Here is a 92072-nt window from a genome sequence, read left to right on the forward strand (position 1 = left end):
TCCTCGATGAACGCGCTGGCCACCTCGAAGAAGCCCAACGGTGTCAGGATGAATGCGGCCGGGCCGATTGGCGCGCCCGGTTCGGCGGGCGCGATCGGCGGCAACCCGGGCACTCCCGGCACGCCACCGCCCGGCGGGGCCGCGGGGCCGCCGCCTTCGGGACCTTCGACGGGCGGCTGCTGTTCGGCGCCCTGGGCCGGGATCTGGTAGAGCACCGGCCGGATGTAGAGGCGCGCGGTCTGGCCCAGGTTGCGGGCCTCGCTGCTCTCCTCACCGGGCACGGTGATGACCAGGTTGTTGCCGTCGATGATGACTTCGGAGCCGGACACGCCGAGCCCGTTGACGCGGTCGTTGATGATCTGCTGAGCCTGGATGAGCGCATCGCGCGTGGGAGGTGACCCGTCGGGCGTCCGCGCGGTCAACGTGACACGGGTGCCGCCCTGCAGGTCGATGCCGAGCTTCGGTTCGAGCGTCTTGGTCCCGGTGAAGAACACCAGCAGATAGGCGCCGATGAGCAACGCCAGGAACAGCGATAGGTAGCGGGCAGGGTGAACCGGCGCCGAAGACGATGCCACGTTGCTTCAGGTCTCCTTGAGATCAGTACGTCAGCACCGCAAAGAGTACGGGTTCTTGCTGTGCTGTTGGCCCGCGGACTCAGCCGTCGCTTCGGGTGTTCGGGGTGTCGGTGAGTTCGGTGGCGATCGACTCCTCGTCGGTCACCTCGTCCTCGAACTCGTCGTCCTCGGTGATGCGGTCGCGGACCGCGAGCTTCATCCAGGTGGTCACGACGCCCGGGGCGATCTCCAGGTCCACGTTGTCGTCGGTGATGCCGACGATGGTGCCCTGCAGGCCGGAGGTGGTGTGGATACGGTCACCGACCTCGAGCGAGTTGTGCAGGTCGATGGTGGCCTGCATCGCCTTCTTCTGGCGCCGCGAGGCGAAGAACATGAACGCGCCGAGCACGATGAGCAGAGGAAGGAAGACGAAGGATTCCATGGCAGAACTGTCTTTCGTTAGGTCTAGTGGTGATGGCGCAGCGACGGTCGGGCCACGCGCCCATAAGTGACCAGTGTGCCACTGCGGCCGTCGCGGACCGTGGCCCAGTCGCAATCCGGCCCCGCGCGCTCCGGCCCGGCCGCGAAGCAGAGGCCCCGGTGCGACGGATTCCGTCGCAGTACAGCCATTGAGGAGACGTTTTCACCACGTGCCCCCCGCTTTGCCAACCGGATCGGTGACATCGCGGTTAGGCTCTGGAGACGATGCGCACCCTCGAGCAGAGCCGTCACCTGGCCACCACGATTCCGGGTCCCCGATCGCAGGAGTTGATCGCCCGCAAGGCCGCCGCGGTCTCGCGCGGCATCGGCAACACCATGCCGGTCTACGCCGCGCGCGCGTTCGGCGGGATCGTCGAGGACGTCGACGGCAACCGGCTGATCGACCTGGGCTCGGGCATCGCGGTGACGACGATCGGCAATGCGTCGCCGCGGGTGGTCGACGCGGTCCGCCGGCAGGTGGCCGACTTCACCCACACCTGCTTCATGATCACCCCGTACGAGGGTTACGTCGCGGTCGCCGAACAGTTGAACCGGTTGACACCGGGATCCGGCGAGAAGCGGTCGGCGTTGTTCAACTCCGGTTCGGAGGCCGTCGAGAACGCGGTCAAGATCGCGCGGTCGTACACCGGTAAGTCGGCCGTCGTCTCGTTCGACCACGCCTACCACGGCCGCACCAACCTGACGATGGCGCTGACCGCCAAGTCGATGCCGTACAAGCACGGGTTCGGCCCGTTCGCCCCCGAGATCTACCGCGCGCCGCTGTCGTACCCGTTCCGCGACGCGGAGTTCGGTAAAGAGATCGCCACCGACGGCGCGGTGGCCGCCAAGCGGGCGATCACCGTCATCGAGAAGCAGGTCGGCGCCGACAACCTGGCCGCGGTGCTGATCGAGCCCATCCAGGGCGAGGGCGGCTTCATCGTCCCGGCCGACGGGTTCCTGCCCGCGCTGCGGGACTGGTGCCGCGACAACGACGTGGTGTTCATCGCCGACGAGGTGCAGACCGGCTTCGCGCGCACCGGCGCGATGTTCGCCTGCGAACACGATGGCGTCGAACCCGACCTCATCGTCACCGCCAAGGGCATCGCCGACGGGCTGCCGCTGTCGGCGGTCACCGGGCGCGCCGAAATCATGGACGCCCCGCACGTCAGCGGCCTGGGCGGCACCTACGGCGGCAACCCGCTCGCGTGTGCGGCGGCGCTGGCGACGATCGAGACAATCGAGGCCGACGGCCTGATCGGGCGGGCCCGCGAGATCGAGACGCTGATGAAGGAGCGGCTTCACCGATTGCAGGCCTCCGACGACCGCATCGGCGACGTACGCGGCCGCGGCGCGATGATCGCGATGGAGTTGGTCAAACCCGGCACGCTCGACCCCGATCCGGTGCTGACCGGTCAGCTGTGCGTGGGATGCCACACCGCCGGAGTGATCGTGTTGTCCTGCGGCACCTTCGGCAACGTGCTGCGGTTCCTGCCGCCGCTGACGATCAGCGACGAACTGCTAGTCGAGGGACTCGACGTCCTCGAGCTCGTCCTCAAAGACCTGTGATCGACAAGAGAGGATCAGATGACCAACGAGTTGCGGGTGCAGAACTTCATCGGCGGCGAGCGCGTCGACTCGGCCGGCGGAGCCACCATGCCGCTGGTCGACCCGAGCACCGGTGAGCGGTACGGCACCGCGCCGGTGTCCAACGAGGCCGACATCGACAACGCGTACGCGGCGGCGGCCAAGGCGTTCACCGACTGGAAGCGCAGCACCCCGTCGGTGCGGCAGAAGGCGCTGCTGGACTTCGCCGACGACGTCGAGAAGAACGCGCAGGCGCTGGTGGAGGCCGAGGGCCGCAACACCGGTAAGCCCAATCACGTGACCATGGCCGAGGAAATCCCGCCGATGGTCGACCAGATCCGGTTCTTCGCCGGCGCGGCCCGGATGCTCGAGGGCAAATCCGCGGGCGAGTACATGGAGAATCACACGTCGTGGATCCGGCGCGAACCGGTCGGCGTGGTCGGGCAGGTGGCGCCGTGGAACTACCCGATGATGATGGCGATCTGGAAGTTCTGCCCCGCCATCGCGGCGGGCAACACCGTCGTCATCAAGCCCAGCGACACCACCCCGGCGACGACGGTGATGCTGGCCGAGATCGCCGCCAGGCATTTCCCGCCCGGAGTGCTGAATGTCGTTTGCGGAGACCGCGATACGGGTGCCGCGGTGGTGGCGCACCCGACGCCGCAGATGGTGTCGATCACCGGTTCGGTCGCGGCGGGCCGCGCGGTGGCGGTCAGCGCGGGCGGGCATCTGAAGCGCACGCACCTCGAGTTGGGCGGCAAGGCGCCGGTGATCGTGTTCGACGACAGCGACATCGCATCGGCGGCCGAGGGCATCGCCGAGGCCGGCTACTTCAACGCCGGGCAGGACTGCACCGCGGCGACGCGCGTGCTCGCCACCGCGCGGGTGGCCTCGGAGTTGACCGAGGCGCTGGCCGAGCAGGCGCGGGCGGCGACGACGACGTACGGCAAGTCGGCCGACGACGAGGACGCGTGGGTGCCGCCGGTCAACAACTCCAACCAACTGGAACGGGTGCTGGGTTTCCTCGGTGAGGTGCCGTCACACGCGTCGGTGGCCGCGGGCGGTGGACGCCAGGGCGACAAGGGTTTCTACGTCGAGCCGACGGTGATCGGCGGGCTGCGGCAGGGCGACCGGTTGGTGCAGCAGGAGATCTTCGGCCCGGTCATCACCGTGCAGTCGTTCTCCGACGAGGACGAGGCGATCGCGTGGGCCAACGGCACCGAGTACGGGCTGGCCTCGTCGGTGTGGACCAAGGATGTGTCGCGGGCGCTGCGGGTCTCGGCCGCACTCGATTTCGGTTGCGTGTGGATCAACACCCACATCCCGCTGGTCGCGGAGATGCCGCACGGCGGGTTCAAGTCGTCGGGCCACGGCAAGGACCTGTCGATGTACGGGTTCGAGGACTACACCCGCATCAAGCACGTGATGGCGTACACGGGCTGAGCGGCTAGTGTCCTGAGTCGAAAGTTCAGACACAGCAGTGCGCGGGATTCGGACCGGCCACATGGTGTCGACGTTCTTCGAGATCTGCACGAGGGCTGTGAAACCGCGCTGGTAACGACCCTCATGCAGATCTCGCGGCCCAAAGGACCCATGACGATCTACTGCACCCGATTCAACGACTCACGACACTAGAAGACCGTGGCGCCGATCAACGACGCGACGAAGCGGTGGATCTCGTCGGTGGTGAGCTCGACACCGTCGACCTCGACGTCGATCAGCTGCGAGAGCAGATCGTCCGTCGGCTTCCAGCAGCGCTCGGCGATCTTGAGGTCGACGTACTGGAACAGCGTCTCCTCGTCGAGCGGGGTCATCGGACCGGCTGCCCAGCGGGCGAACATCGGCCAGTCCTCGCGGGGGAAGCCGAACACCTCGCAGACTGCTGTGGCCGAATTCTGGCGTGCGGCAATGGAATCAGTGATACCAGGCCTGTCGGACATGGCGGCCTCCTGCAAGGTGACTATCGACTAACGGTGTGCCGCCGACGCGCAGCAGCATCGGCGACACCAATGGGAACGATTAGATAGCCAGGCTATCTTCCACAAAACCGTCGGTCAGTCACGCAGATCACATTCGGCCGGTGAGTCTCATCGCTTGGATTCGGCGATGCGACGCACGTCACCGTTCCATGCGCGAACAGACGCGAAGTGCCCCGGAAACCCCGGAAAATGGGGCACTTCGCGTCTGCTCGGCGGTAGAGGTGGCTCGGCGGTAGAGGTGGCTCAGCGGTGCGCCAGACGGCCGCCCCGCTGGCGACCGCCCCGGAACATGTCGCGCAGGCCGCGCCGGCGACGCGGCGCGGCGTCGGCGGTGGGGCCGATGACCTCGGTGCGCTGATCGGCCATCACCGGCTGGCCGGCAGTGTCGACGGGTGCGGTGGCGGCCGGTGCGGTCGTCGGTGCGGTGGCCATCGCGGCGCGGTCGGCCCATTCGACGTCGCGCACGCTGCGCACGGAGATCCGGCCGAGCGCCGCCGCGCCGAGGAACACGATCAGCGCGCCGAGACCGTAGAAGTACGCCAGCTCCAGCGCCACGCGTTTGGCTTCGGTGGCCGCGACCGGCACACCGGCGTCGCCGAGGCCGAGCGGGCCGGCCAGTGCCCGTCCGATGATGAACCAGGCACCGCCCGCGACGGCCAGCCAGCCGCCCAGCATCGCGGTCGCCCGATTGCGCGACATCAGCAACAGCAGGCCGCCGAACACGGTGACCACGCCGGGAAGCACGTGCAGCCACCCGCGCCCGGTCGTCCAGGCCCAGGCCCGGTCGGGGCTGAACGCGAAGTCGAACAGCGGTCCGATGAACGGGATCAGCGCGCCCCACGCGCCCAGCAGGATCAACAGCAGCCCGCTCGCCGCGCCGCGACTGCGCGGCATATGCATCCGTCCGCCTCTTGTCGGTACACGTGTATCGGTCATGACGCCTCCTTGGTCGTGACCGGTGGTTACCCAGGTCAGTGACCGGATAACCGCGGTTGGCCAGGTCCGCGGGGCGGCTCGACGACACCCGCAACCGAAGGCCGGACGGGTCGCTGCCGCCACGGCCATCCCGGTGATCCGCTGTCAGGAACCTCGCCCCCGGATTCACAGCGACCTGCCAGCTGGGCGCGGAATAGTTCTACGTGTCAATGCCCTTTCTCTTGGTGGACTCAACGGGGCGTCCTCAAAGCGCTTTTGTCGCAAAGGATTTTCGTGATGACTACTGATTCCCGTGACGCCCGTCTGCAGCGCCGCATCTCCGACCTGTACGCGACCGATCCGCAGTTCGCCGCCGCGCGCCCCGACGACACCATCGCGCGCGCGGTCGAGGACCCCGCGCTGACGTTGCCCCGGCTGATCCGCACCGTGTTCGACGGGTACGCCGACCGGCCGGCGCTCGGGCAGCGCGCTGTCGAGTTCGTCACCGACGAAGCCGGTCGCACCTCCGCGCGGCTTCTCCCCCGCTTCGACACGATCACCTACCGCGAGCTGTCCGACCGCGTCGACGCCTTCGCCGCGGCGCTCACCGCCGACGGCGTCCAGCCCGGTGACCGCGTCGCGATCCTCGGTTTCACCAGCGTCGACTACACCACCGTCGACCTGGCGCTGATGCAGATCGGTGCGGTGTCGGTGCCGATGCAGACCAGCGCACCGGCCGCCCAGCTGCGGCCCATCGCGGTCGAAACCGAACCGGTCGCGGTGGCTTCGCACGTCGACTTCCTGCCCGACGCGGTGGACGTGATGCTCACCGGGCACCTGCCACACCGGTTGGTGGTGTTCGACTTCCACCCCGAGCTCGACGACCACCGCGCCGCGCTCGCCGAGGCCGAGTCGCGGCTGGCCGACACGGCCGTCGCCGTCGAGATCCTCGACGACGTGCTGGCCCGCGGCCGCTCGCTGCCCGCCCCCGCGCCCTACGACGGCGCCGGCGACGATCTCGCGCTGTTGATCTACACCTCCGGCAGCACCGGTGCGCCGAAGGGCGCGATGTACCAACGGCGCATGGTGAAGTACACGTGGCACCGGGCCGGTGCGCAAATGTGGGGCGGCGGGCAGGCGTTGCCGTCGATCACGCTGAATTTCATGCCGATGAGCCACATCATGGGCCGCGGCATTCTCTACGCCACCCTCGGCGCCGGTGGGACCGGGTATTTCGTTGCACGCAGCGATCTTTCGACCCTTTTCGAGGATCTGTCACTGGTCCGGCCGACGCAATTGAGCTTCGTTCCGCGAATCTGGGACATGCTGTTCCAGAAGTTCCAGAGCGACGTGGACCGGCGGGTCGCCGAGGGCGCCGACCGCTGGGCCGCCGAAACCGACGTGCTGGCCGACCTGCGACAGAACCTGCTCGGCTGCCGGTTCGTCTCGGCGATGACGGGATCCGCCCCCATCTCGAGCGAGATGAAGACTTTCGTCGAAACGCTGCTCGACCTACACCTGAGCGATGGCTACGGATCGACCGAGGCGGGCGCCGTGTTCGTCGACGGGCAGGTGGTACGGCCGTCCGTGATCGACTACAAGCTCGTCGACGTCCCCGAACTCGGCTATTTCCGCACCGACCGCCCTCATCCGCGCGGCGAGTTGCTGGTCAAGACCGAAACCATCTTTCCGGGCTACTACAAGCGCCCCGAGACCACCGCGGAGGTGTTCGACGCCGACGGCTACTACAAGACCGGCGACGTGGTGGCCGAGATCGGCCGAGACCAGCTCGTCTACCTCGACCGGCGCAACAACGTGCTCAAACTGTCGCAGGGCGAGTTCGTCACCGTCTCCAAACTCGAAGCGGTGTACGGCAACAGCCCGCTGGTGCATCAGATCTTCGTGTACGGCAACAGCGCCCGCTCCTACCTGCTGGCCGTGGTGGTACCCACCGAGGACGCACAGGCCCGCTACGAAGGCGCGGCGCTGAAAGCCGCGCTCTCCGAGTCGCTGCAGGACGTCGCCAGGGCGGCGGGCCTGCAGTCCTACGAGATACCGCGCGATTTCCTCATCGAGACAACGCCGTTCACGCTCGAGAACGGTCTGCTCACCGGTATCCGCAAGCTCGCGCGTCCACGGCTCAAGGAGTTCTACGGTGAACGCCTCGAGCAGCTCTACACCGAGCTGGCCGACACCCAGACCCAGGAACTGCGCGAGCTGCGCGCGCACGGCGCCCAAGCGCCGGTCATCGACACCGTCAGCCGCGCCGCCGGCGCACTGCTCGGCGCGTCGGCGGCCGAACTGGCACCCGACGCGCACTTCACCGATCTGGGCGGAGATTCGCTGTCGGCGTTGACGTTCGGCAACCTGCTGCAGGACATCTACGACATCGAGGTACCGGTGGGCGTCATCGTCAGCCCGGCCAACGACCTCGCCGCGCTGTCCGCCTACATCGAGACCGCGCGCCAACCCGGCAGGGGCCGGCCGACCTACGACGGCGTGCACGGCCGCGACGCGGTCGAGGTGCACGCCGCCGACCTGACGCTCGACAAGTTCATCGACCCCGACGTCCTGGCGGCAGCACCGTCCCTGCCGGGCCCGGCGCCCGAGGTGCGCACCGTGCTGCTGACCGGCGCGACCGGTTTCCTCGGCCGGTACCTGGCTTTGGAGTGGCTGGAGCGGATGGCTCTGGTCGGCGGCACCGTCATCTGCCTGGTGCGCGCACGTGACGACGCCGCGGCACGCGTCCGGCTGGACCAAACGTTCGACTCCGGTGACTCCCAATTGCTCCGGCACTACCGGGAATTGGCCGCCGAGCACCTCGAGGTGATCGCCGGCGACAAGGGCGAAGCCGACCTCGGACTGGACCCGCACACCTGGAAGCGGCTGGCGGACACCGTCGACCTCATCGTCGATCCCGCCGCGCTGGTCAACCATGTGCTGCCCTACAGCCAGCTGTTCGGCCCCAACGTGGTGGGGACCGCCGAACTCATCCGGCTGGCGATCACCACGAGGATCAAACCGTACGTCTACGTGTCGACGATCGGTGTCGGCGCGGGCATCGCGCCGGGACAGTTCACCGAGGACGGCGACATCCGCGTGATCAGCCCGACGCGCACCGTCGACGACAGCTACGCCAACGGCTACTCCAACAGCAAATGGGCCGGGGAGGTGCTACTGCGTGAGGCGCATGATCTGTGCGGGCTGCCGGCGGCGGTGTTCCGCTGCGACATGATCCTGGCCGACACCAGCTACTCCGGACAGCTCAACGTGCCCGACATGTTCACCCGGCTGATCCTGAGCCTCGTGGCCAGCGGCATCGCCCCGTTCTCGTTCTACGAGACCGACGTTGACGGCAACCGGCAACGCGCCCACTACGACGGACTGCCGGTCGAGTTCATTGCCGAGGCCATCTCGACGCTGGGTGTTCAGGTCGGCCACGACGCGCAGTTCGAGACCTACCATGTGATGAACCCGTACGACGACGGCATCGGGCTCGACGAGTACGTCGACTGGATCATCGAGGCCGGCTATCCCGTCGAACGCGTCGATGACTACGCGAGCTGGTTGCAACGGTTCGAGACCGCGGTGCGCGCGCTGCCCGAACGGCAGCGCCAAGCGTCCTTGCTGCCGCTGCTGCACAACTACCAGCACCCGGAGGTGCCGGTTCGCGGATCGCTGGCCCCGACCGACCGGTTCCGGACCGCGGTGCAGGACGCCAAAATCGGTCCGGACAAGGACATTCCGCACGTCACCCGCGAGGTGATCGTCAAGTACGTCACCGATCTCCAGCGGCTGGGCCTGCTGTAACCGCTGACGTCACCCGCCGGAGCGGACACGCTCAACGACGTCGATGATGTTGTCGGAGACGAATTTCGGCTGATACAGCATCAGATTGTGTCCGCTGCCGGTGGCGACGACGTTGGCGGTACCCAGCTCGGCGGCCAGCAGATCGTTGGCGGCATGGATCTGAGCGAGCGTGTAGTTCTCCGGGGTCACCGCCGCGGGAGCGGGAAACTTGTCGGCGCTCAGCACGATCGACGGCACCCGCGGCAGCGGCGGCGCGTCGCGGATGCGGGCGAACGCGTCGCTCATCAGCACGCCTTCTCCCCCCGGTTCCGGTGGTGCCGCGGAGTCGCGTTCGAACGCCGCGTTCTGCGCGGGGCTGCCCAGCGTCATCAGGTACTCCGACACCCCGTCGACCATCACGATGCCGGCCACCAGCTGGGGATGTGTCCGGGCGAGCAGGTCGAGGATCAGCCCGCCGTAGGAGTGCGCCGCGAACACGAACGGGCCATCCAGTCCCGCCGCGCCGAGAAGCGCGACCAGGTCCTCGACGTCCTGCGCAACGGTGTGCGGCTGGTGTACCGGCGTGGACCGGTCGACGCCGTCGGGGCGTGTGTCGGGTCGGTCGTAGGCGCAGATCCGGGTGGTCCTCGCCACGGTGGGTTGCACCGCGTCGGGGCCCGCGACGAACCGGGCCTGCTCGATCAGGTCGAACCGGGAGGCCCGGATCGGGTCGTCGGGTGGGATGACGACGTTCCATACCTCGGCGTAGCTGCCCTTGCCCGGGATGACGAACACCGGCGGCGAGCCTTGCCCCTGGCACTGCAGAAACAGTTGCCGGCCGTGACCGATATCCACCGGGCCCACCGGTTCCGCGGCGGTCTGCGCGGCGACCGGCGGCGCACCGCAAGCCCCCAGGGCCAGAAGTGCGAGCGAGACGCTCAGCCATCGCCGCACCTCGATGACGCTACAGCGTGACGGCGATACCGAGCAGCACAACCGCGATCAGGGGGAAGACGCCCTGTACGACGGCGGCGCGTGCCTTGTCCGGCGACGACACCAGCAGGACGACGGCCGCGGCCAGCATCGAACCGACGCCGGCGAAGATGAGCGCGATGCCGACGTAGTTGTAGCCGAGCCCGCCGATCACGATGCCCGCCGCGGTGACGATCGCCAGGAACAGGTTGTAGAACCCCTGGTTGAAGGCGAGTTCCTTGGTGGCCAGCGCCTGTTCCTCGGTCAGCCCGAACGTCGCGCGGGTGCGCGGCGAGGTCCAGGTGAACGACTCCATCACCCAGATGTAGACGTGCAGCAGCGCGGCCAGCGCCGCGAAGAACAGGCCTGCGAATCCCATTACGCACCTACGCTTTCCACGCGGACCACCGGCGGAATCGCCAACATCAACAGACCGGTCAGCGCCATCCAGGCGATCACACAGTAGGCGCCGGTGAGCCCGATCCACGTGTGCAGCAACGCGGGCACCGCGAGCACAGCCAACGCCGCCGACCATTTGGGCAGCACCGCGGTTCGCCACACGATGTAGCCGGTGGCCACGATCAGTGCGGCCGAACCGATGTGGCTGTAGTGGTACAGCCAGACCGCGAGCCCGAGGAACGGCTGCGAATACTGCACCACCGTCGCGTCGGCGAACTGCAGCGTCGCCGCAGGCACCGCGACCTCGGCCGCGAGCCCGGCGGCGGTCAGCGCGACGAACACCGCACCGCCGATCAGCGCCGCGTACACCGCCCCGGTGGGCCCGGCCGCCGAGCGCAGCATCGAGACCAGCACCGCGACGAACAGCAGACCGAACACCAGGTGCAGCAGCGGGATCGCACCATTGGTGGTGAGAAGCGATGAGGCACTGTCGAAATAGGCCTGTTCGTCGCCGGCGGCCTCCGGTGAACCGGCCGTATACGCCGGTACCGCGGCGATCGCCGAGCAGATCCCCAGTGCTCCGCCCACCCTGATGGTGCCGCTTCCCATCGGTCCCCTCCTAGTCGAACAACCCGACCTGTCCCAGACCGCCGGCCCCGGCGGGCGGTGTCATCCCCAGATGAGTCCAGGCCAGCGCGGTGGCGACCCGGCCGCGCGGCGTTCGCGCGATCATCCCGGCGCGCACCAGGAACGGCTCGCACACTTCCTCGACGGTGGCCGCCTCTTCGCCGACCGCGACGGCCAGCGTCGACACCCCGACCGGTCCCCCGCCGAAACTCTTTGTCAGCGCGGTCAATACCGCGCGGTCGAGTCGGTCCAGGCCGAGCTCGTCGACGTCGTAGACCTCCAGTGCGGCCTTGGCGACGTCGCGGGTGATCACCCCGTCGGCGCGCACTTCGGCGTAGTCACGGACCCGGCGCAGCAGCCGGTTCGCGATGCGCGGGGTGCCGCGCGAGCGCCGGGCGATCTCGGCCCCAGCGTCGGCGCCGAGTTCGATGCCGAGGATGCCCGCCGATCGGCTCAGCACCCGTTCGAGTTCGGCGGGCTCGTAGAAGTCCATGTGGGCGGTGAAGCCGAACCGGTCGCGCAGCGGGCCGGTCAGCGCCCCCGACCGGGTGGTCGCCCCGACGAGGGTGAACGGCGCGACCTCCAACGGAATCGAGGTGGCCCCGGGGCCCTTGCCGACGACGACGTCGACCCGGAAGTCTTCCATCGCCAGGTAGAGCATCTCCTCGGCCGGCCGCGCGATGCGGTGGATCTCGTCGATGAACAACACGTCGTGCTCGACCAGGTTCGACAGCATCGCGGCCAGATCACCGGCGCGTTCGAGCGCGGGCCCGGAGGTGACCCGCAGCGACGAGCCGAGTTCGGCCGCGATGATCATCGCCAGCGACGTCTTGCCGAGCCCGGGTGGACCGGAGAGCAGGATGTGATCCGGTGTGCCGCCGCGGTTCTTGGCGCCCTCGATCACCAGCTGGAGCTGTTCGCGCACGCGGGCCTGGCCGATGAACTCGCGCAGCGAGCGCGGCCGCAGGCTGGCGTCGATGTCGCCCTCGCCGACGGTCAGTGCCGGCGAGACCTCGCGCTCCTCGGGTGCGTCGTCGTCGTCGGTGAACCGGCTCATCGGTTACTTCTTACCCAGCATCGACAGTGCGGCGCGCAGCGCGGTGGACTGGGTGGCCTCCGGATCGTTGGCCAGCACCTTGTCGGTGGCCTCCTCGGCCTGTTTGACCGCGAAACCCAGCCCGACGAGCGCCTCGACCACCGGGGTGCGCACCGAATGCCCGCTCACCGTCGTCGCGCCCGACGGCGAGGACAGCCCGACCTTGTCGCGCAGGCTCAGCGCCATCAGCTCGGCGGTCTTCTTGCCGACCTTCGGGATTCGGGTCAGCGCGGTGATGTCGGCGTCGCCGATCGCCTGGCGCAGCGTGGGGCCGTCGTACATGGCCAGCGCGCCCAGCGCGATGCTCGGCCCGATCCCGGAGACGCCCAGCAGGGTCAGGAACAGGTCGCGGGCATCGGCGTCGGCGAACCCGTACAGCGTCTGGGAGTCCTCGCGCACGATCATCGCGGTGATCAGCCGGGCTTCGCTGCCGCGGCGCAGCGTGGCCAGCGTCGACGGGGTCGCCATCACCTTGTAGCCCACGCCCGCGGCCTCGATCACCACGTGGTCGAGTGCGATGTCGAGAACCTCACCGCGTACCGATGCGATCATCGTGTCGCCTTCGCTTTCGCCTTGAGGGTGGCCCGGTATTTGCGTTGCTGCTCGGCGGCCAACGCCTCCGCGGCCGCCATCCGCGCGATCATCGGGGCGCGCCAGCAGTGGCAGATAGCCAGCGCCAGCGCGTCGGCCGCGTCGGCCGGTGTCGGTTTGGTCTGCAGCGCAAGGATTCTGGTGACCATGGCGGTGACCTGAGCTTTGTCGGCGTTGCCGTTGCCGGTGACCGCGGCCTTGACTTCGCTCGGCGTGTGGAAGTGCACGTCGATGTCGCGTCGGGCGGCGGCCAGCGCGATGACGCCGCCGGCCTGGGCGGTGCCCATCGCGGTGTTGGCGTTCTGGTTGGCGAACACCCGCTCGATCGCGATGACGTCGGGCCGGTGGGTGTCCATCCAGTACTCGACCGCTTCGCTGATCGCCAGCAGCCGGCGGTGCAGCGGCTCGTCGGACGGGGTGCGCACCACGTCGACGTCCAGGGCGACGACCTGCCGGCCCTTACCGCTCTCGATGACGGACAGGCCGCACCGCGTCAACCCGGGGTCGACTCCCATCACACGCACGCCAGGCCCCTTCTGTGAACATCTGTTCGAGAGCTTAGCCGCCGCGCCGGACACCGCCGGGCAGGACACGCCGCTTGACTTCGCACACCGCACCGGCTGTGTCACGCACCACTGCCACGCAGTAATTGTGCTTGTGAGACGGCCGATTCCGCGCGCGACGCCCCGGATTGAGATGTGACTCGGACGGGTATCGCGGCTAGCGTCGCGAAAAGACCTGACCCCGATTCGTGGAGTGAACCTCATCCCCATGCCGGACGAGACCGAACTGCAGACCGCAAGCAATATCGCCGTCACCGCCGCCTGGGCGGCCGGTGCGATCGCCGCTGTGTACGTGTTCGGGGTGATCGTGACCTGGGTGCTGGCCCGGATCAGCCGCCGTAGCGATCTGATCCGCGACATCGAGATCCTCACCCGCAAGCCGGTGCGCATGCTGATGATGGTGATCGCCGCCACGGTCGCGGTCCGGCGCACCTCGGACACGTCCGACAGCTGGCGCGGCTGGGTCGACCACTGGCTGTTGATCCTGCTCCTGGCGTCGATCACGTGGCTGATGACAGGCCTGGTGCGGGTCGTCGAGCGGCGGATGATCGCGCGCTACGGCGGCGGTGGCGAGGAGATCTCCGACGCCGACCGGCTGTGGCGACGGGTGCGCACGCAGGTCACCGTGCTTCGGCGGCTCGCGATCGCAGTCGTCGTCGTCCTCGGCGGCGCGGCGATCCTGATGACCTTCCCGTCGTTCTCGGACATCGGCACGACGGTGTTCGCCTCCGCCGGTGTGTTGTCGGTGGTCGCCGGCCTGGCCGCGCAGACGTCGCTGGGTGCGGTGTTCGCCGGTATGCAGATCGCGTTCTCCGGGGCGATCCGCGTCGGGGACATCGTGCAGCTCGAGAACGGTCAGTGGTGGGGCCGCATCGAGGAGATCACGCTGACCTACGTCGTCGTGCGGATCTGGGACGAGCGGCGCCTGGTGCTGCCGTCGAGCTACTTCACCACCGAGCCGTTCGAGAACTGGACGCGCAGCGCCACCGAGATCATGGGCACCGTCGAGTTCGATGTCGACTTCAACGTCCCGATCAACGACATGCGCGCCGAGCTGGACCGGCTGCTGTCCGAGAGCGACCTGTGGGACGGCCGCCGCGGCGTGCTGCAGGTGACCGACGCGGTCGGCGGTGTGGTCCGCGTCCGCGTCGTCGTCAGCGCCCACAACGCCGGGGCGCTCTACGACCTGCAGTGCGCCGTGCGCGAGGGCCTGGTCGACTGGGTGCAGCGCACTGGAGGCGTGGTGCCGATCCAGCGCATCCAGCCCGCCGCGCCGCCGCCGGAGCCGCAGGCACGTCGCGAAGCCGGTGAGACCAAGCGGGTGGCCGCGGGCATCTTCTCCGGCAGCCCGGAAGCCGAGGAGCGGGCCAAGGCGTTCGACCACACAGTCGACTGCGAGGACGACGAACTCGTGCGGTCCAACGGCAGCCACTGACCGGCCGGGCCCGATAATGAGCGGATGACGTTCAGCGGGCCGACCGAGGACCGGCAACTGATCCGGGAACGCCTCGAGAACTACAGCGACGCGGTGACCCGCAAAGATCTCGAGGCGTACCTGGCGTGCTGGACCGACGACGGCCGTCGCACCGGCTCCGGCGGCGAGTGCCGCGGCAAGGACGAGCTACGCGAGCACTGGCACGGCATCTTCACCGCGATCGAGCAGATGGCGTTCTTCACGCAGATGGCGTCGCTGAGCGTGCAGGGCGAGCGCGCCGAGGCGCGGTCGTACTGCCTGGAGTTCCTGCGGCTGCGTGATCAACCCGTGCGGCAACTGGTCGGCGAGTACGTCGACGAGTTGGTGCGGGTCGACGGCGACTGGCTGTTCGCCCACCGCCACTACCGGGTCGCGATGAACCTCTAATCCTCGTCGAGTTCGGCGGCGACCTCGTCGGAGATGTCGATGTTGGTGTAGACGTCCTGGACGTCGTCGAGGTCCTCGAGCGCGTCGACCAGCTTCATGATCTTGCGTGCGCCGTCGGCGTCGAGCGGGACGGTGACCGAGGGCTCGAAACCCGCCTCGGCGGACTCGTAGTCGATGCCGGCATCCTGCAAAGCCGTGCGTACCGCGACGAGATCAGTTGGCTCGCACAGGATTTGGTAGCTGTCACCGAGATCGGTGACGTCCTCGGCGCCCGCCTCGAGCACGGCCGTCAACACGTCGTCCTCGCTGAGGTCGTTCTTCTCCAGCGTGATGACGCCCTTGCGGGAGAACAGGTAGGCCACCGAGCCGGGGTCGGCCATGTTGCCGCCGTTGCGGGTCATCGCGACCCGCACCTCACCGGCCGCGCGGTTGCGGTTGTCGGTCAGGCACTCGATGAGCACCGCGACGCCGTTGGGGCCGTACCCCTCGTACGTGATGTTCTGGTACTCGGCGCCGCCGGCTTCCTCACCGCTGCCGCGCTTGCGGGCGCGTTCGATGTTGTCGTTGGGCACCGACGACTTCTTGGCCTTCTGGATGGCGTCGTAGAGCGTCGGGTTGCCGGCCGGGTCGCCGCCGCCGACACGCGCGGCGACCTCGATGTTCTTGATCAGCTTGGCGAACATCTTGCCGCGTCGGGCGTCGATGACCGCCTTTTTGTGCTTGGTGGTGGCCCACTTGGAATGGCCGCTCATGCAGGTAGTACCTCTCCTGTGCGCTGATTCGTGCGCTAAGTCCGCCCGACGAGTCTACGTGGAGGTTTGTCGGCTACCGCACAGCGTCGGGCGACGTCAACGCCACAATCCGGTAGCCGACCGCGGCGGGCCAGGCCAGGTGGCCGTGCACGTGCACCTGGATCCAGGTCGGGGCGCCCGACGGATCGTCGGTGAAGGTCGCGGCGGCGTGGACGATCGCCCCGGTCTCCCCCGACGCCTGCAGCAGCACCGACACCGACAGCGACGCTTCCGCCAGGGCGGTGCGCTCGTAGGGCAGGCTGTCCGGGACGAAGAACGACGCCGAGAAGTTCGGCGTGCGGATTCCCTTCGGCGCGTTGGGTGCTCGACGCATCGTCAGGCCGGTGATGATCGGCTTGCCGTCGAACCAGGCGGTGCCGACGTATTCGGTGCGCCGCGCGGGGCTGCCGTCGGGCCTGCTCACCAGCGTGTCGATTCGCGGTTGCGGTTCCACCTCGACCAGCGTCATGTGAGTTCCCCGTCGACGTAGCGCTGCAGGTTCGGCGCGACCGCAGCGATCAGGTCATCTTCACTCATCGAGGCGACGGGGTCGATCTTCCAAACAAAACGCATCATCGCCAGCCCCATGATCTGCGACGAGATCAGGCCGCTGCGCCTCAGCCGGTCCTCGTCGTTCACACCCAATTGTGAGACGCCGATCAGGCTGGACTCCACGACGCGACGCAGCTTGTCGCGGGTGGACTCCTCGTGCGCGGCGGTCAGCAGCACGGCCCGCAGGACCGGACCGATCTCGTCATCGCGCCAGGCACCGAGCATCAGCCGCAGCAGAGCCGCGCCCAGTTCATCGACCGGGGTGGTCCAGGTTTCGGCGACGCTTCGCAGCCAGCGCTGCGGCGGGTCGGTCGCCGCGTCGAGCAGCCGTTCCTTCGAAACGAAGTAGTGGTAGACGAGCGCCGGGTCGACATCTGCGGTGCGCGCGACGGCCCGCATCGTCGTGCCCGCCCAGCCGTGCTGTGCGAACTGCTCGCGGGCGGCGGTCAGGATGCGCGCCGCGAGCACCCCGCGTTCGTCGCGCGGCCCGGGCGCCGGCTTTCTGGCCATACGCGAAGGTTAACAGAAGTTTCACGTTGCGTTGAGACTAGTTTCAACGTAGCGTGAAACTCATGGGAACGACGCCCCTCAACGGCCCGCAGGACACCGGACGGCCGTACCGCAACCTCAGCCGGCCGCAATACCGAGTGCGCCACGATGTCAATGTCGCGGTTGCGGTCCGCGACGGCGTGACGCTGATGGCCGACGTGCATCGACCCGAATCCGCGCAGCGCTTCCCCGCCCTCATCGCCGCGTCGCCGTACCCGCGCCAGATCCAGGACCTCGGCGCGCCGGCCGGCTTCATCGAAGCGGGCGTCACCGACTTCTGGGTGACCCGCGGCTACGTGCACGTCATCGCGAACGTCCGCGGTACCGGCGGATCCGGCGGCACCTTCGGCTTCTTCGACGGTCAGGAGCGGCGGGACATGTACGACCTCGTCGAGTGGGTCGCCGCCCAACCCTGGTGCGACGGCACCGTCGGCATGATCGGCATCAGTTACTTCGCGATGACCCAACTGGAGGCCGCCGTCGAGCGCCCGCCCCATCTGCGGGCGATCTTCCCCGTCGCGGCAACCGCGGACCTCTACGAGGCGGCGACCCACCACGGTCTGTTCAGCTCCTCGTTCGTGACGCCGTTTCTGTCGATGATGGGACTGACCGCCGCCCGCAGCGACGCGTTCTGGCGCAGCCGGCCGCTGAAGCTGGCCCGCAAGGTGCTCAATTTCCCTGCGCTGCACCGCAAATTCGGCACGATGAACGGCGAGTCCGCGGTCACGATGATGCGTCAGCTGCTCAAACTGCCCCACGATCCGCACCCGTGGGACGACCTGTGGCTCGACGTCGCCGCCAGGCACCCTGTGCGCGACGAGTGGTGGGACGAACGCGATCTCACCGACCTGTTGGAGCGCATCGACATCCCGGTGTACCTCGGTTGCGACTGGGAGAACGTGCCGTTGCACCTGCCCTCGACATTCGCCTGTTGGAAAGGGTTGGCGCACAATCCGAATGTGCGCATGGCGCTGCTCGGCCGGCACGGGTTGACCTGGCCGTGGGAGAGCCTGCACACGGAGGCGCTGGCCTGGTACGACCACTGGCTGAAGGGACGCGACACCGGCATCATGTCCGGCCCGCCCGTCCGCTACGTGCTGCCCGGCGCCGACGGCTGGCACACGAGCGCCGAGTGGCCCCCGGAGGCGACCACGTTCACCGAGTGGGCGCTGCGGGCCGACGGCACGCTCGACGCCGCCGACGAGGGTGAGGCCGGAGCCCGGGAGTACCTGGTGCTCGGCGCCGGCCTCAACCGCGCGAAGTCAAGCCCCATCGATCCGCCCGGCTTCCTGGTGTGGACCAGCGCGCCGCTGGAGGGCGCGCTCGACGTGGTCGGCGACCTGGAGCTGCGACTGGTGGCCGCGGCGACCGCGGCGGACACCGCGTGGATGGCGACGCTGCAGTGCGTAGCCGTCGACGGCACCGTCTCGGAGGTGACCGCCGGTTGGGTGCGAGCGAGCCTGCGCGAAGTCGACGACGCCGCGAGCCGGCCGGGTGCGCCGGTGCTGCCGTGTCGCATACCCGCGGCGGTCCCCGTCGGCGAACCGGTCGAATACCGCATCCCGCTGGTCCCCAATGCCCGCCGTTTCGGGCCCGGGGAGCGGATTCGGCTGGTGCTGACCAGCGACGATCAGGACCCGCGGACGCCCGCGATCATGGACTTCCGCCATGCCAGCGTGGGAACCAGCAGTGTGAACACAGTGCTGTCGGCGTCCCGGCTGATCCTTCCCACGCGGACCTGTTAGCCCGACCACAGTGATTTCCGTCCCAACTTACTCCGGAGTAAGATCGCCGGCATGACCTTCTCGCTCGAACTGTCGCCGGATCTGGTCCACATTCGCGACTGGGTGCACGAATTTGCTACCGACGTCATCCGGCCCGCCGCCGCGGAATGGGACGAGCGCGAGGAGACGCCGTGGCCGATCATCCAGGAGGCCGCCAAGGTCGGCGTGTACTCGATGGAGTTCTTCGCCGAACAGGCCGGTGAGCCGTCCGGGCTCGGCATGCTCGTGGCGTTCGAGGAGATGTTCTGGGGCGACGCCGGAATCGCGCTGTCGATCCTGGGCACCGGCCTGGCCGCGGCGTCGTTGGCCGCCAACGGGACCCCCGAGCAGATGGGCGAATGGCTGCCGCAGATGTTCGGCACCGTCGACGACCCGAAGGTGGCGTCGTTCTGCTCTTCCGAGCCGGGGGCGGGCTCCGACGTCGGCGCGATCCTGACCCGCGCCCGCTACGAGGAGGCCACCGACGAGTGGGTGCTCAACGGCACCAAGACCTGGGCCACCAACGGCGGCATCGCCGAGGTGCACATCGTCGTCGCGTCGGTGTACCCCGAACTCGGCACCCGCGGGCAGGCCACGTTCATCATCCCGCCGAACACGCCGGGGTTCCGGCAGGGCCAAAAGTTCCTCAAGCACGGCATCCGCGCTTCGCACACCGCCGAGGTGGTGCTCGAGGACGTGCGCCTGCCCGGAAACCTGATCGTCGGCGGCCGCGAGAAGTTCGAGGAGCGCATCGCGCGCGCACGCGAAGGCAAGAGCGCCAAGAGCCAGGCCGCGCTGGCCACCTTCGAGCGCACCCGCCCGACCGTCGGGGCGATGGCCGTCGGCGTCGCGCGCGCAGCCTACGAGTACGCCCTGGACTACGCGCTGCAGCGTGAGCAGTTCGGCCGCAAGATCGGCGAATTCCAGGCCATCGCGTTCAAGCTGGCCGACATGAAGGCCCGGATCGACGCCGCCCGCCTGCTGGTGTGGCGCGCCGGCTGGATGGCCCGCAACGGCAAGGCCTTCGACAACGCCGAGGGCTCGATGGCCAAGCTGGTCGCCAGCGAGACCGCGGTGTACGTGACCGACGAGGCGATCCAGATCCTCGGCGGCAACGGCTACACCCGCGACTACCCCGTCGAGCGGATGCACCGCGACGCCAAGATCTTCACGATCTTCGAGGGCACCAGCGAGATCCAGCGCCTGGTGATCGGCCGGGCGGTCACGGGTCTGCCGATCCGCTGACCCCGCAGCGGGCGATCTGTGAGTGATTTCGCTCGGTCAGCGATCGAAATCACTCACAGATCGCTCGGGGACTAGAGCATCGAGACGAACAGTTTGTGGATGCGACGGTCCCCGGTCATCTCCGGATGAAAAGACGTCGCCAGCGTTTGACCCTGGCGCACCGCGACGATGTGGCCGCCGGCCTGCGCGAGCACCTGCACCTGCGGGCCGACCCGCTCCACCCACGGGGCGCGGATGAACACCGCGTGCACCGGCCCGTCGACGCCCTCGAACGCGATGTCGGCCTCGAACGAATCGACCTGGCGTCCGAAAGCGTTGCGCCGCACCGTCATATCGATGCCCTTGAGCGGGGTGGCGTCGCGGCCGGCCACCCCGGCGTCGAGGATCTCCGAGGCCAGCAGGATCATCCCCGCGCACGACCCGTAGGCCGGCATCCCGTCGGCCAGCCGCGAACGCAGCGGCTCGAGCAGGTCGAGTTCGCGCAGCAGGTGGCTCATCGCGGTGGATTCGCCGCCGGGGATCACCAGCGCGTCGACCGCCTCCAGCTCGCGCAGCCGCCGCACCGTCGAGGCCTCCGCGCCGGCTTCCCGCAACGCGGCCAGGTGCTCGCGGGTGTCGCCCTGCAGAGCCAGCACCCCGACGCGCGGAGCGCTCACGGTGTGTAGCCGCGGCGGTAGCGGGTCAGCCCCTCCTGCATGACCGCCGCCACCATCTCGCCGTACTGGTTGAACAGCTTGCCCTGGGTCAGCGCGCGACCGCCGCACGCCGACGGCGAGGACTGGTCGTAGAGCAGCCACTCGTCGGCGCGGAACGGCCGCATGAACCACATCGCGTGGTCGAGCGACGCGACCATCAGGTGGTTGCGCTCCTCGACGTGATGGACCTGCGCCGAACCCAGCAGCGTCAGGTCGCTCAGGTAGGCCAGCGCGCAGATGTGCAGCACCGGATCATCGGGCAGCGGGTCGCGGTGCCGGAACCAGACCTGCTGCTGCGACGCTTTTTCCGGTGAGCGCTGCAACTGGTCGCGCGGAACGATGCGCACGTCCCACTCGTCGAACTGGCGGAAACTGGCGTCGTCGAACACCTTGCTGGCCGACTTGAAGTCGGGGATGTTGTCCGGCGGCGGCGCGCTGGGCATCGCGTCCTGGTGCTCGATACCGCTCTGGTCGGTCTGGAACGACGCCGACATCGAGAAAATCGTCTCGCCGTGCTGGATGGCGCTGACCCGCCGCGTGCAGAACGACCCGCCGTCGCGGATCCGCTCGACGGTGTACACCGACGGCGCGCGGGCGTCACCACCTTTGAGGAAGTAGCCGTGCAGCGAGTGCACCTGGAACTTCGGGTCGACGGTACGCACCGCCGAGACCAGCGACTGACCGGCGACGTGGCCGCCGAAAGTGCGTTGCAGGAAACCGGATTCGGGGCTGAACACGCCACCGCGGTAGATGTTGACCTCGATCTGCTCTAGATCGAGGATCTCCTCGATAGCCACGCGTAGATGTCTACCAGCCGCGTTCGGCGAGCCGGTGCGGGACCGGGATGTCGTCGACGTTGATGCCGACCATCGCCTCGCCCAGCCCGCGCGACACCTTCGCCAGCACGTCAGGATCGTCGTAGAACGTGGTGGCCTTGACGATCGCGGCCGCGCGCTCGGCGGGGTTGCCGGACTTGAAGATGCCCGATCCGACGAACACGCCCTCGGCGCCGAGCTGCATCATCATCGCCGCATCGGCCGGGGTCGCGATGCCGCCGGCGGTGAACAGCGTCACCGGGAGCTTGCCCGCGCGGGCCACCTCGACGACGAGGTCGTAGGGGGCCTGCAATTCCTTTGCCGCGACGTAGAGTTCGTCCTCCGACAGCGACGTCAGCCGGCGGATCTCGCCGCCGATCTTGCGCATGTGGGTGGTGGCGTTGGACACGTCGCCGGTGCCGGCCTCCCCCTTGGACCGGATCATCGCTGCGCCTTCGGTGATGCGCCGCAGCGCCTCACCGAGGTTGGTGGCGCCGCAAACGAACGGCACGGTGAACTTCCACTTGTCGATGTGGTTGGTGTAGTCGGCCGGGGTGAGCACCTCGGACTCGTCGACATAGTCGACGCCGAGGCTCTGCAGGATCTGCGCCTCGACGAAGTGCCCGATCCGCGCCTTGGCCATCACCGGGATGGTGACCGCGTCGATGATGCCCTCGATCATGTCGGGGTCGCTCATCCGCGACACCCCGCCCTGCGCGCGGATGTCGGCCGGAACACGTTCGAGCGCCATCACCGCGACCGCGCCGGCCCCCTCGGCGATGCGCGCCTGCTCGGGGGTGACGACGTCCATGATGACGCCGCCCTTGAGCATCTCGGCCATGCCGCGCTTGACCCGGGCGGTTCCGGTCTGGGATCCGTTGCCTGCGGTATCCACGCCTATCTCCTCCACATATGTACTGATCCAGTCTACGTACGTCGGCAAATCTATTGATTCCGCACTTCAACGGATCGTTTGCAACTGCTTCCGCAGTGCGTCACCGCGCGCGTCGGCGAGTGTGTTGGCCTCCTCGAGCAGCTCACCGAGTTGCAGGGGGTAGACCGTCTCGCCCGCGGCGCCCAGCTCTCGGATCATTGTCTCATCACACCAGCGGTAGCCGTGAATCGTGCGCCGCTCCAGCGCCGTGTGACCGCCGATCGACGGCTCGAACCGGGCGGTGCGGTGCACGAAGAACAACTCCTCGCTGCGGATCACCGCGCCGTCGAACTCGAACACCGCCTGCCGCCGCCACAGCGGGCCGACCAGCGCATCGGCCGCCACCCGCAGGCCGGTCTCCTCGGCGACCTCGCGGGCGGCGGCCTGGGCGAGCGCCTCCCCCGGCTCGACGGCCCCGCCGACGGTGAACCACCACCGCGGGGCGTCGGCCAGCGACGGATCGGACCCGCGGAACAGCAGCACCGCACCGGACTCGTCGAGCAGCACCACCCGCGCCGAGGTGCGCCAGCTCACCGCCGAGCCACCTCGGCGCCCGGATCCGGCCGCTCGACGATCTCGAAATAGGTTGGCAGCGCCGCGGTTCCGCCCAGGCGCAGCAGGCGCACCAGCGGCCGTTCGCGCAGCGCCAGCGTGTCGCGCACAGCATCGTTGTGGAAGCGACGGGCCAGCACGACCCGCGCCTCGGCGTCGGCGAGTTCGGACACCAGCGCCAGCGGCAGCGACTCCGGGTCGACCACCGCCAACGCGGCCGACAACTCGTTCTCGGCGGCTTCGCGTCCCGACCGCGGCGCAAGTTCGGCGGCGTCGGCCAGGGCGGTCAGCCGCCGGCCCTCCGGTGCGCGGCCGTAGGCGTCGGCAGCGACCGCACGCGCGACCACTGCCCGCCGGGCCAGCGCGCCGTCGAGCACCTGCCAGGACAGGTCGTAGCGCACATGCAGGCGGTCCAGCCGGTTGGCGGTCTGCAGCGCCCACCCGCCGACGGCCAGGATCATCACCAGCAGCACCGCCAGCGCGATCACCACGATCCAGGTGATCACCGGACGCCTCCGGTCGCCTTCCTGGTTCTGCCGCCGTCGCTGCCGGCCACCCTGACCTTGGTGCCCGCGCCGCTGACCGTCTCGTAGACCCGCATGATCTGGCGGGCCACCACCGACCAGTCGTAGCGCTGGACCACGTCGCGGGCGGCATCGATGTAGCTCTGCCGCAGCGCGGCGTCGTCGAGCACGGCGATCAGCCCGTCGGACAGCGCGCGGTCGTCGTCGACGGGGAACAGCCGCCCGGCCACACCGTCGGCCAGGACCCGCCGGAACGCGTCGAGGTCGCTGGCCACCACCGCGGTGCCCGCGGCCATCGCTTCGACGAGCACGATGCCGAAGCTCTCACCGCCGGTGTGCGGAGCGCAGTACACGTCCGCGCTGCGCATCGCCGCGGCCTTCTGCGCGTCGTCGACCTGACCGAGGAACCGCAGGTGCCGCGCCAGGTCTCCGGCGTTCTCGCGCAGGTCGTCCTCGTCGCCGCGGCCGACGACGAGGATCTCGACGTCGGGGAACCGCTCCACCAGTCGCGGCAGCGCGCGCAGCAGCACGGCCATGCCCTTGCGCGATTCGTCGTAACGCCCCAGGAACAGCACCGACCGGCCCGGGCGCGGATAGCCGTCCAGCAGCGGGGCCGACGCGAACGAGGCCACGTCGACGCCGTTGGGGATCACGACGGCGTCGCTGCCCAGGGCCTCCATCTGCCAGCGGCGCGCCAGATCCGAGACCGCGATGCGCCCGACGATCTTCTCGTGCATCGGACGTAGGATCGGCTCGAACACGCTGAGCGTCAACGACTTTGTCGTCGACGTGTGAAACGTCGCCACGATCGGGCCCTCGGCGATGTTGAGCGCCAGCATCGACAGGCTCGGCGCGTTGGGCTCGTGCAGGTGCAGCACGTCGAACTCGCCGTCGGCCAGCCACCGTTTGACCAGGCGATGCGTGGCGGGCCCGAAGCGCAGCCGGGCCACCGAGCCGTTGTACGGGATCGGTACCGCCTTACCGCCCGAGACGACGTAGGGCGGCAGCTTCGCCCCCGGCGACGCCGGCGCCAGGACGCTGACGTGGTGGCCGCGCTCATGCATCACCTCGGCCAGCTGCAGCACGTGCGACTGCACCCCGCCGGGCACGTCGAACGAGTACGGGCACACCATCCCGATGCGCATCAGGACGACTCCAGCTTGGCGCGCCGCGCGGCGGGCAGATCGGCCAGCCACTGCGGCTGCATCATGTGCCAGTCCGCCGGATGCTCGGCGATGTTGCGCGCGAACCGATTCGCCAACGCCTGCGTGATGGCCGTGACGTCGCCGGACGAGGTGTCGATCTCCGGGAACACCCGCATGCCCCAGCCGTCCGGGGTGAACCAGCAGTGCACCGGGAACAGCGCCGCGCCGGTATCGATCGCGAGTCTGGCCGAGCCTGCGGGCATCCGGGTCGGCTCGCCGAAGAAGTCGACCTGGACCCCGCTGCGGCTCAGGTCGCGGTCGGCCATCAGGCACACCGGCCGGTTGTCGCGCAGCCGCTCGGCCAGCACCTCGAACGGCGGCCGCTCGCCGCCGGTCAGCGGGACGATCTCGAAGCCCAGCCCCTCGCGGTACTCGACGAAGCGGCGGTACAGGGATTCGGGTTTGAGCCGTTCGGCCACAGTGGTGAACGTGCCGTAGTTCTGCGCCAACCACACGCCGGCCATGTCCCAGTTGCCGCTGTGCGGCAGCGCCAGCACCGCGCCGCGGCCCGCCTCGAGCGCCTTCCACAGCAGGTCCACATCGTCAACGACGAGTTCGCGCCCGATCGCTTCATGGTCCATGGTCGGCAGCCGGAACGCCTCACGCCAGTACCGCGCATACGACGCCACCGAGTCGCGGATCAGCCCGTCGGGCACCTCTTCCGGGGCCACACCCAGCACGCGGGCCAGGTTCTTGCGCAGCTGCGCCGGCCCGTCGCCGCGCGCCGCGATCTGAGCTCCGACGTCAAAAGCGTTGCGCGCGACGAACTCCGGTAGTGCGCGCACCACCCGCCAACCGGCGGCGTACCCCCAGTCCGCGAGCAGGCCACCGAGCGGGTTGGCGCTGGCCGTCGGCCCTGAGGGAGTGGTGGTCACGGCTCGGTCGTCTCCGGTTCATCGCCGCTGGCGTCGGGTTTGACCAGCTTGTCCATCGCCCCCGGGGAGGTGCGCACGCTGTGCACCCGCTGCCCGAGCGTGACGAGGCTGCTCACCGCCAGCACCCACATCGCGGCGTGCAGCAGCCACTCCACCCCGAACAGCCCCGACAGCCCGGCCCCGACGAGCACGATGATCAGCCGTTCGGGCCGCTCGATCAGGCCGCCCTCGGCCGACAGCCCGCTGGCCTCCGCACGGGCCTTGATGTACGAGATGACCTGCGAGGTGACCAGGCAGATCGCGGTCGCGACCACCAGCGAGGTGCTCTGCAGCCCGAAGGCGGCCCACCACAGCAGCCCGCAGAAGATCGCGCCGTCGCTGATCCGGTCGCAGGTGGCGTCGAGCACCGCGCCGAACCGGGTGCCACCGCCGCGTTGGCGGGCCATCGCGCCGTCGAGCATGTCGGCGAGCACGAAGAACCACACCGCCACCGAACCCCACCACAGCTGCCCGATCGGGTACAGCGTCAGCGCGCCGAGCACCGACCCCGCGGTGCCCAGGATCGTGATGCTGTCCGGGGTGAACCCGGCCTTGAGCGCGCCCTTGGCGATCGGCGTGCTGATCTTCTCGTACGCCGCCCGGGTCATCAGGTAGAAGTTGCTCACTGCTGCTTGGCCCATTCCGCGGCCAGCAGTTCGCGGGTCTCCCGCAACAACTGCGGCACCACCTTGGAACCGCCGATGATCGTGATGAAGTTGGCGTCCCCACTCCAGCGCGGCACGACGTGCATGTGCAGGTGTTCGGCCAGCGACCCGCCCGCCGACTTGCCCAGGTTCAGCCCGACGTTGAACCCGTGCGGGTGCGACACCGACTTGATGACGCGAATCATCTTCTGCGTGAACAGGATCAGCTCATAGCTCTCATCGGGGGTGAGGTCCTCGAGCTCGGACACCCGCCGGTACGGCACCACCATCGAATGGCCCGGGTTGTACGGGTAGAGGTTGAGCACGACGTAGACTGACTCACCGCGCGCGACGACCAGACCGTCCTCGTCGGACATCGTCGGGATGTCGGTGAACGGCTGCTTGGACTCGGCCGAGCCGCCCTTCATCGGCGCCTCGGCGATGTAGGTCATCCGGTGCGGCGTCCACAGCCGCTGCAGGTGGTCGGGTTCGCCGACACCGCGGTCGACGATCCTCTGCTCGTCGGGCGAACCCTGCTCTTCGGCGCTCACTTCGATGCGTCCACCTCGAACAGGTCGGCGGTCGGAGTAGCGTTCTGCCGCCTCGCGATCCAGTCCGCGATGGCCTTGACCGCCGCCTCCCGCGGCACACCGTTGATCTGTGTGCGGTCCCCGAACCGGAAGCTGACGGCGCCGGCCTGCACGTCGCGGTCCCCCGCCACCAGCATGAAGGGCACCTTCTGGTTGGTGTGGTTGACGATCTTCTTCGCCATCCGGTCATCGCTGGCGTCGACCTCGGCCCGGATGCCCAGCGACTTCAGCTGCGCCGCAAGCTCGTCGAGGTACGGCACGTGGTCGTCGGAGACCGGGATCCCGACCACCTGCACCGGGGCCAGCCACGCCGGGAACGCGCCCGCGTAGTGCTCGGTCAGGATGCCGAAGAACCGCTCGATCGAGCCGAACAGCGCGCGGTGGATCATCACCGGGCGCTGCCGCGTGCCGTCGGCGGCGGTGTACTCCAGCTCGAAACGCTCGGGGAAGTTGAAGTCCAACTGGATCGTCGACATCTGCCAGCTGCGGCCCAGCGCGTCTTTGACCTGCACGGAGATCTTGGGCCCGTAGAACGCCGCGCCGCCCGGATCGGGCACCAACTCCAGCCCGGAGGCGGCGCCGACCTCGGCCAGCACGTCGGTGGCCTCCTCCCACAGCTCGTCGGACCCGACGAACTTCTTCGGGTCCTTGGTCGAGAGCTCCAGGTAGAAGTCGGTCAGCCCGTAGTCGGCGAGCAGTTCGAGGATGAACCCGAGCAGCGAGGTCAGCTCGTCGCGCATCTGCTCGCGGGTGCAGTAGATGTGCGAGTCGTCCATCGTCAGGCCGCGCACCCGGGTCAACCCGTGCACGACGCCGGAGAGCTCGTAGCGGTACACCGTGCCGAACTCGAAGAGCCGCAACGGAAGTTCCCGATACGACCGGCCACGCGACCGGAAGATCAGGCAGTGCATCGGGCAGTTCATCGGCTTGAGGTAGTAGTCCTGGCCCGGCTTGCGCACACTGCCGTCGGGGTTGAGTTCGGCGTCGAGGTGCATCGGCGGGAACATGCCGTCGGAGTACCAGTCCAGGTGGCCCGAGATCTTGAACAGCTCGGCCTTGGTGATGTGCGGGGTGTTGACGAACTGGTAGCCGGCCTCGATGTGCTTGCGCCGCGAGTAGTCCTCGAGTTCGCGGCGGATGATCCCGCCCTTGGGGTGGAAAACCGCCAGACCCGAACCGATTTCGTCGGGGAAGCTGAACAGGTCGAGCTCGGCGCCGAGCTTGCGGTGGTCGCGGCGCTGCGCCTCCTCGATGAACTCGAGGTGCTTGTCGAGCGCTTCCTGCGATTCCCAGGCGGTGCCGTAGATGCGTTGCAGGCTCGCGTTGTCCTGGTTGCCGCGCCAGTAGGCGGCCGAGCTGCGGGTCAGTTTGAACGCCGGGATGTAGCGCGTCGTCGGGATGTGCGGGCCGCGGCACAGGTCGCCCCAAACACGATCGCGGGTACGGGGATTGAGGTTGTCGTAGGCGGTCAGCTCGTCGCCCCCGACCTCCATCACGTCGGGGTCGCCGGACTTGTCGTCGACGAGTTCGAGCTTGTAGGGCTCGTTGGCGAGTTCTTCGCGCGCTTGGTCTTTGGAGTCGTAGACCCGCCGGGAGAACAGCTGGCCCTCCTTGACGATCTGGCGCATGCGCTTCTCCAGCGCCGCCAGATCCTCGGGGGTGAAGGCGCGCTCGACGTCGAAGTCGTAGTAGAAGCCGTCGGTGATCGGCGGGCCGATGCCGAGCTTGGCCTCGGGGAACAGGTCCTGCACGGCCTGGGCCAGCACGTGGGCGGTGGAGTGCCGGATGACGCTGCGGCCGTCGTCGCTGTCGGCGGTCACCGGGGTCACCTCGGCGTCGGCGTCGGGCACCCACGACAGGTCGCGCAGCCGGCCCTCGGCGTCGCGCACGACGACCACGGCGTCGGGGGCGCCGCGGCTCGGCAGACCCGCCTCGCGCACCGCCTCACCCGCGGTGGTCCCGGCAGCGACCCGGATCGGGGCAGCTGGGGTGGGGTTTGCGGCGGCGGTCATCGGATCTCTCCAAGCTTTCACTGTCAACGGACTGAGGACGCGACCATGCTATCGGGGTCGGTGGTCACGACCCGAAGCCAATAGGGCTCTTCAGTAGCTCGTGCTCGATACCGACGAGGTCTGCGAAGAAGCCGACCGCGCCGAGCAGCCACAGCGTGCCGACCACCACCGCGGCGGTGAACGCCGCCCCGAGCAGCTGCACCCACAGGCCCTGCTGTTTGAACCAGTCCATCGCCTTGTCGTAGCGCTCGCGCACGTATCCCAGCAGGCGCCGGGCCCAGTCGAACTCGGTGGCCAGAATGCCGAGTCCGATGAAGACGATCGCCCAGCCGGGCCCGGGGTACGGGATGGCCAGGATCCCGGCGGTCAGCACGACCACCCCGACGAACCCGACGGCGAGGCGGTAGCCGAGTTCCAGGCGGGGACGTTCACGCAGCTGGTCGCGCCAGCGGGCCCACCGCCGTTTGAGGTCGGTCAGGTTCACGGCTGGCCCGGCTTGAGTTTGACGAACAGCGCATGCGCCTCGGCGACGGTCACGTCGTCGTCGAACACCCGCCCGGACACGAAGATCTTGCGGCCCTCGATGCGGTCGATGCCGGCGTCGACGCGGTACTCGGTCTCGATGCGCGCGATGCTGCGGTAGTCGACGTGCAGGAACGCGGTGCGTTGCGCGCCGCTGCCGCTGAGTTTGAACGCGGTGTACCCCAGCAGCGCGTCGAACAGCTGCGCGACGGCCCCGCCGTGCGCGGCGCCGTTGCGCCCGAGGTGGAACCGCCGGAACCGGGCGGTGCCGACGACCCGCTGCTCCGCGGTGATGTCGACGTCGAGCGGGATCGACAGCAGGTTTCCGCGCCCGGGCAGGTCGACCCGCCGCCCTGACGGCGACGACCACTCGTCGGCTTCGTAGGGCGCCAGCAGCTGCGACACCTTGTCCACGAGGTCGGCCGCCTCGGTGATCACGTGGTCGGGGGCGTTGGCGGCGCGGGCGTGGTCCTGCAGCGTGCGGATCGCGTCGATGAACCGGCCGTAGTCGGGTCCACCCTGGTCCGTGGGGTCGGGCGGGTTGAATCCGCCGCCGGGATGCGCGTCGCTTGCCACCCGAACACCGTATTGCCTACCTCACCGGCTGGCTGATCCGGCTTTGCTCAGGGTGTCGAACTCGGCGTCGGACAGCTCGATGTCGGCGGCGGCGATGTTCTCCTCGAGGTGGGCCACCTTCGAGGTGCCCGGGATCGGCAGCATGACCGCGGACCGCTTCAGCAGCCATGCCAGCGCCAGCTGAGAGGCGGTGGCGCCGTGGTCGGCGGCGATGCGCTGCAGCGGTCCGTCCGGCGCGGCCAGCGGCCCGGCCGCCAGGGGGAAGTACGGGATGAAGCCGATGCCGTGGGCCTCGCAGGCTTCGAGCACAGGTTCGGCCGTGCGTGTGGTGATGTTGTACATGTTCTGCACCGACACGATCGGGGCGACCTTCTGCGCGGCCTCGAGCTGCTCGACGGTGACCTCCGAGAGACCGATGTGGCGGATCTTGCCTTCCTGCTGCAGCTTGAGCAGCTCGCCGATCTGATCCTCGGCGGGGAACTTCGCGTCGATGCGGTGCAGCTGGAACAGGTCGATGGTCTCGGTGTCGAGGCGGCGCAGGCTCATCTCGCACTCCTGGCGCAGGTATTCGGGGAACCCGAGCGGCGCCCATCCGTCGGGTCCGGTGCGCAGCAGGCCCGCCTTGGTCGCGATGACGACGCCGTCGTACGGGTGCAGCGCCTCGCGGATCAGTTCCTCCGAGACGTAGGGCCCGTAGGAATTGGCGGTGTCGATGAAGTCGACCCCGAGCTCGGCGGCGCGGCGCAGCACGCGCACGCACTCGTCGCGGTCGCGCGGCGGACCCCACACGCCCGGCCCGGTCAGCCGCATCGATCCGTAGCCGAGGCGGTGGACCGTCAGGTCGCCGAGGGTGTAGGTGCCGGATGCGTGCGCGGTTGGGGTGGTCATTTCACCGACCGTACGCCGGGAATGCCATCGTTTTCCTGTGAGACTGAGCGATCTTGCCGCGCTGCCGCTGACCTATCCGGAGGTCGGCGCGACCGCCGGTGAGCTGCCCTCCGGCTATCACCACGTGCACAAGAGCGCGGTCATCGGCCGGGGTCGTGCCCGCTTCGAGGAGGCCGCCGCGGCGGGCCTGCGGTGGGGCATGCTGCGCGGGGCGGGGGTGCGGGTGGAGCCGACGACGCCGGTCGCCGAGGTCGGCGCGGAGGTGATCGTGCGACTCGGGCCGATCCCGGCACCGTGTCGCGTGGTCTACGTCGTCGACGAACCCCACCGCCGGGGCTTCGCCTACGGCACGCTGCCCGGGCACGCCGAGTCGGGCGAGGAGTTGTTCCTAGTGGTCCACGACCCGGTCACCGACGAGGTGTCGGCGGTGGTCACCGCCTTCTCGCGGCACGCCACCTGGTGGAGCCGGCTGGGCGCCCCGGTGACCTCACTGGTGCAGCGGGTGGTCACCGACCGCTACCTGGCCGCGCTCTGAGGCGCCGGATACCTCGAAGTACGGTGCCGATCCGGTGCCTGACATCCAGGCTCAGCGCGTAATCTTGGGCGACTGAGCGAAGGATTTTCTCAATGGTGATGGCGAAGGAACCCGACGAGCGCGAGCACACCCATCTGCGCATCGCAGAGCTCGTGCGCGGGCTGTACAACCGCACCGACGCCGACACCGTGATCGCGGAATTGGCCGAGCATGCGGCGGTCGAGATCCCCGGCGCGCAGTACGCCGGGGTGACGGTGACCCGTAAGTCGCGCCTCGTCGAAACGCCGGCGGCCAGCCACCCGTATCCGATGCTGCTCGACAAGATCCAGCAACGCCACCAGGAAGGCCCGTGCCTGACCGCGGCGTGGGAGGAGAAGGTCGTCTACGTCGCGGATCTGGTGTCCGACGACCGCTTCCCGCGCTATCGCGAGGATGCGCTGGCCGAGACTCCGATCCGGTCGATCATGGCGTTTCAGCTGTTCATGGATGGCGAGGCGATGGGCGCGCTCAACGTCTATTCCGAACAACCGCACGCGTTCACCGACGAGTCGCGGATCATCGGCCAGGTGTTCGCGGCGCATTCGTCGGTGGCGTGGAACGCCGCGCGCCGCGACGAGCAGTTCAAGCGGGCGCTGGCCAGCCGCGACATCATCGGGCAGGCCAAGGGCATGATCATGGAACGCTACGGCGTCGACGCGGTCCAGGCGTTCGAGTTGCTGCGCAAGTTGTCCCAGGATTCCAACGTCCCGTTGACCACCGTGGCGACGGATCTGGTCGAGAAGTCACACGTACCGGACAGCCGTAACTAGTGTCCTGAGTCGAAAGTTCAGACACAGCAGTGCGCGGGATTCGGACCGGCCACATGGTGTCGACGTTCTTCGAGATCTGCACGAGGGCTGTGAAACCGCGCTGGTAACGACCCTCATGCAGATCTCGCGGCCCAAATGACCCATGACGATGCACTGCACCCGATTCAACGACTCAGGACACTAGCTCGTCAGGCCGAGCGTTGCGGTGAGCCAGGCCAGCACCGGCGGAGCCACCTCGTCGACCGCGGACGCCGCGATGATCCAGTGCGGCAGCCGCGGGTGCACCTGGTGTTCGGCCTGGTAGGTCGCCGCGAGGCGACGCGACATCCACTGCGCGACATTGCGATCCTCGCCCGCGCTGACACAGAGCACCGGGCACGTGACGGCGCGGGCGTCGACGCGCGTCGACGCCGCTCCCATCGACATCTCGCGGAACACCCGGCCGGAGTCGCGGACCAGCCGCGGAAGCAGCTCATCCTGTTCGGCTCGGGTCAACGTGCTCAGCGGCACCTCGCGCAGCGTCCGCTCCGAGGGACGAAAAGGCTTGCCCGCAAGGATTTTCGGCAGCAGCGGAAACAGATGCGGCAGTGGGCGCAGCTGCGGCCACAGGACTCCGGGCGGGATCGACGCCAGCAGCACCGCTGCGCGTGGGGTGCGTGCTGCGGCGAGCTTCTGCGTGAGCAACCCGCCCATGCTGTGCCCGATGACGATCGGCGCGGTGTCGAGCCGGTCGAACGCGGCGCGGGCCACCTCGAAGCAGTCCTCGATCCCGGTGCGCGCCAGCACATCATCGTCGGTCGGCTCGCGCCCCGGCAGTGCGGGCGCGTGGCACTCGAAGCCCGCGTTCTCGAAAAACGCCGTCCACGGCGTCAGCAGTGACGGCGAACCGAACACTCCGTGCAGGAACAGAACGGGAGGTTTGGTTCCGTCCACCTGGTTCGCGTCCTTCCGCTCGAGCGTGGGCGCAACCTTAGCGACTCGCGGCGCTGCTCACCGCGAGATCACGCGAGGAACCTCGGGGTTCTCAGGTTCCACCCGCGGGCGCGGCACTTCGACGCTGTTCTCCTGCACGATGACCGGATCGCCGACCTTGACGGTGTTGAAGTACCACTCGGCGTCCTCGGGGCTCAGCGAGATGCAGCCGTGGCTGACGTTCTCGTAGCCCAGCGCGTTGACCGCCCACGGTGCCGAGTGCACGAAGATGCCCCGCTTGGTGATCCGCACGGCCCATTCCACGTCGAGCAGATAGCCGTCGTCGGCGCTGACCGGGATACCCACGCTGCTCGAATCCATCAGTACGTCACGCTCTTTGGCCAACACGCTGTAGGTGCCCACCGGGGTCGGGTACTCGGGCCTGCCCATCGACGCCGGGAACACGCCGGGCTTACCGAAGTGCGGCCGGTGGTGCGGGGCGGGCAGGATCGGCGGTGGACCGGCGTCGACGCCGTCGATCGTGACCGTGAACGTGTGGTCGCTGATGTTGGCGACCCCGACGACCGCGGGTCCGGTCGCGATGTTGGTCTTCACACCGCCCACCGACAGCGCAATCGTGCTGTGGGCAGGCCAGAATCGGTCCGGCAGCCACTGGACGGTCTGCGCGTCGAGCCATTCGAAGCGACCGCTCATGGCCGGCAGCGACGAGATGTTCAGAGCCTGTTGCGCCAGTTCGCGGTCCACGACCGGCGCGCCGAACGTCACGACGATCGGGTGCGCGACACCGACGACGTGACCCTGCGACGGCGCAATCGACGTGATGGCCTGCCTCAGCGTCGGAACGACCGCGGCCACGCTTTCTTCAGCCGGCCCGGCCACCACGCCGGTCGTAATGACCACCGCGGAAAGAACACACCGAACAACCCCACGCAATCTCGTTCGCTCCCTTGAAATTACAATGATGTCAATAATGTTATGGGAGCGACGGTCGTTTGCACCCGCGCCCGGGCATCCAATTCGATCAAGGATCCGTCACGGTTCGGCCACGACGAGCCTGAGGCTACTACGAGACGAATTTTGTTGCCAAGGAATGGATTTGGCCCGACGACGAGTGTCCTCGTCGCCGGGCCAACCCGGATGGAATTATCCTCAGCGCACCGCCTGCCCGCTAGACGTGGGGTCCGGGCGCAATCGGCTGACCCGCAACCGGCGCTCCCGGCGCGGGCGGGACCACGGGGTCACCCTTGCCGGCCGCCGCGCCGCCCATCGTCGTCAACGGAGCGCCGACCACCGGCGCGCCGGCCGCGGGCACGATCGGGACGACGGGCACGGGTGGCGCCAGCGGGGGCACCACCGGCGGCGGGGCCACGGGCGGCACCACGGGCGGAGGCGCGACCGGCGGCGGGCCGGGGAACGCCATCGGCGCACCACCGGCCATGTCGGTGAGCGGCGCGCACACCGCGCCGACCGGGGCGCCGGCGGGTGCATCCCCGGACGCCGTCTCGACACACTCGTAGCCACCCGCCAACGCGGCCGGGCTCAACGCCATGGTTACCGCACACAGCCCAGCCCCGACAGCTGCTGCGATGTTGACTCGTCTCAAGGCCGTCATCGACGTCGATCCCTTCATTCACGCTGTAGAACATTCCGGCCGCGGGCCTTCGCGCCCGCGGAGAGGCCGTGTTTAGACGGCCGCGTTAATATCAGCAGCCGATCCTCGACGACGCACCACGGCGCACCGCTCCGTTTCCAAAAGGTGACCGGTTCGGCATGGTAGAGCGTCATTTCGATGCGGTTCCCGACCGAAGGCCACTGCTCAATATCAGGGATCGAACCTGTTCGCGCGGGGGTGGTTGCCGAACCGTTGCCGAGGAGTGCCCCGCCCGTCACCGACGGCGTCCTTTGAATTCAACGGGCCGCGACGTTTCGGTGCTCCTGACCACGGGCATCTCTGTCGCGACAGATCAGGACAAGTCAGAGGTTGGTATGTGATGACGGTGCAACCGAGACCTACCGCGGACGCGTCGATCGGCGAGTTGATGAGTCAGTTGTCGACGCAGACCTCACGGTTAGTGCGTGACGAGATGCGGTTGGCGCAGAAGGAATTTCAAGAATCGGCCAAACATGCGGGCATCGGCGCCGGGCTGTTCAGCGTCGCGGGCCTGCTCGCGTTCTTCGGCGCGGCGACGCTGATCGCCGCGGCGGTGGCGGCGCTGGCGCTGGTGCTCGACGTGTGGGCGGCCGCGCTGATCGTCGCGGCGGCGCTGTTCGTGGTGGCGGGAATCGCCGCGCTGGTCGGGCGCAAGCAGGCGCAGGAGGTCACGCCGGCCGCGCCGCGAACGGTCGAGACCGTCAAGGCCGACATCCAGGAACTGAAGGACGCCCGCTCATGACCGCACCCAACCCGCGCCCCGAGCCCGGCCCGGACGCCGGCAAGGACGACATCGAGGCCGACATCGAACAGACCCGCGCCGAACTCGGGGAGACGGTCGAGGCGCTGCAGGCCAAGCTCGACGTCAAGGAGCGCGCCAAGGAGAAGGTCGACGAGACCAAGGAGGCCGCCAAGGACAAGGCCGCCGAGGCCAGGGAGCGCGTCGTGCAGACAGCCGACGCGGTCCGGCACACGGCGACCGACAATCCCGAGAAATCGGTCCCGGTGGCGGCGATCGCACTGGCCGCGGCGCTGGCGGTGGGTTTCCTGATTTGGCGGCGACGCCGCTGACGGCCGTCGGCGGCACACCGCCGCGACCGGGCAGCAAGGTCTCGGTGGTGGGCATGGGGTCGGTGGGTACCGCGATCGCCTACGCGTGCCTGATCCGCGGGTCGGCGGGATCGCTGGCCCTGTATGACACCAACGCGGCGAAGGTGCGGGCCGAGGTGCTGGACCTGACCCACGGCAGCCAGTTCGTCCCGCACTGTCCGGTCGTCGGTTCCGACGACATCGCGGTCACCGCGGACTCGGCGTTGATCGTCGTCACCGCCGGGGCCAAGCAGCACCCCGGGCAGAGCCGGCTCGATCTGGCGACCGCGAATGTGGCGATGGCGCAACAACTTACACCGAAGCTGCTCGAGCACTCCCCCGATGCGGTGATCGTGTTCGTCACGAATCCGGTGGACGTGGTGACCTACGCGGCGGTGAAGGCGGTGCAACCGGCGCACGGGCGGATCTTCGGGTCGGGCACACTGCTCGACTCCTCTCGATTCCGCGTGATGATCGCCGAGCGGGCGCAGGTGGCCGTCGGCAATGTGCACGCGTTCATCGTCGGTGAGCACGGCGACTCGGAGATCCCGCTGTGGTCGACGGTGTCGATCGGCGGGGTTTCGGCCGCCGAGTACCGCATCGACGGCGTACCGGTCTTCGCGCCGGGCGTGCGCGAGGAGATCACCGCCGCGGTGGTCAACGCCGCCTACGAGATCATCGCCGGCAAGGGCGCGACGAACCTGGCGATCGGGCTGGCGACCGCGCGCATCATCGAGGCCGTGCTCCAGGATCAGCACCGGGTGCTGCCGGTGTCGACGGTGCAGGACGGTGCCCACGGCCTGGTCGATGTGGCGCTGTCGCTGCCGACGGTCATCGGGCGGTCGGGCGCCTCGCGGACGTTGGAGGTGGCGATGGCGCCGGACGAGTGGCAGGGGTTGCGACGATCGGCTCAGACGTTGACGGGTGTCCAGCGGTCGCTGGGGCTGTGAGCGTCGTGTCCGTCAAATCAGACCCGACACCCGCAGCGTCGCGGCGAGGTCGAGGATGTGCAGGAGCCCGAGGAGTGTCAGCACCGCACCGGCGACAACCAACCAGGTTCCGCCCGACGGCGGCGCCGAGGGCCGATGGTCATCGGACGGCGCATCCGGGTTCAGGAGGCGGCGGTCGTCGTCGCGGTTCCAGCGAGCGCGGGCGAGCCGACGGCGGACACCGACCACGATGAACGCCACCCCGGCGGAGGTGAACAGCGCTGCGCGAACTGCCGGGCCGGTCCACTCAGCGGTGCCGCCCTGGGCCAGCTGGACCGCCAGGTGAGTCGTCGTCATTTCCGTCTTCGCCGCGTGACCTCGATGATCGAAGCACTCCGAGCAGGGCATTTGGTGGTGGTCCCGGCTGGGTTCGAACCAGCGACCTTCCGCGTGTGAGGCGGACGCTCTCCCACTGAGCTACGAGACCGAGGGAGTCGGCCGAAGGGCCGAACGACGTCGAAGACTAGCACGCGGGGCCGCCGCGACCCGAATCAGCCGATCGCTTTTCGGCTCCCGAGGAACGGTACGGGACTAGGGTCGCCGGTGATGGTTTCCTTCGCCGGGCGCGGATCCGTTGTGCTGGCCTGCGTGACCGTGGTCGCGGGCTGCGGGGAGTCCACGACGGCAGGTGTCGGGTCGGCCGAGCAGACACCGGGATCGTCCACAACGACCGTCGAGCGGGAGGTCAGCGAGTCGACCGGGTTCATCACCCCGTCGGGGAACATCGCGTGCCGCCTCGATCCGGACTATGCGCGCTGCGACATCATGGACCGCGACTGGTCTCCCCCGCCCAAGCCCGCCGACTGCGAATGGGACTACGGGCAGGGCGTGCTGATCGTCGGGACAGACCCCGCGAAGTTCATCTGCGCGGGCGACACCACGTTCGGCGTCGAGGAGGTGCTGCCCTACGGCGAGGCCGTGCGCGCCGGCGCGATGCGGTGCGAAAGCGGCGAGGCGGGCGTCACCTGTCGCAGTGACGACACGGGCAGCGGGTTCTTCCTCTCACGCGAGTCTTACCAGTTGTTTTGAGCCTTGAACGGCGCCCGACGCTCCGGTGAATGCCGGGATTTGTGTCGCGATACTTCGGTCGACTATCGTCGTGCTTCGCGACGGGCGACAAGTCGTTCGTGGCGCGCGGATGTAGCGCAGTTGGTAGCGCATCACCTTGCCAAGGTGAGGGTCGCGGGTTCGAATCCCGTCATCCGCTCGAAGGTGCAGTGGCATCAACCCCAGCGGTGGAGTGGCCGAGTGGTGAGGCAACGGCCTGCAAAGCCGTGCACACGGGTTCGATTCCCGTCTCCACCTCCGAATTTTCGACCCGGCGCGATTAGCTCAGCGGGAGAGCGCTTCCCTGACACGGAAGAGGTCACTGGTTCAATCCCAGTATCGCGCACCACAGTTTCAGCAGGTCAGGCCTGGTATCTCCGGGCCTCTCTTGTTTCCGTGCCCAATACGCAAGCACGGAGTTCCGCCTACAACTCACCTATGACACCGGTAATTGCTGCGAGGGGTAGGGCGTCGGCCGACCCACGCTCGACGTAATGCGGCGTCGTGGCCGTGCGGCATGCGCTCGCCGAATCGGGCGAGCCAGTGCCCTCGACCACCGTGCTCGACGTTGCCGCGACGGTTACGGGTGCCCCGCGTGCGGTCTCGTAAGGCGTCAGGTCGTTGTGGCAGACGGTGCAAAGCCACCACACCTTCTTATTGGGCACGGCTGCCCCGAATGCGGTCGCCGCAAGGCGCCGAGACAGCAGCGGTAATGGACCAGGGCGCGAGAACGGAGTACGCGGTCGTCTGACTACGGCGCGAAGAGTCGTAGCGCCCGCGACCGATCATCCGCTGCCTGCTGTGACCGCCGGAGCGGGTCGGTGGCTCTCCGTTCCACCAAGTCAACGACGTCCCTCATCAGCCATTGAGCGTGGAGACTTGGGTACAGCAGCTTCCCCGGATCACTTGTCACTCGCGTCATGAGAACATCCGGATCGCCGGTCTCTTCGAACATGTCTTCGTCGGCCATCCCGAGATACACCCACGGTCGGCCGTGGGCGTAGCCGGAACACATGCGCCACGAAAGGAGAGGTTTCGCTGTTCGTGCGTGCATGTCGGCGTACTGGACGGCTTCGGTGCTTTGGTATCCGGCGCTGATCCTGTTCTCGGGGATGCCGCGGCCGCTCCCGATCTGAGCGAGCCTGGCGTACTTGGCGTCTCGCTGCGCTACATCGGACAAACTCAGAGATTGAAGCGCTGGATGCTGATCATGGAAGTTCTTGGCGTACCAACGCAGGACGCGTTCGATGCGCGTGCTGCGGCCAGTCGGATGCAGAATCCAGAACGCCGAAGCGAAAATCTCGAGCGCACCACGAACCAGGGTGAACGGCGCCGCGCTGTGAAGCACGTTGAGATCGAAGAGAAGCGACTTCATAGCGTGTAGATGATCGACACCGGCCACGATGCACATCTGGACCGCGTGCGAAACCTGGTAAGGATCGCTCGCCCGATCGTCGCCAGCTAGCGACGACCCCGGCGACACCGCGAAGTCCGTCGAGTCGTTGACCCGTTCCATCATTCGATCAACGTCGGTGGCGAACTTCCCCCACAACGCGTCGATCTTGTCCGGGTCCAGCGCCTCCCCCACGCGCCGTGCTTACGTCGAACGCGATTCAGCCGCTGCGCATTCTGCGCGGTATCTCCGCATCGCAGGCCCGGTGTCGATCCGTACCCGCATCATCCGCTCATACCCGCGCGTCCACAGCTTCGGCAGAACCAGCGATTCGCCCCCGGCGTACGGGTTGCGGTCGCCCGGTTCAGCGAGCGAGCCCGAGTAGAGCGCGAACATGTATTCCGCACGCTTCGACACCGGCCAAGCATGCAGGCACGTGCGGCCAGATCGTCGGACCCACGCCGACGACGAGGACCAGGCGCACGACGCCGACCTCGATCCGGCACACAGGTGGGGGCTCAAGTCAGCGACGCGGCGATCGCGTCTTGCGCGGATCGGCGGTACTTCGTCCGCAGCTGGTTCCGGTGCGGTCGCGATAATCGCGCGCGTAGTCCGTCTGCGCCTTCGTGTTCCACGCGCGGCACTCATCGCACTTGCAGCCTTCGCGCCGGTATCCCGCCCGCGTGCCGTAGTCCCACGGAGCAGCGTCGGCCTTGACGCACGGACCGCAGCGGCGCCGATCAGGCGGCGCGCTGTCGGGATACGTCGGCAGCAGCCGCCCGCACACGGTGCACGGAACGTCAGCACGACGGGCACAGGGCGCTCCTATCCGGGCGGTTTTTTTGTTGGGGAAACCCGGGGGGCGGTGCCAATGCCATGGGGGGCGCCGTGTACCCCCTCCCCGGGGTTACCTAGGGAGGTTGCTGACTGGACTGGTCGACCGCTGCGGCTTATCGCCATCATCGAACATCGCCATGAGTCGGTGCCACGCCTGCTACAAACCCCTGCGTGACGGCGCGGACCATGTTATTGGTCCGGTACCACGCGTGAGGAGGCGGGATGGGCGGGATTTCGGCATTTCGATCGGACGACGCACGCGCGGCATACGTTCAGCTTTACGACGCAGCCTTGCCGCCAGCACGATCCCGGTGACGGAGTCGGACATTGAGACGTCCTTCGGACGCACGCACATTCTTCACGCGGGCGACCCGTCAAAACCCCCGCTGGTAGCAATCCATGGATCGTCGATCAGCTCGACGATGTGGATACCGCACTTGCCCGTCCTCACCGCGACCCACAGCGTGACCATGATCGACGCAATCGACGAGGCAGGTAAGAGCATCGCAATTAAGGCGACCACAAACAGCGCAGGGATAGTGGAATGGCTCAACGAGACGTTGAGTGCCATTGATATCCAGCGTTCCGCAATAGTTGCTGCTTCGCGCGGTAGCTGGATAGCGACTCATTAATCGATGGCTTCCCAGAACGGGTAGAGCGCTTGGCGCTTGTGTGCCCGGTAGGGCTCGCCAACGGGCTGCGTCCGAGGTGTCTGGTTCGTTCGATCCCAACCATGACCGGTCGGCCCACGGAAGAGCGCGTCCAGTCGTTCCTTGACACCATGGCCATGCCGACAAAGCGCCGGTTGCTTCGCCAGGAGCCGTGGCAGCCAATAATGCAACAATTCATTTGTGGCGCTATTGGTTTCAGCCTTGCGCTCAGCAACCCGCGACCGAACCCGTGGCCGTTGCGCAGCGATTGCGATTTACAGCGACTCTCGTCGGCCCGGGTCCCGGTTCTGACGATCATCGGCAGGGCGGAGTCCCTTGTTGACGGGCCAAAGACGGCTACCCGCCTCAGGCAACAACTGCCTGAGGCGCGGGTCGAGCTGGTCGACGATGCGAACCATATGGTTTTCATCGACCAAACCGAGATAGTTGAGAAGCTGCTCGCCGAATTCCTCCAGTAGGGACGGTCGATGCCACGCCTTGAAATGTTGTCCGTCCCTTCGGTGATGCTAGCGATTGATACCTTTTGACCATGCCCATCCCCAGGCCGTAAGTCGCCATTCGGTGTCTACCTTGCGAAGCGCCACGGCACCTTCTGGTCCTCGTCGTCGTTGGCGGGCCTCGCGGCGCTGCTGCTGACTACGTCCAAGCACCGCGCCGACCGCGAGGCTGTTCCGTGGGTGTCAGCGGTTGAACCCCGCGCCGTTCGCACGTGCGGACATGCTTATCCCGGGCGCCTAAACCGTCCGGACGTCTCACTACACCAGCACTGCGAGCGGTTGCGCTACCGCAATACGCGAGACGGTGATGACGAAGGGGTCGGCCGCACTGCCACTGCCAGTCACGGTGGTTTGGTAGGCGGTGCCGTCCGCGCCGACCACTACAGGGGCGACCGGGGCGCCGGCAATGGGGTCGGTGGTGGTCGTGTGACCGTCTGAGTAGATCACGGTCACTGTCGTCCTATAAGGGCTGGCGGGGGTGCCATCGCCGATACGGCTGGTCTGGTAGACGATGCCCTCCGCGCCCACCACCGCATGGCCCCACGGGATGCCGTCGATGGGTTCGGTGGTAGTCGTATTTCCTTCGGGGTGGATCACCATGATCCTCATCGTGTACGGGTTCTCGGCGCTGCCACCGGAGGAGGCGATTTGCGCCGCGGTGCCGTCCACGCCGACCACCACACCGGAGTCGATCGCGCGACCGTCGACTGTCTCTGTGATGACGGTGCCGTCGGGACGGATCACCGTGACCGTCGCCTGATACGGGTTCGCCACGCTACCGTCGCCAGTATTGGTGGTTTGGGCGACGGTGCCGTCTGCGCCGACCACCACCCCCCCGAAGTGTGGTAAACCGCCGACTGTTTCGGCGGTGACGGTGCCATCGGCGTGGATCACCGTGATCGTCGTCTGATATGGGTTCGTCGGGCTTCCCCCGCCGGAGTAGGTGGTTAGCGCGACGGTGCCATCCGCACCGACGAGCACGCCGTCGCCGGTCGATACGCCGACGACGGTTTCGGTAATGATGGTCCCATCGGGGCGGATCACCGTGACCGTCGTCTCGAAGTCGTTCGCCGAGCCGCCAACGGCGGTACGGCTGATTTGGGCAGCGGTGCCGTCCACACCGACTACCACACCCTGGCCGCTCGGGAGGCCGTCCACGGTTTCGGTGGTGACAGTCCCATCGGGGTGGATCACCATGACCGTTATCCGATAGGGATTCGCCGCGCTGCCGTCACCGAGAGACGTCGATAGGGCGGCAGTGCCATCCGGACCAACGACCAGACCGCCAACGGTCGGGTACCCGTCGACGGTTCCGGTGGTGACAGTCCCATCGGGGTGGATCACCGTGACCGTGGACTGACCCTGGTTCGCCACGTCTCCTTCGCCGGTGCGGGTGATTTGGGCGGCGGTGCCGTCCACACCGACTACCACACTCTGGCCGCTCGGGAGGCCATCGACGGTTTCGCTGATCAGGGCGCCGTCAGGGCGGATCACCGTGACCATCGTCTGGTACGGGTTCGCCGCGCTGCCGTCGCCGAAAATGGTTCTCTGGGCGGCAGTGCCATTCGCACCGACCACCGCACCGGCGAGGTCGGGGTAGCCGCCGACTGTCTTGGTGCTCATGCTCCCGTCCGGGTGGATCACCATGAGCGTCGTCTGGTAGGGGTACTCAACGCTGCCATTGCCGGAATTGGTGCTTTGAGCTGCGGTGCCATCAGCACCCACCGCCACCACGCCGACCGGGAAGCCGTCGACGGTTTCGGTAGTAATCGTGCCGTCGGGATGGATCACTATGACCGTCGACTCGATCGGGTTCGCCCCGCTGCCGAAGACGGTGTAAGTGGTTTGGGCTGCGGTGCCATCAGCACCGAGCACGACGCCTTCGTGCGGGTAGCCGTCGACGGTCGCGGTGGTGATGCTCCCGTCGGGGTGGATCAATGTGACCGTTGTCTTGAAGAAGTTCTCGGCACTCAACTCGCCGGTGCGCGTGATTTGGTAGACGGTGCCGTCCGCGCCGACAAGTGGGCTGGACGGGGTGCCGTCGACGGTTTTGGTGGTGATCGTGCCGTCGGGGTGGACGACAACGATCGTCGACCGGTACGGGTTAGCTGCGCTGCCGTCGCCGGTGTAGGTGGTTCGAGCGGCGGTCCCGTCCGCGCCGAGCACCACACCGTGAACGCTGGACGCGCCGCCTTCAGGGGCTGGGAATGTGGCGGTATTGGTGATGGCGGCGGCGGCCGGGTCGACGGTGGCGGCGACCTGTAGGTGAGCCTGCGCCTGTCCGCCACTGACCGCGGTGATGGTGAAAACGTCCTGTTCGACCGTGGCAGTGCCGTACGCGTCGAGGCGCTCTTGCGGGTCTGGAGTGTAGGTGAAAGTCCAGGTTCCGGTGGCGGAGTTGAACACGGGCGCCGAAACCGTGCCGGTGCCGTCGAGAGGTTGGGTGGTGATCACTTCGAGGTCCGCGAAGCCACTGTCGATGTCGGTGACCGTCACCGTGTAAGTGATTGCGCCCGTGGCGCTTACCGCCGGGGCCGACGGCACTGCTTGAATGACCGTCGGATCATCGACCGGTGTGATGTTGACCGTGACCGCGGCGGCGGCCTGATCCCCGTCGGGGTCGGTGATGGTGTAGCCGAAGCTGACCGGCCCGTTCTGGTTTGCGCCCGGGGTGTAAGTGATCGAGCCGTCGCCGTTGACCACCGCGCTGCCATGGGCCGGGGTGGTCGTGACGGTCACCGTCGGGGCACCGTCCGGGCTGGTGTCATTGCCGAGCACCTGGATCGTGACCGCAGTGTCCTCATCGGTAGTGACCACATCATCGGCGGCCGTGGGAGTGTCATCGACCGGGGTGATGTGCACCGTAACCTTGGCGGTGTTGCCGTCGACCGTTCCGTCGTTGACCTTGTAGGTGAACGAATCCGTGCCGTTGACATCGGCCATCGGCGTGTAGGTGAACGAGCCGTCGGCAAGGAGCTCGAAACTGGCGGCCTTGGTCGGGCCGGCCACCAACACCGCCTGCTTGGTGTCACCGTCAGCATCGGTGTCGTTGGCCAGAACATTGCCCGTCGACAACGTGGTGTCTTCATCCGTCGTGAACGAATCATCGTTGGCGACGGGCGGATGATTGGTGTTCGCCGGTGGCGCGACGGTGACACTGATGGTGTCGCTCGCACTGTGGGTTTGGCCGAGGCCGTGGAGATGGTAGCGGGCGACTTTATCGGTCACAGTGACGGTGAAGGTGTCGGGACCGCTGTAACCGGCATTCGGTGTGTAGGTCCAGGTACCGGCCGCGGCGTCGATGCTGACGGTTCCGTGAGCCGGTGCGCCGACCCCGGTGGCGGGAACGTTGTAGGACAGCGGGTCGCCGTCGGGGTCGAAACCGTTGAGGGTGCCGATGATCTCGCCGTTGGCCAATGGCTCACCGGTGGTCTGCAGGTCCAGCGCGGGGGTGGAATTGACGAAGAGCTGGTTGTACTGGCGACGCATCGATTCCACCAGGCCCCAGAGGACCGAGTTGTAGAACGGTGCGCCGGGACCGAAGACCGGCGCCACGAAACCAGTGAAGGCGTTGAGGACGACGCCGAAAACGGTGGCCGGGACAGCCAGGAACGCCTCGACCAGATTCACAGGTTCGGACGCGGGCGCGGGCGCTTCCAGGATGCTGACAGCCTCAACGTGGTTGACGCTCAACAGATTCAGTTGATCATCAGTGCCTGCCAAGCTTCTCGACTGCAGACGCGCTTCCGGATTGCTGTCGTCCAGCTCAGGTCCCGAAATCACCGTCTTCGCGCCGGCCAATTCACGGTCGGGCGCGAGATTGGGGTCTGTGCCCCCGGCCGTCGACACGTGGCTGGGGTCGACCGTTGGCGCCGGTGCGGCAGTAGTCGGGTCGGCAGTCGCGGTGGGCTGGGCCGGCACCGTCGTATCTAGGTCAAACGTTGGCGTGGGTTCCGCGGTTTGCGCTGGTGTTGCAGTGGGTGTGGCTCCCGCGTTGTCGATGGTGGTCCCACTGATGATCACTTCAGGGGTGCCGTCACCGCCGATGATGGTGGTTGTCTTCCCTTCGATGACCGTGGTCGTCGTCGTGCCCGCATCGGCAGCGGCCGCATCGGCAGCGGTCCCGCCGTTGCTGTCGCCGCTGCCCTCGGGCCGCGGAGGCGCCGGCTCGGGGTCGGTGGTGTTTGGGCCATCGTCCACTGCAGCGGAGGCTTCGCTGCCCTCCTCGGCCCAAACAATCCCAGGCGTGGTGGCCACCGCCAGACCGACGCCCAAAGCAACGGCCAAGGCGCCGACGCGCCCGACGTGACGGGCATAACCAGCGACATCAGAGCTGGGCCGCTGAAGCACAACCGTCTGACCGTCCCTTTGGAGGCGGTCACAACCGGGGACGGCTTTCGCAGCAGCTTTTGCCATAACGCACTCCTGTGGGCTCAGAGTTTCCGAAGGGAAACGCTTCAGCAGGACGCTAATTACATCGGAGGGCGAAGGAATCGGGTGTTTCCCTATGATCGTTACTTTGCTGCCCTATGCCGGGGTCGGACCCGCACCACGACGCGCCACCCGACTGCTCAACACCCCGGTCGGCTCCCGTCAGGCGAGCCCGCCTCCCCGCGGCGACGCCCGGAACGTAGGGAAACACCCGATTCCATCGGCCGCCGAAACGACCTAATCTTGAAATGCCTCGGACGGGACGACTACCAAGTCAATCGTCCGGACAGATTTCGGCCCACGGCTCGCCCATGGGGGGCGTGCGTGTAGCTGCGGGCCATCCCGTCCGAGGCCACCGCGCTCGCGAATTATTGCGACTGTCAATAAACTTCGGCGAGGTCAGCGCGAGAGCCGCACCGGAAAAGTCATGCCTCCGCAACCGGTCATGCCCGCCAGCGAAGCCGCATCGATCGTCGTCGTGCACGGAACACCGTCGCTGGTCTGTGTCCAACTCCAGGTGTTGCCCTGCAAGCGCATCTCCTTGGCCGGAGCACCGCCACCGATGTCCAGACTCGTGCAGTCCGCACCACACGGGGTGAACACCCACGTCTGCGTCATCGTCGCGCCGTCCCCGATCGTCGCGGTGTACGTCCCGCTCAACGGTTCCGCCACCGCCGGCACCGCCAAGCCCAGTGCCGCAACGACTGCGATACCACCTGCCGCCATTCCTCGAATCATTGCCAGCATCGATCTCCCCCATCGCAATCCAGCCCCTGCGCCGCCTCGTGGGGCGCACCTGATCATCGCAGTCGCCGACCCGCCGAATGCCACATTCCGCGAAGATTTGTCGCGCCCGCACATTTGCTGTTCCCACACCGCCGCGGATCGCTACCAACACCACTCCCGTCAGGGCCTCGATAGCCTGTTTGCTCTAGTACATCCCCCACATCGTGAACCGGTGGCCGTCGGACCCGAGTCCTTGTGTGACGCCGAAACGCGTCTTGTAGATTCCGCATATGCGACTGACCGCGGCCTTCTTTGCCAACCGCTCCGAAGTCGTCGACAACATGCTCAACGTCGAGGGCGCGTTCTGGGCCAGCACCACCGTCGCGCCCGAATCCACGGCGTTCCGCTGCGACGTCGTCGTCCTCTGCGACACCGAACCCGACGACGTCGGGGCCGAGTTCACGTTGGTCATCGACAGCGAGGGACCCAGCGGCCCGCTCGCACCGATCTCCCAGGCCTTCACCCTGGCCGGCGAGTCGATGTTCATCTGCATGCCGGCGACGGTGCTGCCGGTCGAACCCGGCGGCGGCTACCACCGCTACCGCTTCCGCCTCGACGGCCAACACGAGTTCGTCGACGTCCGACTCGCGGTGCGGCTGAGCTTCACGTGAGCCGAAAGCACACTGCCCGCGTCGGCCACGCACTACGCTTTGCACAGACCGACCGGTCCCGACGAGCCGAGGGTGGGACATGATTCGCCGACTGCTTGCCGCCGCTGTCATCGCCGGCGCCGCCATCTGCGCGGCTCCGCTCGCCACCGCGGACGAGAACGTCTACCCCGATACTCCGGGCCGCTACGCGACCGATGTGCCGGGCATGAGCTACGACGCCCACCTCGCCGGACCGTGCACCAACATGGAACTGTTCACCTTCGGTCGCGGCCCCGGCGGCGAAGTCCTGCAGTGTCGCTGGATCGAGAATCAGTGGCCCCCGGTCTACACCGGCTTCTGGGTTGCCGCCTACGAGCTGTTCGGCGTCCAGGAGGTCGGCTCGCCCTGCCCGAAACCGCAGGCCGCCGCGCAGGCACCCGACGGCCGACCGTTGCTGTGCCTCGGTCAACGGGGCTGGCAGCCCGGCTTCTTCACCCGCGAAGGTTTCTTCCCGAGGTAGCCGCTCAGGCCCCGCGCAACGTCTGACTCGGCGGTGTGCCGAACGTGCGCTTGTAGAAGCTGCTGAACCGGCCCGCGTGCGTGAAGCCCCAACGGCCGGCGATCGCCATCACGGTGTCCACCGTCGGATCAGCCACCTGCAGATCCCGGTGCGCACGCTCCAACCGCACCGACCGCAGGTACTCCAGCGGTGTGGTGCCCAGGTGGCGGCGGAACGCATACTGCACCGACCGCGGCGTCACGTTGACTGCCGCGGCAATATCGCCGAGCGTGATGTCGCGGTGCGCGTTCTCGTGAATGAACGTCATCGCGCGCCGCAGCAACGCCGGCTGCGTGCGGGAAGTATCGGCATGAGTACGCATCTCGAATTCACATACCCGCGTGTACGTCCGCAAAACGGACCTACCGGCCCGGTACAACGCTGACATGATTTGCCGATGACCGATCGCCTGGAAGTCCAGCGCCTCATCGCCGCCCCGCCCTCCGACATCTTCCGCGTCCTGGCCGACCCACACGGCCACGTCGCCATCGACGCCACCGGCATGCTGCAGGACGCGACCGGTGACCCGGTCCGCGCCGCCGGTGACACCTTCGTCGTGCACATGGACCGCGAGGCGCTCAACGACTTCCCGCTCGGCAAATACGACGTCACGGTGTCCATCCGCGATTTCGACCAGGACCGACTGATCTCCTGGACGGTCCTGGGCCGGATCCGCCCGCAGATCGGGCACGTCTACGGCTACCGCCTCGAACCCCACCCCGACGGCACCCTCGTCACCTCGTTCTACGACTGGACCGACATCGACGCGCACTGGCGCGAAGCCGGCGTCTTCCCCGTCGTCTCCGAACTGGCCCTGCGCGCGACGCTGGGCATCCTCGACCGCACCGTGCGGCGCGGCTACCCACGACCGTCAACCCACGGTTGACGATCGCCAGGCGTCAACCTAGAGTTGACGCCATGACGCAGCCCGCCAAGATCACCAACCCGGTCCGGCTCGACGACCTCATCGACGTCATCAAGCAGGTGCACGACGAACCCCTCGACCAGCTCACCGACGCGGTGCTGGCCGCCGAATCACTCGGCGAAATCGCCGACCACCTGATCGGGCACTTCGTCGACCAGGCCCGCCGCTCGGGCGCCTCCTGGACCGACATCGGCAAGTGCATGGGCGTGACCAAACAGGCCGCCCAGAAACGCTTCGTCCCCAAGCCCGACATCCTCGACCCCGACGCCGGGTTCGGCCGGTTCACCCCGCGCGCCCGCAACGTCGTCGTGCAGGCGCAGAACGCCGCACACACTGCGGGCAATCCCGAGATCAGCCCCGAGCACCTGCTGCTGGCCCTGTTCGCCGAGCCCGACTGCCTCGCGGTCAAGCTGCTCACCGCACAGGGCCTCACCGCCGAGAAGGTGACCGCCGCCGTGCAGTTACCCGACCGCACCGACGGTGAACTGCCCGCACTCACGCCGTTCAACGGCGCAGCCAAGAAGGTCCTCGAGCTGACGTTCCGTCAAGCACTTCGCCTGGGCCACAACTACATCGGCACCGAACACATCGTTCTCGCGATGCTGGAAGCCGAGGACGGCAACGGCACCCTGCACCGCCTCGGCGTCGACCGCGCCCGCTTCGAGAACGATCTGGCCGCCGCGCTCGAACCGTTCACGAAAGGCTGATCTCACATCGCCGCTCCCCCAAGCGTCTACATGATGTGAGAGTGCGACCGTTCGAAGACGTGGTGACCCAGCACGGCGCCACCGTGCTGAAAGTCTGCCGCGCGGTCGTCGGAGCGAACGACGCCGACGACGCGTGGTCGGAGACCTTCCTGTCGGCGTTGCGCGCCTACCCCGACCTGCCCGCCGACGCCAACGTCGAAGCCTGGCTGGTCACGATCGCCCACCGCCGCGCGCTCGACATCGGCCGCGCCCGGTCGCGTCGACCCACACCCACCGACACCGCACCCGACATGCCGGCACCCCGCGCCGACCCGGCCGCCCGCGATCCCGACCTCTGGGACGCGCTGGCCCGCCTGCCCACCAAACAACGGCAGGCCGTCGCCTACCACCACATCGCCGGCCTGCCGTTCGCCGAGATCGCCGCGTTGCTCGGCAACTCCCCGGTCGCCGCCCGCCGCGCCGCCGCCGACGGCCTCAAGACCCTGCGCAACATCTACCGTGAGGACCAAATGTCATGACCGCCAACCTGTTCGACGACATCAACGCCGACGCCCCGACCCTGGATCGGCTGCACCGGGTGCTCGAGCAACGCGCCGACACCGAGGGCCTGCTCGACGTCGCCTACCGCACCGTCGACAGCCCCGTCGGGCCGCTGCTGCTGGCCGCCACCCCGCTCGGCCTGGTCCGGGTGGCCTACGCCGTCGAGGACCACGACGCCGTCCTGGCCCGCCTGGCCGCGACGGTCAGCCCGCGCGTGCTGCGGGCTCCGCACCGGCTCGACGCGGTCGCAGCGCAACTCGACGAATACTTCGCCAAGCGCCGCACGGCTTTCGACGTCGCCGTCGACCTGCGCCTCACCGACGGGTTCCGGCGCACGGTCATCGAGCACCTGCGCGGCATCGGCTACGGCCGCCGCGAAAGCTACGCCGCGGTGGCCTCGGCCGTCGGCAGCCCACGGGCGGTGCGCGCGGTCGGCACCGCCTGCGGGCACAACCCGCTGCCGGTGGTGATCCCGTGTCACCGCGTCGTGCGCTCGGACGGATCGACCGGTCAGTACGTGGGCGGGCCGCAGGCCAAGACCACGCTGCTCGACCTCGAAGCCGCGTGAGGGAATGAAAGCGCGCGTGCCGCGGTAGAACATTGCATGAAGCTCAACGACGCGGCCCGCGCGCTGATCGGGCGGGGTGCCGACGCCACCCTGGTGACACTTAACCCCGACGGCAGTCCGCAGGCGACGCTGGTGTGGGTGGCGCTGCAGTCAACACCGGACGGCGACGAACTCGTCAGCGCGCACCTCGCCGAGCACCAGAAGCTCCGCAACATGCGTCGCGATCCACGTGTCGCGGTCACGATCCTGTCCCCGGAAGGAGCCGGCGCGGCGATGCGGCCCTATCTGTCGATCAGCGGCACCGCCCGCGTCGTCAAGGGCGGCGCACCCGAACTGCTCAAGGAACTGGCCCAGACGCTCAGCAACCCCGATGCGTTCCCGCCCGCCGAAGCGCCGCCGGGTTATCTGACCCGGATCCGCATCGACAAGGTCGGCGGAGTCGGCCCGTGGCACTCCTGACCGGGAAGCGGCTGTAACACGTTTCAGTCTGTGCGATCATGCGTGGATGCGTCGCTGGTTCGTGCTCTTCGTCGCCGCGCTCGTGGCGTCCGCCGGGTTTGTGGTTGCGCCCGCGTCGGCGGCCATATCGCCGATCGGCCGCCTCGGCGAGACCCTGCAGATCAGCTTCAAGGGTCTGGTCGCCGACATCACCGTGCACAGCGTCGACCCGTCGCCGATCCCGCCGGGCTTCGGCTATCCCCCGCGCCCGCCGCGCCAGCAGGTCTGGCGGGCCTGGATCACGGTGCACCCGATCGCGGTGCCCACGCCGTACGCGCAGGGCATCACCTACAGCTTCCGCGGTGTCACGGCCACCGGCGACTCCTATGAGCCGCGCAACACCGACGCCCCCGATGCGCTGTCGAAGGCGCTGAACAACGCGCCCGCCGGGTCGACGGTCAGCGGCGCGGTGTTCTGGGACTGCTACCGCGACCTCGTCTCCAACGTCGTGCTGATCGACCGGGTCACCGGCGAACACCTGGCGCAGTGGAACCTCTGACCGCCGTTGGGTATTGAGGTCACCTCGGCCGCCGAGACCGACGTGGCCGAACTCGCCGACGTCGCCGCGCGGACCTTTCCGCTGGCCTGCCCGCCGGCGGTGACCGCCGACAACATCGCGGCCTTCATCGCCGAGAACCTGTCCGAGGCCCGGTTCCGCGACTATCTGCGCGACCCCGACCGCACGGTGCTCGTCGCCCGCGACGACGGCGTCGCCGGTTACGCGATGCTGATCCGCGGTGTCCCCGATGACGACGACGTGCAGCGCGCCGTCACCGCCCGGCCCGCCGTCGAGGTGTCGAAGATCTACGTGCTGCCCGAACGGCACGGCGGCGGGGTGGCGGCGGCGCTGATGGAGGCCTCGCTGCACGCGGCGCGCAGGCTCGGCGCGGCGGTCGTGTGGCTCGGCGTCAACCAGCAGAACCGGCGCGCGCAGCGGTTCTACGCCAAGCAGGGCTTCGAGGTGGCCGGCACCAAGACGTTCCGGTTGGGCGCCGCGGTCGAGAACGACTTCGTCATGGTGCGCCCTGTCTGACCGCGAGCAGACGCAGACTCGCACGAAACCCCGCGCAGGAGTGCGAGTCTATGTCTGCTCGCCGAGGGTGGTGCCCTCCCGGGACAACGCCAGCAGCCGGGAGACCGCCCGCAGATACTTCTTGCGGAAACCGCCGGCGAGCATCTCCTCGCTGAACAGGGTGTCGAGTTTCGCGCCGGAGGCCACCACCGGGATGCCCGCGTCGTAGAGCCGGTCGGTCAGCGACACCAGGCGCAGCGCGACGTTCTGGTCGTCGACCGGATGCACCCCGGTGATGAACACCGCGGTCACCCCCTCGATCAGAGTCAGGTACCGCGACGGGTGCATGGTGGCCAGGTGTGCGCACAGCGCGTCGAAGTCGTCGAGCGTCGCCGTCGACGACCGGGCGGCGCGCGCGGCGACCTCGTCGTCGCTGAGCGGCTCGGGCGCCGGCGGCAGGTCGCGGTGCCGGTAGTCCGGGCCGTCGATCCGCACGGTCTCGAAAATCGCTGCGAGCGTGTTGATCTCACGAAGGAAGTCCTGCGCGGCGAACCGGCCCTCGCCGAGTTGTTCGGGCAGGGTGTTCGACGTCGCCGCCACCGACACGCCCCGCTCGACGAGCGCCGACAGCAGCCGTGAGATCAGCGTCGTGTTGCCCGGATCGTCGAGCTCGAACTCGTCGATGCACACCATGACGTAATCGGCCAGCAGTTCGATGCACTCCACGAAACCGAAAACGCTTGCCAGTTGCGTCAACTCGCCGAACGTCGCGAACGCCTTCGGCCCGGGCACCCGGTAGTACGACGACGCCAGCAGATGGGTCTTGCCGACCCCGAACCCGCCGTCGAGGTACAACCCGACCCCGGGCAGCACCTCGCGCCGACCGAACAACCGCTTCCTGCCCTGCCGCCGCTCGACCGCCTGCTCGCAGAATCGGGCGCACGACTGCACGGCCGCGGCCTGCGACGGCTGCGCCGGATCCGGGATGTAGGTGTCGAAGCTGACGTCGGCGAACGTCGGCGGCGGGACCAGTTGGGCGATCAGCCGTTCCGGCGTGACCTCGGGCCGGCGGTCGACCAGATGCTGCACACCGCTGGACCCGTCCATGCACGCACCTTATCGACGTGCTGCAATCGTGTTCATGCCCGATACCGCCGCTGCGGCGCAGTTCACAGTGTTGGGGCCCGACGGCGCCCCGCTCGACAGCGCCGACCCGCGGCTGGCCGACCTGTACTCCTACCCCGACAACCTGCAGACCTGCTGGGTGCGCGGCAACATGATCGCCAGCGTCGACGGCGGCGCCACCGCAGGCGGCAAGTCCGGCGCGCTGGGCGGCACCGGTGACCGCGCGGTCTTCGAGCAGATGCGCCACTGCGCGGACGTGATCCTCGTCGGCGCCGCGACCGTGCGCACCGAGAACTATTCGGGCGCGCAGGTACCCGTCGCGCAGCGCGGCATCCGGCAGGCCCGCGGCCAGGCCGAGGTCCCGCCGATCGCCGTCATCACCGGGTCCGGACGCCTCGACCCCGACGCCCGGTTCTTCACCCACACCGAGGTCACCCCGCTGGTGCTGACCTGCACCGCCGCCTACGACGACACCCGCACCCGGCTGGGCGCGCTCGCCGAGGTGATCGACGCGTCCGGCGCCGACCCCGACGACGTCGACCCCGCCGTCGCGCTGCGCGCCCTCGCCGACCGCGGGCTGCTGCGGGTGCTGACCGAAGGCGGCCCCGGCGTCCTCGGGCTGCTGATCGCGGCCGACCTGCTCGACGAACTGTGCCTGACGGTGGCCCCGGTGCTGGTCGGCGGCGCGCCCCCGCGGATCACCGGCGGGTCCGCGGAGGTGCTGACCCGGATGCGCCCGGCGCACGTGCTCTCCGACGACGACGGCTATCTCTACCTGCGCTACACCCGCTAGGTTGCCGGTCCGCGGACAGCCCATCAGTACTGTGGTCGGCATGCAAAGGCGTGGTCAGCTGCTCCGGGTCCTGAGCCTGGCGACCGCCGCGGTGGTCGTCGCGGCCTGCTCACCCGGGCTGGCCGCCAACCCGCGGTTCGCCACCAACTCAGGTGCCGGCGCCCAGGGCGAGCCGCCGCCCACCCCGGAGGCCGGCGGTCCCCCGCCGATCGAGGCGCCCAAGAACGACCTGTCGTGGCGCGAGTGCACCTCGCGGGTGTTCGCCGACGCGTCGGTGCCGGCGCCGGCCGGTGTGACGCTCGACTGCGCCAGCTACGACGCCGACCTCGACCCGATCGGCGGCGCGTCCGGCTCGGTCAGCATCGGCGTGGTCCGCGCCCGCGGCCCGCAGACCCCCGAAGACGCCGGCCCGCTGGTGATGACCACCGGCACCGACCTGCCCTCGTCGCTGCAGCTGCCCGTGTGGTTGTCCCGCTCGGGCGCCGACATGCTCAACACCCGCCCGATCGTCGCGGTCGACCGCCGCGGCCTCGGCATGTCCGGCGCCCTGGACTGCCGCGACCTGTTCGACCGCCAGGAGATGCTCGACCAGGCCCAGTTCCAGTCCGGTGACGACCCGGTGGCCAACCTCGGCGCGATCGTGCAGACCGCGACCACCGACTGCACCGACACCATCGCCCCCGGCGACTCGGCCTACGACAACTCCCACGCCGCCGAGGACCTCGAGCGGCTGCGCAGCACCTGGGACGTCCCGACGTTGGCGCTGCTCGGAATCGGCAACGGCGCGCAGGTCGCGCTGGCCTACGCGGGCTCGCACCCCAACAAGGTCTCGCGCCTGGTGCTCGACTCGCCGCTGCCGCTGGGCATCGCCGCCGAAGCCGCGATGGAGCAGCGGGTCAAGGGCGAACAGGCCGCGCTCGACGCGTGGTCGGCACAGTGCGCGGCGACCAACTGCCCACTGGCGCCGGACGCCAAGGGCGCCGTCGACGCGCTGCTGTCGGCCGCGCGGGAGGGCCGCGGCCCCAACGGCGCGGCCGTGGCCACCGTCGCCAACGCGATCTCGACCGCACTGGCCTACCCGCGCGGGGACCGCGTAGCGTCGGGCAACACACTGGCCGGCGCGATCGCCGCCGCGCGCGGTGGGGACACCGGCCAGTTCACCGAGTTGATCACCCGGGCCGAAACCCTGCGCAACACCGACGGTCAATTCGTCAACGGCTGCAGCGACTCGCTGAACCGGCCCACCCCTAACCGGGTCCGCGAACTCGTCGTCGCCTGGGACAAGCTGTACCCGCAGTTCGGCACCGTCGGCGCGCTGAACCTGGTCGACTGCCTCAACTGGCCCAGCGGCACCCCGCCCGAGGAACCCAAGAACCTCAAGATCCCGGTGCTGCTGCTGGGCACCCAGAACGACCCGATCGTCGGCAACGAAGGTGTCGCCGCAGTGGCCGCCACCGCGATCAACGCCGGTTCGGCCAACCGGCGGGTGATGTGGCAGGGCATCGGGCACGGCGCGTCGGTCTACTCGCCGTGCGCACTGCCGCCGGTGCTCGGATACCTCGACAGCGGCAAACTGCCCGAGACTGACACGTTCTGCCCGGCCTGACGGCCGATGTCCGAGGTCGGGTAGCGTGCGGGCGTGCGCGATCTTGTGACCAGATCACTTGCGACGGCTTTCCGGCCCAGGACGTCCCCGCCCGACGTGGCGACGGTGTTGAAGCTGATCCTGTGGCCACTGGCGATCTTGTTCATCATCCACCGCAGCTACGTGCTCGCCACCAACGGCTACATCACCGACGACTACGGACCGGTCTACCGCGCGGTCGTCAACTTCAAGATGGGCTGGGACATCTACAACGAGCACTTCAACCACGTCGACCCGCACTATCTGTATCCCCCCGGCGGCACCCTGCTGATGGCGCCGTTCGGCTACCTGCCCGTCGAGGCATCGCGGTACTGGTTCATCACGTTCAACACGATCGCGATCGTGCTGGCCGCCTACTTTTTGATCCGGCTGTTCGGTTTCGACCACCGCTCGGTGGCGCTGCCCGCACTGCTGGCCGCGATGTTCTGCACCGAAAGCGTGATCAACACACTGGTTTTCGGCAACATCAACGGCTGCATCCTGCTGGCCGAGGTGTTGTTCTTCCGGTGGCTGCTCGACGGCAACCGCCAGCACGAATGGCTGGCCGGTGCGGCGATCGGTCTGACGCTGGTGGTCAAACCCATCTTGGCCCCACTGTTGTTGTTGCCGTTGCTCAACCGGCAGTGGCGGCCGTTCGTCGGCGCATTCGCGGTGCCGCTGGTGTTCAACATCGCGGCGTGGCCGCTGATCAGCGACCCGATGAACTTCATCACCCGCACCGTGCCCTACATCATGACCACCCGCGACTACTTCAACAGTTCCATCGCGGGCAACGGCATCTATTACGGGCTGCCGACGTGGCTGATCCTGGTGCTGCGCATAGGTTTTGCGCTGCTCGCGGCCTACACGCTGTACCTGCTGTACAAGTACTACCGCACCCGCGACCCGCTGTTCTGGATGATGACGTCGTCCGGCGTGCTGCTCATCACGTCGTTCCTGGTGCTCTCGCTGGGCCAGGGCTACTACTCGATGATGTTGTTCCCGTTCCTGATGACGGTGGTGCTGAGGAACTCGGTGCTGCGCAATTGGCCTGCGTGGCTGGCGATCTACGGGTTCATGAGCGCCGACCGGTGGCTGCTCGGCCACTGGCCGAGCACCGGCCGGTTCCTGGAGTACATGAAGTTCACCTACGGCTGGAGCCTGATGCTCATCGTGGTGTTCTCGGTGCTGTACTTCCGGTATCTCGACGCCAAGGCCGACGGCCGCCTCGACGAGGGCATCGACCCGGTGTGGCTGAAGACCGGCGGATCGAAGACCACGGAACCGGAGCCGCCGGCCAAGCCGGTCGCGCCACCGATCAGCTGACGGCTAGTAGCGTGGAGTCATGACCATTCCGGCTCCCAAACTGCAGCTGACCGACGACGAATGGCGCCAGAAGCTGAGCCCCGAGGAGTTCCACGTCCTGCGCCAGGCCGGCACCGAGCGTCCCTTCACCGGCGAGTACACCGACACCAAGACCGAGGGCGTCTACGAGTGCCGCGCCTGCGGTGCCGAACTGTTCCGCAGCAGCGAGAAGTTCGAATCGCACTGCGGCTGGCCGTCGTTCTTCGATCCGGCGGACTCCGACGCGGTGATCCTGCGCGCCGACGATTCGCTGGGGATGCGCCGCGTCGAGGTGCTGTGCGCCAACTGCCACAGCCACCTCGGCCACGTCTTCGAAGGCGAGGGTTATCCCACCCCGACCGACCAGCGCTACTGCATCAACTCGATCTCGCTGCGGCTCAAGCCGACCTCCTGACGCGAACGCGACGCCAGGCCTGGCGCAGACGCGGCGCGCGCATCTAGCCGGGGTAGACCGCGAACTCGGTGCCGCCTTCGACCTCGGTGACGCACTGGAACAGCAGCGGCGCCGTCGTCGCGGTGCCCGAGTAGCACGTGAACGGGCCGATCTCCTGGTACTTGTCGCCGTTGACGTCGTAGCGCACGGCGTAATCCGACGCGGTGATGCAGTCGATGTCGCCGGCGAGGATGTCGATGGTCTGACCGAACCGCGGCGCGCACCGCTCACTGTCGGGTGTCTGAGCGACGGCGGTCGGTGCGGCCCCCAGCGCGCCGACCGTCAGCGCCGCCGCGAGCAAAGCCTGATTTCTCATCGACCCATCATGACGGACCGAAGCCCCGTGCGGGGCTAACTCCGAGTGCGCCGCGCGGGCCGACTCAGGGCAGGCGTTCGATCAGCTGCTCGGCGCTGATCCGCGGCCCGGTGAAGAACGGCGTCTCCTCGCGCACATGCCGCCGGGCGTCGGTGGCCCGCAGATCCCGCATCAGGTCCACGATGCGGTGCAGTTCGGGCGCCTCGAACGCCAGGATCCACTCGTAGTCACCGAGCGCGAACGCCGGCACCGTGTTGGCCCGCACGTCCTTGTAGCCGCGGGCGGCCATACCGTGCTCGGAGAGCATCCGGCGGCGCTCCTCGTCGGGCAGCAGATACCACTCCAGCGACCGCACGAACGGATACACGCAGATGTAGTTGCCCGGCTCTTCACCGGCCAGGAACGCCGGGATGTGGCTCTTGTTGAACTCCGCGGGCCGGTGCAGCGCCACGTTGCTCCACACCGGGTTGGTGGCGCGGCCCAGCGTGGTGGTGCGGCGGAAGTCGGCGTAGGTGGCCTGCAACGCTTCGACGTTGTCGGCGTGCGTCCAGATCATGAAGTCGGCGTCGGCGCGCATGCCGGCGATGTCGTAGAGGCCGCGCACCACGACGCCGCGCTCCTCCTGCTGCTTGAGGAACGTCGCGGTCTCGTCGACGAGCGCCGCGCGGTCCTCGCCGAGCTCACCCGGACGCACCGAGAACACCGAGAACATCAGGTAGCGAATGGTGGAGTTGAGCGCGTCGAAGTCGAGTTTGGCCATGTCTCTATCGTGCCACGCGCGAGGTCAGCAGCGACGCCGCAGCCCGGGTGGCTGACGCCACACACGCGGGCACCCCGATGCCGTCGAGGAAACCGCCGGCCGCCGCGATCGTCGGCGGCAACCCCGCGCGCAACTCGGCGATCAGCTCGCCGTGGCCGGGGCCGTACTGCGGCATCGTGTCGATCCACCGCTGCACGTGGCAGTCGACCGGTTCGGTGCGCACCCCGAACAGCGTCGCCAGATCCTGCGCGGCCCAGCCCAGCAGGTCCTCGTCGCCCGCGCTGCGGGCCAGGTTGTCGCCGAACCGGCCGAACGACAGCCGCACCAGTTCGACGTTGCCGCGCGGACCCCATTTGCGCGACGTCAGCGTCACCGCCTTGGCATGCAGCCGCCGCTCCCCCGTCGCGACCAGCACACCGGACTGCTGCGGCAGCGGGGTGCCGCCGGGCAGCGCCAGCGCCACCAGCGCCGTCGAGGCGACCGGGATGCGGCGCGCGGCAGCCGCCGTGCGCGGGGCCACCTCGGCGACCATGCGCGCCAGCACCGGGGCCGGCACCGCCAGCACCACCGCGTCGGCGTGGTGGGCGACGCCCTCGTCGTCGATCAGGTCCCACCCGGCGCCCGAGCGCACCACGCGGTCGACGCCGACCTGCGTCCAGCGCGCGCCGGCGCGGCGGATCAGTTCGTTAACCAGGACGGTGTAGCCGCCGTCGACGGCCCCGAACACCGACCCCGTCACCGGGGGCGGCACCGCTTCGCGGACGGCGTCGGTCAGGCTCGGCGCCCCGCGGTCGAGGACCGTGGCCAGCGTCGGCACCGCCGAGCGCACCCCGATCGTCGCCGCCGACCCCGCGTAGACCCCGGCCAGCATCGGCTCCACCGAGCGGGCGACCACCTGCTCACCGAAACGGTCACCGACCAGCTCGGCCACCGACGGGTCGGCGCCGGGGTGCCAGCGGAACGGGCGGTTGCGCTCGTCGCGCATACGCGCGATCGTCGGGTCGTCGACGAGGCCGGCCAGCGCCGACGGCTGCGCCGGTATGCCCTGCAGGGTGCCCGCCGGCAGCGGGTGCAGCCGGTCACCGCTGTAGATCAGCGGCCGTGCGCCGGTGGTGCCGACCTGCCGGTGCGCCAGCCCGAGCTCGGCGAGCAGGGCGGGCAGTTCGGGCCGGCGCGCGACGAAGGCTTCCGCGCCGACGTCCATCGACTGTCCGCCGATCCGCTCCGTGCGCAGCGCGCCGCCCAGCCGGTCGGCGGGGTCGAACAGCGTGATCGTGGCGCCGGGCCCGGCGGCGACGCGCAGCCGGTAGGCGGCCACCAGACCGGAGATCCCACCGCCGACCACGCAGTACGCCGGGCTCACAGCGAGTGCACCAACCTCACCACCTCGGTGATCACCTCGGGATCGGTGCCGGGCAGCACGCCGTGGCCGAGGTTGAAGACATGCCCTGTGGCCCCGGCGTCGACGGCGCGCCGACCGTCCTCGACGACGGTGCGCGCGGCCTGCTCGGCCACCGGGTAGCCGGCCAGCAGCACCACCGGGTCGAGGTTGCCCTGCAGTGCGGTGCCGGGCACCACCCGCGTGGCGGCGTCGGGCAGCGACGTGCGCCAGTCGACGCCGACGACGGCCGGGGCGCCGTGACCCGACGCGGCCTGCGACATCGCGCCCAGCAGTTCGGCGGTGCCCACCCCGAAGTGCGTCATCGGCACCCCGGCGGCGGCCAACGTCTCGAACACCCGGGTGCTGTGCGGAAGCACGTATTTGCGGTAGTCGACCAGCGACAGCGTGCCGGCCCAGGAATCGAACACCTGGATGGCGTCGACGCCCGCGTCGACCTGCATCTGCAGGAACCCGATCGTGACGTCGGTCAGCGCCGACATCAGCGCGTGCCAGGTGTCGGTGTCGCCGAGCATCATCGCCTTGGTGCGTTCGTGGTTGCGGCTCGGACCACCTTCGATCAGGTAGGACGCCAGCGTGAAGGGTGCGCCGGCGAACCCGATCAACGGCACGTCGCCGAGCTCGGTGACCAACGTGGAAACGGCCTCGGCGACCGGGGCGACCTGTTGGGGCTCAAGGGGTTTGACCGCGGCGACGTCGGCGGCCGTGCGGATCGGGTTTTCGATCACCGGGCCGACGTCGGGCACGATGTCCAGCGCGATGCCCGACGCCCGCAGCGGCACCACGATGTCGGAGAACAGGATCGCGGCGTCCACGCCGTGCCTGCGCACCGGTTGCAGCGTGATCTCGGTGATGAGTTCGGCGTCGAAACAGGCCTGCATCATCGTGTTCTTGGCGCGCAGGGCGCGGTACTCGGGCAGCGATCGGCCGGCCTGGCGCATGAACCACACGGGCACGCGACTGGGTTTGCGGCCGCTCGCGGCGGCCAGGTACGGCGACTCGGGCAGCTCACGGCGGTTGTTCATCGCTTTCAATGCTGCCATGCGAGCGCCGGGGAGTAGCCCTCGCCTCGACGGACGGGTTGCTCGGCCAGATCGGCGCGCCATGCGCACAGACCTGCTCAGATGGTCTAGCGTCAATCGTCGTGACCACCGCCGAACCGGCCCAGTTCCGTGAAGCGGTGGCGGCGATGAATGCCACCACCGTGCGACCGGAGATCGAGCTGGGCCCGATCCGCCCGCCGCAGCGGCTGGCACCGTTCAGCTACGCGCTGGGCGCCGAGGTCCGCCACCCCGAGACGGCAATCGTGCCGGAGCGCTCCGAAGGCGACGCGTTCGGCCGGCTGATCCTGCTGCACGACCCCGAGGGCGCGGAGGCCTGGGACGGCACGATGCGACTGGTCGCCTACATCCAGGCCGACCTCGATTCCAGCGAGGCGGTCGACCCGCTGCTGCCCGAGGTCGCGTGGAGTTGGCTCGTCGACGCGCTGGCCCAGCGCGAGGAGCACGTCACCGCGCTCGGTGGGACCGTCACCGCGACCACCTCGGTGCGCTACGGCGACATCTCCGGCCCGCCGCGCGCGCATCAACTCGAGCTGCGGGCGTCGTGGACGGCGACGACGCTGGATCTCGGGCCGCACGTCGAGGCGTTCTGCGAGGTGCTCGAGCACGCCGCCGGGCTGCCGCCGCAGGGTGTCACCGACCTGAGCTCCCGCACGCGCGCTTGACGATGGTCGACGACGAACACGCCGACTCCCCAGAGCTGGCCACCGAAACCGGCGATCCGGCCGAACCCGAGGCCACCCCGCTGCTCGCGCCCCGCGACGGGGTGCCCGATCTGTCGATCAGCGTCAGCGAGATCCGCCGGGCCGCGGAGTTCCTGGCGTCCGGGCACGGCCCGTTCGCGGTCGACGCCGAGCGGGCGTCGGGCTTCCGCTACTCCAACCGCGCCTACCTGATCCAGATCCGGCGTGAGGGCGCCGGCACCGTGCTGATCGACCCGGTCAGCCACGGCGCCGATCCGGTCACCGCGCTGGCGCCGGTGGCCGAGGTGCTGGCGACCGACGAGTGGGTGCTGCACGCCGCCGACCAGGACCTGCCGTGCCTGGCCGAACTCGGTATCCGGCCGCTGCGGCTCTACGACACCGAACTGGCGGGCCGGCTGGCCGGCTACGACAAGGTCAACCTCGCCGCGATGGTCCAGCGGCTGCTGGGGCTGCAGTTGATGAAGGGTCACGGCGCCGCGGACTGGTCGCAGCGGCCGCTGCCCGACGAATGGCTCAACTACGCGGCGCTCGACGTCGAGGTGCTGATCGATCTACGCAACGCGGTCGCCGCCGTGCTCGAGGAGCAGGGCAAAACCGACTGGGCGGCACAGGAATTCGAACACCTGCGAACCTTTGAGCCCTCGCCGACCCGCCGGGACCGGTGGCGACGCACGTCGGGCATCCACAAGGTCCGCGATCCGCGGGCGCTGGCCGCGGTGCGCGAACTGTGGACCGCCCGCGACCAGATCGCCCAGCGGCGCGACATCGCGCCGGGCCGGATCCTGCCGGACTCGGCGATCGTCAACGCCGCGACCACCGACCCCGACACGATCGAGAAGCTCACCGCGCTGCCGGTGTTCGGCGGCAACCGCCAGCGCCGCAGCGCGAAAGTGTGGCTGGACGCGCTGAACCGGGCGCGCACCACCGACGACCCGCCGAAGTCGCAGGAGCCGTCGAACGGACCCCCGCCCGCGTCAAGGTGGGCCCGGCGCAAACCTGAGGCCGCCGCTCGCCTGGAGGCCGCACGCGCCGCGCTCACCGAAGTGTCGCAACGGGTTTCGGTGCCGACCGAGAACCTCATCTCCCCCGACGTCGTGCGCCGGCTGTGCTGGGACTGGGAGCTGCGCGCCGACACCGATGACGTCGCCGCGACCGTCGACTCGTTCCTGGCCGAGGCGCGGGTGCGGCAGTGGCAGCGGGAGTTGACGGTGCCGGTGCTCGCCGAGGCGCTGCGCAACTCCGACGAGTCCTCCGGCGAGTCCTCCGGCGGGCAGACGTGAAATGCCCTGAAAGTGGCCGAAAATAGGACACTTTGCGACTGCTCGGCGTCAAATGGTGACGTGGGCGAAGAAGTGGGTGAGCACCTCGTCGGGCGCCTCGAGTTGCGGCCAGTGGCCGACGCGCTCCGACAGCATCACCACGTCGGCGTTCGGAATGACCTCGGCGTAGCGCCGGGCCATATGGGCGCCCGAGTTCGGGTCGACCGGGCCGTCGATCAGGCGCATCGGCACCGCGGTCTGCCGCATGGCGCGGACCCACCGGTTGCGGTGGGTGTAGCGGTCGCCGATGAAGCGGCCCACCTTGTGCAGCACCTTCTTGCCGTCGTTGTACTCGAGGATCTCGTGGAACCGGTCCATCAGTGCGCGTGACGGTTTGGTGTCGGGCCCGAACATCTCGTTGATGGTGGATTCGAGGATCCGGCGCGACAGCGGGCTGCCCTGCAGGGGGCTGAGCATGTCGCCCAACGAAGTTCCGGACATCAGCTTCTGCATCGTCCGCGGCGTGTAGGCCTCGTTGAACAGTCCGCCGTTGAGCCAGGTTATCGACTCGTACCGGACCGACCCGTAGCTGTGCTCACCGAATTCGCTGCGCGCCAACAACTCCTGACCCACCGAGTCGCCGAGGTCGTGGGCCAGCAGGTGACAGCGCTGCACTCCGAGGTGCTCGAGCAGCGCTTCGTGCATGTCGGCGTGGTCGGCAACGGAATAGCCGTAGGCCGGCGGTTTGGCCGAGAACCCCATCCCGATCATGTCCGGGGCGACGACCGTGAAGCGCTCGGTCAGCGACGGCCAAATCAGCGACCAGTCCCACGAGTTGAACGGGTAGCCGTGCACCGCCAGCAGCACGGGTGCGGTGCCGAGCGCCGGCCCGTCGACCCGGTAGAAGATCTCGAACCCCAGGTAGTCGAAGTACTGCCCGGCGGCCTTCCAGCGCTGCAACTCGGCGTCCATCGCCGCAGCCTAACCCGCGGCGACTCAGCTGAACTGTCGCGCCAGAAACGGCGTCGAGTCCGGCAGCGAGGCCAGCACGGTGCCGCTGTGGTCCTGCTCGGGATACACCTTCAGCGTCACGTCTTCGCCGTTGGCGGACAGCTGCTCGGAGAACCGCAGCGTCAACTCGGGCGGGACGTCGCGATCCCGCAGACCGACGCCGAGGAAGACCGGCCGGTCGTAGCCATCGGCCGGGATGCCCATGTACGCGTCGACAGCCTCGGTGGCGCCGGGCACCGACGTCAGCGGCGCGGTGAAGAACCCCGGCACGGTCATGTCGGCCAGCGCGGCGGGCACGACCATGTCCGGGCCCGCCTGTTTGACGATGTTCTCGACGTGGGCGGGGGTGCCGGTGGCAACGACCCCGCGGAAATCCAGGCCCGCGCCGGCGCTGAAGTCGGTGGCCCACCGCGCGGTCGCGACGGCCGCCGCCCCGCCCTGCGACTGGCCGACGACCGCCCACTTCGGCGACAGCGCCAACCCCATCCGGTGGGCCGCGATCACCGAATCCACCACGCCGCGCGCGGTGGTCACGCTGTTGAGGTAGCTCATCAGCCCCGGCGTGCCGAGGCCGGCGTAGTCGCTGGCGACCACCGCGTAACCCTGGTCGAGCCAGTGGGTCAGGTACTCGTCGTCGCGCTCGCTGCGCGGCCGGGCCGACGGTGTGCAGTCGTCGCCGAGGCCGACGGTGCCGTGCGCCCAGGCCACTACCGGCCATCCGCCAGGGGGCGACGGCGTTCTCGGCGTGAACACCACGCCGGTGCTGACCGCCGGGCGGTCGTGCTGGTCGACCGTGGCGTACAGGATGCGGTAGGCCGCCCCCGCACCGGTCACCGACAGCGCCGGGTCCAGCGGCACCGATTCGATCAGCGCGCCGGCGCCGTGCACCGGACCGTCGTAGTGACGGGCGTCCAGACCCGACCAGTCCGCCGCGTGCGCCACACCCGGACCCGCCGCGAAACCCACGCACAGTAGCGCGGTCATCAGAATACGAACGACGGCAACGGATTTCATTGCTCGACCCTATCGTTGGCCGCCTCAGCGTCGCCGCCGGCCTCAGACGAACAGGCGCGAACTGCCCCGGCCGGCGCGGAAATCGGCATAGCGTGAGCGGATGGCGGAGCAGGACGAGACCGAGCACGAAGAGGACCGGCAGCGGTTCGCCGACCGGGTGCTGAGCTTCGCCGAGGACGCGGTGTACTGGGCGATCGCCGTCGTGCTGCTCGCCGGGTCGGTGGCCCTGCTCGTCGCGCAGGTCAACACGATCATCCGCGGCCTGGGCAACAGCCCCACCAGCGCGGTGATGCTCGAAGTGCTCGACGGGCTGCTGCTGATCTTCATCTTCGTCGAACTGCTCTACGCTGTGCGCACCTCGCTGCGCTCACACGAGATCGTCGCCGAACCGTTCCTCATCGTCGGGATCCTGGCCTGCATCAAGGAAATCGTCGTGATGTCGGTCGAGGCAGCCAAGCTGGTGCCCAACGGCCCGGAATTCGCGCGCGCCATCGTGCAGGTCGGTGTCCTGGGCGCGCTGGTGCTGATCCTGACGCTGTCGATCTTCGTGCTGCGGGTGCAGCGCCACGGCGCCAGAGACGACGCCGCCGAGGTGGCCGACGAGAACTAGTCCAGGCGTTCGCTGACTTCGGGTTCGGTGACCGCCGCCCCCTGCGCGGCGACCCAGCCGGTGATCTGGCGCGCCACCGTGCGGTCGGTCAGGCCGACCTCGGCGAGCACCTCACCGCGCGACGCCTGCGCGAAGAACTCCTGCGGCAGCCCCACATCGCGGCACGGCACGTCGATCTCCCTGCGCCGCAACGCCGCCGACACCGCCGACCCGATGCCGCCGTTGACACCGTTGTCCTCGAGCGTGACGACCAGCCTGTGCCCGCGGGCCAGGTCGGCGATCACCTCGGGGACCGGAAGCACCCAGCGCGGGTCCACGACCGTGACGCCGATGCCCTGGTTGCGCAGCAGGTCGGCGACCGACATCGCCATCGCCGCGAACGGACCCACCGCGACGAGCAGCACGTCGTCGGACAGATTGTCGGCGGGCACGGCCAGCACGTCGACACCGTCGCGGCGTTCCAGTGCCGGGATGTCCTCGCCGACATCGCCTTTGGGAAACCGGATCGCGGTCGGCCCGTCGTTGACGTCGAGCGCTTCGCCGAGTTCCTCGCGCAGCCGGGCGCCGTCACGCGGTGCGGCGACCCGCATACCGGGCACGATGCCCAGCATCGACAGGTCCCACATGCCGTTGTGGCTGGCGCCGTCGGGACCGGTGACGCCGGACCGGTCCAGCACCATCGTCACCGGCAGCTTGTGCAGCGCGACGTCCATCATCACCTGGTCGAACGCCCGGTTCAGGAACGTCGAGTAGATCGCGACGACCGGATGCAGCCCGCCCATCGCCAGACCGGCCGCCGAGGTCATCGCGTGCTGTTCGGCGATGCCGACGTCGAAGAACCGGTCGGGGAACCGCTGACGGAACGCCGTGAGCCCGGTCGGACCGGGCATCGCGGCGGTGATCGCCACCACGTCGCGGCGCCGGGCGGCCTGCGCGATCAGCGCGTCGGAGAACGTCGACGTCCAGCCGGGGCCGGGCACCGTGGTGGCCAGACCGGTCTCGGGGTCGATGACGCCGCAGGCGTGCATCTGGTCGGCCTCGTCGTTCTCCGCGGGCGCGTACCCCATGCCCTTGCGGGTGACGACGTGCACGATCACCGGCATGTTGAAGCCGCGCGCGTGCCGCAGCGCCGACTCGACCGCCTGCTCGTCGTGCCCGTCGATCGGCCCGACGTACTTCAGACCCAGATCGGTGAACATCACCTGCGGCGACAGGGCGTCCTTGATGCCGGCCTTGATCGAGTGCATGCACTGGTAGCAGAACTCGCCGATGACCGGGACCCCGCGCACCGCCTTGCGGCCCTCTTCGAGGACGCGCTCATACCCCGGCTGCAGCCGCAGGCCGGCCAGGTGCTCGGCGAACCCGCCGATCGTGGGTGCGTAGCTGCGGCCGTTGTCGTTGACGACGATCACGACCGGGCGCCGGGCGGCGGCGATGTTGTTCAGCGCCTCCCAGCACATGCCGCCGGTCAACGCGCCGTCACCGACGACGGCGACCACGTGCCGGTTGCGGTGCCCGTTCAGCTCGAAGGCCTTGGCCAGCCCGTCGGCGTAGGACAGCGCGGCGCTGGCGTGGCTGGATTCGACCCAGTCGTGCTCGCTCTCCTCGCGCGACGGATAGCCCGACAGCCCGCCCTTCTTGCGCAGGGTGTCGAACTCGTGGCTGCGCCCGGTCAGCATCTTGTGCACATAGGACTGGTGTCCGGTGTCGAAGATGATCGGGTCGTGCGGCGAGTCGAAGACGCGGTGCAGCGCCAAGCTGAGCTCGACGACCCCGAGGTTGGGGCCGAGATGCCCGCCGGTTGCAGCGACCTTGTGGATCAGAAATTCACGGATCTCGCGCGCCAGGTCGCTCAGCTGCGACTGCGTAAGGTGCTGCAGATCAGCGGGTCCGCGGATCTGTTCAAGCATTCCGTCAGTCTACGCACGCCCGTCGTAGTCAGTCCTGCCGAGCTTGGTAGATGTCGGGCACACCGTCGTGGTCGGCGTCGGCGGTCTCCTGCTCCCATATTGCCCGGTAGCGCCGGTTGCGCAGCCGCAACAGGACGGCCGCCAGCACCGCCGACACCAGCGATCCGGTCAGCACACCGATCTTCACGAATTCGTCACGTTCTGAACCCAGGCCGTACGCCAGGTCGCCGATGAGCAGGGACACCGTGAACCCGATCCCGGCGAGCACCGCGATGCCGAACACGTCGATCCACCGGACCGCGTCGTCGAGGTTGGCCCTGGTGAAACCCGCCAGGAGCCGTGTCGTGAGGAAGATGCCGACGGGTTTGCCGACCACCAGCCCGAGCACGATCCCGAGCGTGATCGGATCGGACAGCGCCCGGGTGAACCCGTCGAGACCGCCGATGGCGACCCCGGCGGCGAAGAACGCGAACACCGGCACCGCCACCCCCGCCGACAGCGGGCGGATGCGGTGCTCGAACTGTTCGGCCAGGCCGGGCCCGGCGTCCGGGCCGCCGGCCGCCTCGGACCGCCGCACGGGTACCGCGAAGCCGAGCAGCACGCCCGCGACCGTCGCGTGGACACCGGATTCGTGCATGAGCACCCAGGTGGCCACCGCCAGCGGGACCAGCAGCCACCACGCCCGGATCCTGCGCTGCACGCAGAACACGAACAGCGCGAGCGGCACCAGTGTCGCCGCGAGTGCCCACACGTTGATGTCCTCGGTGTAGAACACCGCGATCACCAGCACCGCGAGCAGGTCGTCGACCACCGCCAGGGTCAGCAGGAAGATCCGCAGCGCGGCCGGCAGGTGGGTGGAGATGACGGCCAGCACCGCGACCGCGAACGCGATGTCGGTCGCCGTCGGGATCGCCCAGCCGCGGGTGGCGCCGTCGCCCACGGGCAGGGTGACCGCGACGAAGATCAGGGCCGGCACCACCATGCCGCCGACGGCGGCGGCGATCGGCAGCACCGCGCGGGCGGGGTCTCGCAGATCACCGGCGACGAACTCGCGTTTGAGTTCGAGTCCGACGACGAAGAAGAACACCGCGAGCAGCCCGTCGGCCGCCCACGTCCCGAGCGTGAGCGTCAGGTGAAGTCCGAACGGCTCGCCGCCGACCTCCAGGTCGCGCAGCGCGAAATAGGTTTCCGACCACGGCGAGTTGGCCCAGATCAGGGCCACTGCAGCAGCGACCAGCAGCACCGCGCCGCCGACGGTTTCTTTGCGCAGGACCTCCGAGACGCGGCTGGCTTCGGCCCAGGTGCCGCGGGAGAAAAACGCCCGGGTACCGGTCCGGCGGCGCGGCTTGGCAGTCACAGCGGGTCCCAACCTCCGGGTCGACGAATCAGACGCCGACCAGACTTCCCGGCACACCTGAGGGCAACCCTATTGCACGGTCGACGGTCGCGCTGACCGTCCGGGTTCAGACCGCGACCCGGCGCGGTCGGTCCGAACCGGGCCAGATGTACTCCAGATCGTCGGGCACGTCGGCGAAGAACCTGCGGTAGTGGCCGGGGTCCTTGCGCACCAGCACCGACTGGTGGCTGCGGTGAAACGCCTCGTCGCCCAGCCAGAACGGCAACTCCCCCGCCGCGGCCAGTTCGTCCTGGGAGCGCGGGGTGCCGATGCCGGTGTGCGCCGTCAGATCGGTGACCATCGTCGTCGCGCAGGTGTCGGCATGCCCCAGCAGGCACCAGGCCGCGCAGATGTCGAGCCCGTAGCGGACCAGCGCCTCCTCGTAGCCCGCCCACATCGCCGCGGCCGGGTGGTGGCGCCACCCGTAGCCGGGCACGGTCAGCGCCCGCACGACCTGGATGGTCTCGACGCGCTGCTTGCCGAGCCGCTTGGGATCGAGGACGCGCGCGGTCTCGTCGAACCGCGGGCAGGGCAGAAATGTCTGCATCCCTCGCGGAATACCCGTTCTGTGCGTTGACTCTGCGCTCCGGACGGGATTTCGGCCAGAAACACGGACTCACCGCAGAGTCAACGACTCAAGAGCGCGATGCACTCCACGTGATGGGTCAGCGGGAACGAGTCGAACACCCGCAACTCCTCGACGTCGTAGCCGTGCCCGCGGTAGAGCCCGACGTCACGGGCGAACGACGCGGCCTCACAGCCGATGTGGATCACCCGCGGCACCCCGGCCGCCGCGAGCAGGTCGATCACCTCGCGTCCGGCACCGGTGCGCGGCGGGTCGAGCACCGCGACGTCGGCGCGGCGGCGGCGGCCGGTCAGCGCCCGTCGCACCGAGTCGGTGACCACCGACACACAACCCAGGTCGGCCAGCGCGGCCCGCGCTGCCCGCGCCGAGCCGCGCGAGGTGTCGACGGTGACGACCTCACCGGTGTCGCCGACCGCCTCGGCCAGTACGGCCGCGAAAACGCCTGCGCCGCCGTACAAGTCCCACGCCGTCATCCCGTCGCTCAGCTGCGCCCAGCCCGCCACCAGCTCGCTGTAGACACGCGCAGCCTCACGGTGCGCCTGCCAGAACGCGGTGACCGGCACCCGCCACGTGCGCCCGCCGACCCGCTGCACCGCCTCGTACCCGCCCTCGATCACCTGGGTGGGCGCCTTGCGCGCCTTCCTGTTCGCCGGCTGCGGACCGGACTGGACGACGTTTCGCCGACCGTCGTCGTCGAGCGCGACATGCAGCTGCGCCCCCGGCGGCCAGGTGCGCGCGTCGAGCCCGTCGAGCATTCCGGCCGGCAGTTGCGCGCAGGACAGGTCGGTGACCAGCTCGGCGCTGTGGAAGCGGTGGAATCCGGCCCGCCCGTCGGCGGTGGTGTCCAACCGCACGCGGGTGCGCCAGCCGGTGGCCGCACCGTCGCCGACCGGTTCGGCGCTGGCGGCGGATTCGTCGCGCCAGTCGTAACCGCCGAGCCGCGACAGCTGATTGGCGACAACCTGACCCTTGAGCCGGCGCACCGCATCGGGCGTCGCGAACGCCATGTCGCAGCAGCCGGCGCCGTGCACACCGGCGATCGGGCAGATCGAGGCGACCCGGTCGGGCGAGGGCTCGAGCACCTCGACGGTGTCGGCATGCCAGTACGATCCGCGGTCGCTGACCACCCGGGCGCGCACGGTCTCCCCCGGTAACGCGTAGCGCACGAACACCACCCGGCCCTCGTGACGGGCCACGCAGCTACCTCCATTGGCGGGCGGCCCGACGGTCAGCGTCAGCTCGGACATCACTCGAGGAAGCCTCTGCGCGCGTCGCCGGGCGCCGACTGCGGCTGCAGCTTCTTGAGCCGCTCCGACGAATTCAATTGCCACGGAACGGAAGTCACCATGACGTTCGGCTCGAACAGCAGCCGGCCCTTGAGCCGCAGCGCGCTCTGGTTGTGCAGGATCTGCTCCCACCAGTGCCCGACCACGTACTCCGGAATGAACACCGTGACGACGGTGCGCGGAGACTCCTTGCTGATCCGTTTGACGTAATCGAGTACCGGGCGGGTGATCTCGCGGTACGGCGAGGCGATGACCTTGAGCGGGACGCTGATGTCGCTGTTCTCCCACTTGTGCACCAGCGCGCGGGTCTCACCGTCGTCGACGCTGACGGTGATCGCCTCCAGCATGTCGGGGCGGGTGGCCCTGGCGTAGGCCAGCGCCCGCAGGGTCGGCAGATGCAGTTTGGAGACCAGCACGACGGCGTGGTTGCGGCTCGGCAGCACCATGTCGGTGTCGTCGGCGGCCTGCTCCTCCAGTTCACGCGCCACGGTGTCGTAGTGCTTGCGGATCAGCTTCATGATGACGAACATTCCGGCCATCGCCAGGATCGCGATCCACGCGCCGGCAACGAATTTGGTGACCACCACGATGACCAGGACGGTACCGGTGCACGCGCAGCCGATCGCGTTGATCACCCGCGAACGCGCCATCCGGCTGCGGATCACGGCGTCGGTCTCGGTGCGCAGCAGCCGCGTCCAGTGCCGCACCATACCGACCTGGCTGAGCGTGAACGAGACGAACACACCGACGATGTAGAGCTGGATGAGCGCGGTGACCTCGGCGCGGAACGCCACGACGAACGCGATCGCCGCGAACGCCAGAAACAGGATGCCGTTGGAGAACGCCAGCCGGTCCCCGCGGGTGTGCAGTTGGCGCGGCAGATACCGGTCCTGCGCGAGAATCGAACCCAGCACGGGGAAACCGTTGAACGCGGTGTTGGCCGCCAGCACGAGGATCAGCGCGGTGACACCGGCGATCAGGAACAGCCCGATCGTAAAGTCACCGAACACCGCGTCGGCCAGCTGCGCGATCAAAGTCTTCTGGTGGTAGTCCGGCGGCGCGCCGACCAGTTGCTCGTGCGGACGCTCGGCGATCTTCACGCCGGTTTCCTTGGCCAACATGATGATTCCCATGAACAAGGTGACCGCGATCAAACCGAGCAGCGCCAGCGTCGTCGCGGCGTTGCGCGACTTGGGCTTGCGGAACGCCGGCACCCCGTTGCTGATCGCCTCCACCCCGGTCAGCGCCGCGCTGCCCGACGAGAACGCGCGGGCGACCAGGAAGACCAACGCGAAGCCGAGAATCTCCCCGTGCTCGGAATGCATTTCGAAACCGGCGGATTCGGCCGCCAACTGCTCGTCGAGCACGAAGATCTGAAAGAACCCCCACCCGAGCATCGCCACCATGCCGATCACGAACGCGTAGGTGGGGATCGCGAACGCGATGCCCGACTCCCGGATCCCGCGCAGGTTCATCGAGGCCAGCAGCAGGATCGCGATCACCGCGAACAGCACCTTGTGGTGGTTGATGAACGGCACCGCCGAGCCGATGTTCGACATCGCCGACGACATCGACACCGCGACCGTGAGCACGTAGTCGACCAGCAGCGCGCTGGCCACCGTCAATCCCGCGGTCGGCCCCAGGTTGGTGGTGACCACCTCGTAGTCGCCGCCGCCGGACGGGTAGGCGTGCACGTTCTGCCGGTAGCTGGCGATGACGATCACCATCACCCCGGCCACGGCCAGGCCGATCCACGGTGTCATCGAGTACGCGGCCAGCCCGGCCACCGACAGCACCAGGAAGATCTCCTCCGGCGCGTAGGCCACCGACGACAGCGCGTCGGAGGCGAACACCGGAAGGGCGATGCGTTTGGGCAGCAGCGTGTGCGAAAGCTTGTCGCTGCGGAACGGCCTGCCTAGAACCAACCGCCGCGCGACGGTGGAAAGCTTGGACACGAGAGCCAAGAGTAAGCCCGAAGGCAGATAACCGTCAGAAAGCTGTAGCGTTCCGACTGCGCGGGTTCGACAGGAAGGACCGTGGAGTGCGTGTAGTGGTGATGGGCTGCGGCCGGGTGGGCGCGTCGCTCTCGGACAGCCTGGCCCGGATCGGCCACGACGTCGCGGTCATCGACCGCGACAGCACCGCCTTCCACCGGCTCTCGCCGGAGTTCTCCGGCGAGCGGGTCCTCGGGATGGGGTTTGACCGCGACGTGTTGCTGCGGGCCGGCATCGAGGAGGCCGGCGCGTTCGCCGCGGTGTCTTCGGGTGACAACTCGAACATCATCTCGGCGCGGGTGGCCCGCGAGACCTTCGGCGTGGAGCGCGTGGTCGCCCGCATCTACGACGCCAAACGCGCGGCGGTCTACGAACGGCTGGGCATCCCGACCGTGGCGACGGTGCCGTGGACCACCGACCGCCTGCTCAATGTGCTGACCCGCGAGACCGAGACCGCCAAGTGGCGCGACCCGACCGGCAATGTCGGGGTGACCGAACTGGCGATCCACGAGTCGTGGGTGGGACGGCGGATCACCGACCTGGAGGCGGCCACCGGCGGGCGGGTGGCGTTCCTGATCCGGTTCGGCGCCGGCCTGCTGCCCGACGCCAAGACCGTCATCCAGGCCAGCGATCAGGTGTTCCTGGCCGCGATCGCCGGACACATCGCCGAAGCGCTGGCCATCGCGGCGCTGCCGCCCGGCGAGGACTTCGAGGCATGAAAGTCGCGATCGCCGGGGCCGGTGCCGTCGGCCGGTCCATCGCCCGCGAACTCGTCGACGCCCACGACGTGACACTGCTGGAACGCAACCCCGACCACATCGACGTCGACGCGATCCCGGCCGCGCAGTGGCGCCTGGGCGACGCGTGCGAGCTGACCGTGCTGGAGTCCATCGGTCTCGAACAGTTCGACGTGGTGATCGCCGCGACCGGCGACGACAAGGTCAACGTCGTGGTCAGCCTGCTGGCCAAGACCGAGTTCGCGGTGTCGCGGGTGGTGGCCCGCGTCAACGACCCGCGCAACGAGTGGCTGTTCGACGAGAACTGGGGCGTCGACGTCGCGGTGTCGACACCGCGGATGCTGGCCTCACTGGTCGAGGAGGCGGTCGCGGTCGGGGATCTGGTGCGGCTGATGGAGTTTCGCAAGGGCCAGGCCAACCTGGTCGAGATCACGCTGCCCGACGACACGCCGTGGGGCGGCAAGCCGGTCAAGCGGCTCGAACTGCCCCGCGACTGCGCGCTGGTGACGATCCTGCGGGGCGCGCGGGTGATCGTGCCCGAATCCGACGAGCCGCTCGAAGGCGGCGACGAGTTGTTGTTCGTGGCGGTCTCCGAGGTCGAGGACCAACTGCAGGAACTGCTGCTGCACCCGCAGCAGCGCTGAGTCAGCGGCCCGCCGGCGCGGGCGGCGGGGTCGCGCGGTCGTGGCACCCGGCGACCGACGCAGCCGGGATGCGCGCGACGTCGCACTGCTCGTTGCGGATCCCGACCGCCGCGATAACACCCGCCGTCGCGAACAGCGCGGCCGTCACCAGCGCGCCGGACCGGAAGCCGTCGAAATCGACTGCGCCACCGACGATCACGCCGGTGAACGCCACCGCGATCAGCCCGGCGATCCGCGAGATCGCGTTGTTGACCGCCGATCCGATACCGCTCTGCGACGGCTCGACCGCGGCCAGCACCGCCGCGGTCAGCGGCGAGACCGTGATGGTCAGGCCCAGACCGAACACCACCAGGCCGGGCAGCACTTCGGTCCACACGTCGACCGGCGCCCGCACACCGGCCATCAGCACGAAACCGGCGGCCGCCACCACCGGGCCGACGGCCATGAACAGCCGCGGGCCGTGCCTGCCCGCCAGCGTCCCGAACCGGCGGGCCAGCAGAAACGACAGCACCGGGATCGGCAGCATCACCAGACCCGCCTCGGTGGCGCCCAGGCCCGCGGTCTGCTGCAGGAACAGCGCCACGATCAGCATGCCGAGCGACACCGCCGCGTAGAGGAACACCGTGGTCAGGTTGCCGACCAGGAAGTTGCGCGCGGCGAAGATCTGCAGCGGCATCATCGGGTGCGCGACGCGCCGCTCCCACAGCGGGAAGGCCACCAGGCACGCGCCGCCGAGCACCAGCGCGGCGACGACGCCCGGGTGGTCGAAGCCGAACCGCTGCCCCTCGATCAGCGCGTAGACGACCGCGGTGAGGCCGGCGGCGTTGAGCGTCGCGCCCACCCAGTCGACCCGGCCGGCCCGGCGCCCGGAGACGTCGTCGGCCGGCAGCCGGGTGGTCAGCGCCAACGTCACCGCGAGCGGGAGCAGATTCACCCCGAAGATCCAGCGCCAGTCGAGCGCGTCGACCAGGACCCCGCCCAGAAGCGGGCCGATCACGAACGCCGTTCCGGTCCAAGCGGTCCACGTGCCGATCGCGCGGGCCTGCGCATCGCCGGTGAAACGGGCGTTGATCATCGCGAGCGAACTGGGCACCAGGAACGCGGCCCCGACGCCCTGCAGCACCCGCGCGGCCACCAATATCTCCCCGCTGGGCGCGAGCGCGCACAGCACCGAGGCGAGCGCGAACACCACCAGGCCGGCGCGCAGCACCGCGAGCCGGCCGAACTGGTCAGAGACCGCGCCGGCCACCAGGATCAGCGCGCCCAGCGCGAGCAGATACCCGTCGAGCACCCACTGCTGCAGCGCGAGACCGGACGCGCCGGCGACGGCGAAGTCGCGGCTGATCGCCGGCAACGCCAGGTTGACCACCGAGCCGTCGAGGAACGCCACGAACGACGCGAGGACCGCGACCGCGATCAGCGGCCGGTCGGAGTCCTCAGCGGGCATCCGATTGCGTCACGTCACCCTGCTCGGCGTCATCGGTTTCAGCAGGCTCCTCTGCCGGCGGGAGCGCGCGCTGCGCGGCGCGGATCGCGAAGTAGGTGACCAGCGCGGCGACCGCCGTCAGCGGCCAGCCCATCGCGATGCGCGCGACACCGAGCCAGCCGGTCTGATCGGCGTCGTAGAGGTGGTTCTGCACGACGAAGCGGGAGCCGAACACGACCACCCACACCATGGTGGCGATGTCGAACGCGGTGACCGCCTTGCGGACCCGCCGCCAGTCGCGGCCGTGGCCGTTGATCCAGCTCCAGATGTAGCCGACGACCGGGCGGCGCAGCAGCACCGAGAGCCCGAACACCGTCGCCCAGAACAGCGAGGTCCAGATGCCGAGCAGGAAGTAGCCCTTCGACTCGCCCATCAGGTAGGCGATCAACGCGCAGATCCCGACCCCGAAGAAGCCCGAGATGGCCGGTTGGGCGGATTCGCGGCGGACCAGCCGCAGCACCAGGATCAGCGCCGCAGCGCCGAGCGCGGCCACGATGGCCGGGACGAGGCCGACGAGTTGGGAGACGGGGACGAACACCAGGACCGGCAGCGAAGAGTAGATCAGCCCGCTGACGCCACCCATCTGCGCCAGCACGGCGTTGGCCCGGTAGCCGGGGCTGCGGTCGGGGGCCGGCGACCCGGTGTCTTGGCTGTGCGAGGTGCCCGGCGCGGATCCGGGTTCGCTCACTTCTGAATCTCGTAGTGGGGGTTGTAGATCGCCTTGACGCCGCTGTCGAGCTTGCCGACCCGGCCGTGCACCTTGAGCGTGCGGCCCGACTCGATGCCCGGGATACGGCGCTGCCCGAGCCACACCAGCATCACCGTGTCGGTGCCGTCGAACAGTTCGGCCTTCACACCGCCCGCGCAGCCCTTGCCGTTGCACTCGACGCTGCGCAGGGTGCCGATCATCGTCACTTCCTGGCCGCGCTCACAGTCGATGGCCTTCTGGGCGCCGGTCATGGCGGCTTCGTCGCTGAGCTCTTCGACGTCGAGTTGCTCCGGGTCTTCCGTCAACCGCCGAGTCAGCCGGCGCAGATACCCTTCGGCCGTAGCCATGGCCTCTCCTGACTATCGCAGATCCACCGTGGATCTACCCCAATCAACGCCACGGTAGACCTGTTGGTTCCAAGATGCCACGTGGGGTCACCTCGCCACGCCGGGGCGGTTTCGGGCAGGGCACGATCAAGGCATGACGGTCACTCTTGGCGGTGTCACCACGGTCCTGCTGCCGGGCACCGGATCCGACGACGACTTCGTCTACCGGGCGTTTTCGGCGGCCCTGCACGCCGAAGGCGCCACGGTGGTGACCCCGGCGCCGCAACCGCACCGGCTCGTCGCCGGGTACCGCGAGGTGCTCGACGAGGCGGCCCGCTCCGGGCCGGTCGCGGTCGGCGGGGTGTCGATCGGCGCGGCCGTCGCCACGGCGTGGGCACTGGCGCATCCGGGTCGCGCGGTCGGGGTGCTCGCGGCGCTGCCGGCCTGGACGGGATCCCCGCTGACTGCGCCCGCCGCGGCCGCGGCCCGTCACTCGGCGACGTTGCTGCGCCGCGACGGCATCGCGGCGGCGACCGCGACGATGCGGGCCGGCAGCCCGCCGTGGTTGGCCGACGAGTTGAGCCGTTCGTGGCTCGGCCAGTGGCCGGCGCTACCGGATGCGATGGAGGAGGCCGCGGGCTACGTCGCGCCCACGATCGCCGAACTGGGGCGCCTGACGGTGCCGATGGGTATCGCCGCGGCGGTCGACGATCCGGTCCACCCGATCGAAGTCGCCGCCGAATGGGCCGCCGCGGTGCCGCGCGCGGCGCTGCGCACGCTCACACTCGACGAACTGGGCGCCGACCCGGCAAGGCTGGGCGCCGCGTGCGTGGCGGCCCTGCTGGAGGCGTGAGGTTCAGCCGCCGGTGATCGTGCGCAGCTGCTGCATGGCCGAACCCTGCGCGCTGCGACGCGCGGCCGGCTCGGGCGGCGGCGGCTGCTGCAGACCGGCCTGCTGGGCGGCGGCCTGTTCGGCGGCGGCGCGCAGCTGGTTGGCCATCGGCTCGGGCAGCTCCACAGGCAGCGGGGTGCGCACCGGCAGCGGCGTGTCGCCGCGACGAACCACGGTGTCGGCCAGCGCTTCTCGAGCCTCGGCAGCCAGTGCCTCGATCTGGTCCTGCGGTCCGTTGACCACGCAGCGGATCATCCACCGGTAGCCGTCGACGCCGATGAAACGCACCACGCCGGGCTGACCCTGCGCGGCCTGTCCCCCGGGCGCCTGCGCCAGCCCGACCACCTCGCGGCCCCACCGACCGTCCTGGATCGACACCTGCGCGCCGTCCTTGCGCAGCGAGTCGGCCAGTTCGCCGGCGATCTCCCGCCACAGCCCGGCGGTCTTGGGGGCGGCGTAGGCCGCGATGGTGAACCGCCCGTTGGGCGTGACCACCCAGATCGCGCTGGGCACCCCCTGCTGGCTCAGCTCGACCTGGACCTGACCGGCCGCGGGCAGCGGGATCAGAACCGACCCCAGGTCCAGCCGACCGGTGCCTGCCGTGGCCGCGTCGTCGAAGTCCTCGATGTCGAACGGGCCGTCGAGCTCGTCAGCGCCGTCGGGCTCGGCCGTGTCTTCGTGCCGACCTGCGCCGGTCTGGTCTGCCGCCTGCTCGTCGTCGCGGCCGTCGCCGCCTTTTCGTCTTCCGAATGCCATCTCACAAACTCGCATGTCCGCCGGAGGAACCGTGGCCGCCATCGCCACGGGTGGTCTCACCCAATCCTGCCTCGTCGAAGGACGTGACCTCGACAAGCTCGGGTAACTCGACCCGCTGAACCAGCAATTGCGCGATGCGGTCGCCGCGCCGCACGAAGATCGGTTCCGCGGGGTCGAGGTTGATCAGTGCCACCTTGATTTCGCCGCGATACCCGGCGTCGATGGTCCCGGGGCTGTTCACGATCGAAAGCCCAACGCGCGCAGCCAAACCCGACCGCGGGTGAACGAGCCCGACCATTCCGTGCGGAATGGCCACCGCAATACCGGTCGGCACCAGCGCCCGGTGACCGGGCGCCAACTCGACGTCGAGCGCGCTGTAGAGATCGACACCGGCGTCGCCGTCGTGGGCACGGCTCGGCATCGGCAGATCCGGGTCCAGGCGCACGACCGCCAGAGAGGTGGGCACGACGTCAGAGATTACTCTTGGCTCCGTGACCGACACGCGCGCCACGTCGCAATCCGTGCGCTACCGCGAGCGGCTCTGGGTGCCGTGGTGGTGGTGGCTGCCCGGGATGGGCGTCGCGGCGCTGATCGCGTTCGAATTCACCCTGGGCGTGCCGTCGCTGCCCGAATGGCTGCCGTACGCGGTGCTGCTGCCGGTCGCGGCCGTCGCGCTGCTGTGGCTGGGGCGCACCGAACTGCGGGTGGTCGGCGGCGGCGAGGACACCGAGCTGTGGGTCGGGCCCGCCCATCTGCCTGCCGGGGTGGTGTCGCGGTCGGCGGAGGTGCCGCGCAGCGCCAAGTCGGCGGCGCTGGGCCGACAACTCGACCCGGCCGCGTACGTCGTGCACCGCGCGTGGGTGGGCCCCATGGTTCTTCTGGTTCTCGACGATCCCGAGGATCCGACGCCGTACTGGTTGGTCAGTTCGCGGCACCCGGACCGGGTGTTGGCGGCGCTGCGCAGTTGAGCGCGCTCAGGCGGCGCAGTCCGAGCAGATCATCATGCCGTTCTTCTCGCTGGCCAGACGGCTGCGGTGGTGCACCAGGAAGCAGCTCGAGCAGGTGAATTCGTCGGCCTGTTTGGGGATCACCCGCACCGACAGTTCCTCGCCCGACAGGTCGGCACCGGGCAACTCGAAGTTCTCGGCGGACTCTGACTCGTCGACGTCGACGACCGCCGACTGGGCCTCGTTACGCCGCGCCTTGAGCTCTTCGAGCGAATCTTCTGAGACGTCGTCGGTCTCGGTGCGCCGTGGGGCGTCGTAATCGGTAGCCATCGTCGTCCCCTCCGAACAACCCTTTTCTAAACCTTGTGCGACAGAGCTTTGTACCAGCGTCGAACGCATCCACCAAATGATTCGTGCCCGTATTGGTACCCGTTCCACTGTGATTTATGTCACACGGGGCATCGTGCCACTCGAAGGGCCCAGCAACAGGGGCTTTAGAGTGCATGCGTGGTCGCGCAAATCACTGACGGAACGGCGTTCGACAAGCACGGGCGCCCGTTCCGCCGGCGAAACTACCTGCCGGGAATTTTGCTGTTCGCCGCGCTGTCGGTGGTGACGCTGATGGTGTGGGTGATCGCCCTCAACCAGCCTGCCGACATTCCCGAGGCGGTCGCGTGCAACCCGCCGCCCGCGCCCGCCGAGGGCGCGCCGCCGCCGCCACCGCTGGGCACGCAGGTCTCGCGCGCCGACATGGTGGAGGTCACCCCCGCCCGCCTCGCCGACACCCGGATCCAGGTGCTCAACGCCAGCGGCCAGGGTGGTCAGGCCGCCGAGGTGGCTTCGGCGTTGAAGGACCTCGGTTTCGCGGAACCGATCGCGGCCAACGACCCGATCTACACCACCGCCCGGCTTCAGTGCCAGGGACAGATCCGGTTCGGGGAGGCGGGCCGGGCGGCCGCGGCCGCGGTGTGGCTGGTCGCCCCGTGTGCCGAACTGTTCCAGGACGAACGCCCCGACGACACCGTCGACCTCGCGTTGGGCACCGAGTTCACCGAGCTCAGCAGCAGCGACGACATCGAAGCGGTGCTCGCCAGCCTGCGCCCGGACGCCACCCAGGCCGCCGACTCGGCGCTGCTGACCAAGATCCACTCGGCGGCCTGCTGACCGCGAGCTGTCACTGCGCGCCGGACCCCGTCGCCTGCCCGAGCAGATCCCGCAGGGCCGCCGCGACGCCCGGCGCCGCGGCGGCGATGAAGCCGGGCGCGCCGGTGACACCCGGACCCGTCGGCAGTGCCACGGCGGCGCCGGCCTCGGCCGCGATCAGGGCGCCCGCGGCCCAGTCCCACACCCGCACACCGTCTTCGTAGTAGGCGTCGAGCTGGCCCGCCGCGACCATGCACAGGTCCAGCGCGCACGACCCGATCCGGCGCACGTCGCGCACCTCCGGCAGCACCCGGGTCAGGACGTCGGCCTGGCGGGCCCGCTGCGCGCGGTCGTAGGAGAACCCGGTGCCCAGCAGCGACTGCGACAGTTCGGCGGCGCTGCTGGCGCGCAGCGGGACCACGCCGCCGGCGGTGCGCAGGTGGGCGCCGTCGCCGACCGCGGCCGAATAGACCGTGTCCGCCGGCACGTCGGCGACCGCGCCGGCCACCGAGACACCGTCGCGCTGTACCGCCACCGACACCGCGTACGCGGGCAGTCCGTAGACGAAGTTCACCGTGCCGTCGATCGGATCGAGCACCCAGGTCAGCTCGCCGCCGCGGATACCCTCGCCGCCGCCCTCCTCCTCGCCGAGCACGTGCTCGCCAGGGCGCAGCACCGCGAGCCGGTCGCGCAGCAACCGCTCGGTCTCGGTGTCGACGACCGTGACGGGGTCGGTGGGTGAACTCTTGGTCTGCACGTCGGGTCGGTCGGCCTGCGCCGCCCCGAAGACCTCGGCGCGGCGCCGGCGGACGAAGGCCGCGGCCTCGGCGGCCAGTTGCTCGGCGATCGAGCGCAGCAGGACGGGATCGTCGGTTTCTGACACCCACCCATCGCAGCACGTTTGGCCGGCGTTGTCGCGAACCGGTGGTGTCGCAACAGGGTGGGCAACACCTTGGGCGACAGCGCCGCATTGTTTTTCCCGAGCCACTAAGGTGTGGCGCATGACCCGGCCGGGGTCCGTCTGGCGAAGTTGAGGAGCGCACATGACCGCGACCGATTCATCCGCCGTCGCGCCAAGTGCCGGTAGCGGTCAGCGCCGTGGATTCGGCATCGACGTCGGCGGCAGCGGAGTCAAGGGCGGCATCGTCGACCTGGACACCGGACAGCTGATCGGCGACCGGTTCAAGCTGCCCACCCCGCAACCGGCCACCCCCGACGCCGTCGCCAAGACCGTCGCCGCGGTGACCCGCGAGTTCGGCTGGACCGAGAAGCTGGGCGTCACCTACCCCGGCGTGGTGACCAACGGAATCGTGCGCACCGCGGCCAACGTCGACAAGGCGTGGATCGGCGTCAACGCCCGGGACGCGATCTCGGCCGAACTCGACGGCCAGCAGATCACCGTGCTCAACGACGCCGACGCCGCCGGCCTGGCCGAGGAGAAGTTCGGCGCGGGCCGCGACAACACCGGCGTGATCGTGCTGCTGACGTTCGGCACGGGTATCGGGTCGGCGGTCATCCACAACGGGGTGCTGCTGCCCAACACCGAGTTCGGCCATCTCGAGGTCGGCGGCAAAGAAGCCGAGCACCGCGCGGCGTCTTCGGTCAAGGAGCGCAAGGACTGGAGCTACGAACGCTGGACCGTCGAGGTGACCAGCGTGCTGGTGGCCATCGAGAACGCGATCTGGCCCGACCTGTTCATCGCCGGCGGCGGCATCAGCCGCAAGGCCCACAAGTGGATCCCGCTGCTGAAGAACCGTGTTCCGGTGGTCGCCGCGGCGCTGCAGAACACCGCGGGCATCGTCGGCGCTGCGATGGCCGCGGACGTCGACGTCACTGCTACCGCCAAGTAGCCACGCCGGGGACCAGCAATTTGCCGCTCGGGGCGGCGCTGCCCCACACTGTCGTTACAATGGTCGACGGCGGCCGCAGCCCGGATAAGCGGCGATCTCAACCGCCAATATTCGACAGCCGACGCTTTTCGATGAGGCACATCCCTGCCCGCCGAGGAGTAGCACAACGAAAGGGTGTTCGTGGCAGCGACAAAAGCAAGCCCGGCAACCGATGAGCCGGTGAAGCGCACCGCCACCAAGGCCCCCGCCAAGAAGGCGACCGCGGCGAAGGCCGCCAACGGGACAGCGCCGGCCAAGAAGGCCGCCAAGACCGCGGCTCCGGCCAAGAAGGCCGCCAAGGCCCCGGCGAAGCGCGCGGCCAAGGCGAAGGGGCCCGCGACCCGCGCGAAGAAGGCCACCTCCGCCGATCCGGACGCCACCAAGGGTGAGGTCGAGACCGACGAACTCGACAACGACGACCTCGAAGCCGAACCCGGCGAGGAACTCGAGGTCGAGGACACCGACATCGACCTGGAGGATCTCGAGGTCGAGTCCGGCGACGACGCCGAGGAGACCGCCGAGGGCGACACTCCGGCCGCCGCGACCACTGACGCCGCCGCCGAGGACGACGAGATCGCCGAACCGTCCGAGAAGGACAAGGCCTCCGGCGACTTCGTCTGGGACGAGGAGGAGTCCGAGGCGCTGCGGCAGGCCCGCAAGGATGCCGAACTCACCGCCTCGGCCGACTCGGTGCGCGCCTATCTCAAGCAGATCGGCAAGGTGGCGCTGCTCAACGCCGAAGAAGAGGTCGAGCTGGCCAAGCGCATCGAAGCCGGCCTGTACGCCACCCAGCTGATGGCGGAGAAGGCGGCCAAGGGCGAGAAGTTCACGCCGACCGAACGCCGCGACATGACGTGGATCTGCCGCGACGGCGACCGCGCGAAAAACCACCTGCTGGAGGCGAACCTGCGCCTGGTGGTGTCGCTGGCCAAGCGCTACACCGGCCGCGGCATGGCGTTCCTGGACCTCATCCAGGAGGGCAACCTGGGCCTGATCCGCGCCGTGGAGAAGTTCGACTACACCAAGGGCTACAAGTTCTCGACCTACGCGACGTGGTGGATCCGCCAGGCGATCACCCGCGCGATGGCCGACCAGGCCCGCACCATCCGCATCCCGGTGCACATGGTCGAGGTCATCAACAAGCTCGGCCGCATCCAGCGTGAGCTGCTTCAGGACCTGGGCCGCGAACCCACGCCCGAAGAGCTGGCCAAGGAAATGGACATCACGCCCGAGAAGGTGCTGGAGATCCAGCAGTACGCGCGTGAGCCGATCTCGCTGGACCAGACCATCGGCGACGAGGGCGACTCGCAGCTCGGCGACTTCATCGAGGACTCCGAGGCCGTGGTCGCCGTCGACGCGGTGAGCTTCACGCTGCTGCAGGATCAGCTGCAGTCGGTGCTCGAGACGCTCTCGGAGCGCGAGGCCGGCGTGGTGCGGCTGCGGTTCGGCCTCACCGACGGCCAGCCGCGCACCCTCGACGAGATCGGCCAGGTCTACGGCGTCACCCGCGAGCGGATCCGCCAGATCGAGTCGAAGACGATGTCGAAGTTGCGGCACCCGAGCCGCTCTCAGGTGCTGCGCGACTACCTCGACTAGGCTCCTCCCGCCGAGCAGACGCAAAATGCCCCTTCCGCGCGCCGCGGAGGGGCATTTCGCGTCTGCTCGCGCACATATTGCGGAGTCTGTACTCTTCCAGCCCGTGGCTGAAAAACACGCCAAACCCGCAAAGGTTCCGCCGATGCCGGTTGTCCGCGCCGTCAACCGTATCCGCGCGGGACTGCAACGCCTCCATCGCTCCACGGTGCCCGGCAGCGTCGCCATCCTCGAGATGGTCACCGGCGGCTGGACGACCCAGACGATGTATGTGGCCGTGAAACTCGGCCTCCCCGACCAGTTGGCGGCCGGGCCCACCCGCGCGGATGTGCTCGCCGAACGGGTGGGCGCCGACCCCGACGCGCTGTACCGCCTGATGCGGGCGTTGGCGTCGAAAGGGCTGCTCTCGCACCGCCGCGATGACACGTTCGCCCTGACCAAGGTCGGACGGTCGCTGCGCTCAGACGTGCCCGAATCGATGCGCGACATGGTGCTGTTCATCGGACACCAGGCGCGCTGGGAGGACTGGGGCAACCTGTTGCATTCGGTGCAGACGGGTGAGCCGACGGTGCAGAAGCTACGCGGCATGTCGTATTGGGACTACCTGGAAAAGGACCGCGACCTGGCCCAGGTGTTCAACAACGCGATGACCGCGACGAGCGGAATCACCAACGAAATCGCTTTGAGCCAATACGATTTCACGACCTTCAAGCTGATCGTCGACGTCGGCGGCGGTCACGGTCTGCTGCTGTCGACGATCCTGCGTCGCGCACCGTCGGCCCGCGGCGTGGTCTACGACCTGGCGTCGGTGGTCAGCGGCGCCGACGCCACATTCCGATCCGCCGGGCTGACCGAGCGCTGCTCGGCGGAGGCCGGATCGTTCTTCGACCGGGTCCCCGAAGGCGGTGACGCCTACGTGATGAAGAACATCATCCACGACTGGAACGACGCGGACTCGGTGACAATCCTGCGCAACGTCCGCACCGCGATCGCGCCCGGTGGCAAGCTGCTGCTCTTCGAGATGGTGCTGCCCGACCGCGCCGACGATTTCATCGGCTTCCAATTGGACCTCGAGATGCTGGTCACCGTCGGCGGACGGGAACGCACCCGCGACGACTTCTCAAAGCTGTTGCAGCAGGCCGGGTTCCGGCTCGACCGCGTCGTTGACACAGTCGCGCCGATCTCGATCATCGAGGCGTCACCGGCCTGACCGTCGAAGACACCGGTCACGCAATTCGACTCGTTCGCCGGTGATCTTGTTTCCGCGTCGCTAGCCTACGGTCCGTGAGCCTCGTCACCACTGCGCGTGCCCGTCATCGCGTCAACCGGGAACTCGACAGCGGTGAGCCCGAACTGAAATTGCTGCCGCTGCTGGCCGATCCGGACCGCGACTTCCTCGATGTCGGCGCGAACAGCGGCGTCTACTCGTTCTTCGCGCTCGGCCGGTTCCGTCGGGTGATCGCCGTCGAGGCGCACCCCGACCTGATCGGCGGACTGCGCCGCATCATCACGGGCGAGAACCAGGTGCTGCCGGTCGCGCTGTCCGACGACGTGGGCAGCACCACCTTGCACGTGCCGGTGCGACGGGGCCGTGCCGTCACCACCCGGTGCTCACTTCAGCCCGACGCCAATCCCGGTTTCGCGCTGCGGACTATGACGGTGCCGACCACTACTGTCGACCATCTCGGGCTGGACCGGCTCGCGTTGATCAAGATCGACGTGGAGGGACACGAACTGCGTGTCCTGCACGGCGCCGCGCAGACTCTGGCAACAACCAAACCGGTCTGCATCGTCGAATGCGAAGAGCGGCACAACCCGGGCGGTGTCGAGCAGTCGTTCGCGTTCTTCGAGCGGATCGGCTACCGCGGCTACTACCTTCACCGCGGCGTCCTGCACCAGGGCGCCGACTTCGACGCCGCCACCCTCCAGCGACCGGAGAACGCGAAGTCCGTCGGCGGCGGCCGCAGCGCGGACTACGTCAACAACTTCGTCTTCGTGCACCCCGACAACGCCGAGGGCCTGAGGCGGGTCCGGCAGAGCCTGGCCGCCTGAGCACTACCGCCGCTTGTCGCGCACCTTGTACGTCGACGGCCACGACTCGCGGGTCTCATCGCCGGTGAGCGGAATTCCCTTGCTGCCGATCTTGATGTCGTAGGCCTCCTTGCCCGGCCCGACCTCACGGTTGGCGTGCTCGGTCGCCAGATATATCAGCTGGTCGATCTCGGCCTCGGCGAACGCGACGAACGACGTCTTGCGGACGATGTCGTCGGCGCCGGCGGCGATGCGGTCCGGGAGCACCCGGGTGGCGAACGCCGCGCCGGCCAACAGCGCGAACGGGATGACCCAGTAAAACAGGAACGACAGCGGAGTCTCGGTGTCGAGGATCGTGGCGTCGCCGTACACGATCGGAGGGATCGCCGACGAGAGCGTCATCCCGCCGAACGCGGCCACCCAGATCCACGTCAACAGCGAGGTGATCCTCGCGAACAACTCGCTCTTGACGACGTGCGCCGGTTGCCCCACCTCCGCGAACTCCCGGACGAACGGCTTGCCGATCAGCACACCGGTGAGCGCGACTAAAAAGATGCCGGCGTTGCTCAGCGGCTGCATCCATCGCTCCATGACCGCCTGATCGAGCGTGAACGTCAGCACGGTCAACACCAAAAATGTTGCCAGAGCACCGATTTCGAGGACCCGACCCGGACCGCCGCGAACCTGCCCGAGAACGAACGATGCGATGGCCACCGCGAGTGCGATCAGCACGGCCACGGAGAACGGGACGTTCCCGACGAGCACCCAGTAGACGATCCACGGCGCAAGACCTAACAAAATGCCCACGATTTGTAATTGTACGGAGGCGGGTCCGCGGCCCGCGGGAGATCCGGCTGCAAGCGATGTCCGCGCCGGAACGCGGATCGTCAGGCCGAGAGTTCGGGGAACCGGCCGTCGTCGCCGGGCAGATAGGAAGTGACGCTTATCACAGCCGTGACCGGCAACGGCCCGTACAGATGTGGGAACACCATCCCCACGGGATCGGTGGCTACACCAGGCTCCCAGCGAACCGGAGAGGACACTCGTGCGGAGTCGATGCGCAGCAGCACCAGGTCGGAGCGACCGGCGTAGAGCCGGTTGGCCGGCAGGTGAACTTGCTCGGGCAGCGACAGATGCACGAACCCGTTCGCGGACAGCGATTCGGGGCGGTGCTCGCCGCACTGCCGCGCCGACTGCCATTCGTCTTTGCTGCACAAGTGGACCAGCACCGGCGGTAACGAAGTCATACCGCCAGCCTGCCGTGCCGGCAACTCAGCGTAACGGTGAGACACGACACACCGGTGAACCCTTTGGGAACAACGCCAGAAGCCAAAACGTCTGAGACAGTGGATGCACGCGAACAGTACGGAGGTCGCCATGACAAACGCAACGCTCACCAGTCCCCCCCTGACCCGGGCTGACCGCTGCGACCGTTGCGGCGCCGCGGCCCGTGTCCGCGCGAAGCTGCCCTCGGGTGCCGAGTTGCTGTTCTGCCAACACCACGCCAACGAACACGAGGCCAAGCTGATCGAGCTGGCCGCCGTGCTCGAAGTCAGCCCGGTGGAGGCATAGCGACCCGACACGATCAGCTGCCCGGCTGGGCGCGGGGCATTCCGTCAGGAATGCTGGACTGGTCATGACCGACCAGTCCCAACCGCTCCCGACACGGCCGTCGCGGCACCACCTTCGGCACATCGCCAAACGGACGCTGTCCAAGAGCTGGGACGACTCGATCTTCTCGGAGTCGGCGCAGGCCGCCTTCTGGTCGGCGCTGTCGTTGCCGCCGCTGCTGCTCGGGATGCTCGGCAGCCTGGCGTACATCGCGCCGCTGTTCGGCCCGGACACGCTGCCGACGATCCAGGAGCAGATCATCGACACCGCGGCGAGGTTCTTCTCGTCGAACGTCGTCAACGAGATCATCGAACCGACGATCCGCGACATCGTGATGGGTGCCCGCGGTGAGGTCGTCTCGGTCGGTTTCGTGATCTCGCTGTGGGCGGGCTCGTCGGCGATCTCGGCGTTCGTCGACTCGATCACCGAGGCGCACGATCAGACACCGCTGCGCCACCCGGTCCGGCAGCGCTTCTACGCGCTCGGGCTGTACGTGGTGATGCTGGTCGGCGTGATCGTCAGCGCGCCGTTCATCGCGCTCGGGCCGCGCAAAATCGCGCAGTTCCTACCCGACAGCTGGGACCGGGTGCTGCAGTTCGGCTACTACCCGGTGCTGATCGTCGTGCTGATCGTGACGGTCAACGTGCTCTACCGGGTGTCGCTGCCGAAACCTCTGCCCTCGCACCGGCTGCTGTTCGGCTCGGTGTTGGCGACGGTGGTGTTCTTGCTGGCGACGTTCGGGCTGCGGTTCTATCTGACGTGGATCACCGCGACCGGCTACACCTACGGTGCGCTGGCGACGCCGATCGCCTTCCTGCTGTTCGCGTTCTTTCTCGGGTTCGCGATCATGATCGGCGCCGAACTCAACGCCGCCATCCAGGAGGAATGGCCGGCAGCGGCCACCCACGCCAACCGGGTCCGGTACTGGATCAAGGAAAAGGCCGAGACGCGTAACGGCGTCTCGGCCCACGGGACGGAAGCGGTGACGGCCGGCCCGGCGGCGGAGTCGGGCGCGACCCCCACCGCCGACGGCGCTACTTCTTGAGCTGCTCGTAGATCCTCTTGCAGTCCGGGCAGACCGGCGAGCCCGGCTTGGCCGACTTGGTCACCGGGAACACCTCACCGCACAGCGCGACGACGTGCGTGCCCATCACCGCGCTCTCGGCGATCTTGTCCTTCTTGACATAGTGGAAGTACTTGGGGGTATCGCTGTCGGTCCCGTCGTCGACCCGTTCGTCGGTGTCGGTGCGCTCGATCGTCTGGGTTTGCATGCAGACCATTTTGCCCGTAATAAATCCGACCCGTACAGCGGAGCGACAATGTGGAACAGTGAAGGTATGAAACAAAGCCGCGAGCTGAGTTTCGACGACGACGGCCGGCCGGTCCTGATCACACGCGCCGCTCCCGCCTACGAAGAACAGCACCGCCAGCGGGTTCGCAAGTACTTGACGCTCATGTCGTTCCGGATCCCGGCGCTCATTCTTGCCGCGGCCGCCTACGGCATCTGGCACAACGGCCTGATCTCGCTGGCCATCATCGTGGTGTCGCTGCCCCTGCCGTGGATGGCCGTGCTGATCGCCAACGACCGGCCGCCGCGACGCCGCGACGAACCGCGCCGCTACGCCGCCGCGAACCTCACCCAGTTGCCCCTGACCGCCGAGCCAGCCGCGTTGCAGCCGAGGGTCGAGGAGCCGCCGCAACCGGAGGATCGCGGCCGCGCCGACGATGTTCCCAGCTGAGCGCTTTTCTAAGGACATTCTCAGGTCGACGGCGAAAAACCGCTGATCAGAACGTGTGAACCGGCCAACTGCTGGGAACTCTTTGGACCTCGTGGGCGTTGTAGCTCATGACAGTTCGACTTGACCAGGAGGCCGTCATGGCAAATGCCACCACCATCCGCGTCGACCAGGACCTGGACGCTCAGAGTCCGGCCGCTGACCTCGTGCGCGTGTACCTCAACGGCATCGGCAAAACGGCCTTGCTCAACGCGGCGGATGAGGTGGAACTCGCAAAGCGCATCGAGGCTGGGCTTTATGCCAAGCATCTGCTTGAAACGCGGAAGCGCTTGGGCGAGAACCGCAAACGTGATCTTGCTGCAGTCGTTCGCGACGGCGAGGCCGCGCGGCGACACCTACTGGAGGCCAACCTGCGCCTCGTGGTGTCGCTGGCGAAGCGCTACACCGGGCGGGGAATGCCGCTGCTCGACCTGATCCAGGAGGGCAACCTCGGCCTGATCCGCGCCATGGAAAAATTCGACTACGCCAAGGGTTTCAAGTTCTCGACCTACGCCACCTGGTGGATCCGGCAGGCGATCACCCGCGGCATGGCCGACCAGAGCCGCACGATCCGGCTCCCGGTCCACCTCGTCGAGCAGGTCAACAAGCTGGCCCGGATCAAGCGCGAGATGCACCAGAACCTCGGCCGCGAGGCCACCGACGAGGAACTGGCCGAGGAGTCGGGCATCCCGGTGGAGAAGATCACCGATCTGCTCGAGCACAGCCGCGACCCGGTGAGCCTGGACATGCCGGTCGGCAGCGACGAAGAGGCCCCGCTGGGTGACTTCATCGAGGACGCCGAGGCGATGTCGGCGGAGAACGCGGTGATCTCCGAACTGCTGCACACCGACATCCGGCACGTGCTGGCCACCCTCGACGAGCGCGAGCAGCAAGTGATCCGGCTGCGTTTCGGCCTCGACGACGGCCAGCCGCGCACCCTGGACCAGATCGGCAAACTGTTCGGCCTGTCCCGCGAGCGCGTCCGCCAGATCGAGCGCGAGGTGATGGCCAAGCTCCGCAACGGTGAGCGCGCCGACCGGTTGCGCTCGTACGCCAGCTAGACCCGCCTGACGATCCCCGCCGGTACCCCCCGCCGGCGGGGATCGTGCTGTCTGCCCAAGCTGTGTCGCCGACGTAACAACGCAGTTCAGGCCCCCGGGCCGGTAGACTCGCCTCTGACGGAGGGTTAGCGAATGAATGATCTGGTCGACACCACTGAGATGTACCTGCGGACGATCTACGACCTCGAGGAAGAGGGCGTCGTGCCGCTACGCGCGCGGATCGCGGAGCGTCTGGACCAGAGCGGTCCCACTGTCAGCCAGACCGTCTCCCGGATGGAGCGCGACGGCCTGCTGCATGTCGCCGGTGACCGCCACCTCGAGCTCACCGACAAGGGCCGCGCGCTCGCGGTGGCCGTGATGCGCAAACACCGGCTCGCCGAGCGTCTGCTCGTCGACGTGATCGGGCTGCCGTGGGAGGAAGTCCACGCCGAGGCGTGCCGCTGGGAGCACGTGATGAGCGAGGACGTCGAGCGCCGGCTGGTGCAGGTGCTCAACAACCCGACCACCTCCCCGTTCGGCAACCCGATCCCCGGCCTTTCCGAACTGGGTCTGATCAGCACCACCTCCGGCGGAGACGCCGTGAACCTGGTGCGGCTGACCGAACTGCCCGCCGGGATGCCGGTCGCCGTGGTGGTCCGCCAGCTGACCGAACACGTCCAGGGCGACGTCGACCTCATCAGCAGACTCAAGGACGCCGGCGTGGTGCCGAATGCGCGCGTGACCGTGGAGAGCAACGACAACGGCGGGGTGATGATCGTGATCCCCGGCCACGAACAGGTCGAGCTGCCGCATCAGATGGCGCATGCCGTCAAGGTCGAGAAGGTCTAGAACGCCTAGAACACCTAGAACACTGCCGTCAACCGGCGCGGCGGCCGAACACCCGCCGCGGCGGTAGGCGCACACCCAGCTGATCGGCCAACCGGTATCCCGTGGTCGCGAGCTCGCGGATCTGCTCGGGACGCAGCCCGGCCTGCAGTGCCCGGTCGAGCATGCCGGCCATCCGGTGCGCCTCATCGCAGCGCAACGCCGCCTCGAGCGACACCCCGGCGAGCGGACCGTCCCCGCGGGTGTACGCGGAGAACGCCAGCAGGGTGAGCGCCTCGATCCGCCACGGCTCCGGCAGCCGACGCGACAACTCCGCCCACAGCGACTCGGCCTGGCCCGCGCTCTCCCCCACGGCCAGCGCGTAGAGCGTGTCGCGCACCTGCAGATCGGTCAGCGCGGTGCCCAGCCGGGCGACCACGTCGTCGGGCAGCCGATGGCCGTCGGCGAGGCTGCCGGCCGCCGCGATCGCGGCTTCGACGTCGGCGCGTGCGTCGGCGTCGGACCGGTCGGGTCCGTGGACACCGATCATGTCGGCGACCGCGGCCGCGCCGACCGGGTCGCAAACCGCGATGACCTGTTGCAAATCGGCGCGGCGGGCGTAGAGCCGCCGACCGTCGAGCACAGCGGCCATCGCCAGCGGCGAGGCCGACGGGTCGTCGATCACGCCGCCTTCGCCGCACCCGTCCGCGCAACGCCAGCGGCCGCCGGCGGCGACCCGGTCGACGACGTGGGCGGCCAGCAGCTCGACACCCC

General features: G+C 68.7%; 100 protein-coding genes, 4 tRNA genes and 2 pseudogenes. 47 read left to right on the forward strand and 59 right to left on the reverse strand.

The features are described from left to right. Together BHQ18_RS24055 and yajC are read right to left on the reverse strand one after the other, a co-directional pair. Positions 1–575, reverse strand: a pseudogene (locus BHQ18_RS24055) (protein translocase subunit SecD); the annotation flags it as partial. A 79-nt stretch (positions 576–654) separates the two neighbouring features. Beyond that, complete coding sequence (gene yajC, locus BHQ18_RS24060; protein WP_069416174.1) at positions 655–996, reverse strand: preprotein translocase subunit YajC; 342 nt, start codon at positions 994–996, stop codon at positions 655–657. Positions 997–1259: 263 nt separating this feature from the next. On the opposite strand from yajC, the gene gabT reads away from it, so the two are divergent. Beyond that, positions 1260–2600 carry a 4-aminobutyrate--2-oxoglutarate transaminase gene (gene gabT / locus BHQ18_RS24065; protein ID WP_069416175.1) on the forward strand — a complete coding sequence of 447 codons (1341 nt, stop codon included), beginning with the start codon at positions 1260–1262 and terminating at the stop codon, positions 2598–2600. Between the two features lie 18 nt (positions 2601–2618). Continuing rightward, positions 2619–4061, forward strand: a complete 1443-nt coding sequence (locus BHQ18_RS24070) for a gamma-aminobutyraldehyde dehydrogenase (RefSeq protein WP_069416176.1) — start codon at positions 2619–2621, stop codon at positions 4059–4061. A 188-nt stretch (positions 4062–4249) separates the two neighbouring features. Here the strand turns inward: BHQ18_RS24070 and BHQ18_RS24075 are convergent, their stop codons facing one another. Next, on the reverse strand, positions 4250–4558 hold the full coding sequence (locus BHQ18_RS24075; protein ID WP_069416177.1) for a cytochrome P450 family protein: 309 nt from the start codon (positions 4556–4558) through the stop codon (positions 4250–4252). A 282-nt stretch (positions 4559–4840) separates the two neighbouring features. Further along, a complete protein-coding gene (locus tag BHQ18_RS24080; RefSeq protein ID WP_069416178.1) occupies positions 4841–5533 on the reverse strand; it encodes a hypothetical protein in 693 nt (230 codons plus the stop codon). A 276-nt stretch (positions 5534–5809) separates the two neighbouring features. Between BHQ18_RS24080 and car the strand changes: the two genes are divergently transcribed. Next, complete coding sequence (gene car, locus BHQ18_RS24085; RefSeq protein ID WP_069416179.1) at positions 5810–9322, forward strand: carboxylic acid reductase; 3513 nt, start codon at positions 5810–5812, stop codon at positions 9320–9322. A 9-nt stretch (positions 9323–9331) separates the two neighbouring features. Here the strand turns inward: car and BHQ18_RS24090 are convergent, their stop codons facing one another. The 6 genes from BHQ18_RS24090 to ruvC are packed head-to-tail and all read right to left on the reverse strand — an operon-like array spanning position 9332 to position 13510. Beyond that, a complete protein-coding gene (locus tag BHQ18_RS24090) occupies positions 9332–10255 on the reverse strand; it encodes an alpha/beta fold hydrolase (protein ID WP_234794300.1) in 924 nt (307 codons plus the stop codon). A 10-nt stretch (positions 10256–10265) separates the two neighbouring features. Continuing rightward, on the reverse strand, positions 10266–10652 hold the full coding sequence (locus BHQ18_RS24095; RefSeq protein ID WP_069416181.1) for a DUF1304 domain-containing protein: 387 nt from the start codon (positions 10650–10652) through the stop codon (positions 10266–10268). Beyond that, positions 10652–11281 (reverse strand): hypothetical protein, encoded by a 630-nt coding sequence (locus BHQ18_RS24100; protein WP_069416182.1) that lies wholly within the window; start codon positions 11279–11281, stop codon positions 10652–10654. Before BHQ18_RS24100 ends, BHQ18_RS24095 begins: the two co-directional genes overlap by 1 nt. Positions 11282–11291: 10 nt before the next feature. After that, entirely contained in the window at positions 11292–12356 is a 1065-nt protein-coding gene (gene ruvB, locus BHQ18_RS24105; protein WP_069416183.1) for a Holliday junction branch migration DNA helicase RuvB, read from the reverse strand. Between the two features lie 3 nt (positions 12357–12359). Continuing rightward, entirely contained in the window at positions 12360–12947 is a 588-nt protein-coding gene (gene ruvA, locus BHQ18_RS24110; protein ID WP_069416184.1) for a Holliday junction branch migration protein RuvA, read from the reverse strand. Continuing rightward, entirely contained in the window at positions 12944–13510 is a 567-nt protein-coding gene (gene ruvC / locus BHQ18_RS24115) for a crossover junction endodeoxyribonuclease RuvC (RefSeq protein ID WP_069416185.1), read from the reverse strand. Before ruvC ends, ruvA begins: the two co-directional genes overlap by 4 nt. Positions 13511–13757: 247 nt before the next feature. On the opposite strand from ruvC, the gene BHQ18_RS24120 reads away from it, so the two are divergent. After that, positions 13758–14984 carry a mechanosensitive ion channel family protein gene (locus tag BHQ18_RS24120; RefSeq protein ID WP_069416266.1) on the forward strand — a complete coding sequence of 409 codons (1227 nt, stop codon included), beginning with the start codon at positions 13758–13760 and terminating at the stop codon, positions 14982–14984. 24 nt (positions 14985–15008) lie between these two features. Next, a complete protein-coding gene (locus tag BHQ18_RS24125) occupies positions 15009–15410 on the forward strand; it encodes a YybH family protein (RefSeq protein WP_069416186.1) in 402 nt (133 codons plus the stop codon). On the opposite strand, the gene BHQ18_RS24130 is transcribed toward BHQ18_RS24125, so the two are convergent. From BHQ18_RS24130 to BHQ18_RS24140, 3 genes are all read right to left on the reverse strand, one after another. Beyond that, entirely contained in the window at positions 15407–16162 is a 756-nt protein-coding gene (locus tag BHQ18_RS24130) for a YebC/PmpR family DNA-binding transcriptional regulator (RefSeq protein WP_069416187.1), read from the reverse strand. The genes BHQ18_RS24125 and BHQ18_RS24130 overlap by 4 nt on opposite strands. 73 nt (positions 16163–16235) lie before the next feature. Continuing rightward, positions 16236–16670 (reverse strand): hypothetical protein, encoded by a 435-nt coding sequence (locus BHQ18_RS24135; protein ID WP_069416188.1) that lies wholly within the window; start codon positions 16668–16670, stop codon positions 16236–16238. Next, positions 16667–17263: a TetR/AcrR family transcriptional regulator gene (locus BHQ18_RS24140; RefSeq protein WP_069416189.1), complete on the reverse strand. Its 597-nt coding sequence runs from the start codon at positions 17261–17263 to the stop codon at positions 16667–16669. Before BHQ18_RS24140 ends, BHQ18_RS24135 begins: the two co-directional genes overlap by 4 nt. Positions 17264–17325: 62 nt before the next feature. Here BHQ18_RS24140 and BHQ18_RS24145 point away from each other — a divergent pair, with 62 nt between their 5' ends. Both BHQ18_RS24145 and BHQ18_RS24150 read left to right on the forward strand, forming a co-directional pair. Further along, a complete protein-coding gene (locus BHQ18_RS24145) occupies positions 17326–19047 on the forward strand; it encodes a CocE/NonD family hydrolase (protein ID WP_069416190.1) in 1722 nt (573 codons plus the stop codon). Positions 19048–19098: 51 nt separating this feature from the next. Next, positions 19099–20310, forward strand: a complete 1212-nt coding sequence (locus BHQ18_RS24150) for an acyl-CoA dehydrogenase family protein (protein WP_069416191.1) — start codon at positions 19099–19101, stop codon at positions 20308–20310. A gap of 71 nt (positions 20311–20381) precedes the next feature. On the opposite strand, the gene pdxT is transcribed toward BHQ18_RS24150, so the two are convergent. The 12 genes and pseudogenes from pdxT to BHQ18_RS24210 all read right to left on the reverse strand — a co-directional run bounded on the left by pdxT (position 20382) and on the right by BHQ18_RS24210 (position 31181). Beyond that, positions 20382–20966 carry a pyridoxal 5'-phosphate synthase glutaminase subunit PdxT gene (gene pdxT, locus BHQ18_RS24155; protein WP_069416192.1) on the reverse strand — a complete coding sequence of 195 codons (585 nt, stop codon included), beginning with the start codon at positions 20964–20966 and terminating at the stop codon, positions 20382–20384. Further along, positions 20963–21802 carry an acyl-CoA thioesterase II gene (gene tesB / locus BHQ18_RS24160; RefSeq protein WP_069416193.1) on the reverse strand — a complete coding sequence of 280 codons (840 nt, stop codon included), beginning with the start codon at positions 21800–21802 and terminating at the stop codon, positions 20963–20965. The genes pdxT and tesB overlap by 4 nt, the downstream gene beginning before the upstream one ends. Before the next feature lie 10 nt (positions 21803–21812). Beyond that, positions 21813–22715: a pyridoxal 5'-phosphate synthase lyase subunit PdxS gene (pdxS, locus tag BHQ18_RS24165; RefSeq protein ID WP_069416267.1), complete on the reverse strand. Its 903-nt coding sequence runs from the start codon at positions 22713–22715 to the stop codon at positions 21813–21815. A 66-nt stretch (positions 22716–22781) separates the two neighbouring features. Beyond that, a pseudogene (locus tag BHQ18_RS24170) lies at positions 22782–23812 on the reverse strand (NUDIX hydrolase). Beyond that, positions 23809–24975 (reverse strand): glycosyltransferase family 4 protein, encoded by a 1167-nt coding sequence (locus BHQ18_RS24175; protein WP_069416194.1) that lies wholly within the window; start codon positions 24973–24975, stop codon positions 23809–23811. Before BHQ18_RS24175 ends, BHQ18_RS24170 begins: the two are co-directional and overlap by 4 nt. Continuing rightward, the gene (locus BHQ18_RS24180; RefSeq protein ID WP_069416195.1) at positions 24975–25910 is read right to left on the reverse strand and encodes a phosphatidylinositol mannoside acyltransferase; all 936 of its coding nucleotides are present in this window, start codon (positions 25908–25910) and stop codon (positions 24975–24977) included. Before BHQ18_RS24180 ends, BHQ18_RS24175 begins: the two co-directional genes overlap by 1 nt. Further along, positions 25907–26575, reverse strand: coding sequence for a phosphatidylinositol phosphate synthase (pgsA, locus tag BHQ18_RS24185; protein ID WP_069416196.1), 669 nt, complete (start codon positions 26573–26575; stop codon positions 25907–25909). The genes BHQ18_RS24180 and pgsA overlap by 4 nt, the downstream gene beginning before the upstream one ends. Next, positions 26572–27150, reverse strand: a complete 579-nt coding sequence (locus BHQ18_RS24190) for an ATP adenylyltransferase (protein ID WP_372516611.1) — start codon at positions 27148–27150, stop codon at positions 26572–26574. Before BHQ18_RS24190 ends, pgsA begins: the two co-directional genes overlap by 4 nt. Next, positions 27141–29195, reverse strand: a complete 2055-nt coding sequence (thrS, locus tag BHQ18_RS24195) for a threonine--tRNA ligase (protein ID WP_069416198.1) — start codon at positions 29193–29195, stop codon at positions 27141–27143. The genes BHQ18_RS24190 and thrS overlap by 10 nt, the downstream gene beginning before the upstream one ends. 64 nt (positions 29196–29259) lie before the next feature. Further along, entirely contained in the window at positions 29260–29679 is a 420-nt protein-coding gene (locus BHQ18_RS24200) for a TIGR02611 family protein (protein WP_069416199.1), read from the reverse strand. Continuing rightward, positions 29676–30293: a PaaI family thioesterase gene (locus BHQ18_RS24205; RefSeq protein ID WP_069416200.1), complete on the reverse strand. Its 618-nt coding sequence runs from the start codon at positions 30291–30293 to the stop codon at positions 29676–29678. The genes BHQ18_RS24200 and BHQ18_RS24205 overlap by 4 nt, the downstream gene beginning before the upstream one ends. Positions 30294–30314: 21 nt before the next feature. Next, positions 30315–31181 carry an aldo/keto reductase gene (locus BHQ18_RS24210; protein WP_069416201.1) on the reverse strand — a complete coding sequence of 289 codons (867 nt, stop codon included), beginning with the start codon at positions 31179–31181 and terminating at the stop codon, positions 30315–30317. Positions 31182–31218: 37 nt separating this feature from the next. Between BHQ18_RS24210 and BHQ18_RS24215 the strand changes: the two genes are divergently transcribed. Together BHQ18_RS24215 and BHQ18_RS24220 are read left to right on the forward strand one after the other, a co-directional pair. Next, complete coding sequence (locus BHQ18_RS24215) at positions 31219–31716, forward strand: DUF1990 domain-containing protein (RefSeq protein WP_069416202.1); 498 nt, start codon at positions 31219–31221, stop codon at positions 31714–31716. A gap of 92 nt (positions 31717–31808) precedes the next feature. Continuing rightward, complete coding sequence (locus BHQ18_RS24220; RefSeq protein WP_069416203.1) at positions 31809–32525, forward strand: GAF and ANTAR domain-containing protein; 717 nt, start codon at positions 31809–31811, stop codon at positions 32523–32525. Between the two features lie 180 nt (positions 32526–32705). Here the strand turns inward: BHQ18_RS24220 and BHQ18_RS24225 are convergent, their stop codons facing one another. The 4 genes from BHQ18_RS24225 to BHQ18_RS29930 all read right to left on the reverse strand — a co-directional run bounded on the left by BHQ18_RS24225 (position 32706) and on the right by BHQ18_RS29930 (position 35348). Then, positions 32706–33458 carry an alpha/beta hydrolase gene (locus BHQ18_RS24225; RefSeq protein ID WP_069416204.1) on the reverse strand — a complete coding sequence of 251 codons (753 nt, stop codon included), beginning with the start codon at positions 33456–33458 and terminating at the stop codon, positions 32706–32708. A 57-nt stretch (positions 33459–33515) separates the two neighbouring features. After that, the gene (locus BHQ18_RS24230) at positions 33516–34391 is read right to left on the reverse strand and encodes a L,D-transpeptidase (protein WP_069416205.1); all 876 of its coding nucleotides are present in this window, start codon (positions 34389–34391) and stop codon (positions 33516–33518) included. Positions 34392–34626: 235 nt separating this feature from the next. Next, positions 34627–35007, reverse strand: coding sequence for a hypothetical protein (locus BHQ18_RS24235; protein ID WP_324614094.1), 381 nt, complete (start codon positions 35005–35007; stop codon positions 34627–34629). Positions 35008–35084: 77 nt separating this feature from the next. After that, on the reverse strand, positions 35085–35348 hold the full coding sequence (locus BHQ18_RS29930; protein ID WP_131815736.1) for a hypothetical protein: 264 nt from the start codon (positions 35346–35348) through the stop codon (positions 35085–35087). Between the two features lie 101 nt (positions 35349–35449). Here BHQ18_RS29930 and BHQ18_RS24240 point away from each other — a divergent pair, with 101 nt between their 5' ends. Genes BHQ18_RS24240 through BHQ18_RS24250 form a run of 3 tightly spaced genes read left to right on the forward strand, consistent with a single transcriptional unit; the run spans position 35450 to position 37148 of the window. Beyond that, positions 35450–35851, forward strand: coding sequence for a phage holin family protein (locus tag BHQ18_RS24240; protein ID WP_205866182.1), 402 nt, complete (start codon positions 35450–35452; stop codon positions 35849–35851). Beyond that, positions 35848–36180: a DUF3618 domain-containing protein gene (locus BHQ18_RS24245; RefSeq protein WP_069416208.1), complete on the forward strand. Its 333-nt coding sequence runs from the start codon at positions 35848–35850 to the stop codon at positions 36178–36180. The genes BHQ18_RS24240 and BHQ18_RS24245 overlap by 4 nt, the downstream gene beginning before the upstream one ends. Beyond that, positions 36162–37148, forward strand: coding sequence for an L-lactate dehydrogenase (locus tag BHQ18_RS24250; protein ID WP_069416209.1), 987 nt, complete (start codon positions 36162–36164; stop codon positions 37146–37148). The genes BHQ18_RS24245 and BHQ18_RS24250 overlap by 19 nt, the downstream gene beginning before the upstream one ends. A 12-nt stretch (positions 37149–37160) precedes the next feature. Here the strand turns inward: BHQ18_RS24250 and BHQ18_RS24255 are convergent, their stop codons facing one another. Next, a complete protein-coding gene (locus tag BHQ18_RS24255; protein ID WP_069416210.1) occupies positions 37161–37484 on the reverse strand; it encodes a hypothetical protein in 324 nt (107 codons plus the stop codon). A gap of 55 nt (positions 37485–37539) precedes the next feature. Further along, a tRNA-Val gene (locus BHQ18_RS24260) sits at positions 37540–37614 on the reverse strand. Between the two features lie 119 nt (positions 37615–37733). On the opposite strand from BHQ18_RS24260, the gene BHQ18_RS24265 reads away from it, so the two are divergent. The 4 genes from BHQ18_RS24265 (at position 37734) to BHQ18_RS24280 (ending at position 38583) form a co-directional block, all read left to right on the forward strand. Next, positions 37734–38216, forward strand: coding sequence for a DUF6636 domain-containing protein (locus tag BHQ18_RS24265; protein ID WP_234794301.1), 483 nt, complete (start codon positions 37734–37736; stop codon positions 38214–38216). Positions 38217–38321: 105 nt separating this feature from the next. Further along, positions 38322–38394, forward strand: a tRNA-Gly gene (locus BHQ18_RS24270). Positions 38395–38421: 27 nt separating this feature from the next. Then, positions 38422–38492 (forward strand) — tRNA-Cys (locus tag BHQ18_RS24275). Positions 38493–38508: 16 nt separating this feature from the next. Further along, a tRNA-Val gene (locus BHQ18_RS24280) sits at positions 38509–38583 on the forward strand. A gap of 402 nt (positions 38584–38985) precedes the next feature. Here the strand turns inward: BHQ18_RS24280 and BHQ18_RS24285 are convergent. Continuing rightward, positions 38986–39822, reverse strand: a complete 837-nt coding sequence (locus BHQ18_RS24285) for a hypothetical protein (protein ID WP_069416211.1) — start codon at positions 39820–39822, stop codon at positions 38986–38988. Positions 39823–40822: 1000 nt separating this feature from the next. Then, entirely contained in the window at positions 40823–41035 is a 213-nt protein-coding gene (locus BHQ18_RS24295) for a hypothetical protein (protein ID WP_069416213.1), read from the reverse strand. Positions 41036–41197: 162 nt separating this feature from the next. Here BHQ18_RS24295 and BHQ18_RS24300 point away from each other — a divergent pair, with 162 nt between their 5' ends. Further along, positions 41198–41593 (forward strand): alpha/beta fold hydrolase, encoded by a 396-nt coding sequence (locus BHQ18_RS24300; protein ID WP_069416214.1) that lies wholly within the window; start codon positions 41198–41200, stop codon positions 41591–41593. Between the two features lie 297 nt (positions 41594–41890). Here the strand turns inward: BHQ18_RS24300 and BHQ18_RS24305 are convergent, their stop codons facing one another. Next, positions 41891–45889, reverse strand: coding sequence for an Ig-like domain-containing protein (locus BHQ18_RS24305; RefSeq protein WP_165614598.1), 3999 nt, complete (start codon positions 45887–45889; stop codon positions 41891–41893). A gap of 573 nt (positions 45890–46462) precedes the next feature. Beyond that, positions 46463–46735, reverse strand: coding sequence for a hypothetical protein (locus BHQ18_RS24310; RefSeq protein WP_131815737.1), 273 nt, complete (start codon positions 46733–46735; stop codon positions 46463–46465). A gap of 344 nt (positions 46736–47079) precedes the next feature. Between BHQ18_RS24310 and BHQ18_RS24315 the strand changes: the two genes are divergently transcribed. Next, a complete protein-coding gene (locus tag BHQ18_RS24315; protein ID WP_069416217.1) occupies positions 47080–47460 on the forward strand; it encodes a hypothetical protein in 381 nt (126 codons plus the stop codon). Positions 47461–47539: 79 nt separating this feature from the next. After that, positions 47540–47959 (forward strand): hypothetical protein, encoded by a 420-nt coding sequence (locus BHQ18_RS24320; protein WP_069416218.1) that lies wholly within the window; start codon positions 47540–47542, stop codon positions 47957–47959. A 4-nt stretch (positions 47960–47963) separates the two neighbouring features. Here the strand turns inward: BHQ18_RS24320 and BHQ18_RS24325 are convergent, their stop codons facing one another. Then, a complete protein-coding gene (locus BHQ18_RS24325; RefSeq protein WP_069416219.1) occupies positions 47964–48320 on the reverse strand; it encodes a helix-turn-helix transcriptional regulator in 357 nt (118 codons plus the stop codon). A 75-nt stretch (positions 48321–48395) separates the two neighbouring features. Between BHQ18_RS24325 and BHQ18_RS24330 the strand changes: the two genes are divergently transcribed. From BHQ18_RS24330 to BHQ18_RS24360, 7 genes are read left to right on the forward strand one after another with little or no spacing between them, the layout of a single operon-like run. Next, positions 48396–48884: an SRPBCC family protein gene (locus tag BHQ18_RS24330; protein ID WP_069416220.1), complete on the forward strand. Its 489-nt coding sequence runs from the start codon at positions 48396–48398 to the stop codon at positions 48882–48884. A gap of 32 nt (positions 48885–48916) precedes the next feature. Further along, positions 48917–49630: a Clp protease N-terminal domain-containing protein gene (locus BHQ18_RS24335; RefSeq protein ID WP_069416221.1), complete on the forward strand. Its 714-nt coding sequence runs from the start codon at positions 48917–48919 to the stop codon at positions 49628–49630. A gap of 41 nt (positions 49631–49671) precedes the next feature. Beyond that, positions 49672–50148 (forward strand): RNA polymerase sigma factor, encoded by a 477-nt coding sequence (locus tag BHQ18_RS24340; RefSeq protein ID WP_069416222.1) that lies wholly within the window; start codon positions 49672–49674, stop codon positions 50146–50148. After that, a complete protein-coding gene (locus BHQ18_RS24345) occupies positions 50145–50738 on the forward strand; it encodes a methylated-DNA--[protein]-cysteine S-methyltransferase (protein ID WP_069416223.1) in 594 nt (197 codons plus the stop codon). The genes BHQ18_RS24340 and BHQ18_RS24345 overlap by 4 nt, the downstream gene beginning before the upstream one ends. 36 nt (positions 50739–50774) lie before the next feature. Continuing rightward, positions 50775–51197, forward strand: coding sequence for a PPOX class F420-dependent oxidoreductase (locus tag BHQ18_RS24350; RefSeq protein WP_069416224.1), 423 nt, complete (start codon positions 50775–50777; stop codon positions 51195–51197). 46 nt (positions 51198–51243) lie between these two features. Further along, the gene (locus BHQ18_RS24355) at positions 51244–51735 is read left to right on the forward strand and encodes a hypothetical protein (protein ID WP_069416225.1); all 492 of its coding nucleotides are present in this window, start codon (positions 51244–51246) and stop codon (positions 51733–51735) included. 6 nt (positions 51736–51741) lie between these two features. Further along, positions 51742–52269, forward strand: coding sequence for a GNAT family N-acetyltransferase (locus BHQ18_RS24360; protein ID WP_069416226.1), 528 nt, complete (start codon positions 51742–51744; stop codon positions 52267–52269). A gap of 48 nt (positions 52270–52317) precedes the next feature. Here BHQ18_RS24360 and zapE read toward each other — a convergent pair whose 3' ends face one another. Then, complete coding sequence (gene zapE / locus BHQ18_RS24365) at positions 52318–53355, reverse strand: cell division protein ZapE (protein WP_069416227.1); 1038 nt, start codon at positions 53353–53355, stop codon at positions 52318–52320. A 34-nt stretch (positions 53356–53389) separates the two neighbouring features. Here zapE and BHQ18_RS24370 point away from each other — a divergent pair, with 34 nt between their 5' ends. From BHQ18_RS24370 to msrB, 4 genes are read left to right on the forward strand one after another with little or no spacing between them, the layout of a single operon-like run. After that, on the forward strand, positions 53390–54166 hold the full coding sequence (locus BHQ18_RS24370) for a pyrimidine reductase family protein (protein ID WP_069416269.1): 777 nt from the start codon (positions 53390–53392) through the stop codon (positions 54164–54166). Between the two features lie 40 nt (positions 54167–54206). Continuing rightward, a complete protein-coding gene (locus BHQ18_RS24375) occupies positions 54207–55772 on the forward strand; it encodes an alpha/beta hydrolase (protein WP_069416228.1) in 1566 nt (521 codons plus the stop codon). Positions 55773–55805: 33 nt separating this feature from the next. After that, positions 55806–57116 (forward strand): arabinofuranan 3-O-arabinosyltransferase, encoded by a 1311-nt coding sequence (aftC, locus tag BHQ18_RS24380; protein WP_205866183.1) that lies wholly within the window; start codon positions 55806–55808, stop codon positions 57114–57116. 19 nt (positions 57117–57135) lie between these two features. Next, positions 57136–57549, forward strand: coding sequence for a peptide-methionine (R)-S-oxide reductase MsrB (gene msrB, locus BHQ18_RS24385; protein WP_069416230.1), 414 nt, complete (start codon positions 57136–57138; stop codon positions 57547–57549). A 43-nt stretch (positions 57550–57592) separates the two neighbouring features. On the opposite strand, the gene BHQ18_RS24390 is transcribed toward msrB, so the two are convergent. The 4 genes from BHQ18_RS24390 to hemE all read right to left on the reverse strand — a co-directional run bounded on the left by BHQ18_RS24390 (position 57593) and on the right by hemE (position 61088). Then, positions 57593–57904 (reverse strand): hypothetical protein, encoded by a 312-nt coding sequence (locus BHQ18_RS24390; protein ID WP_109789397.1) that lies wholly within the window; start codon positions 57902–57904, stop codon positions 57593–57595. Positions 57905–57968: 64 nt separating this feature from the next. Then, positions 57969–58664 carry a hydrogen peroxide-dependent heme synthase gene (hemQ, locus tag BHQ18_RS24395; RefSeq protein ID WP_069416231.1) on the reverse strand — a complete coding sequence of 232 codons (696 nt, stop codon included), beginning with the start codon at positions 58662–58664 and terminating at the stop codon, positions 57969–57971. Between the two features lie 4 nt (positions 58665–58668). Then, positions 58669–60027 carry a protoporphyrinogen oxidase gene (locus BHQ18_RS24400; RefSeq protein WP_069416232.1) on the reverse strand — a complete coding sequence of 453 codons (1359 nt, stop codon included), beginning with the start codon at positions 60025–60027 and terminating at the stop codon, positions 58669–58671. Next, positions 60024–61088, reverse strand: a complete 1065-nt coding sequence (hemE, locus tag BHQ18_RS24405) for a uroporphyrinogen decarboxylase (protein WP_069416233.1) — start codon at positions 61086–61088, stop codon at positions 60024–60026. The genes BHQ18_RS24400 and hemE overlap by 4 nt, the downstream gene beginning before the upstream one ends. Positions 61089–61252: 164 nt before the next feature. Between hemE and BHQ18_RS24410 the strand changes: the two genes are divergently transcribed. Together BHQ18_RS24410 and BHQ18_RS24415 are read left to right on the forward strand one after the other, a co-directional pair. After that, positions 61253–61789: a DUF3000 domain-containing protein gene (locus BHQ18_RS24410; RefSeq protein ID WP_234794302.1), complete on the forward strand. Its 537-nt coding sequence runs from the start codon at positions 61253–61255 to the stop codon at positions 61787–61789. Positions 61790–61791: 2 nt separating this feature from the next. Next, on the forward strand, positions 61792–63108 hold the full coding sequence (locus BHQ18_RS24415) for a ribonuclease D (protein ID WP_069416235.1): 1317 nt from the start codon (positions 61792–61794) through the stop codon (positions 63106–63108). A gap of 48 nt (positions 63109–63156) precedes the next feature. On the opposite strand, the gene BHQ18_RS24420 is transcribed toward BHQ18_RS24415, so the two are convergent. Both BHQ18_RS24420 and BHQ18_RS24425 read right to left on the reverse strand, forming a co-directional pair. Continuing rightward, positions 63157–64059, reverse strand: coding sequence for an alpha/beta fold hydrolase (locus tag BHQ18_RS24420; RefSeq protein ID WP_069416236.1), 903 nt, complete (start codon positions 64057–64059; stop codon positions 63157–63159). A 24-nt stretch (positions 64060–64083) separates the two neighbouring features. Next, positions 64084–65112, reverse strand: coding sequence for an alpha/beta hydrolase family protein (locus tag BHQ18_RS24425; RefSeq protein WP_205866184.1), 1029 nt, complete (start codon positions 65110–65112; stop codon positions 64084–64086). Between the two features lie 100 nt (positions 65113–65212). Here BHQ18_RS24425 and BHQ18_RS24430 point away from each other — a divergent pair, with 100 nt between their 5' ends. Then, positions 65213–65722, forward strand: a complete 510-nt coding sequence (locus tag BHQ18_RS24430) for a phosphate-starvation-inducible PsiE family protein (protein WP_069416238.1) — start codon at positions 65213–65215, stop codon at positions 65720–65722. On the opposite strand, the gene dxs is transcribed toward BHQ18_RS24430, so the two are convergent. The 5 genes from dxs to BHQ18_RS24455 form a co-directional block, all read right to left on the reverse strand. Then, positions 65719–67632, reverse strand: coding sequence for a 1-deoxy-D-xylulose-5-phosphate synthase (gene dxs / locus BHQ18_RS24435; RefSeq protein WP_069416239.1), 1914 nt, complete (start codon positions 67630–67632; stop codon positions 65719–65721). The two genes, BHQ18_RS24430 and dxs, sit on opposite strands and share 4 nt — an antisense overlap. 28 nt (positions 67633–67660) lie before the next feature. Continuing rightward, positions 67661–68989: a Na+/H+ antiporter NhaA gene (nhaA, locus tag BHQ18_RS24440; RefSeq protein WP_069416240.1), complete on the reverse strand. Its 1329-nt coding sequence runs from the start codon at positions 68987–68989 to the stop codon at positions 67661–67663. Positions 68990–69095: 106 nt separating this feature from the next. Beyond that, positions 69096–69575, reverse strand: a complete 480-nt coding sequence (locus tag BHQ18_RS24445) for an MSMEG_6728 family protein (RefSeq protein ID WP_069416241.1) — start codon at positions 69573–69575, stop codon at positions 69096–69098. Between the two features lie 80 nt (positions 69576–69655). Next, a complete protein-coding gene (locus BHQ18_RS24450; RefSeq protein WP_069416242.1) occupies positions 69656–70861 on the reverse strand; it encodes a class I SAM-dependent RNA methyltransferase in 1206 nt (401 codons plus the stop codon). Continuing rightward, positions 70861–72864, reverse strand: a complete 2004-nt coding sequence (locus BHQ18_RS24455) for an APC family permease (RefSeq protein ID WP_205866185.1) — start codon at positions 72862–72864, stop codon at positions 70861–70863. Before BHQ18_RS24455 ends, BHQ18_RS24450 begins: the two co-directional genes overlap by 1 nt. A 77-nt stretch (positions 72865–72941) precedes the next feature. Between BHQ18_RS24455 and BHQ18_RS24460 the strand changes: the two genes are divergently transcribed. Then, positions 72942–73613 carry a potassium channel family protein gene (locus BHQ18_RS24460; protein ID WP_084294325.1) on the forward strand — a complete coding sequence of 224 codons (672 nt, stop codon included), beginning with the start codon at positions 72942–72944 and terminating at the stop codon, positions 73611–73613. Further along, on the forward strand, positions 73610–74275 hold the full coding sequence (locus tag BHQ18_RS24465) for a potassium channel family protein (protein WP_069416244.1): 666 nt from the start codon (positions 73610–73612) through the stop codon (positions 74273–74275). The genes BHQ18_RS24460 and BHQ18_RS24465 overlap by 4 nt, the downstream gene beginning before the upstream one ends. Before the next feature lies 1 nt (position 74276). Here the strand turns inward: BHQ18_RS24465 and BHQ18_RS24470 are convergent, their stop codons facing one another. The 3 genes from BHQ18_RS24470 to BHQ18_RS24480 are packed head-to-tail and all read right to left on the reverse strand — an operon-like array spanning position 74277 to position 76817. Beyond that, positions 74277–75722, reverse strand: coding sequence for an MFS transporter (locus tag BHQ18_RS24470; protein WP_069416245.1), 1446 nt, complete (start codon positions 75720–75722; stop codon positions 74277–74279). Continuing rightward, complete coding sequence (locus tag BHQ18_RS24475) at positions 75712–76449, reverse strand: DUF3159 domain-containing protein (RefSeq protein WP_069416246.1); 738 nt, start codon at positions 76447–76449, stop codon at positions 75712–75714. Before BHQ18_RS24475 ends, BHQ18_RS24470 begins: the two co-directional genes overlap by 11 nt. Further along, positions 76446–76817: an OB-fold nucleic acid binding domain-containing protein gene (locus tag BHQ18_RS24480; protein ID WP_069416247.1), complete on the reverse strand. Its 372-nt coding sequence runs from the start codon at positions 76815–76817 to the stop codon at positions 76446–76448. Before BHQ18_RS24480 ends, BHQ18_RS24475 begins: the two co-directional genes overlap by 4 nt. A 133-nt stretch (positions 76818–76950) precedes the next feature. Between BHQ18_RS24480 and BHQ18_RS24485 the strand changes: the two genes are divergently transcribed. After that, a complete protein-coding gene (locus BHQ18_RS24485) occupies positions 76951–77649 on the forward strand; it encodes a serine aminopeptidase domain-containing protein (RefSeq protein ID WP_069416248.1) in 699 nt (232 codons plus the stop codon). A 3-nt stretch (positions 77650–77652) separates the two neighbouring features. Here the strand turns inward: BHQ18_RS24485 and BHQ18_RS24490 are convergent, their stop codons facing one another. Both BHQ18_RS24490 and dut read right to left on the reverse strand, forming a co-directional pair. Then, positions 77653–78444, reverse strand: a complete 792-nt coding sequence (locus BHQ18_RS24490) for a DUF3710 domain-containing protein (protein WP_069416249.1) — start codon at positions 78442–78444, stop codon at positions 77653–77655. 1 nt (position 78445) lies between these two features. Beyond that, entirely contained in the window at positions 78446–78910 is a 465-nt protein-coding gene (gene dut, locus BHQ18_RS24495; protein WP_069416250.1) for a dUTP diphosphatase, read from the reverse strand. A gap of 25 nt (positions 78911–78935) precedes the next feature. Here dut and BHQ18_RS24500 point away from each other — a divergent pair, with 25 nt between their 5' ends. Then, a complete protein-coding gene (locus tag BHQ18_RS24500) occupies positions 78936–79412 on the forward strand; it encodes a DUF3093 domain-containing protein (protein ID WP_069416251.1) in 477 nt (158 codons plus the stop codon). A gap of 6 nt (positions 79413–79418) precedes the next feature. Here BHQ18_RS24500 and BHQ18_RS24505 read toward each other — a convergent pair whose 3' ends face one another. Then, positions 79419–79721 (reverse strand): DUF4193 domain-containing protein, encoded by a 303-nt coding sequence (locus tag BHQ18_RS24505; RefSeq protein ID WP_069416252.1) that lies wholly within the window; start codon positions 79719–79721, stop codon positions 79419–79421. A 177-nt stretch (positions 79722–79898) separates the two neighbouring features. Between BHQ18_RS24505 and cei the strand changes: the two genes are divergently transcribed. After that, positions 79899–80555, forward strand: a complete 657-nt coding sequence (gene cei / locus BHQ18_RS24510) for an envelope integrity protein Cei (RefSeq protein WP_069416253.1) — start codon at positions 79899–79901, stop codon at positions 80553–80555. Between the two features lie 10 nt (positions 80556–80565). On the opposite strand, the gene BHQ18_RS24515 is transcribed toward cei, so the two are convergent. After that, the gene (locus BHQ18_RS24515) at positions 80566–81417 is read right to left on the reverse strand and encodes an inositol monophosphatase family protein (RefSeq protein WP_069416254.1); all 852 of its coding nucleotides are present in this window, start codon (positions 81415–81417) and stop codon (positions 80566–80568) included. A gap of 160 nt (positions 81418–81577) precedes the next feature. On the opposite strand from BHQ18_RS24515, the gene ppgK reads away from it, so the two are divergent. The 4 genes from ppgK to BHQ18_RS24535 all read left to right on the forward strand — a co-directional run bounded on the left by ppgK (position 81578) and on the right by BHQ18_RS24535 (position 86068). Further along, positions 81578–82384, forward strand: a complete 807-nt coding sequence (gene ppgK, locus BHQ18_RS24520; protein WP_069416255.1) for a polyphosphate--glucose phosphotransferase — start codon at positions 81578–81580, stop codon at positions 82382–82384. A 180-nt stretch (positions 82385–82564) separates the two neighbouring features. Further along, positions 82565–84019: an RNA polymerase sigma factor gene (locus tag BHQ18_RS24525; RefSeq protein ID WP_084294341.1), complete on the forward strand. Its 1455-nt coding sequence runs from the start codon at positions 82565–82567 to the stop codon at positions 84017–84019. Positions 84020–84161: 142 nt separating this feature from the next. Beyond that, complete coding sequence (locus tag BHQ18_RS24530) at positions 84162–85226, forward strand: methyltransferase (RefSeq protein WP_234794303.1); 1065 nt, start codon at positions 84162–84164, stop codon at positions 85224–85226. A 74-nt stretch (positions 85227–85300) separates the two neighbouring features. Beyond that, positions 85301–86068, forward strand: coding sequence for an FkbM family methyltransferase (locus BHQ18_RS24535; RefSeq protein WP_069416258.1), 768 nt, complete (start codon positions 85301–85303; stop codon positions 86066–86068). 3 nt (positions 86069–86071) lie between these two features. Here the strand turns inward: BHQ18_RS24535 and BHQ18_RS24540 are convergent, their stop codons facing one another. Next, positions 86072–86854 (reverse strand): hypothetical protein, encoded by a 783-nt coding sequence (locus BHQ18_RS24540; RefSeq protein ID WP_069416259.1) that lies wholly within the window; start codon positions 86852–86854, stop codon positions 86072–86074. Positions 86855–86934: 80 nt separating this feature from the next. Further along, positions 86935–87294 carry a DUF952 domain-containing protein gene (locus tag BHQ18_RS24545; protein WP_069416260.1) on the reverse strand — a complete coding sequence of 120 codons (360 nt, stop codon included), beginning with the start codon at positions 87292–87294 and terminating at the stop codon, positions 86935–86937. Between the two features lie 130 nt (positions 87295–87424). Here BHQ18_RS24545 and BHQ18_RS24550 point away from each other — a divergent pair, with 130 nt between their 5' ends. Both BHQ18_RS24550 and BHQ18_RS24555 read left to right on the forward strand, forming a co-directional pair. Next, positions 87425–87619, forward strand: a complete 195-nt coding sequence (locus BHQ18_RS24550) for a DUF7455 domain-containing protein (protein WP_064350917.1) — start codon at positions 87425–87427, stop codon at positions 87617–87619. Between the two features lie 64 nt (positions 87620–87683). Then, entirely contained in the window at positions 87684–88703 is a 1020-nt protein-coding gene (locus BHQ18_RS24555) for a YihY/virulence factor BrkB family protein (RefSeq protein WP_069416261.1), read from the forward strand. Here BHQ18_RS24555 and BHQ18_RS24560 read toward each other — a convergent pair. Further along, on the reverse strand, positions 88693–88929 hold the full coding sequence (locus BHQ18_RS24560) for a DUF3039 domain-containing protein (protein WP_069416272.1): 237 nt from the start codon (positions 88927–88929) through the stop codon (positions 88693–88695). The two genes, BHQ18_RS24555 and BHQ18_RS24560, sit on opposite strands and share 11 nt — an antisense overlap. Positions 88930–88995: 66 nt before the next feature. Between BHQ18_RS24560 and BHQ18_RS24565 the strand changes: the two genes are divergently transcribed. From BHQ18_RS24565 to BHQ18_RS24575, 3 genes are all read left to right on the forward strand, one after another. After that, positions 88996–89397 (forward strand): DUF3099 domain-containing protein, encoded by a 402-nt coding sequence (locus tag BHQ18_RS24565; protein WP_069416262.1) that lies wholly within the window; start codon positions 88996–88998, stop codon positions 89395–89397. A 137-nt stretch (positions 89398–89534) separates the two neighbouring features. Further along, positions 89535–90494: a sigma-70 family RNA polymerase sigma factor SigB gene (gene sigB, locus BHQ18_RS24570; protein ID WP_069416263.1), complete on the forward strand. Its 960-nt coding sequence runs from the start codon at positions 89535–89537 to the stop codon at positions 90492–90494. Between the two features lie 132 nt (positions 90495–90626). Beyond that, on the forward strand, positions 90627–91322 hold the full coding sequence (locus tag BHQ18_RS24575; RefSeq protein WP_069416264.1) for an iron-dependent transcriptional repressor DtxR: 696 nt from the start codon (positions 90627–90629) through the stop codon (positions 91320–91322). A gap of 28 nt (positions 91323–91350) precedes the next feature. On the opposite strand, the gene BHQ18_RS24580 is transcribed toward BHQ18_RS24575, so the two are convergent. Next, a partial coding sequence (locus BHQ18_RS24580) for a DUF4192 domain-containing protein (protein ID WP_069416265.1) occupies positions 91351–92072 on the reverse strand: 722 nt, incomplete at its 5' end.

The sequence above is a fragment of the Mycolicibacterium flavescens genome, from assembly GCF_001722335.1.
Taxonomy (GTDB): domain Bacteria; phylum Actinomycetota; class Actinomycetes; order Mycobacteriales; family Mycobacteriaceae; genus Mycobacterium; species Mycobacterium flavescens.

What these genes read in the sequence shown, in the direction of transcription:
- BHQ18_RS24140 (WP_069416189.1), bottom strand. Translation starts at nt 17,263, where the DNA reads ATGGCCAGAAAGCCGGCGCCCGGGCCGCGCGACGAACGCGGGGTGCTC.
- BHQ18_RS24300 (WP_069416214.1), top strand. Translation starts at nt 41,198, where the DNA reads ATGACCGGTCGGCCCACGGAAGAGCGCGTCCAGTCGTTCCTTGACACC.
- BHQ18_RS24545 (WP_069416260.1), bottom strand. Translation starts at nt 87,294, where the DNA reads ATGACTTCGTTACCGCCGGTGCTGGTCCACTTGTGCAGCAAAGACGAA.
- BHQ18_RS24550 (WP_064350917.1), top strand. Translation starts at nt 87,425, where the DNA reads ATGACAAACGCAACGCTCACCAGTCCCCCCCTGACCCGGGCTGACCGC.
- BHQ18_RS24370 (WP_069416269.1), top strand. Translation starts at nt 53,390, where the DNA reads ATGCCCGATACCGCCGCTGCGGCGCAGTTCACAGTGTTGGGGCCCGAC.
- BHQ18_RS24450 (WP_069416242.1), bottom strand. Translation starts at nt 70,861, where the DNA reads ATGTCCGAGCTGACGCTGACCGTCGGGCCGCCCGCCAATGGAGGTAGC.
- BHQ18_RS24320 (WP_069416218.1), top strand. Translation starts at nt 47,540, where the DNA reads ATGATTCGCCGACTGCTTGCCGCCGCTGTCATCGCCGGCGCCGCCATC.
- hemE (WP_069416233.1), bottom strand. Translation starts at nt 61,088, where the DNA reads ATGAACAACCGCCGTGAGCTGCCCGAGTCGCCGTACCTGGCCGCCGCG.
- BHQ18_RS24080 (WP_069416178.1), bottom strand. Translation starts at nt 5,533, where the DNA reads ATGACCGATACACGTGTACCGACAAGAGGCGGACGGATGCATATGCCG.
- BHQ18_RS24425 (WP_205866184.1), bottom strand. Translation starts at nt 65,112, where the DNA reads ATGAAATCCGTTGCCGTCGTTCGTATTCTGATGACCGCGCTACTGTGC.
- BHQ18_RS24235 (WP_324614094.1), bottom strand. Translation starts at nt 35,007, where the DNA reads ATGGCGTTGAGCCCGGCCGCGTTGGCGGGTGGCTACGAGTGTGTCGAG.
- BHQ18_RS24330 (WP_069416220.1), top strand. Translation starts at nt 48,396, where the DNA reads ATGACCGATCGCCTGGAAGTCCAGCGCCTCATCGCCGCCCCGCCCTCC.
- BHQ18_RS24565 (WP_069416262.1), top strand. Translation starts at nt 88,996, where the DNA reads ATGAAACAAAGCCGCGAGCTGAGTTTCGACGACGACGGCCGGCCGGTC.
- BHQ18_RS24095 (WP_069416181.1), bottom strand. Translation starts at nt 10,652, where the DNA reads ATGGGATTCGCAGGCCTGTTCTTCGCGGCGCTGGCCGCGCTGCTGCAC.
- BHQ18_RS24070 (WP_069416176.1), top strand. Translation starts at nt 2,619, where the DNA reads ATGACCAACGAGTTGCGGGTGCAGAACTTCATCGGCGGCGAGCGCGTC.
- BHQ18_RS24255 (WP_069416210.1), bottom strand. Translation starts at nt 37,484, where the DNA reads ATGACGACGACTCACCTGGCGGTCCAGCTGGCCCAGGGCGGCACCGCT.
- msrB (WP_069416230.1), top strand. Translation starts at nt 57,136, where the DNA reads ATGACCATTCCGGCTCCCAAACTGCAGCTGACCGACGACGAATGGCGC.
- sigB (WP_069416263.1), top strand. Translation starts at nt 89,535, where the DNA reads ATGGCAAATGCCACCACCATCCGCGTCGACCAGGACCTGGACGCTCAG.
- hemQ (WP_069416231.1), bottom strand. Translation starts at nt 58,664, where the DNA reads ATGGCCAAACTCGACTTCGACGCGCTCAACTCCACCATTCGCTACCTG.
- BHQ18_RS24345 (WP_069416223.1), top strand. Translation starts at nt 50,145, where the DNA reads ATGACCGCCAACCTGTTCGACGACATCAACGCCGACGCCCCGACCCTG.
- BHQ18_RS24420 (WP_069416236.1), bottom strand. Translation starts at nt 64,059, where the DNA reads ATGGACGCCGAGTTGCAGCGCTGGAAGGCCGCCGGGCAGTACTTCGAC.
- BHQ18_RS24505 (WP_069416252.1), bottom strand. Translation starts at nt 79,721, where the DNA reads ATGGCTACCGATTACGACGCCCCACGGCGCACCGAGACCGACGACGTC.
- BHQ18_RS24415 (WP_069416235.1), top strand. Translation starts at nt 61,792, where the DNA reads ATGGTCGACGACGAACACGCCGACTCCCCAGAGCTGGCCACCGAAACC.
- BHQ18_RS24390 (WP_109789397.1), bottom strand. Translation starts at nt 57,904, where the DNA reads ATGAGAAATCAGGCTTTGCTCGCGGCGGCGCTGACGGTCGGCGCGCTG.
- BHQ18_RS24175 (WP_069416194.1), bottom strand. Translation starts at nt 24,975, where the DNA reads ATGCGCATCGGGATGGTGTGCCCGTACTCGTTCGACGTGCCCGGCGGG.
- BHQ18_RS24560 (WP_069416272.1), bottom strand. Translation starts at nt 88,929, where the DNA reads ATGCAAACCCAGACGATCGAGCGCACCGACACCGACGAACGGGTCGAC.
- BHQ18_RS24480 (WP_069416247.1), bottom strand. Translation starts at nt 76,817, where the DNA reads ATGGCTACGGCCGAAGGGTATCTGCGCCGGCTGACTCGGCGGTTGACG.
- BHQ18_RS24210 (WP_069416201.1), bottom strand. Translation starts at nt 31,181, where the DNA reads ATGACCACCCCAACCGCGCACGCATCCGGCACCTACACCCTCGGCGAC.
- yajC (WP_069416174.1), bottom strand. Translation starts at nt 996, where the DNA reads ATGGAATCCTTCGTCTTCCTTCCTCTGCTCATCGTGCTCGGCGCGTTC.
- ruvB (WP_069416183.1), bottom strand. Translation starts at nt 12,356, where the DNA reads ATGAGCCGGTTCACCGACGACGACGACGCACCCGAGGAGCGCGAGGTC.
- gabT (WP_069416175.1), top strand. Translation starts at nt 1,260, where the DNA reads ATGCGCACCCTCGAGCAGAGCCGTCACCTGGCCACCACGATTCCGGGT.
- BHQ18_RS24555 (WP_069416261.1), top strand. Translation starts at nt 87,684, where the DNA reads ATGACCGACCAGTCCCAACCGCTCCCGACACGGCCGTCGCGGCACCAC.
- BHQ18_RS24220 (WP_069416203.1), top strand. Translation starts at nt 31,809, where the DNA reads ATGGTGATGGCGAAGGAACCCGACGAGCGCGAGCACACCCATCTGCGC.
- BHQ18_RS24100 (WP_069416182.1), bottom strand. Translation starts at nt 11,281, where the DNA reads ATGGGAAGCGGCACCATCAGGGTGGGCGGAGCACTGGGGATCTGCTCG.
- BHQ18_RS24245 (WP_069416208.1), top strand. Translation starts at nt 35,848, where the DNA reads ATGACCGCACCCAACCCGCGCCCCGAGCCCGGCCCGGACGCCGGCAAG.
- BHQ18_RS24465 (WP_069416244.1), top strand. Translation starts at nt 73,610, where the DNA reads ATGAAAGTCGCGATCGCCGGGGCCGGTGCCGTCGGCCGGTCCATCGCC.
- BHQ18_RS24350 (WP_069416224.1), top strand. Translation starts at nt 50,775, where the DNA reads ATGAAGCTCAACGACGCGGCCCGCGCGCTGATCGGGCGGGGTGCCGAC.
- BHQ18_RS24430 (WP_069416238.1), top strand. Translation starts at nt 65,213, where the DNA reads ATGGCGGAGCAGGACGAGACCGAGCACGAAGAGGACCGGCAGCGGTTC.
- BHQ18_RS24315 (WP_069416217.1), top strand. Translation starts at nt 47,080, where the DNA reads ATGCGACTGACCGCGGCCTTCTTTGCCAACCGCTCCGAAGTCGTCGAC.
- BHQ18_RS24410 (WP_234794302.1), top strand. Translation starts at nt 61,253, where the DNA reads ATGAATGCCACCACCGTGCGACCGGAGATCGAGCTGGGCCCGATCCGC.
- BHQ18_RS24445 (WP_069416241.1), bottom strand. Translation starts at nt 69,575, where the DNA reads ATGCAGACATTTCTGCCCTGCCCGCGGTTCGACGAGACCGCGCGCGTC.
- BHQ18_RS24375 (WP_069416228.1), top strand. Translation starts at nt 54,207, where the DNA reads ATGCAAAGGCGTGGTCAGCTGCTCCGGGTCCTGAGCCTGGCGACCGCC.
- BHQ18_RS24490 (WP_069416249.1), bottom strand. Translation starts at nt 78,444, where the DNA reads ATGGCATTCGGAAGACGAAAAGGCGGCGACGGCCGCGACGACGAGCAG.
- BHQ18_RS24325 (WP_069416219.1), bottom strand. Translation starts at nt 48,320, where the DNA reads ATGCGTACTCATGCCGATACTTCCCGCACGCAGCCGGCGTTGCTGCGG.
- BHQ18_RS24335 (WP_069416221.1), top strand. Translation starts at nt 48,917, where the DNA reads ATGACGCAGCCCGCCAAGATCACCAACCCGGTCCGGCTCGACGACCTC.
- BHQ18_RS24470 (WP_069416245.1), bottom strand. Translation starts at nt 75,722, where the DNA reads ATGCCCGCTGAGGACTCCGACCGGCCGCTGATCGCGGTCGCGGTCCTC.
- BHQ18_RS24355 (WP_069416225.1), top strand. Translation starts at nt 51,244, where the DNA reads ATGCGTCGCTGGTTCGTGCTCTTCGTCGCCGCGCTCGTGGCGTCCGCC.
- BHQ18_RS24135 (WP_069416188.1), bottom strand. Translation starts at nt 16,670, where the DNA reads ATGACGCTGGTCGAGGTGGAACCGCAACCGCGAATCGACACGCTGGTG.
- car (WP_069416179.1), top strand. Translation starts at nt 5,810, where the DNA reads ATGACTACTGATTCCCGTGACGCCCGTCTGCAGCGCCGCATCTCCGAC.
- BHQ18_RS24150 (WP_069416191.1), top strand. Translation starts at nt 19,099, where the DNA reads ATGACCTTCTCGCTCGAACTGTCGCCGGATCTGGTCCACATTCGCGAC.
- BHQ18_RS24240 (WP_205866182.1), top strand. Translation starts at nt 35,450, where the DNA reads ATGACGGTGCAACCGAGACCTACCGCGGACGCGTCGATCGGCGAGTTG.
- BHQ18_RS24485 (WP_069416248.1), top strand. Translation starts at nt 76,951, where the DNA reads ATGACGGTCACTCTTGGCGGTGTCACCACGGTCCTGCTGCCGGGCACC.
- BHQ18_RS24265 (WP_234794301.1), top strand. Translation starts at nt 37,734, where the DNA reads ATGGTTTCCTTCGCCGGGCGCGGATCCGTTGTGCTGGCCTGCGTGACC.
- BHQ18_RS24075 (WP_069416177.1), bottom strand. Translation starts at nt 4,558, where the DNA reads ATGTCCGACAGGCCTGGTATCACTGATTCCATTGCCGCACGCCAGAAT.
- thrS (WP_069416198.1), bottom strand. Translation starts at nt 29,195, where the DNA reads ATGACCGCCGCCGCAAACCCCACCCCAGCTGCCCCGATCCGGGTCGCT.
- BHQ18_RS24530 (WP_234794303.1), top strand. Translation starts at nt 84,162, where the DNA reads ATGCCGGTTGTCCGCGCCGTCAACCGTATCCGCGCGGGACTGCAACGC.
- BHQ18_RS24295 (WP_069416213.1), bottom strand. Translation starts at nt 41,035, where the DNA reads ATGGCACTCAACGTCTCGTTGAGCCATTCCACTATCCCTGCGCTGTTT.
- BHQ18_RS24120 (WP_069416266.1), top strand. Translation starts at nt 13,758, where the DNA reads ATGCCGGACGAGACCGAACTGCAGACCGCAAGCAATATCGCCGTCACC.
- dxs (WP_069416239.1), bottom strand. Translation starts at nt 67,632, where the DNA reads ATGCTTGAACAGATCCGCGGACCCGCTGATCTGCAGCACCTTACGCAG.
- ruvA (WP_069416184.1), bottom strand. Translation starts at nt 12,947, where the DNA reads ATGATCGCATCGGTACGCGGTGAGGTTCTCGACATCGCACTCGACCAC.
- zapE (WP_069416227.1), bottom strand. Translation starts at nt 53,355, where the DNA reads ATGGACGGGTCCAGCGGTGTGCAGCATCTGGTCGACCGCCGGCCCGAG.
- BHQ18_RS24145 (WP_069416190.1), top strand. Translation starts at nt 17,326, where the DNA reads ATGGGAACGACGCCCCTCAACGGCCCGCAGGACACCGGACGGCCGTAC.
- ppgK (WP_069416255.1), top strand. Translation starts at nt 81,578, where the DNA reads ATGACCGCGACCGATTCATCCGCCGTCGCGCCAAGTGCCGGTAGCGGT.
- BHQ18_RS24575 (WP_069416264.1), top strand. Translation starts at nt 90,627, where the DNA reads ATGAATGATCTGGTCGACACCACTGAGATGTACCTGCGGACGATCTAC.
- BHQ18_RS24125 (WP_069416186.1), top strand. Translation starts at nt 15,009, where the DNA reads ATGACGTTCAGCGGGCCGACCGAGGACCGGCAACTGATCCGGGAACGC.
- BHQ18_RS24130 (WP_069416187.1), bottom strand. Translation starts at nt 16,162, where the DNA reads ATGAGCGGCCATTCCAAGTGGGCCACCACCAAGCACAAAAAGGCGGTC.